The sequence below is a fragment of the Polynucleobacter sp. AP-Sving-400A-A2 genome (assembly GCF_018688155.1).
Taxonomy (GTDB): Bacteria; Pseudomonadota; Gammaproteobacteria; order Burkholderiales; family Burkholderiaceae; genus Polynucleobacter.
This window is the reverse complement of sequence record NZ_CP061312.1, coordinates 112,547-227,889: the sequence shown is the minus strand read 5'-3', so window position 1 is coordinate 227,889 and position 115,343 is coordinate 112,547. Positions and strand designations below refer to the sequence as shown.

Sequence of the window (115,343 nt, the reverse complement as noted above, 5' to 3'; positions counted from 1 at the left end):
TCTTCAGGCAAACCTGCAGCTTCGTCGTAGACCCAGCCACAAATTAAACACATATAAGTTTTAAATTCCATTGCCGTCTTCCTTTGCTATCTTTTTATTTTAAATCGGATGCAGCATCACGTTTTTGATGCATTTCGAACTTAAACAATCTACATTCCAGAGGGCCATTAAATAACGGGGTGCGCTTAGACTCCTTGATACGCAACTGCCCTGGTAATGCCATATCTGCTGTTAATACAAAGACATTCCAGCCACCAAAAGCATCCTTCAGATGCTGACCAAACTGCCCTAAGAACTCTACAAATTTTGGATCCTGCTCTTCTTGAGCTTGTAACTTTTTGAGAGATTCACGGCTAGAGCGTTTAGCGCTCTGACGGCCTGTTTCCAGATTAAAGGCGTAGCGATCTTCTGGCTCCTCAGCCTGTTCATACGAGTCTCGCTCCGCATCACCATCCGCAGCGCGATCCTGGCCTCGTCCACCCTTGATCACTAGGCGCTCACCATAAGGCGGGTTCAATAGCATGACACCATCTTGAGTATTTGCTGGAGGCTTGCTTGTTAAAGCATCAACTTGACGCGTTACTGGTAAGCCCGGCAACTGAGCCCGCTGCCAATTACCCTTAAACATAGCTACCAAGCGCTCATTAATATCACCACCACTAATACCCAAAGACTCTGAATCTGGAAACTGCTTACGCTTCTCCATCATTTCAGCATGTGCAGCGTCTTTTAGAGTGGTCCAACGCTTTTGTTCAGCAGCTTCATTAAATGGCTTGAGTCGCACAAACCCAAATCCATGAGCGGACGTCACTAGAGGACGGTAAGCCAAGCGACTCGGCTTAGCATCGTCTCCGTACATCCCTGCCCGAATGGCGCCCGGTGGAATAGCCAAAGCCATTTGAGCGGCCTCAATCAAAAAGGTCCCACTACCGCACATCGGATCAAATAAAGTTTGCGATGGTTTCCAGCCGGTAATTGACAAGATACCGGCCGCAAGATTTTCTTTTAAGGGCGCGTCACCCTTTTCATCTCTCCAGCCGCGTTTAAATAAGGCCTCACCTGAAGTATCCAAATAGATCGTGGCATGAGTTGCCGTGAGGTGGGCCTGTACCCGCACATCTGGAAATGCCGTATCAATACTTGGACGATCACCAGTGACATCACGGAGACGATCAACAATTGCATCCTTAATCTTCAAGGTTGCAAAATTTAAGCTCTTAAGTGGAGAGCGATGCGCGGTGACATCAACACGTAGAGTTTGTTTGGAAGAAAACCACTCTTCCCAAGCTAAACCACTAGCCAGCTTATATAAATCTTCTTCCTGGCGATATGGCGATTCCGCCATCTGGAGCAACACTCGACTCGCAATCCGAGAATGCAGATTCAAAGCCATGGCAGCTGATATCGGCGCTGCCAAACCCACTCCCCCCGTAGGACTCGTAGGCGTTGGATCAATCACCCAAGCACCCAAGGCCTTACAGTCAGGGCGCTGCGCAATACTTGCTAGCTCTTGTGCAAGAGGTACTTCAAGTCCGCCTGGACAAACAACAAAAAATCTCATGAGGCTAGCAATCTAAAAGGGGTGAAATAAAAAAATTAAGGCTTAATGACTACCAAGGCCGTCACAATCAACAGAAGGAGGACTGGCGCTTCGTTGAACCAACGATACCAAACTCCTGAATGGGTATTGACACCATTACGGAACTTTTTGAGCAAACCCCAACAGGCATGGTGATAACCGATCACCAGAAGTACAAAGAACATCTTGGCATGCATCCATACCTCACCAGAACCTATTTTGAAATGCAACCACAAAGCAAGACCTAGCAGTACGGCAGGTACCGCCAATATGGTCATAAATCGAAATAAGCGATTCGCCATACCAAGAAGGCGCGCATGAACCTCAGGATTTTTTTCATCAGCCAAGTTCACAAAGATACGTGGCAGATAAAACAAGCCAGCGAACCAAGAGGCAATCAAAACAATATGAAGCGTCTTAGTCCATAAATATGCATTACCCATGATCAATTATTTCCGTTCTATTATGAGACTAGGTTAAGTACGCATTTAAGTACGGATTTCGCCATGACCCATGACGATATATTTGAGAGAAGTAAGGCCATCCAAGCCAACAGGGCCGCGAGCATGCAACTTGTCATTCGAGATACCAATCTCAGCACCTAGACCATATTCAAAGCCATCAGCAAAACGGGTGCTAGCATTGACCATCACGCTGGCACTATCGACTTCACGCAAAAAGCGATTGGCTTGCGCTTGATTGTTAGTAATGATGGCATCAGTATGCTTACTTCCATATTGATCAATATGGCTCATGGCCTCATCCATATCCGCAACAGTCTTAATCGACAAAATCGGTGCCAAATATTCTGTTTGCCAATCTTCTTCAGTAGCATTGACTAAATCTTTAAAACCCGCGGCCTCAAGGGTGTTTCGGGTTTGGTCATCAACGCGCAACTCCACACCCTTATCTTGATAGATTTTGCAAAGGGCTGGTAGCACTTGTGGGGCAATGGTTTTGTTGACCAAGAGTGTTTCCATCGCATTGCAAGGCGCATAGCGCTGAGTCTTGGCGTTATCACAAACCCGGATTGCCATTGCGATGTCGGCATCTGCATCAATATAGGTATGGCAGATGCCATCTAAATGCTTAATCATGGGGACGCGCGCTTCCGCCATCAAGCGGGCAATCAGACTCTTACCGCCTCTAGGTACGATCACATCAATGTACTCCGTCATAGTGATCATTTCACCAACAGCGGTGCGATCTGTGGTGCTCACAACCTGCACCGAATCCATGGGTAAATTGGCGGCATCTAAACCTTCTTGAATCAATTGCGCTAACAAAGTATTTGAATCAATCGCCTCTGAGCCACCACGCAAAATGACGGCATTGCCTGATTTGAGACATAGCGCCGCAGCATCAATGGTCACATTGGGGCGAGATTCATAAATGATACCAATTACACCGAGTGGCACACGCATCTGACCGAGCTCAATACCGGAAGCCTGCTTTTGCAATGGCGTTATTTTGCCAATCGGATCTTCCAAAGAAACAATTTGCTCCAAACCTAATGCCATAGATTCAATGGTCTTTGGGGTCATCGTCAGGCGATCGATAAATGCCACATCCTGGCCATTGGTTTTTGCACGAACAACATCTAGCGCATTTACCCGGATAATTTCCGCAGAGCGCTCACGTACCAACTTTGCGATATGCAATAGCGCCTGATTTTTCTGTTCACTAGATGCTCGCGCCATTGCGCGTGATGCCTGACGAGCACGTCGGCCAATATCTAGCATCATGTGCTGGATAGTATTTGTTGAGTGACTCATATCTTTGCTGTGTCTAAATTAATATTGTTTTATCTAAGTTTGCTGCTTCACCCGAGATTCATCTAGCGTAATAAATTACCTACCAAGCGCAAGCCATCCCAAGGATCTGCTGGTAGTTCCGCCGCATACAATCCTTTGGCCTGACGATCCAAACCTGCAGCCACCTGCATTGCCCTGCGCAACCTCAAAGGCTGAACTCGCTTTAGGGCCACAGGATATAAACGCTCTTTATTGCCCCAGATCCGGTTAGTGCGCATTAAGTTCTGTACAGACTCCCCAGCATCGCTTGCTGCTTTCAGTTTTGATAGTATCCGAAGCTCTTCAGTTACGCTCCACAGAATCAGAACCAGGGGCTCACCCTCACCTTTAAGGCCATCTAACATACGATTGAGGCGAGGTAGATCGCCAGCTAACATAGCTTCAGTCAACTCAAAGACGTTATACCGTGCCACCTTCAAAATAGCCGACCGAATTTGTTCCTCAGTAAGAACGCCAGCGGGATGCAACAAACCCAACTTCTGAATTTCTTGATGGGCAGCGATCAGGTTGCCCTCCACCTGCTCTGCAATAAAGGCTAAGGCGCGTTGGCCGTCTGAGCCTGACTGCACTTCTTGGCCCTGTTTCTTTAGGCGCCCCGCAATCCATTGCGGCAATTGCGCACGATCTAAGGAGTCCAATTGAATGGCCATACCCGCCTCATCTAGGGCGCTAAACCAAGCAGAGGTTTTGGTCTTACCATCCAATCTAGGCAAGATGATGCAAAAAATCGTATCAGGGCCTTCAGAGCCTACCGATTGAGACTCAATTTGGGCAGAAAATTGCTTCAGCGCATCAGCACCATCACGTCCAGGTTTGCCTGTCGGTATACGTAACTCAACCCAGCGCTTATCTCCAAATAAAGACATGGTCTGACCAGCACTTAACAAAGCACTCCAATCAAACCCGCGCTCTTGTAATAAGACTTCACGATCGGTGTAACCCATTTTTTTGGCAGTGGCACGCAATTGGTCCATCGCCTCCATCATCAAAAGAGGTTCATCACCACTAAATATGTAAAGGGGCTTTAATGAAGTAGCTGAATTGAGCGACTTCAAATGTACCTGTAGGGCATCACTCTTAACCATGCGATTTGATCGTCATTCTTTAGAATCTTCGAGCCTGTGGTGCTCGAGCAGATGCAGAAACACGACGCAGAATTTGTACCGCAAGATCTCTGCGCATCAAAGATAGAAATTGCTGCATTTGGACGTCGGTCGCCAAAACGGTAGACACCGAGAAATCCATATCGCGAGTCATATAAATCTCCGCCTCAGACACAACATCGGCTCCAGCATCGTCATATGCCCTAAATCCAACACGGATATTTAGACGGTAGGCGGACACTTGACCATTTGAGTTGTAAGCCAAGATCTCACGACCATTAAGATCGCTGGTAATTTCTAAAATGAGATCCGCATCTTTAGGATTGATTGCCACCTTCGCATCCGTACCCGTCAAAATAGCCGCTTGCAAATCCGCACGTAAAGGTGGTGATGGGCTGCCAGTAATTGCGATTACTTTAAAGGGTAAATCGACCATGCCACGCAAACGATAGCCGCAGGCAATCAAACCACTAACTGGAGCCAAGGCCAGAAACCCAAGCATGGTACGTCGAAGGTGATTTACGCGCATGTGTTTAGTTTCTATTCAAAATAAAGCGTTAGCGATCTAGGCAACAATGTTAATCAAGCGGCCCGGAACCACAATCACCTTTTTAGGTGCTGCGCCATTTAATGCTTTTACAGCTGGCTCACTTTGTAATGCCAAAGCCTCAATTTGCTCTTTAGTTGCATCCGCAGGAACACGTATATCGCCACGTAACTTACCATTAATTTGCAACATGATGGTCAACTCTGTTTGAATCAGCGCAGCTTCATCTACTACAGGCCATGGCGCATCCAAAAGAGTGCCAAATGATTGATCGCACCCAATCTCATTCCAGAGAGCATGGGTCAAGTGAGGTACTACTGGGTAAAGCACCCGAATCAAAATACTCAAGCACTCACGCAATACAGCAGGTCGCACTGCAGTCTTATCACCGAGCTTTACAGGCTCCAAGACATTTAACATCTTCATCGCTGCAGAAACTACTGTGTTGTATTGGCGACGCTGATAGTCAAAGTTAGCTTGCTTCAGAATGGTATGCACTTCACGACGCAATTCTTTTTCAGCATCATTTAAATCGCTTGGCAACACTGTATCGGCAGCACGGATTGCATCCGCCTGACTACTGGAATACATCCAAACACGACGTAAGAAACGTGAGGCACCTTCTACACCAGCACTAGACCACTCAAGCTGCTGCTCAGGAGGAGCAGCAAACATCACAAAGAGGCGTGCAGTGTCTGCGCCGTATTGATCAATCAAAGCTTGAGGATCAACGCCATTATTTTTACTCTTAGACATCTTCTCAACGCCACCAATAATGACTTGCGTGCCAGCGGTATCGCCTTTCAGCTTGGCGCTTTGAGGGCGACCTTTATCATCGAGCTCGAGCTCTACATCCAAAGGATTTAACCAAGTCTTTTTACCCGAAGCTTCTTCAGAGTAATAAGTCTCATTGAGCACCATCCCTTGCGTCAACAAGTTTTGGAACGGCTCATCAAATGCAATGAGATTGAGATCACGCATAACCTTTGTCCAGAAGCGCGCATAGAGTAAATGCAAAATCGCATGCTCAATACCGCCGATGTACTGATCCATCGGCATCCAGTATTCATTACGCTCATCAACCATGGTCTTTGCATCTGGACCGGTATAGCGCATGAAGTACCAAGAAGAATCTACAAAGGTATCCATGGTGTCAGTCTCGCGACGTGCAGGCTTACCGCATTTTGGACACTTCACATTCAGGAAGTCAGCACGCTTGTTGAGCGGGTTACCGCTACCATCCGGCACACAATCTTCAGGCAATACGACAGGCAAATCCTCCTCAGGAACTGGTACAGCGCCACAACCAGGGCTCTGCTCATCACCACAATGAATAATCGGAATCGGCGTTCCCCAATAACGCTGACGAGAGATACCCCAATCGCGCAAACGGTAAGTGGTTTTGATTTCTCCAATACCCATTTGCTCTAAATCTTGAGCTACTGCATCAACTGCCTCTTCATAGGATAGTCCATCGTACTTACCGCTATTAAGGCAAACAACATCATCCTTCTGGGCATACCAATCTTGCCAGTGGTTGGTGTTAAACATATCTGATGGAGTACGCAAAGTAATCACTTGCTTAATCGGTAAGTCATATTTGAGGGCAAATGCAAAGTCGCGCTCATCGTGTGCGGGCACACCCATAACAGCGCCATCGCCATATGACATCAAGACATAATTACCAACCCAAACTGGCACCGGCTCATTAGTCAGTGGATGCGTCACATACAAGCCGGTGAACATGCCTTCTTTTTCTTGAGTGGCTAGATCAGCTTCAATCACGCTACCTGTTTTACATTTCTCAATAAATGCAGCTAACTCGGGATTATTGGCAGCTGCCAATGTTGCCAATGGATGTTCAGCTGCAACAGCGCAGAAAGTAACACCCATGATGGTGTCAGCACGTGTCGTAAATACATACAACTGACCATCTTGAACAAAGTTAGCATGCGCATCGGCAATCTCATGCTTAAACGCAAACCGCACACCACGACTCTTACCAATCCAATTCTGCTGCATGGTCTTGACGCGCTCAGGCCAACCTAAATTATCTAGACCAGAAAGTAATTGCTCTGCATAGGCGGTGATATTGAAGTAATAGCCTGGGATCTCACGCTTTTCAACTAGAGCGCCAGAGCGCCAGCCGCGCCCATCAATCACTTGCTCATTTGCCAATACAGTTTGATCGATTGGATCCCAGTTAACCACTTGAGTCTTGCGATAAGCAATGCCCTTTTCAAGCATCTTTAAAAAGAGCCATTGATTCCAGCGATAGTAATCGGGGCTGCAAGTAGCCACTTCGCGTGACCAATCAATTGCTAGACCCATCGCCGCCATTTGCTTTTTCATATAAGCGATGTTGTCGTAGGTCCATTTCGCTGGCGGTACTTTATTCTGAATCGCTGCATTTTCAGCGGGCATGCCAAACGCATCCCAGCCCATCGGCATGAGAACGTTATAGCCCTGCATGCGCAACTGTCTCGCCATGACATCATTGATGGTGTAGTTGCGAACGTGACCCATATGCAACTTACCGGATGGATAAGGCAACATAGAACAGGCGTAGTATTTTGGTCTCAGCTTACCGGAAGCATCTACTGCGTTCTCGGCTACCTTATAAGCCTGCGCACTTTCCCAATCAGCTCGTGCAGCAGCTTCAATACTGCGGTGATCGTAATCCTTACTCATTCAATACAACTCTTTTCTTCTATTCTGATTTACTGAACATTCACTTACGCAGGCCAAGAACATCTTGCATGTCATAAAGACCGGAACCCTGAGCTTGCAAGAAGCGTGCAGCGCGCAAAGAACCTTGTGCATAAGACTGACGGCTAGAAGACTTATGGCTAATCTCAATGCGCTCACCCTCGCCCGCAAATAAGACAGTGTGATCACCCACAATATCTCCACCACGGATGGTGGCAAAACCAATCGAGCCAGCTTTGCGCTCACCGGTATGACCTTCGCGTGCATATACCGCAACATCACCTAATTTCTCACCAAGCGCATCAGCAATCACCTCGCCCATTCTGAGGGCGGTACCAGATGGCGCATCCACTTTATGACGGTGATGGGCTTCAACGATTTCAATGTCGTAACCTTCATTCAACATCTTGGCGGCAATCTCTAGCAACTTAAATGTCGCATTGACACCTACACTCATATTTGGAGCAAATACGATAGCTAAGTTTGCAGAAGCTTTCTTCAGACTATCAATTTGTTCTAGGCTCAGGCCAGTAGTACCGATAATCATTTTGCTGTTCGTCTTTTGCGCCACAGCCAAATGCGCCATCGTGCCTTCTGGGCGAGTGAAGTCAATGAGAAACTCAGCACTACTCAAAGCCTTCGTAATATCCGATGTAATGGCTACGCCAGTTTTTTTACCCAAGAATGCGCCCGCATCTTCACCAAGCAAAAAGCAAGACTCATGCTCCAGCGCACCAACAAGCTCAGCATCCGTGCAATTAAGCACTGCCTCGATCAACATTTTTCCCATGCGGCCAGTTGCACCAGCGATTGCGATTTTCATCATTTGTATCTTCGTTTCTTATTCAAAGTTGCCGAAAAAATTCAGTCGACATCAACACAATAGTTATCTTTATTTAACTTCATTAGCCTGCGGGACATTGAGTGCACCAGGGCCTAACTGTTGAGGCATCGGCTGAGCATCTGACGGCTTTTTTGAAAAGCTAAAAAAGTCCCAAAATGAACTGCTAGCAGGAGCTGCAGGCACTGTAGCCCCGGCGGGCAAATTATTCGTTGGACTGGGAACCAGCAACTCTGGCTGCTGCAAAGGTGGGGTTACTGGTGGCTTGTTCGATCCAGTCATGACCTCCCAGAATGAGCGTTTGGTTTTTGCATAGCCATCAATCTCGGCAACCAACTCAACATCGGTTGGCAAGGCATCGCCCTGGAATTTGACCAACTTATCGCCCTCGAAAAATACCGTTACGCGACGCTCTTTGCTCATTTTCTGATTAGCGCGTTTAAATTCAAAAACGTAGTCCCAGCGATTGGCATGGAAATAACTTGCCAGCAAAGGTGTACCTAGAATTTGACGCACTTGCTCACGACTCTGCCCCACTTGTAACTTCGCGTATTGCTCACTCGAAATAAAGTTGCCCTGCACCACATCTGGAACATACGGTCTAAAGACTTTATTCATCCAGGCGCGCTGTGTGTCATCAACTGCGCTGGTGCAGCCGGTGGCAATCATTACTGAACTCACCGCAGCAATGACTAAGCCCGTCCGAGCGAGGTCACAAACTCTAAAAATGGAGTTCAATAGACGGGTAAAAAGTTGAAGGCAATTTTGCATGGCAGGCCGTATCATTAAGACATTGATTTTAGCTCCCAAACCCATGAATATGAACCAAAACCCCACTCCAGCGGATTTACGCGACATTGGCCTTAAGGCAACCGGTCCACGCATGAAAATCTTGGACTTTTTTCATCAAAATGGTGGCACGCACTTTAGCGCTGAAGACGTCTTTATGGCCTTGGCCAAGAATGACAAAGAAATTGGTTTAGCTACGGTATATCGGGTGCTCACCCAGTTTGAACAAGCAGGCCTCTTGCTCCGCAGTCATTTTGAGTCTAGCAAAGGGGATGGCAGGGCTATTTATGAACTAAATGAGGGTCAGCACCATGACCACTTGGTCTGCCTCGATTGCGGTCATGTCGAGGAGTTTGTGGATGAGGCTATCGAAAAAAGGCAGCGAGATATTGCTAAAAACCTCGGTTTCAAGCTCCAGGAGCACTCTTTAGCCATGTACGGCCACTGCCAAAAGAAGAATTGCCGCAATAAGCCAAAGCCCTAATTTAGCAAGATAAGCGCAGTTAATGAAAAAAGACCTCAATTGAGGTCTTTTTTACAGGAATAGCACGATTTTGAGTACTTTTAAGCTTAAAAAGCTACTTAATTTCTTACTTTACAGCCATCAATGCTTCAGCTGCATTGAGCATTTGAACTGAATAACCCCACTCGTTGTCATACCAAGCTAACACTTTGACCAACTTACCATCCGCTGAAACACGAGTCTGGGAAGCATCATAAATACTGGGGCGTGGGTCGTGGTTGAAGTCGATGGATACCAAAGGCAAGGTATTGAAACCCAAAATACCCTTCAACTCACCCTCGCTTGCTGTTTTTAGGATGGAGTTCACTTCATCCACACTAGTAGCGCGGCTGGCAGCGAAGGTTAAATCCACAACAGAAACGTTGATGACGGGAACGCGCATTGCAAAACCGTCAAAGCGCCCTGCTAAAGCTGGCAATACCAAGCCAACTGCTTTTGCAGCACCAGTCTTCGTTGGAATCATGCTGGTCACCGCAGAACGTGCGCGGCGCATATCCTTGTGATACACGTCAGTTAGAACCTGATCATTGGTAAAAGCATGAATCGTGGTCATCAAACCAGATTCGATCCCAATTTTTTCTAGCAATGGCTTCACCAATGGGGCTAAACAGTTGGTTGTGCAGCTCGCATTAGAAACAACAACATCGCTTGGCTTGAGAACTTGTTGATTCACACCATAAACAATAGTGGCATCAACATCTTTTTCACCTGGGGCAGAGATCAATACCTTCTTCGCACCCTGAGAAATATGCACCATGGCTTTTTCTTTGGAAGTGAATTTACCTGAACACTCAAGCACTAAATCCACACCCAACTCACCCCAAGGCGTTTCCAAAGGATTACGAGTAGAGAACATCTTGATGCGATCGCCATTGACCACCATGCAATCGCCATCTACTTTTACTTCAGCAGGAAAACGACCATGCGCAGAATCATATTGCGTCAGGTGTGCATTGATGTCGATATCACCCATTGCGTTAATTGCGACGATTTTGATATCGCGCCTAGGCTTGCCATTGACTTGATCTTCATACAAAGCACGTAAGACCATACGACCAATACGACCATAACCGTTAATTGCGACACGAATTGTCATTCCATTTCCCTTGCTCATTTTGAATTCTTAAATAAATACTTTGTTTCTGATCTTTTCTATTTCTTTGCAATACATTGCTTCACTGTTTTAGCAATCTGATCGACCGTTAAACCAAAGTATTCGTAGAGCACAGGTGCTGGCGCAGATTCTCCGAAGGTATCAACCCCATGCACTGCTGCACAACCATACTTCCACCAGAAATCACTTACGCCTGCCTCAACAGCAATGCGCGGAATATCCGCTGGCAAAACTGTTGCTTTGTATGCAGCGTCTTGCTGGTCAAATACTGTCGTCGATGGAATCGATACCACACGAATACCAAAACCCTCACCCTCTAGACGCTCCGCTGTTTGCAACGCCAAAGCGATTTCTGAACCAGTAGCAATGATCACTGCCTTGATCTTTAATTTCTTGGGGTCACGCAAAACATAGCCACCGCGGGCAATCTCTTTTACTTGCTGACTATTGCGTGAAACAAATGGGCAGTTCTGACGACTGAAGATCAAAGCGCTTGGGCCATGCTTCCGCTCAATCGCAGCACCCCATGCAACCGCACTCTCACTAGTGTCACAAGGACGCCAAACCATTAAATTGGGAATTAGACGCAAGCTCGCTACATGCTCAACAGACTGATGGGTTGGACCATCTTCACCCAAGCCAATAGAGTCATGTGTAAAAACAAAGATACTACGTAATTTCATCAATGCAGCCATACGTAATGCATTACGACTGTAATCAGAGAAGGTTAAGAAGGTGCCGCCGAATGGAATATATCCACCGTGTAAAGCGATGCCGTTCATGATGGCACTCATACCAAATTCGCGCACACCATAGTTAATGTGGTTACCCCACTGATCACCACGTACAGGCTTGCATGAAGACCAGTTCGTTAAGTTAGATCCTGTTAGGTCGGCAGAGCCACCCATGAACTCTGGCAATTCAGGGGCCAATGCCTCGATCGCATTTTGACTGGCCTTACGAGTAGCAATTGTTTCTGCTTTGGTTTCGCAAGTTTTTAAATAAGCATCTAAAGTCTTAGAGAAGTCTTTGGATAAATCACCTTGCATACGGCGCTGTAATTCAGAAGCTAACTCTGGGTATTTATTTTTGTAGGCTTGGAATTCTTTATTCCACTCATGCTCAGCAGCTTGGCCGCGCTTCTTAAAATCCCAAGCTTCATAAATATCATTTGGAATTTCAAATGGCGCATATGGCCAGTTCAACGCAACACGGGTTGCAGCAATTTCAGCTGCGCCCAATGGAGAGCCATGCACCTTATCGCTCCCCGCCATATTCGGAGAGCCCTGACCAATTGCAGTCTTGCAACAAATCAATGTTGGTTTGTCACTTTTCTTCGCTTGAGCGATTGCACTAGATACAGCTTCTGCATCATGACCATCCAAAGCGCGAAGGACGTTCCAACCGTAAGCCTCAAAACGTTTTGGCGTATCTTCGTTAAACCAAGAAACCACTTTGCCATCAATCGAGATGCCGTTGTCATCCCATAGTGCAATGAGTTTATTAAGTTTGAGTGTGCCAGCCAATGAACACACTTCATGACTGATGCCTTCCATCAAACATCCATCGCCTAAAAAAACATAGGTGTAGTGATCAACAATATCGTGGCCTGGGCGATTAAATTCCGCAGCTAATAATTTTTCTGCCAGCGCCATGCCAACCGCGTTTGAAATCCCCTGACCTAAAGGACCGGTAGTGGTTTCTACTCCGGGAGTAATTCCATACTCAGGATGTCCAGCAGTTTTACTATGCAACTGACGGAAGTTTTTCAGTTCGCCAATGGGCAAGTCGTAGCCAGTGAGATGCAATAAGGAATACAACAACATCGAGCCATGGCCGTTAGATAAAACAAAGCGATCACGATTCATCCAATGGGGATCGGTTGGATTGTGTTGCAAATGCTCATTCCACAGACCGACTGCTATATCAGCCATACCCATTGGCATTCCAGGATGCCCCGAATTGGCTTGTTGTACTGCATCCATGGATAAAGCGCGAATGGCATTTGCCATACGAATTTGAAGGTTTGACATCGTAAATTGGGTCTCGAGAAAATTAATTAGCTATATTGCAGTAATGCCTCAATTTTATCTTCCCGGCCCATGGGAAAACCAAAAGCCAAATACCCTCACCCCTGAACTCGCACATCACTTGCGCGTGCGCCGCATTCAAGTCGGTGAATTTTTCCCCATCTTTGATGGAAATGGCCAAGTTGCCCAAGCCAAACTGATCTCACTGAGTAACAAATCGGGGGAAGTTGAGTTGAGTGATATTTGCCAAGATACTCATCGTGAGAGCCCTTATGCCATTACCCTGGCCCAAGGTCTCGCTGGGGGAGACAAGATGGACTGGGTGGTTGAAAAGGCTATAGAGACTGGGGCTCAGCTTATTGCCCCATTACAGTGTGAGCGCTCAGTGATTAAATTAACCCGCTCTAGTGATGCTGAGCGAGCCCAAAAACGCCTTCTCCACTGGGAGGGAATTGTTCAGGCAGCCTGCGAGCAATGCGACAGAACCGTGCTAGCCACAGTTGAGCCCATACAAGATTTTGCAAGTTACATACAGAAGCCACAAAAAGCCAAACTTAAACTACTTTTAAGCCCAGATACTGATAAAAGCTTATATTCTGTTTTAGTGGATAACCCACCGCAGGATGTCATTTTGATGATTGGGCCCGAAGGTGGGCACTCCCCAGAAGAGGAAGCGCAAGCGCAAGCGGCGGGTTATCAACTAGTTTCTCTGGGTGGTCGAGTATTGCGCACTGAAACTGCTGGAATTGTGGCAATCACTGCTGTTCATAGTATTTGGGACCCAGAAATGCAAAATCGCCTCAAATAGAGGCGTTTTTTGCTGATTTACCGCTTACTGCCTTACTGCTTCATTCGTTATACGAGTGATTAAGCAAAAGAGTAGAACACGCGATACGGTGTGCGGCGCTCAGACCAAAAGTCCACAGCATCACGGAATACATCTAGCAGAGTCTCACGAGCCTCTTTGTCAAATTTCTGAGTACAAGGCAAACCTTCGAGCACCACTACAAAACCTGGCTGAGGGCCAGACTTATCAACAGTTGTCGTCAAAGAATCTAATAAAGGATCGAAATTCTTCGCTTGTTGCTTAGTAAATGTGTAAGCAATGGCAATCGCCTCCAGCACTTCACCTTTAGTCATCGCATTTGCACAGTTAGCGTAAATGAAATGCTGGCCAAGTTCAGTAGCAGCCTCCTGAAGGTCAGCAGTACGGAAAGCACGAATAGATTGCACGATATTAGGGCGCACACTGCGCAACATTGCCGGCGGTCCGGCATCGCGAACGGCCAAAGCGGCACGCCAAGAAGCTGTCACTTTTTTCCCCGAAACTTGATTTGCTGCATAGGTTTGTAGACGAGATAAACCGCCCTCAGCATAGATATTGGCAGCGGATGACTCGGTTTCGAGTCGATCGTTACTATCCCAACTTTCAGCCCGACTGTGTTCGTCAAAGCCTACTGTAGTGCCGTTTTCAGAGCGATTATTCATGATGGATGCTAGATTACCCTTAACACGCCGTCAAATCAAGCCCAATTACAGTGCATTTTATATAAACCATTGATTTATATAGAAATTATTTATGTTAGTTAATACCAACTAACATAAATAAAAGTTTATCCCTAGGTCTTAGGCCGCCCCTCTAGCGTTGCTTGCAGCTTCAACTACCGCCAAAGTGGTCAAATTGACGATACGACGCACAGTAGCTGCTGGCGTCAAAATGTGAATTGGCTTAGCAACCCCTAAAAGCAATGGTCCGATTGCGATACCGTTACCGGCAGCCGTCTTCAATAGGTTGTAAGAAATATTAGCGGCATCAATATTTGGCAAAACCAACAAATTAGCATCGCCTTTTAATGGTGAAGAGGTAACCGCGCCGGCGCGAATGGTTTCATCCAAAGCGCTATCACCGTGCATTTCACCATCCACTTCAAGACTAGGGTCTGCTTTTTGAATCAAAGCGAGTACCTCACGCATTTTGACTGCAGATGGAGCGCTACTTGAACCAAAGTTGGAATGGGACAAGAGCGCCACCTTAGGCGCTATGCCCAATTTACGCATTTCGTTTGCCGCCATCAAGGTGAGTTCAGCCAATTCTTCTGCTGTTGGATCGATATTCACATGGGTATCGACTAAGAAGACTTGGCGGCCCGGCAAAATTAATCCAGACATGGCACCATAAACATTGGCGCCCGGCTCTTGACCTACCACCTCGTCGATGTACTTCAAATGGGTTGCTAAGTTGCCAACGGTTCCACAGATCATGCCATCAGCCATCCCTTTGCTAATCATGATGGATCCGATCAAGCTATGGCGGCGACGCATTTCTAGCTTAGCAAAAGATTCGGTAACGCCTTTACGCTCAGTCAAGGCCAAATAGGTTTGCCAGAAATCACGGAAGCGTGGATCATTTTCTGGATTGACGATATCAAAGTCTTCACCCGCTTTAATACGTAATCCGAACTTGTCAATGCGGTGCTCAATTACCGCAGGACGACCGATCAGAATCGGTGTTGCTAAATGCTCATCAATAATGATTTGTACTGCACGCAATACGCGCTCATCTTCACCTTCAGCAAACACAATCCGTTTTTGAGCAGCAGGCACTCCCTTAGCAATGCTAAATAATGGCTTCATCAAAGTACCGGAGTGGTACACAAATTGTTGTAACTGATTGCGGTAAGCATCGAAGTCTTTAATTGGGCGCAGAGCGACGCCGTCCTCCATTGCCGCCTTAGCAACAGCGGGTGCGATGACGGTAATCAAACGCGGATCAAACGGCTTCGGAATTAAGTACTCCGGACCAAAAGACAAGTTCTCAATACCGTATACCGAGGTCACTATTTCGCTCTGCTCAGCACGTGCCAACTCCGCCACAGCCTTTACCGCTGCGACTTCCATGCCACGTGTAATGGTGGTAGCACCAACGTCTAAAGCACCACGGAAGATAAATGGAAAGCACAGCACGTTATTTACTTGGTTTGGGTAATCAGTACGACCCGTTGCCATCACCGCGTCAGGACGAACTTCCTTTACCTCCTCAGGCAGAATCTCAGGAGTTGGATTTGCCAAGGCATAGATCAATGGCTTATCAGCCATCTTCTTTACCATCGATTGCTTCAGAACACCGCCAGCTGAGAGTCCTAAAAAAATATCAGCTCCTTCAATCACTTGATCTAGGGTGCGTAAATCTGTCTCCTGACAGAACGGCTCCTTTTGCGGATCCATTAATTCTTGACGGCCTTTGTATGCAACACCAACTAAGTCAGTAACCCAAATATTCTTACGCGGGATACCAAGGTCAACTAATAAATCTAAACAAGCTAATGCAGCAGCGCCAGCACCAGAGGTGACTAATTTCACATTAGCAACATCCTTACCAACTACTTTTAAGCCATTCAGAATGGCAGCAGCAACCACAATCGCAGTTCCATGTTGGTCATCATGAAAAACCGGAATCTTCATACGCGCTCGCAACTTGCGCTCAACAATAAAACAATCTGGTGCTTTGATGTCTTCTAAATTGACACCACCAAAAGTGGGTTCGAGCGCCGCAATGATTTCAACTAATTTCTCTGGATCGTTTTCATTAATTTCAATATCAAAAACATCAATGCCAGCAAATTTCTTAAAGAGAACTGCTTTACCCTCCATCACTGGCTTACTAGCCAATGGTCCGATATTTCCGAGGCCCAATACTGCCGTACCGTTGGTAATCACACCAACTAAATTACCTCGAGCTGTGTATTTGAAAGCATTCGCGGGATCTTTAACAATTTCCTCGCACGGCGCAGCAACGCCAGGTGTGTAAGCTAGAGCTAAGTCACGCTGATTGGTTAACTGCTTCGTTGGGGCGATTTCAATCTTGCCTGGAGTTGGGAACTCATGATAGTGAAGAGCGGCTGCCCTTAAATCTGCTATTTGCTGTTCTTTACTGCTATTGCTTGGTTTGCTCATCAGTTCACTCATCAATCAGACGTATTCAAGCTCTAATTCTATTCCTCTCAGATGGAAGAGTCACAAGAGCCATAAAATGGGGCATGCAATCTCAAACCTCCCCACTTGGCGAATTTGATCTAATTCAGCGTTTCTTTAAAACGCAGTCGGAACTCATGCTCGCAAAGAATCCCAGCTCAGTAAAGCTGGGGATTGGTGATGATTGCGCCCTACTAAAAACCGATCCCGCCGAGGAGCTTGCCATTACCAGCGACATGCTGGTATCTGGACGACACTTTTTTCCAGACGCCAATCCAGAGTGGCTAGGCTGGAAAGCCCTAGCAGTCAACCTCTCAGACCTGGCTGCTATGGGCGCTAGGCCGATCGGTTTCACACTCGCACTGGCACTACCGGAGGCGAATTCAGTCTGGTTGGAAGCCTTTAGTAAAGGTTTATTTGCAATCGCAAATCAATTTTCTTGCCCCCTCATTGGTGGCGATACTACCGCCGGTCCACTCAATATTTGCATCACTGCTTTTGGCAGTATTCCGAAAGACAAATCTATTCGTAGGTCTGGGGCTTTAGAAGGTGATGACATTTGGGTTTCAGGAGCCGTTGGGGATGCCCGACTTGCTCTTGCTGCACTGCGTCACGAAATTGAATTAGAAAGTGGGGATTTGGAAGCGATTGCAGTACGCATGCATCAGCCCACTCCTAGAGTTCAATTGGGCATCGCTTTAAGAGGCATTGCCAATTCTGCTCTGGATATCTCCGATGGCCTGTTGGGTGATCTGAGGCATATCCTCAAGCAATCAGGCAAGGATGCAGAAATCTTTTTAGAGCGAATCCCAAAATCCACAACGCTAGGTAAACAATCATCCACTATTCAGAATCAATACGCAGCGAGTGGTGGTGATGATTACGAGCTGTGCTTTACTGCAGCTAGCGGCTCAAGAGATGCGATCACCAAAATTAGTGAGGACTTAAATCTTCCACTCACCCAAATTGGTAGTGTCAAATCCATGCAACACTCAGCACCCGAGATACGCATCATCGATAACGATGGAAAAAAATTAAATTCTCAGCAAGCAGGTTTGCTGCTGAAATCTTTTGATCACTTCGCATGAATACCCAAACCAATTCACCAGGCCCCTCCATATTGACCCCCAGCTTCAAGTGGGTGTTTGCTAAACCTAGTCGCGCCCTGGCGTTTGGACTTGGTAGTGGTTTAGCGCCATTTGCACCTGGCACTGCAGGAACACTGTGGGCTTGGGCTATTTTCTTATTGGGCGATTACTTTCTATCAACTGTAACGTGGTGGTGGATCATTGGCCTAAGCATTCTTCTGGGTTGCTGGATCTGTGGACAAGTCAGTGAAGAGTTAGGGAAAAAAGATTTTGGTGGCATTGTGCTGGATGAAGTGGTCGCCTTCTGGCTCGTATTAATATTCATCATGCCAGCAAACTTATGGATGCAGATGTTGGCATTTGCACTATTCCGATTCTTTGATGCCGTGAAACCTGGTCCGATCGGAATGATCGATCGGCACTTTAAACATTTAGAGGATAGTGATCCTTCTTCTCCATCGAGCTTTACTGTGGTGTTGTGGCGTGGTTTTGGAATCATTGCAGATGATCTTGCTGCAGCATTTTTTACGCTTCTCACAATAGCGCTTATACAAATTGGTTTGGGCTATCTCTCATGAAAAATAATAACGATCCTCAGCATGAGCTAGCGAGAGCTGTTGCCCTCACTCTAATAGGCCGAGGCTGGAGAATTGCTTTGGCCGAATCCTGCACTGGCGGCCTTGTCTGCGCGACACTGACGGACTTGGCAGGCTCAAGTAATTGGCTAGAGCGAGGCTATATCACCTATAGCAATGCCGCAAAATCTGAATGCTTGGATGTTCCAGCGGAAACCATTGAATCTTTTGGCGCAGTCAGCGAACCAGTTGCCAAAGCGATGGCCGAAGGGGCGCTATGCAATGCTAATGTCAATGCAGCGATCTCCATTACTGGCATCGCTGGTCCAACAGGTGGTTCAGTAGAAAAGCTGGTTGGCACTGTCTGCTTTGGCTGGGCAATTAAAGAAAATGTTGGGCGTGATGTTGTTAATACTATTACGCTGACCAAACACTTCAACGGTGATCGTCAGGTAGTGCGAGAACAAGCGCGTGATTTTGCTCTCTCTCACTTTCTGGAATTACTTAAACCCAAAAACGCCTAACGAGGCAGCACTACAGAATTAGCGTGAGCTCAGCCAGCCCTTGTGGCGGAAATAGCCCAACGGAATCATCGCTGAAATCACCATAGAAATAATGGCAACTGGATAACCCCAGGTCTGTTCTAGTTCGGGCATATAGCGGAAGTTCATACCCCACACGCTCGCCAATAAAGTTGGCGGCATTAAGGCAACGGATACCACCGAGAAGATTTTGATGATCTTACTTTGGTTCAAATTAATAAAACCGACTGTCGCATCCATCAAGAAGTTGATCTTATCGAATAAGAATGCGGTATGGTTTTCTAATGAATCAATATCTCGCAGAATCTGACGCGCCTCTTCTTGCTGCTCATCAGACAATAATTTGCTCCGCATTAAGAAAGACAATGCACGGCGAGTATCCATCACATTACGACGAATACGTCCGTTGGTATCTTCTTCCTTAGCAATTGTTTCTAGCACTTCTTCTGCATCGTGATCGGTGATGTCATCTTGCAGAACGCGCTTACCTGCTTGCTCGAGGTTTTCATAAACCTCTTCCAAAGCATCAGCAGAATACTCAGCATCAGTGGAGTACAGATCAAGTAAAACGTCTTTCGCATTACTGACTGAACCTGGGCGCAAACGGGCACGCAAACGCACCAAGCGGAACACCGGCAAATCTTCGTCATGAATGGAGAACAACACTTGCTTGGTCATCACGAAAGCAACTCGCACGTTGCGAGAGGTTTCTTCTTCGTCTAATAAGAAATCGGTACGAATATGAAGGTGACCATCATCCGCCTCGAAATACCGTGCAGAAGCTTCCAAGTCACCCAAATCATCCAATTCAGGCAAAAGAACGCCAAAAGCCTCTTTAATCCACAGGAGCTCTTCCTCTTCAGGGTCTACAACGTCGATCCAGATAGGGTTGGAGTATTGCAACAATTCATTGCGATCTTCCACTTGCTCTTGAGAGAGGCGGCCATTTTGCAGGACGAACAAGTTGATCATGGTGAACTCCTAAGGAATGGTCGCTAGTTTATCCTATAGCTCATGACAGTTTGACTAAAATAAGCTTAATCCTAATGAACTCTAGCTCAAATACCTTCACCCAACAACTCCAGTCTGCGTGGGCTTCCCAAGGCAGTATGTTGTGCGTGGGCTTTGATCCAGATCCCAAGCGTTTGCCTGCTGTATTTCAGAGTAAGCCTGAGGGGATTTTTGAGTTCTGCCGCGAGATCGCCGATGCTACTGCGGATACCGCCTGCTCCTTTAAGCCCCAGTTCGCCTACTTTGCCTCCCAAAGAGCCGAAGCTCAACTAGAAAAACTGACTCGCTACCTTAAAGATAAATACCCCCACATCCCCGTCATCCTCGATTCCAAACGCGGGGATATCGGCAGTACAGCTGACCACTACGCCTTAGAAGCGTTTGAGCGTTATGGTGCAGATGCCGTTACCGTAAACCCTTACATGGGCTTTGACACGATCGAGCCCTACCTAAAGCACGCAGGTAAGGGTGTGATTGTTTTATGTCGCACCTCAAATCCAGGAGGTTCCGACCTTCAGTTCTTGAATGTATCGCCAAATGGTGAACCGCTCTATCTTCACGTTGCCAAGCTAGCCGCACAGAAATGGAACCCCTCTGGACAAATCAGCCTGGTAGTTGGTGCAACCTTCCCTGAAGAAATTGCTAAGGTGCGAGCCATTGTGGGCGAGATGCCTTTACTCATTCCAGGGATTGGCGCTCAAGGTGGCGACATCGATGCCACCGTTAAAGCTGGCGGTATACCCAACCACCGAGGCACGGGCATGATGATCAACTCCTCTAGAGCAATCTTGTATGCAAGCTCAGGAAGTGATTTTGCTGAGGCGGCTAGAAAAGTAGCGATCGCAACGAGAGATGCATTAAGAGCTGCAATTAACAAATAAGGCTAGCGCGCTTTTTGTTTCTGAGTGGGCGCTAAAGCAACCCTGTCCATATTTTCTAGAATAAAGTCTTGTTGTGTGGGGAAATGAATATTAGCCTTACGGCAGTACTGCACTTTGTCAAAACACTTCGGTGCAGGTAAAGCTGATGCTAACGCTGCTGCCTGTTCGCGATCAAGCGATGCCGGCTTAATACCGTAGTAATGCTGAGAAGCTGCGCCAATACCAAAGATGCCTTCGCCCCACTCCACTGAATTTAAATAGATTTCATAAAGACGTTGCTTAGGAAGCATTACTTCCAACAAACCCGTAATGATGAGCTCCTGAGCTTTGCGAAAATAATTCTGCTCAGAAGAAAGAAAAAGGTTCTTTGCTAATTGCTGTGTGATCGTAGAGCCCCCACGCAATGCAGTTTTGGATTTGCCACTACCCTGTTGATTGAGTTGTGAATTTTTAGCCCATGCTTTTTTTATATCCTCAACCCGAACACCCATATGCTGAAAGAAGATATCGTCTTCGCTCACTAAAACAGCACGCTTGAGATTGGCCGAGATTTTATCGTATGGAACCCAAGATGACTGCACTGGGCAAGACCATGACAGACCACAAAGACGCCAACGTTCAGCCCTTTGAAATGCAGTACTGCTAGGATCAAGAACTACCCATAAGCCAATCTGCATGACAAAGTACATTTGCATGACAATAAAGCCACCCACTAAACATTTCAGAAGGTAAGAAAGCCAACGCATTCAAGCTTAGCTAGAAATTAGGAAGTGCGAAGTTCTGCCAATACAGCGCGAGAATCAATCGCATCAGTCAGCTGAGCACCACGCCAAATTAAGAAAGCATCTGCAGCTTGCTCAACCAACATACCCAAACCATCACTAACCCGCGCACCGCGATACAGCGCTTGCTGCATCAAAGCAGTGACTTTGCCGTAGACCATGTCGTAGGCAAAAGACTTGGGAGTAAAGACATTGCTTGCCGCGGCATCGCTGATAGGAGATTCATCCGATAGACCTGCAGCAGTAGCATTAATAATAAGATCAAAAGGAGATGTGGTCTTACTTACATCTTCCAGTTCGTTCAAAGTTGCTGCCGTCAATATCACTTGTAGAGAGCGAGCCAAATCGCTAAATAATTGAACCAAGTCCTGAGCCTTAGTATTGGATCGATTGACAATAATGAACTCTGCGGGCGATTGCTCTAGCAAAGGACCTAACACTCCGCGAGAAGCGCCACCCGCTCCCAGCAATAAAATTCGGGAGCCTTGAATCTGAATACCCTGAGCCAATAGGTCTCTAACTAAGCCGGCGCCATCCGTGTTGTCACCAAATATTTTCCCATCTTCAATACGCAAAGTATTGACAGCGCCAGCTAGCTGCGCACGCGGTGTTAATACATCTGCCAGAGCCTGAGCGTCCAACTTAAATGGTACGGTGACATTCATACCCTTGCCACCAGCAGCAAAGAATGCTTGCGCAGCGGTTTTGAATTCACCAAGTTCAGGCTGTAAACGCCCGTAATGCATTTTTTGATTTGACTGCTCAGCAAATCGTTGATGAATGGCGGGCGATTTACTATGTGCGATCGGATTACCGGCAACCGCATACACATCCACACCAGGAAATTGGGTGGGATCAGTATGCAATTGGGCAGAAGTGACTTGACTCATAGTAACTACAGGATAAGCGAAATTGAGTGATGTCTTCTGAATTAAGGACGCAAATCCAATCGATCAGATCCATCCCGCGTGAAATCAAAAGTAGAAACCCAATCTAGGATATCAATCTGCTGACGCATTTCTGCAGGGAAAGCGCCAAAGGGGGCAGAAGCACGAATAATCGCTAGGGCCTGGCGATCCAACTCGGGATTGCCAGAGCTTCGTCCAATACTCAAACCATCCTTACCCTGAGCATTATTGGCAATGCGCCCTTGGGCATCCACGCTAACGACAATCACTAGACTGCCATACAAGGGGCGACCGTTAGCCCGCGGAAAAAATGCGCTGCCATAAGCCTCTATCTTTTGGCGCATGGCGTCGTAATACTGCGCAAAGACAACCGCCTTAGTGCTGGCTCCAGTCAAAACCTTACGACGAGGCTCGCGACCATTGGCCTGTAAACGCTTGGCTAGCTCAGCCTCTAAGGAATTCAGCTGGGATGTCGCTGTTTTCTCATCTCCACTTTTGCGACCGCCCGAAAGTACTCGATCCGCCTCAAGCTTGGCCAGCATTTGCTTTTGCTGTTTTTCCAAAACCTCGAGGCGGGCATCGGCACCGAGTCTTGCCCGATGGAGCGCACTAGCATCTTGATTGGGGGTATTGCCGCCTCCATGCAAATCTGCTTGGGCTAATTTATTGGCCTGCTTGGGTGCTACTTGATTACTAGCATTCACCAAGACAACGCTGAGTGGTGTATTCAGACGACGATTTTCTATTTCTCCTAGGCCCCAGCGGAAGGATAAAAAGATCAGATGAAACAAAATTGAGAGGCCAAGGGCATAGCGAAATGGGTGGCGTCGCCAGATACCATTTAAGCGACCTACTAGCTGCGTCAGCTTAGATGGAACTTTCATCACTCTCAGGAACTTCTGGAGTTTCTATATGAAGAACCCGAACCCCGGCAGTAAGCTGCAATAGGTCTACATCAGCCACGCTCACTTCAGCTCGAATCATGCGTGGATGGGCCGCCAACTCGGGAACTGGAAGATGCAATGGGACTAACTCTACTCGAGACATCCCTTCTTTGAGATGCCTCACAAAGACTTGTCTAGGAACTTCATCCTGAGCAATCCAGCGCAAGCACCAATATTTCTCAAGGCGATCTTGGTATTCACCGTAGGCTGAATAGCACGCCTCAAAGTCAGCGGCGATACCCATCAAGGCTGCATCTCGCGGTGGGAATGGCGCCACCATTTTGGCGGTAATGCCATGTTTTGCTATAGCGATTAACTGCCACTGATTCACTAAATCTGAATAGCGGCGCAATGGAGATGTGCACCAAGCGTAATACTCCAAGCCCAATCCCTCATGAGGCCCAGGGGTTGTCTGCATACGAGTGCGCAAAGGACCCCAGCCCTTTTGAGTACGGAACAAACCAGGTATCCCATGATCTGCTAACAAGCGTCCTGAGGCACTATTGCAATAAATCATCCACTCAGCAACGATGGTATCGAGGATCGAGCCGCGTTGACGAGGAGTAATGTCTACCCGTTGCACACCACCAACTTCTTTAATTTGAAAATGAAAGTCTCTCGCCAAGGCATTGGGATCCAAGACCCCCAATTGCTCAGCACGCAATCCATTAGCTATACGCTGCTCCTGGCGCCCTGCATGCAATAACTTTGCCGCTGTCCACAAAACACTGAGCTCTTGACGATAAGCATACTCAGCAGATTCATCGGCCAAACTTTCTTCCGTCACCAAATGCTCTAAGTTCTCCAAGCGAAGATTTGCCCCCATTGGAACCATCTCAGCGCGTAACTGCAGAGTTTCTTTATCCAAAACTCCAGCCGCATCAATATCTACATAAATCGATAAAGCTGGGCGAGCAGCACCCGCATCTAATGAGAACTGAGTAATCACCTGATCAGGCAACATCGTAATTTTGTCGCCAGGGAAATACACCGTAGACATACGTGTGCGTGCAACCTTATCTAAAGCATCATCCTTAGTAATCACTAAACCAGGCGCCGCAATATGAATACCGATACGATGTCCGCCACCCTCGAGCGCAGTAACTGATAAAGCATCGTCAATTTCGGTAGTACCTGAGTCATCAATCGAGAATGCGCTTACTTCAGCGACAGGTAATTCTGAAATAGCAGCATCTAAAGCAGCTTGGTCAACCGCCAAACTTAGATTATGTGCAGCGCCCTGAGGGAAATGTGCTTTTAAGAACATCCCTTGGTGATATTGCAAAGGTGAGTCAATCGCACCACAGCGGATCATGAGCTGCGCAGGTGATTCTCCTGACTCAGTACATGCTGCAATTAATGCTTTATAGGCAGAGGTATTTTTATCCGGAGAAAACAGAAGTTGATTAGCCTGAGATTGAAGCGTCTCTGGAAACACGCCAGCCACCAGCTCTTGCTGCCACTCAGTCTGCTGCTCTAATTCTTTTTGTTTGCGCTCAAGCGCAGCCAAACCAGCCTGCAGTTGCTCTAGTGGTGCCCTTTGAAAACGTCCACGCCCTTTACGACGAAAAAATACTGGCGCACTTTGCAAGGCGATGGCTAATGCAGTCTGTTGCGGTACGCTGACTTGTGCGCCAAAGTACTCATGAGCAACATCTAATAAGCCAAACTCTTCATCAGGTGCGCAATCCCATAAGAACTGCAGATCAATCTCTTTGGATAAAGTATTTGCCGCATCCATTAAGGCTTGCGGTTCTGGCTTTTCAAAACGGAGCCAAACTTCTTTGGCTTTTAACTTAATCTTTTTCCCAGAAAGACTAGTCGCTTGCCATGATTCAGCATCTCCAGCGCCCGAAGCAGACTGAACCGTAGCGACCTTGATGTCGCCACCCTCTTCATATAAAAGATGCATGCTTAGAGGGAGATCCCGCCACTGGCCTCAAGTGCAACACCGTTCACATAGCTAGCTTCATCGCTTGCTAAGAATAAATAGACGTTCGCCATTTCTTCAGGAGTACCCAAGCGACCGAGCCAACTGCGCCTCTCAATATCTTTCAGAATATTTTCTGGCATCGCTTTCACCATCTCAGTGGCAATAAAGCCTGGGCAAACTGCATTTACCCGAATACCTTTTGGGCCTAATTCACGCGCCCAAGTTTTGGTAAATCCAATCACTCCAAACTTGGTTGCTGAATAGTTAGTTTGTCCAAAGTTTCCATAAATGCCCACAACACTAGAAGCATTGACGACAGCACCTTTGCCTGCCTCCAACATATGCGGCACTACCAATTGCGTGCAATTGAAGACACCCTTCAAATTGACATCAATCACCGTATCAAATTGTGCTTCGGTCATTTTGACCAAGCGTGCATCTTGTGTAATACCTGCATTGTTAATTAGGATATCAATGCGTCCGTGGCGCTGCATGATCTGATCAACAGCCGCTTCAATACTCGTACGATCAGTCACGTTCATCACATAGGCTTCTGAGCCAGGAATCAGATCTGTAGCAGCTTTAAGCGCCTCGGGATTGACATCCGCAATCATGACCTTAGCACCCTCTTGTGCAAATCGCTTAGCCGTTGCAAAACCAATGCCTTTAGCAGCACCAGTAATGATGGCTACTTTATCTTTCAGTCTCATGCTCATTACTTTGCTTTCTCTTGTATTGCAGTCAATATTTTTTGGTGCACTCCACCAAAGCCGCCATTACTCATTACCAAAATATGATCGCCAGGCTTTGCTTCATTTGCAACAGCCTTAACCAAAGTAGATAGATCATCAAAGGCTGCAGCACGATTTTCACTCATTGCATTTAATGGGGCTAATACTGCATTTAAATCCCAACCTAAAGAATCTTTACCAGCACTTGCACCGTAAGCAAAAATCTTGTCAGTAGCTTCCAGACTATGAGGTAGTTGCGCTTTCATCACCCCCAGCTTCATCGTATTAGAACGCGGCTCTAACACTGCCAAAATTCGTGACTGCCCCACTCTGCGACGCAAGCCATCTACCGTAGTAATGATTGCAGTGGGATGATGCGCAAAATCATCGTATACGGTTACCCCATTTGCCACGCCAATCGTCTCCAAACGGCGCTTCACATTTTTAAACTCAGCCAAAGCGCGTGCGGCATCGGCTGGTGCAATGCCAATATGATTTGCTGACGCAATAGCTGCCAACGCATTGAGCTGATTATGTCGACCCATGACACCAGAGTCTGGGGCCCAAGCGACCGTTGCAACTTCTTTACTATCTTGCACAACAATAAAACCATCGGCATCTTGAGAAATCAAAGACCAGGCATTGTGTTTATCTTGCCCAAATTTTTCAACGGGTGACCAAGCACCTCTTGAAATGACTTTTTGTAAGGCGGGCTCTTCGCCATTAACTACAACTAGACCATTACCCGGTACAGTGCGAACTAAATGATGAAATTGAGTTTCGATTGCAGCAAGATCCGCGAAAATATCAGCGTGATCAAACTCGAGATTATTTAATAAAGCAGTACGTGGGCGATAGTGAACAAACTTACTGCGCTTATCAAAAAACGCCGTGTCATATTCATCGGCTTCGATTACAAAATACTTGCTCTCACCTAAGCGAGCAGATACCGTGAAATTCAGTGGCACTCCGCCGATGAGGTAACCCGGCTTGTAATCATTGAACTCTAAGATCCAGGCCAGCATGGCAGACGTCGTTGTTTTACCGTGCGTTCCGGCAACAGCCAATACATGCCTATCGAACAACACTTGCTCACCCAGCCACTGAGGGCCAGAGGTGTATGGAAGCCCTTGATTCAGAATAGCCTCCATCAGTGGATTGCCACGAGAAACAACATTGCCGATGACAAATAAATCAGGCATCGTTCCGAACTGTAATAATTGGTCGGGTGAGAATCCCTCAATGAGCTCAATGCCCTGCGCTTCCAGCTGCGTGCTCATCGGTGGATATACGTTGGCGTCACAGCCAGTTACACGGTGTCCGGCCTGCCGAGCGATTGCGGCAATGCCGCCCATGAAAGTACCGCAAATGCCCAAGATATGAATATGCATTGGGCAATTTTAGCTAAGGAGTAGCAATGAACCGAAGACAGTGGATGAGCATCATTGGATTTAACCTCGTAGCCCTTGCTGCGGGAGTGGCGACTTCGCAATGGATCTTCAGAACAGAGCTAGCAGACGACCCCGCAATTAAAGCCTTTTTTGCCAACTCATGGCAAACACCCGATGGAAAATCGGTCGACACCAAAGAATGGCGCGGAAAAGTCCTCATAGTGAACTTTTGGGCATCCTGGTGCCCTCCCTGCGTTGAAGAAATGCCTACATTGGACAAATTACAAGCAGAGTTTAAGAGCCAAAATGTCTTATTTATCGGCATAGGCATCGATTCACCCTCTAATATTCGTCAATTTCTAGAAATGACCCCAGTTTCTTACCCGATTGTAATTGGCGGACTTGAGGGCAGTAATATCTCGAAGCAGATGGGGAATGCCCAAGGGGCGCTACCCTATACCGTTATTGTTAATGCTCAAGGCAAGTCTACTAGCAGTAAATTAGGAAAGATAAGCGAAGAAGAGCTCAGAAGCGCAATTAAATTGGCCTTATAAGACTTTTTAAACGATTTTTGCAATCACTATTGTGGTCAAGATGAGCAGTTTTTGAGCTGAATATTGCCATATTTATGCTTCAAAGCATAAAAAATAGCGAGTTTATTGCGTCAATTTTGGGCTTGGGACAGTACTCCGGGGGTATACTTTGAGTGCAAGATGAATAAGATTCATCATTAAATAAGCAGTTTTCAGAGAATAGCTTTATCTCAGTAATAAAACCTAACTGCCTCTAAAAATATCGATCTATGTCGAAAAACACTTCAATTCTCGTTATCCAAGGCCCCAACCTCAATCTGTTGGGAACCCGTGAGCCAGAGGTTTACGGCAAAACTACCATGGAAGATATTCATACCAAGCTAGGTGCAATTGCAAAGTCCCACTCAGTTGATTTATCCACCTTCCAAAGCAACCATGAAGGCGAGCTAATTGACCGAGTTCAAAAGGCTAAACAAGATGGGGTGGATTTCATCATCATCAATCCAGGTGCTTTTACCCATACCAGCGTTGCCTTGCGTGATGCGCTGGCTGGGGTAGCTATACCGTTTATAGAAATCCATTTATCTAACATTCACCAACGTGAGGAGTTCCGTAAACACTCCTACCTGTCCGATATTGCTACCGGCGTTATCTGCGGTTTGGGCGCCATAGGTTACGAATTAGCACTACAAGCCGCTGTAGCCCGTTTACAAAAATAAAGATTTATTCAGAATTACCCGAGAGGAAGCCTTTCCATGGACCTAAGAAAACTAAAAACCCTAATCGACCTTGTTTCTGAATCAGGAATTTCTGAGTTAGAAGTCAATGAAGGTGAAGATCGTGTTCGCATTGTAAATGCCGGCTCTCCAGCTCCTGCAGGTCAAGTGGTATACGCCAATCCAGCGCCTGCTCAAGCTATTCAAGCTGCGGTTGCGCCAGCTGCAGCATTAGCTGCTGATGAGGCGCCCGCTGAAACTGGTTTTGTTGCTCGCTCACCCATGGTTGGCACCTTCTATCGCGCCCCAAACCCTGAGTCTCCGGATTTCGTCAAAGTCGGCGACACCGTCAAAGTGGGTCAAACGCTGTGCATTATTGAAGCGATGAAACTTCTCAATGAAATTGAGTCTGAGCAAGCAGGTGTTATTAAACAAATTCTGTGTGAAAACGGTCAAGGCGTTGAATTTGATCAACCGCTGTTCATCATCGCTTAATAGATCTCCTATGAGATCTATTCCAATCCACCGTTACTTAACTCAGAGCCGACATGTTCGATAAGATTCTGATTGCCAATCGCGGAGAAATTGCTCTCCGCATCCAACGCGCATGTCGCGAGTTGGGAATTAAAACTGTGGTGGTCTACTCGACTGCAGATAAAGAAGCTAAATATGTGAAGCTTGCAGATGAAGCAGTCTGCATTGGACCTGCGCCATCGCCTCTGAGCTATCTCAATATGCCCGCCATCATTTCAGCGGCGGAAGTGACAGATGCCGAAGCGATTCACCCTGGCTACGGTTTTCTCTCTGAGAACGCTGACTTTGCTGAACGTGTTGAGAAGTCTGGCTTTTCATTCATTGGGCCTACGGCAGCTTCAATTCGCTTGATGGGCGATAAGGTATCAGCGAAGCGCGCCATGATCAAAGCAGGCGTTCCTTGCGTTCCTGGATCGGAAGGTGCCTTGCCAAGCGATCCAAAAGAAATTATTGCCACTGCAAAACGCGTTGGCTATCCAGTCATTATTAAGGCTGCCGGTGGTGGCGGTGGTCGTGGCATGCGTGTTGTGCATACCGAAGCCGCTCTTCTTAATGCAGTCAACATGACCAAAGAAGAAGCGGGTCGTGCTTTTGGTAATCCTGAAGTCTATATGGAGAAGTTTTTAGAAAAGCCTCGCCACGTAGAGATCCAGATTTTGGCCGATACCCATGGCAATGCCATTTGGTTAGGTGAACGCGATTGCTCCATGCAACGTCGCCACCAAAAAGTGATTGAAGAAGCCCCAGCACCCGGTATTGATCGCCGTGCCATCGCTAAAATTGGAGAGCGCTGCGCTGAAGCCTGTAGAAAAATTGCTTACCGTGGTGCCGGTACTTTCGAGTTCTTGTATGAAGATGGTGAATTCTTCTTCATTGAGATGAATACCCGCGTTCAAGTAGAGCATCCAGTCACTGAAATGATTACAGGCGTTGATATTGTTCAAGAACAAATTCGCATCGCTGCTGGCTTAAAACTCAGCTATCGCCAAAAAGACATTGTTTTCCGTGGCCATGCCATCGAATGCCGTCTGAATGCCGAGGACCCATTCAAATTCACACCAAGCCCAGGGAAAATTGGTTCGTTCCATATGCCAGGTGGTCCCGGCATTCGTGTCGATTCACATGCCTATAGTGGTTATGTAGTGCCGTCCAATTACGACTCCATGATTGGCAAGCTGATTGCTTACGGTAACACTCGCGAGCAAGCGATACGTCGCATGCAGATTGCACTTTCCGAAATGGTGATCGATGGCATCACAACTAATGTGCCACTGCATCGTGAACTCATGCTTGATCCGAACTTCATCGAAGGCGGCACCAGCATTCACTATTTGGAGCATCGCCTCGAAGAGCAAGCCGCTAGTCGCGGTAAGCCCTAAGTTGCAGGTCAGTTAATGTCCATTTGGAGTGAGCATGTCCTATCGTGAACTTATTTTCACAGTCCCGGCTGAGATTGCAGAACCTTTAGGTGATGCTTTACTTGAAGTAGGCGCACTCTCAGTTACTGTTGAAGATGATGCCGCAGGTGGTTACGATGAAAATCCACTCTATGGCGAGCCAGGACTCTCACCAGAAGTTCAGGCTTGGGATCGATCTTCTGTAACTGCACTTTTCAATCCAGAGATGGATGATTCTGATGCAGCAAGCTTTATCCCTGAGCTTCTCGCATCCCTTCAGGAAGCAGGATTCAATCTCCCAACCCCCCAAGAAAAGATTGTTGAAGAGCAAGATTGGGTTCGCTTAACCCAGAGTCAATTTGCTCCGATTCAGATTGGTGAGCGTATTTGGGTGGTGCCTTCTTGGCATGAAGCGCCTACCGATCCCAACGCAATTTGTTTGGCAGTAGACCCAGGCTTGGCATTTGGAACGGGCAGTCACCCCACTACGCACCTTTGCCTACTATGGCTTGAACAAAACACTCTGCTTACGAATCAAAGCTTGCTCGATTACGGATGTGGGTCTGGAATTTTGGCCATTGCTGCTGCGAAATTGGGATGCACACCAGTAGTTGGTACTGATATTGATCCGCAAGCGATGGTTGCCGCACGCAGCAATGCAGAAATCAACAAAACTTTCATTCGTTTTGTTCTACCCAATGAAGATTCACCAGAACTCGCATCAGAAACTAAATACGACATCGTGATGGCCAATATTTTGGCTAACCCACTGCAAGTTTTAGCGCCTGCCTTAATAAACAAGATGCGCCTAGGTGGAAAAATTGTTCTCTCAGGCGTTCTTGCTCGTCAAGCAGAGGAAGTCATTGCAACTTACAGTCAATGGTTAACCCTATCCATCTGGAAAGAGAGTGAAGGCTGGGTCTGTTTGCACGGCACACTTCCGGAGCAGGGCCTTAAAGCGAGTTCAGCTGACAAAAATAGAGTTACTTCAGCTCTGACTCAAAAAAAAAGTCCTAAGTTAATCCTTCTCAGCCTTTTTTTCCTTTTGCTCATCATTGTTGGTGAGCACCTTTCTAGAAATTCTTTACTACCAGCATTAGCAACGCGTGTTGATGGTAGCTCTTCTGCGATTGCAACAATGAGTTTTTCTCTTTTACAGAAGTTGGATGAACAATTGTGTCGCGCGCTGGGGTGTGTAAATCGCTCTGTAAGCGATTTTGCCGCATGGAAAATAACTTCGGTCACCCTTTCACCTGAAAGCGCGCGAGAAGGCCTTAAAAACGCTTCCAATCAATCTATGCTGCAAGTTGGAATACAAAATCGTCTTGCACTACCTGTTTTATTCCCGAATTTAGAAATTTCTCTCACCGATGCCGAGGAATCTGAAATCAAAAAGATTCAACTCACTCCGCAAGAATGGTTACCGACTGCTTGGCAAGAGTCACATTCAGATTTTTTACGTCAAGGCGCCCCTGCCGGTGAAATCTTTTCGTCTGCATTGCTGATTTCACTTCCGCAAAATGCTGCTGGATATCGTGTCAGAATTTTTTACCCTGAAAAATAGGCTGCAAACCCTATTTCATACTCACTTCAATTGATTTTTATTAGAAAGTAATTATTTATGGCTAGCTTGATCTGTGGTTCCATCGCTTACGACACTATCATGAACTTTGAAGGCAAATTTGCCGATCAAATCCTGCCAGAGCAGATTCATATTTTGAATGTTGCCTTCCTAGTTCCTACAATGCGTCGTGAATTCGGTGGATGCGCAGGCAATATTGCTTACAACCTGAGTCTTCTTGGCGGCGATCCCATCATCATGGCAACCGTAGGCGGTGATGCAACGCCCTATCTTGATCGCTTAAAAAAACTAAAGATTGATGCGACGCACATTCGTCAGATTGAACAGGCATTTACTGCTCAAGCGATGATCACCACCGATCAAGCCAATAATCAAATTACCGCTTTTCATCCGGGTGCAATGGGAGAATCTCATCTCAACCAAGTTTCCGCAGTGATTGCGGAGCGCAGCAAGAATGCCAAAGGTGCTGCCAAATTTGGAATCGTTGCTCCAGATGGTCGCCAAGGCATGTGGGAACACTGTCATCAGTTAGCTGAAGCAGGCATTCCCTTTGTATTTGATCCGGGCCAAGGTTTACCGATGTTTAATGGTCCAGAACTCCTTGAGCTAGTAGATATTGCAAGCTATCTCGCCGTAAATGACTATGAAGGTGAAATGCTCTCGCAAAGAACCGGCCTAAGCCTGGCAAAAGTAGCTGAAAGAGTAAAAGCTTTGATTGTCACCAAGGGTGCTGAAGGTGCAGATATTTACTTTGAGGGTAAATGTATTGCGATTCCGCCGGTGCCAGCAGCGAAAGTAGTTGATCCAACTGGTTGTGGTGATGCATTTCGGGGTGGCTTGCTATTTGGATTAGAAAACGGCATGGATTGGGAAATTACCGGCCGATTAGCCAGCTTGATGGGCTCGATCAAAATCACCCACCAGGGACCACAAAATCACCAAATAAGCAAAGATGATATCGCTGCTCAGTTCAAATCCGCATTTGGATTTGCCCTCTAAAGCCAATAATTACCTGAAGTAACAATAAAAAAGGGATCTCGTGAGAGATCCCTTTGAACTTCACCCGCCTACAAGCAGAGCTTATGGACGTGTGCCAGTTGGGAAGGGCCAAGCAGCGGCAGGATTCAACGTTGTTGAAGTAGCAGCTTTTTTAGCCACGGGCTTTTTTACAGCTTTGCCCGCTTTCTTCGCAGCAGGCTTACTTACTTTTTTTTTGCAGCTACGCGCTTCTTAGCAGCAGGACGCTTTTTGGCGGCAGGCTTCTTAGCAGCAGCTTTTTTAGCAGCAGGACGCTTTTTAGCGGCAGGCTTCTTCTTAGCAGCAGGCTTCTTAGCAGCAGCTTTTTTAGCAGCAGGACGCTTTTTAGCGGCAGGCTTCTTCTTAGCAGCAGGCTTCTTAGCAGCAGCTTTTTTAGCAGCAGGCTTCTTAGCAGCTACTTTTTTCTTTGCAGCTGGTTTCTTTGCAGCAACTTTCTTCTTGGCGATTGCCATAGTAATGCTCCTTCACGTGAGGATTAGTCCAAACTACCGATTAAGAAGACCCGACCATTCATTTCCGCCTGGTTTTGCAACCGCTTGGAGCCGACGAGCGAGCCATTCATCGGCGCGCGGCTTGATGCTAAGTGCTGCACGCTAATGAATCTTGGAAAAAAAGCCGTGACCCCAAAAGGTAACGGCTTCTTCAATATGCTGGAAAAAATAGAGAGAGTAGACCAGGCACCCTTGGACAAGGGTTTTCGGATTTGAGTCTGGTTTTGCTGACTTTTAAAACTATCCAACCGTCTAATCTCCTATTTAGCCGGCAATGCGCTTTTTAATTAACTACTTATTCCCAACTTAGCGCACCACCAGTTTGATACTCAATAACGCGTGTCTCAAAAAAGTTTCTCTCTTTTTTCAGATCAATCATTTCTGACATCCATGGGAATGGATTCTCTTCATTTGGGAACATCGCGTCAAGTCCTATTTGTAAACATCTACGATTACAGATGTATCTTAGGTAACCTTTGAACATCGGCGCGTTCAATCCGAGTACTCCACGAGGCATCGTATCCTCTGCATAACGGTACTCTAATTCCACTGCTTTTTCGAAGATAGATTTGATCTCGTCTTTGAACGCAGAAGTCCATAACTGCGGGTTCTCCAGCTTGATTTGGTTAATTAAATCAATACCAAAATTACAGTGCATAGACTCATCGCGAAGGATGTATTGATACTGCTCAGCAGCACCCGTCATTTTGTTTTGACGACCCATTGCAAGTATTTGCGTAAAACCAACATAAAAGAATAATCCTTCCATTACGCAGGCAAAAACGATCAATGATTTGAGCAACATTTGATCAGTTTCTAATGTCCCAGTTTTGAAATTAGGATCAGTCAGCACGTCAATAAACGGAATTAAGAACTGATCTTTGGCGCGAATTGACTCGATTTCGTTATACGCATTAAAGATTTCGCTCTGATCTAAACCCAAAGATTCCACAATATATTGATAGGCGTGAGTATGAATTGCTTCCTCAAAAGCTTGACGCAACAGATATTGACGGCATTCTGGAGCAGTAATGTGGCGATAAGTACCCAAAACAATATTGTTTGCCGCTAAAGAGTCCGCTGTTGTGAAGAAACCGAGATTACGCTTAATAATGCGGCGCTCATCTTCAGTTAAACCATTAGGATCCTTCCAAAGCGCGATATCGCGGTTCATATTGATCTCTTGTGGCATCCAATGGTTTGCGCAACCAGCCAGATATTTCTCCCAAGCCCACTTATATTTAAATGGAACCAACTGATTCACATCAGTCTTGGCATTAATCACGCGCTTATCAGCAGCATTGACACGCAAAGCTGCGCCACTGGCTGAAGAAACAGCTTGTGTGGGTGGAGTCATGGCAACCTGGTCTGGCTGCGGACGTTGTACCTCAGCTACTGCTGGCTGTGGTGTCAGAATGACTGGTGCTAATACGGGTACTACTTCTTCTTCCCAATTCAACATAACTTTCTCCTAATTCTTATTTTTCTGTATCAGTTAGCAAAAGGCTTACTGACATGCTTCACATTCTTCAAATCCAGCATCACCGGGGCGCATTGTGCAAGCAGGGCCATCTAACTCTTGCGCTGCTGCTGCATCAGTGCCATTCACACCACCGCCACTAGATACCGCATTTAACTGACCACTTGCAACCGTAGACTTCTCCACGTGCGTTGCAGCCATTGTGCGGAGGTAATAGGTGGTCTTTAAACCACGTAACCATGCCAATTTGTACGTGTCATCCAATTTCTTGCCAGATGCGCCACCCATGTAAATATTGAGTGACTGCGCCTGGTCAATCCACTTCTGACGTCGTGAGGCAGCTTCAACCAACCAGCTTGGCTCCACTTCGAATGCAGTGGCATATAAATCACGTAAATCTTGTGGAACACGATCAATTTTGGACAAGGTACCGTCGAAGTACTTCAAATCCGCAATCATCACTTCATCCCAGAGACCACGATCTTTTAAATCACGGACCAAATACTCGTTTACTACAGTGAACTCACCTGAGAGGTTGGATTTCACAAACAAGTTCTGGAATGTCGGCTCGATACAAGCTGATACGCCAATGATATTGGAAATGGTTGCGGTCGGTGCGATCGCAACGCAGTTTGAGTTGCGCATACCGTGCTGCTTAATGCGGGCACGTAAGCCATCCCAATTCATAGTGGAAGAGCTATCTACTTCAAGGTACCCACCACGCTCTGCTGCCAACAATGCTACCGAGTCTTGTGGAAGAATGCCACGATCCCATAGTGAACCTTTATAGGTGCTGTAAACGCCACGCTCTTCAGCCAACTCATTGGATGCTTGATAGGCGTAGTAGCAAACTGCTTCCATTGAAGAATCGGCAAACTTCACTGCCTCATCACTAGCATACGGAATCCGTTGCATGTGCAGACAATCCTGGAAGCCCATGATGCCCATACCGACTGGACGATGCTTCAAGTTGGAGTTACGCGCTTTAGCAACAGCGTAATAGTTGATATCAATCACGTTATCCAACATCCGCATTGCAGTACGGATCGTTTTTTGGAGTTTCTCGTGATCCAAAATCATCTTGCCAGATGCATCTGTAGTCATGTGCGCTGTCAAGTTCACAGAACCTAAGTTGCAAACTGCAATCTCGCTCTCGTTTGTGTTCAGAGTGATCTCAGTACACAAGTTAGAAGAGTGCACTACACCAATATGTTGTTGTGGGCTACGAATATTGCAAGGATCTTTAAATGTGATCCATGGGTGACCAGTCTCAAACAACATACCCAACATCTTGCGCCACAATTGCTGCGCAGGAATGCGACGGAATGGCTTCAATTCACCAGCATCTGCTTTTTTCTCGTAAGCGACATAAGTTTCTTCAAAGGCCTTACCGAATTTATCATGCAGATCAGGTGTATTTGAGGGCGAGAATAATGTCCAATCACCACCTTCCATCACGCGCTTCATGAACAAGTCAGGGATCCAGTTTGAGGTATTCATATCATGCGTACGGCGACGATCATCACCGGTGTTCTTACGCAACTCTAGGAACTCTTCAATATCTAAGTGCCATGTCTCTAAATAGGCGCAAACTGCACCCTTACGCTTGCCACCTTGGTTCACTGCAACCGCTGTGTCGTTTACCACTTTTAAAAATGGCACCACACCTTGTGACTTACCGTTAGTACCTTTGATATGACTTCCCAAAGCGCGTACGTTTGTCCAGTCATTACCTAAACCGCCAGCAAACTTCGATAGGAGAGCATTCTCTTTCAAGGCTTCGTAGATGCCCTCAAGGTCATCATCCACTGTTGTCAAGTAGCAGCTGGATAACTGAGGACGTGTAGTCGCTGAATTGAACAAGGTTGGGGTGCTGGACATGAAATCAAATGTAGAAAGGATTTCATAGAACTCGATTGCACGACGCTCACGATCTAACTCATTCAAAGATAAGCCCATGGCAACGCGCATGAAGAATGCCTGCGGCATTTCAATACGGCGGTCTTCAATGTGCAAGAAATAACGGTCATACAAAGTTTGCAAACCGAGATAGTTGAATTGCAAGTCACGACTTGCATTCAAAGCAGCAGCCAATCTTGGTAAATCAAAATCACGCATACGTGGGTCTAAGAGCTCAGCAGTAATGCCTTCATTGATGTACTTGGCAAAATAGCTGCCGTACTCTGCTTGCATATCGCCTTGCAATACTTCGCGACCGAGGATTTCCTTACGAATCACGTGCATCAAGATACGAGCAGTTACTTGACTGTATGCGGGATCTTTTTCAATCAACGTACGTGATGCCAAAATTGCGGAGTCATACACCTGAGCCATTGGTACGCCATCGTACAAATTTTTAATAGTTTCAGTAATGATTGGGCTTGCATCAATACTATTGCCAAGGCCTTCACAGGCAGCTTCAATAATGGTGCGCAAGGCTGCCATATCCAATAACTTCTCAACACCGTTATCTGACACCTTTAGACCAGGTTCAGTTGCTTGAATAGATGATTGAGTTTCTTGTGCAGTGGTCTGCTGTGCAGCACGTTCTTGATTGCGCTTTTCACGATAAAGAACATATGCACGAGCAACGTTGTGCTCACCACTACGCATCAACGCCAACTCCACTTGATCTTGAATATCCTCGATATGGAAAGTACCGCCATTTGGGCGACTACGCAATAAAGCACGAACTACTGCGTGGGTGAGCTGCTCAACCTGCTCACGTACACGTGCAGAAGCAGCGCCTTGACCGCCATTAACTGCTAAAAATGCTTTTGTAACCGCAATGGCGATTTTGGATGGCTCAAACGCCACCACTGAGCCATTTCGGCGAATGATCTTGTAATCGGACAATTGGGTAGCTTGGCCACCACCCACGCCACCAGCAACAAAACTAGCAGATGGGGCTTGATTCATCGATTCGGAGGAGCTTATTCCTGGATTATTTGTGCCGGCAGTCTGTCCCGCTGCCTGAGGGTTGGCGTATGTCATATTTTTCCTGCTTATATATAGTTATTTGGACAAAAAATCATTAAAAACAATAAGGTATTGCTGTACTTAAACACTACATCTAGTGTCTTGAAGAGCATTTATCACTAAGTATAGGGAAATATTTAGAAATTAGTAAGTTATTTCTCACGGATATTTATAAGTATTTTTCCCTATATTTTCAATAAATTAGGGTTCGTTTTGGTGCAGTTTTTGTAGCCCTTTTAGCTAAAGGGCGGGAAAGTGAGCGTGTGCTCACATACTAATTTAGAGTCCTAACGCGGGTCTAAACCAAAGGGTAATTTTTCGATAGGAATGTTGTTTTTACCCTGAAACTTTTTCCAATCAAAGCAAGTGCCTGGATCAGTTTTTCTTCCTGGGGCAATATCGCTGTGCCCGACAAATTGAAGATTGGGATAAACGGATTGTATTTGGGAGCTTAATTTGGCCAGGGCGGAGTACTGAGTATCTTCAAAGGGATGATCGCCATCTCCCTCCAACTCAATACCAATCGAAAAATCATTGCACTTTTCTCGCCCCAAAAACGATGAGGCGCCGGCATGCCAGGCTTTGCTTTGAGTGGATACAAACTGAAAGATCTCGCCACGACGAGAGATCAAAAAATGGCTAGATACCTTTTGATCAGCAATTTCTTCAAAATAGGGGTGCAAGGAAGAATCCAATTTGTTTTGAAAAAAATCTACGATAAATTGGGTGGAATTGCGATCGACGAATTCTCCGGGCGGGAGGCTGATGTGATGAATCACTGCTAAATCCGGTACAAGGCCCTCCGGTCGCATATCTTGGTTAGGTGAGATACGCCAAGCAGCCGAACCAAGCCAACCTTGGGCATCCAAGCTATCGAGATGCTCTTGAGAGCAATAGAAACGCATATCTTGCATAACTGCTTCAGATTTTGGAAGGTGCACAGAGCAATGGTGGCATTGGACAATCACTTCCGGCTCAACTACTTTGTTTCGCTCAGCCTTTAACTTGGCAGTCTCATCCGTATTGAGCTTTACTTGTTTTTTGCCTTTTATCCAAAGGTATAAAGCACCTGCACCAGCAAACAATAGAAGCCATTTAATCAAAGTGTCATGCTTTCTGAAGAACCACTTCCAACACAAAGCGACTACCAACATAAGCAAGCAATAAAACAACGTAAGCACTCAAGACCCATCGAATTGCAGCCCAGCCACGTAAACCAACCCACCAGCGGGCTATCAGCAAACCAGCAAACAAGATCCAGGAGATCATTGCAAAAATAGTTTTATGGTCAAACACAAATGGCTTGCCAAATAAAGCTTGTGAAAATAATAGGCCGGAGAAGACGGTCAGAGTTAAGAGTGCAAAACCAACATAGAGTAAATTAAATAGCAGGCCTTCCATGGTCATTAGTGGCGGCAAATCTTCTAACCAATGGGCTAGACGACCATTGGGCACAATCGCTAATTGACGATGCAAGGCGCGATCATAAACACTCATCAACATAGCCTGCATAGCTGCCAGGCTTAATAAACCCACTGAAATAGTGGCCACAATAAAATGAGCCTTGAACCAGGGATCTGAAACAGCAGTTGGAGAAATTAATACCCCTGGGAAAAAGATCGGAAGCAAGGAGCTAAATAAAGCGAATAATATTGACATCCAAAGTAAGCTAGCGATTGGCAAAAACCAGGATTGAAACCAATAGAACGCCAATCCAACCCAGGCAATCAAGGATAAGTCCTGAGCAAACCCAAAAACAAAACCTTGAGATGTAAAGACAGAATCATGCAATTCGATTCCATGCAATATCAAAATCACGAAAATGCTAGCCTGTGTCAGCCAGCCAGAAATGGCAAATTCATTGCCCGACTTCGCTCTCCAGCTCAAAATGAGCAATAAAAATAAATAGAGGGCTGGGGGAAGCCATCCCGATCCTAAGTAACCTAAAATGTCCATTTAGAAAGTCTAATCGATAAATGCTTGAGAATCTCACCGATCGCCTATCTCGTGTTGTTAAAACAATGCGGGGACAAGCCCGCCTGACCGAAGAGAATACTGCAGAAATGCTCCGGGAGATCCGCCTAGCCTTGCTGGAGGCGGACGTTGCGCTTCCCGTAGTTAAATCCTTACTAGAGCAAATTAAATTTAAAGCCCTTGGCGAGGAAGTGGTTGGGAGCCTTAGCCCAGGACAAGCGCTGGTTGGCGTTGTTCAGCGCGAACTGGCCCAGGTCATGCGAGGTGACGCTACCCAAAGCGGTGAGCTGAATCTAGCAACCCAACCACCAGCAGTCATCCTCATGGCCGGCTTACAAGGCGCAGGAAAAACCACCTCAGTTGGTAAGTTAGCCAAATTTCTGCAAGAAAAGAAGAAAAAGAAAGTACTCACCGTCTCTTGTGACGTCTATCGTCCTGCAGCTATCGAACAGCTAGAAACAGTCAGTAAACAAGTTGGCGCTGAATTTTTCCCAAGCAACATTAATCAAAAGCCGAGTGAAATTGCTGCTGCCGCCCTAGATTGGGCACGCCGCCATTATTTTGATGTGTTGTTAGTGGACACTGCTGGTCGTCTCGGTATTGATGAAGTGCTGATGCAAGAGATCAAAACCTTGCATGCCAATCTCAAGCCGATTGAAACACTGTTTGTTGTTGATGCCATGCTAGGTCAAGATGCGGTCAACACAGCCAAAGCTTTCCATGAGGCACTTCCACTTACTGGCGTGATCCTCACCAAGCTAGATGGTGATTCACGCGGTGGTGCAGCACTTTCAGTGCGTCAGGTTACTGGAGTACCACTCAAATTCATTGGTGTTGCCGAAAAAATGGATGGCCTTGAAGCATTTGATGCCGAGAGAATGGCAAGCCGTATTTTGGGCATGGGGGATATTCTTGCCCTAGTTGAGCAAGCCCAACAGAACGTGGATGTTGCCAAAGCAGAAAAGCTGGCGAGTAAGATTTCTAAAGGTGGATTTGATCTAGGTGACTTCAGAGATCAACTTGCACAGATGCAACAGATGGGTGGCATGGCTAGCTTGATGGATAAGCTACCAAGTCATATGGCACAAGCAGCTTCCAAAACGAATATGAGCGCTGCTGACAAACAGACCAGGCGTATGCGCGGCATTATCGATAGCATGACACCTCAAGAGCGCGCAAAACCTGAATTGCTAAAAGCGACTCGCAAGCGTCGTATTGCAGCTGGTGCAGGTGTCGAGGTTCAAGAGGTCAATCGCTTGCTGGCACAGTTTGAGCAAATGCAAACCATGATGAAGCAATTCAAGGGCGGCAAGATGGCGCGTACCATGGCATCCATGGCAGCCAAAGGAGCCGCCAAAGGTATTGGCGGACTCTTTAAAAAATAATAGTTAAAAACTGTTTAATCTAAGAAACGAGTTTCTTGGCTGCATCAACTGCAGCAATCACTTTTGCTTTAATGTCTGCTAGTGGGATATTTTCTGATTCAGCATCAGTGCGACCTTTAAATTCCACTTGAGCATCTGCAAGACCGCGATCACCAATCACAACGCGGAACGGAACACCAATGAGTTCCCAATCAGCAAACATCGCACCTGGTCTTTCGCCACGGTCATCGAGTACCACATCTACTCCAGCAGCAATTAATTCATCATGCAATTGATCGGCAGCAACTTTCACTGCCTCTGACTTGTCGTAACCCATTGGACAGATCACCACTTCAAATGGTGCCATCGAAATCGGCCAAACGATTCCACGCTCATCATTGCCCTGCTCAATTGCAGCGCCTAGTAAGCGAGTTACACCAATGCCATAACAACCCATCACCATTGGCTGTGCTTTACCTTGCTGATCTAAGTAAGTGCAGCCCATCGCTTCAGAGTAACGCGTACCCAATTGGAATACATGACCCACTTCAATGCCGCGGCAAATATCAACCACGCCTTTACCATCAGGGGAAGGATCTCCCGCTACAGCATTACGCAAATCCATCACCAAAGGCTCTGGTAAATCACGGCCCCAGTTCACACCGGTCAAATGATGCCCCGCATCATTAGCGCCGCAAACAAAATCAGACATATTAGCCACGGTACGATCTGTGACTACGGTTACATCAGCAGCAACTCCAACCGGACCCAAATAACCCGCTGGCGCATTACATGCTTGCTTGATCTCAGATTCACTGGCAAAGCGTGACTCCGTCATGCCAGGAATCTTGCTCGCCTTGATTTCATTAAGCTCGTGGTCACCGCGCACTAGCACCATAAATAATTTTGCTGGACCTTCTTCTTGATCGGCGGCAAAAAGTAAGGACTTCACTGTTTTCTCAATCGGCAAGTTTAAAAACTTTGCTACATCAGCACAGTCCGTTTGATCTGGTGTGGCTACCTTAGTCATCGTCTGAGTTGCAGCACCACGCGCCTCAATCAATGAGACTGATTCAGCAGCCTCAAGATTAGCGGCGTAGTCCGAATTCGGACAATACACAATGGCGTCTTCACCAGTGTCGGCAATCACATGAAACTCTTGACTGCCCGATCCACCGATAGCGCCGTTATCTGCAGTAACCGCACGGAACTTCAAACCCATACGTTTAAAAATACGAGTGTAAGCATCAAACATGATTTGATAGGACTTCTTCAGACCCTCAGCATCACGATCAAAGGAGTAAGCATCTTTCATGCTGAACTCACGTCCACGCATAATTCCAAAACGTGGACGGCGCTCATCTCGGAACTTGGTCTGAATTTGATAAAAATTCACTGGGAGCTGTTTGTAACTCTTAATTTCGTTGCGCGCTAAATCTGTTACCACCTCTTCAGAGGTTGGCTGAATTAAAAAATCGCGATCATGGCGATCTTTGATGCGGAGCAATTCTGGTCCCATCTTTTCCCAGCGACCGGTCTCTTGCCATAACTCTGCAGGTTGAATCATGGGCATGAGTAACTCAATGGCACCAGCGCGATTCATTTCTTCGCGAATAATATTTTCAACCTTGCGAATGGACTTTAAACCCAAGGGTAGATAGTTATAAATGCCTGCGCTGAGCTTACGTATTAAACCGGCGCGCACCATGAGTTTGTGCGATACCACCTCAGCGTCTGAAGGGGCTTCTTTTAGCGTGGCGAGAAATGATTGTGAAGCTTTCATGTATGGATATAATCAAATCATTGATTTTAAAGGATTTGAGGCGCGATCTCATGCTTGACCGTGAAGGGTATCGACCCAATGTCGGCATAGTCATCCTCAACAGCCATAACGAGGTTTTCTGGGGAAAACGCGTTGGGCAGCATTCGTGGCAGTTCCCGCAGGGCGGGATTCAACATGGAGAGAGCCCAGAGCAAGCCATGTACCGCGAATTGCATGAGGAAGTTGGCTTGCTGCCAGAACATGTCCAAATTATTGGACGAACCAGGGACTGGCTTCGTTATGACGTCCCGGAGGAATTCTTACGCCGCCAGCAAGCCTCAAAGAATCATCGCGCAAGCTATCGCGGCCAAAAGCAAATCTGGTTTTTACTGCGTTTAGTGGGCTTAGATAGCGATATTCACCTACGTGCTACAGAGCATCCTGAATTTGATGCTTGGCGCTGGGTGCCTTTTTGGATTCAACTCGACTCCGTCATCGATTTCAAGCGCGAAGTCTACCAATTAGCCCTTTCTGAGCTTGCGCGCTATTTATCCCGCGGCATTCGTATGCAGCAACTTGCCTGGGGATCTCCGCTCGATTTACTTCAATCCTGGTACGGAGAAGAGGAAAATGAGTTCAAAGAAGAAAAACCTACTGATAAGCCATGATGAAACCCTCTATCTACAATCTTCGACTTTCAATACTTGGCTTAGCTATCACTTTAGCTATAGCGGGATGCGCGGGAGATCCATTAGAAAGTGGTGTTGATCCATTTGCGCCAATGGTTTTTAAGGAGGGTGCAACAGCGATGCCCCTGAATCCTCCGAATAAAGCAACTATCCTGCCTTTTTATGTATCACAACAAACTATTTTTAAGTTTGCCGTGGACACTGACTCAATTTTGATTGGTAACGATGGCATCACTAGATATATCGTTATTTTGACGAGCCCCAATGGCAATAGCCAGGTTCAATATGAAGGTATTCGCTGTGACTCCTTCCAATGGCGCCTTTATGGCACATTTGAAAGTGGAGTTTGGAAAGAAAATCCACTCTCTAGCTGGCGAGGGATTCAGGATCACACGCCAAATCGCTACCAAGCCGCTTTAGCTCAAGGTGCATTCTGCAACTTTAATTCCCAAGAGAAGAATATTAAAAATATTATTCAGTCACTGAACCCCAATGGATTTACCGGCGGGACAAAGCCTACCAATTCATTTGGCGTGATTAACTAGCAGCAGTCAGGCAGGTACCGATTTTTTCGCCACGAATCAAGCGAGTGAGAACCTGAGGCTCGTGCCCAGAAGCAATGACGGTATCTGCGCCTGTTAAAGCGGCTACCTTCGCGGCCAATACTTTAGTCAGCATGCCGCCCTTACTTAACTCGCTTGCAGCGCCACCAGCCATTTTCTCTAGAGCAGGGTCACCTGCAATAGCATCACTTAAAAGAGTCGCGGTAGCATCTTCACGTGGGTCAGCGGTATATAGACCACCCTGATCAGTCAGAATGACCAATAAATCCGCATGAATTAGATTGGTAACTAAAGCAGCTAAGCTATCGTTATCACCAAACTTAATTTCATCGGTAACTACGGTATCGTTTTCATTAATGATGGGGACAACGCCCAACTTCAATAAGGTATCTAAAGTTGCCTTGGCATTGGCGTTACGCTCAGCATCTGCTAAATCAGCATTAGTTAACAAGACCTGTGCGCTACGTAAATTAAAACGTGCAAAACAGCTTTCGTATACCTGAACTAAACCCATCTGACCAACGGCAGCAGCAGCTTGCAGCTGATGAATTTCTGTTGGGCGCTTAGCCCAACCAAGACGTTGCATTCCTTCTGCAATCGCGCCAGAGCTGACCATCAATACCTCATGGCCATCAGCTAATAAGGCAGCCATTTGCTCAGCCCACATACCAATTGCAGCATGATCCAAGCCCTCACCATTGTTGGTGACTAGGCTTGAGCCTACTTTCACTACGATTCGTTTAGTTTTCTGAGTGTTCATAACAAATGCGGATCTCAAAGGACTACTGTTTAATCTGGAGTCTTATCTTCTGGCTGAGCTTGCTCTTGATATCGTGGATCAGCAGCACGCTCATCTGCATCATCCCGATCCTTGCGAACAGAATCTAAATAATCCTGCAATGAGTAGCACAGCTTATCGCAACCTAGGCCTGTCAAAGCAGAGATCTCAAATACGGGACCTTTCCACTTAAACCGTTTAATAAAGTCCGCAACTACCTTCTTGCGATCTTCCTCAGGAATCATATCGACTTTATTTAATACCAACCAACGTGGTTTTTCAACCAGGGCTTCATCATACTTACGCAATTCATTCACGATAGCAACAGCATCTGCTACCGGATCAATATTGTCATCAAATGGTGCGATGTCAACTAAATGCAAGAGCACACCAGTACGTTGTAAGTGCCTTAAAAAACGATGACCCAAGCCAGCGCCTTCAGCAGCACCTTCAATTAATCCTGGAATATCTGCAATCACGAAGCTGCGCTCAGCACCAACACGTACCACACCTAAATTCGGGTGCAGCGTTGTAAATGGATAATCTGCAATCTTTGGACGTGCATTAGATACGGCGGTAATCAAAGTTGATTTACCAGCATTTGGCATACCTAGTAAACCTACATCAGCCAATACTTTTAATTCCAACTTCAGCTTACGACGCTCGCCATCTTTGCCATTAGTCTTTTGGCGAGGGGCGCGGTTCGTACTACTCTTAAAGTGAATATTTCCCCAGCCACCAACGCCGCCCTGCGCCAAACAAAGGCGCTCACCGTGGGTAGTTAAGTCAGCAATTGGCTCACCAGTTTCATAATCAGAAATGATGGTGCCCACCGGCATACGCAACTCAATATCATCACCGGCGCGACCATAGCAATCAGCGCCACGGCCAGGCTCACCATTTTTTGCGGTGTGCGTTTTAGCGTAGCGATAATCAATCAAGGTATTGATGTTGCGATCCGCAGTAGCCCAAACACTTCCGCCTTTGCCACCGTCACCACCATCAGGACCACCGAATTCGATAAACTTTTCGCGGCGCATGGAGGCACTCCCGGCGCCACCTTGGCCGGCTATGACTTCAATACGAGCTTCGTCTATAAATTTCATGAATAAAAAAGGCCTCGCTTAGCGAGGCCTGTTCCTAAGAGTTAAATTCGGAATAAATCTGAATCAAACGTGTCTCAGTCAGGCGTCTTATGAACGCGGGAGAACTGAAACCTGGGCCTTCTTCAAAGCACCCTTAACGCCAAATTCCACTTGTCCGTCAATTAAGGCAAACAAAGTGTGATCTTTGCCAATACCAACGTTCATACCTGGATGTACTCGTGTACCACGTTGACGAATGATGATGCTGCCAGCATTGATTTGCTCGCCGCCAAAAACTTTAACGCCTAAGCGTTTCGATTCTGAGTCGCGGCCATTTCGTGTCGAACCGCCGCCTTTTTTCTGTGCCATATCTTTTCTCCTGCTATTGAGCCGTTAGCCTAAATTAAGCTTTAATCGTGTTAATCAGAATTTCTGTGTAATTCTGACGATGGCCTTGGTGCTTTTGATAATGCTTGCGACGGCGCATCTTAAAGATTGTCACTTTATCGTGACGTCCCTGGGAGACGACAGTGGCCATCACAGCTGCACCATTAACCAATGGATCACCCAATTTGAGTGAAGCGCCTTCGCCTACGGCTAAGACTTGGTCAAGAGTGATTTCGCTGCCGATTTCCGCTGGTATCTGTTCTATTTTCAATTTTTCGCCTGCAGCAACTTTATACTGTTTGCCACCGGTTTTTATGACCGCGTACATGGTGTGAAACCTCAATTAATATCTACATTTAAGCTAATCCACCCTGGATGAGCTAAGCCTATTATTATATCTTGCATGATGAGCACTGTCAAAACCAATGAATTAAGCCAAATTTTGGCCCCAATAGCCTTAGATTTCAAGGCCTTAGATGGGCTTATTCGCCTGCGATTGGCCTCAAAAGTTGCCTTAATTGACCAAATCTCGACTTACATCATCCAGGCAGGTGGAAAACGGGTTAGACCCGCTCTTTTACTCTTAGTCAGCAAAGCTTTGGCAAATGACAAAGCAAGCCCACATGCCTTAGATCTGGCAGCGGTAGTGGAATTTATCCACACAGCCACCCTTTTGCATGACGATGTTGTTGATGAATCCACCCTCAGAAGGGGTCGAGAAACCGCTAATGCCGCTTTTGGCAATGCAGCGAGCGTGCTGGTAGGCGATTTTCTGTATTCAAGAGCGTTTCAGATGATGGTGGGGCCTAATGACTTGCGGGTCATGGAAATCCTGTCCGATGCCACCAATACGATTGCTGAGGGCGAGGTTTTACAACTCCTCAATATGAACGACCCTGAAGTTGATGAAGAAAGCTATTTGCGGGTGATTCGCTATAAAACCGCGAAGTTATTTGAAGCGTCTACAGAGCTTGGGGCAATTTTAGCCGGTGCTGATGAAAAACAAAGAGCGCAATCTGCTGCTTTTGGTCGCCATATTGGCACTGCTTTCCAATTAATGGATGACCTGTTGGATTACACCGCCGATGCATCCCAAATGGGGAAAAATGCTGGTGATGACTTACGAGAAGGTAAGCCTACGCTACCGCTCATTCATCTTCTCGAAAACGGCAGTAACGAGGAACGCTTACTCGTTCGTGCAGCAATCGAACAAAATCAAGATTTGCCAAATGATGTCTTCCAGCAGATTCTGAGTGCAGTTCAAAATTCTGGCGCACTGGATTACACCCAAGCCACTGCAAAGCAAGAAGTCGATCTCGCACTTGAATGCCTTAAAGAATTTCCTCAAAATGAGGCAACAATCGCACTACATGCCTTGTGCAGATACTCTCTGTCTAGGCAGACCTAAGCACCAACGCTTTTCATTCTGATGTCACGCGCAGTGATACGCGCCTTTTCGGCCTCATCACGCAAACACGCAATTTCCTCCGTACTCAGACGCTCTAGATTGAAATAGTCTAATTTCCAAGAGGGGTCGGAATCCCAGACCAAAGATGACTGCACCGTTGTGCGTGCGCTTGGAGCGCTTTCCAGCAAACGTAGAGCCAATTCAAAATTGGAATCTTGTGATTGCTCATGATCAGGGAGCGCCGCAGCATTGCCCAGCGGGAAGTCGCTAAAGAGCAAGCGTGGTACACCGCAATACTCCACAATATCTTTCGCCGCGCCCATGATGATCGTAGGAATGCCAGCCTCCTCCAAATAACGCGCCAATAAGCTTTGACTTTGGTGACAAATCGGGCAGTTTGGAATTAATACGGCAACATCAACATGGTCTGCGCGCATCTTGCTCAAAATCAAGGGTGCATCTATTTCCAGAGTGTGGCGCTGGCTGCGATTGGTTGGCAAGCCGTAAAAATGCGGGGATAGAGATTGAATGCGCCCCTTTGCAACAGCCCGTTTCGCCGCACCAATTGGAAACCAACAGTTGCTATCCTGCATATTGGCATTGAGCCTATCAACACCGACATGGGCAATACGCAAGTCCACATTCTCATCAGTTGGATAAATATAGGGGTCATAAAACTTAGCAGCGGCGTTATAAGGCGCACCAGGTCCTTGCGGGCCCTTACTGGCATCAAAGGCTACGGCAGTAGTCACTAAACCGAGGGTCGATTGATTTAGAGGCTTTTGTAACGGAGTAAAAGGCACATTAATGTAATGCGCCCACACATACGGTGTTTCATACCCCAAACCAAGATAGTAATTACGCGTACGCTCAATATAACGAACTGGCTGATCTAATTCAGGCGCAAATAGTAATTCAGAATGCTTAGCCATCAATCCATCCCTGTAAGATATTGCTTATAAATATTAACCATCAGGAGGAATCATTATGGCTCAATGGCTCAGGTTTCAACATCGAGGCAAGACCGGCTTTGGACAGGTACAAGGCGATCAGGTTGCCGTGTATACCGGTGATCTATTTAATAAGCCGCAAGCTACTGGAGAGACATTAAAGCTCTCTGATGTCACTATCGATATCCCATGCGTTCCATCCAAAATGGTTGCTATGGTAGATAACTTTCATGCGCTAGTGACCAAGCTTGAGCATGCGGTTCCAGCAGAGCCTTTGTATTTTCTGAAAGGCAATAATTCTTTTTTGGCAGCCAATCAAGTCATCCGCACTCCTAAGTCTTACTCTGGAAAAGTAGTTTATGAGGGTGAACTTGGCATTGTTATTGGCCAAGCCTGTCATGAAGTAGATGAGGCTCAAGCAGCTCATGCTATTTTTGGTTACACCTGTATTAACGATGTCACTGCAATCGAGATTTTGAATCGCGATCCTGGCTACGCGCAGTGGACTCGCTCTAAGAGTTTCAATACCTTTGGTGTCTTCGGCCCCTACATCACTACTGATGTAGATCCAAGCAAGCTAACAATTAAAACTATTTTGAATGATCAAGAACGTCAGAACTATCCCGTCTCTGACATGATTTTTCCGGCAGCAAAACTAGTCAGCCTGATTTCTCAAGATGTTCCACTGCAGGCTGGCGACATCATTGCCTGCGGTACCTCTGTTGGAGTTGGCTCTATGAAGCCCGGCAGCAATGTCAGCATCATTATTGAGGGTGTTGGACGTCTAGATAATCACTTTGAATAAATGACCAAGGCTGTTGATTTAAAACTAAAGCCTCAAAACAAAAACCCTCACCGTGTTTAGCGGCGAGGGTTTTTTAATGCTCAATTACTCTAGATATTGAATCAACCTGCTGCAGCAGATTCTTAGTAGCCAGAAACAGATGGCAATGCCAAGCTACCTTTAGAGGCTTGAACATTCTCGTCAAGGTACTTTGTTAAAGCAAAAACTGTATTGAGGCATGGTGTTGGTATTTTAGTAATCTGGCCAAGCTCAATGACGGAACCTAATAAGGCATCAATCTCCAAGCTACGACCTGCTTCCAAATCCTGCAACATAGAGGTCTTGTGTTTGCCCACTTTTTCTGCACCAGCAATACGCCGCTCAATATCTACACGGAAAGTGACGCCCAACTTCTCAGCAATGGTTTGTGCTTCAGCCATCATATTGCGGGCTAACTCTTTAGTCAGTGGATACTGGCAAATACCTTCCAATGTTCCATGAGTCAGAGAGCTGATTGGATTGAAGGTCATATTGCCCCACAATTTCAACCAAATCTCTGAGCGAATATCTTCAAGGATAGGTGACTTAAAGCCAGCAGCTGACATCATTTCAGATACTTTCTGAATACGCTCAGTCTGCTTACCGTCCAACTCCCCCAATGGGAAACGATTACCCTCAACGTGACGAATCACGCCAGGAGCTTGAGTAAAGGTTGCTGGATACACTACACAGCCAATAATATTGTTGGGATTGATTGCATTTTTAGCAAGGCCACCCGCATCAACCGTTTCAACCGAGTGGTCCCGATAGTCGCCACCCAACTTCTGAAAGTACCACCAAGGAATTCCGTTTTGCATCGGAATTAAAATGGTTTCCGGGCCCATGATTGCGGCAAGATCTTCAATGACTGGCTCAACCTGATGGGCTTTTACCGCCAAGATCACTACATCAGGTGTTTCGGCATCCCGAATTTTTTCAACCGCCTTCACCTCAGCTACTAAAGGCTCGGGCTGGTCATCCATGATTAATGCAAGGCCACGCTCCTTGATTGCCGCTAGGGTTGCGCCACGGGCTACTACCGTTACCTCATTGCCGGCCCGCGCCAACATGACCGCAAGGTAACCGCCAATCGCACCACCTCCACCGATCACACAGATTTTCATAAGCACCCCATATAGATAAATAATTTTGAATTAATCTCATATTAGAGGAGAACATTTAGGGGTGCAATAAAATATTGAGGTCCTACTTATCTAATGCGCCTAAGCTTGTTATTGGACTCGGTCTTGCTATCAAGCCGCCCAATAGCATGCCGACAATGCTGGCTAAAAGACCAGCCAATTGAGGGGGTAGGATTGCTGTCGGAGCCATGATTTCGCAACCAATCCAAGCCGCTAAACCCCCTAAAACAGCTAACAAACCGCCTAAAGAGTTTGCTCTTGACCAATACACGCCAAATGCTAAGGGCACAAAAGCTGCTACTAGAGTGATCTTGTAGGCATTTTCAACCATCTTAAAAATAGATAGTTCTGAATTAATTGCAAAGAAAGTGACCGCTACCGTAAAACAGAGAACGGTGATTCGCATAATCTTCAGTAAGTGTTGATCAGATAAATGCTTAAAAAACCCTCGCACAATATTTTCAGCGAAAGTGACAGAGGGCGCTAACAAAGTGGCACTGGCACAACTTTTAATTGCCGATAATAAGGCGCCAAAAAACATTACCTGTGCAATCAGTGGAGCATGATTCAGGATTAGCTGAGGCAAAATCATTTGTGGATCAGTGTCTATGTACTGCTTTACCAAATCAGGACTGATGATGGTTGCTGAATAAGCCAGGTATAGCGGCACAAAAGCAAATACGAAATACAAGACTCCACCCAATAAGGCTGCCTGAACAGCAATGTTGACGTTCTTAGAAGAGGTAATCCGCTGAAAGACATCTTGCTGGGGAATAGAGCCCAACATCATGGTGCACAAAGCCGCAGTAAAACCCAGAATGGAGGCTAGGTTCATATCAGGCCAAAAATTAGAAAATTGACCTGCCGCGAGTGCATGATCGAAAACGATACCAACCCCTCCAGCTTGAGTTGTCATCTCTCCACCGATATAGAGCATGCCCACCACAATAATGATCATCTGAATAAAATCGGTTATGGCTACCGACCACATACCGCCAAACAAGGTATAAATCAGCACACTCCCAGCGCCAATCAACATGCCGGCAGTTTGCGTAATACTGCCATCGGAAACTACATTAAAAACCAATCCGAGTGCTTTAATTTGAGCTGAAACCCAACCTAAATAGGAAATCACAATACAAAGGGTCACCAGCACTTCAACGGTACGACCGTATTTCTCTCTAAAAAAATCACCGATAGTGAGCATTCGACGGTTGTAGAGGTGACGAGCAAAAAACAGGCCCACCAATATGAGGCATAAAGATGAGCCAAAGGGGTCGGATACGATTCCCCCTAAACCCTCCTTTAAGAAGGTTGCAGGAATTCCTAAAACTGCCTCCGAGCCAAACCAAGTGGCAAATACGGTGGCGGTCACAATAGGCAAAGGAAGACTATGACCTGCTGCGGCAAAGTCAGCAGTATTTTTGACTCGTAGCGCAGCCCATAGGCCAATGCCTACAGAAACCACCCAATAGATGATGACAAACCAAATCAACATCGCCTAATTTCTCCTTCTGGAATTTGCACAAATTATATGGCTTTGTCACTTATGGCATTTAAGCAATTAGGGTTAAATTTGGGCATGCTGGTCTGACATAATTCAGGGGTGAATTCCGCCATACACCCTAAAGAGAACCCCAATAGCGATTTAGCCTATCAAAAAGCGATTTTGGGTTCTGTATCGCGCACTTTTGCGCTCACCATTCCTCTATTGCCGCCAGCGGTTGAGGTGGTAGTTGGCAACACCTACTTGCTATGCCGCATTGTCGATACGATCGAGGATGCGGCTGAGCTCAATCCAGCAGAAAAGCAGAATTTATCTAAGCTATTTTTAGAGGCAACGCTAGGAGTTATTCCAGTAGCGTCATTTGTAAACCCATGCCTAGATGCCTTAAGAGGCTATTCCAACGTCGATGAGCTGGATTTAATTGCGCACACCCCTACTGTTCTGCGCATTCTGCATACTCTCCCAGATACGGATCGGACAGCTATTAGCCGCTGTGTATCGATTATGTCTGATGGTATGTCCCATTTTCATAATCGACAATCGCAAGCGGGTTTAAGAGACCTCGGAGAATTTGAAGAGTATTGCTATGTAGTAGCTGGCGTAGTGGGCGAGTTATTGACAAGCATTTTTAGTAACTACTCCCCTGAATTTGCAAAACGCATTCAAGGCCATGAGCAGTTAGCCATCGCTTTTGGTCAAGCCTTACAAATGACCAATATTCTGAAAGACTCACCAGCAGATCGTGCACGTGGAGTTTCCTGGAAGCCAGCGCAGATGAGCCAAACAGAACTTCTGAAGATTGCCTATGAAAAACTTCAAGACTCTATGAGCTACATTAGCTTGCTTCCGGAGAATGAAATAGGCATGAGACGTTTTTGCTTCCTAGCCTTTGGGCTTGCTGTAATGACACTTGAAAAAATTACCAGCAGAAAAGAATTTAGCAATCAGTCTGAGGTAAAACTTTCTAGAAATTCCGTTTGGATTTTTTATGCCTTCACAAAGATCGCAGCCGGGAATGCACTCTTGATGAAATCATTCTTCTATATGGCATCTAAGCAACTCAGAAAACTTTCAGCAAATAATACTTAAAGCACGCCCTCATGCTTTAAGAGCCAAATTTTGATCTGGCGATAAAAACCTGGGCTATCTTCTTTCATAAAACCCCCAAGACCTTGTGCAGAAACTACTCTATGGCACGGGGTAACCAAAGGGTAAGGATTGGCACCGCAAGCAGTACCGACTGCACGAGGTCCACTTTTAATCTGTTTTGCAATCTCACCGTAAGTCATTGTCTTTCCCGTCTCAATAGCTAGAGTGGCATTCCATACTTTTTGCTGATGAGCTGTTCCAGCAGGCTTTAGCGGGACATCAAATATTGTTGAAGCATCATTGAAGTATTGAGCGCACTGCTTTGAGAAAGCTTTCGCCAAGGCATTTCCCGGGGAAATCAAGGCAGTATCTGGAGGCAGATAATCGATTTTTGAGATCATCAAACTCCCGTCCACTAGCTCTGTTTGCACGCCTAGATGCCCAAAAGGGGCGGATATAACGCAATACTCGATTGATCCAAGACTAGACATGCAGAAGATTCTGACACAGATTGAGGGATAAATTCATACAGGATTCCGATAAAGCTATAGCGAGTGAAATAGCACTTTGCTATATTGGTTGTTCCTTATTCTTTGCAGGCACAACTGATGGACACTTTTTTTGATGATTGGCCTTTTATTAGCCAAGTCGCACTAGTCCTATTTTTACTCGCACTATCCGGCTTCTTTTCTATGGCCGAAACCAGCATGCTGTCGTCCAATCGTCATCGTCTACGGGCTATGGCTCATGGTGGTAATGCTGGAGCTGCACTTGCCGAGCGACTATTAAAGCGCATGGATTCACTACTTTCAGTATTACTGATATCCAATAACCTCATCAATACCATCCTACCAATTTTAGTTACTGGCATTGCTTTACATATTTTTGGCGACAGCGGCCTAGTACTATCCATTGCCACATTGGTTGTTGCTCTACTCATCATTATTTTTAGCGAGATTACTCCAAAAGTAATCGGCGCAGCCTTTCCAGAAAAAATTGCGAGTAATGTTGGTTGGCTTATTCTCCCCCTCACCTTTGTACTTAAGCCACTACTCTGGTTCATCAATAGTTTTGTATCGGGGTTGATGAAGGTCTCAGGATTACAAGCTTCAACTGATAAGGGAGTCATGAGCAAAGAAGAGTTGCGTAGCTTAGTTCTAGAATCCAATCGATTTGTTTCTGCACACCATCGCAATATCTTGCTAAATCTTTTCAATCTTGAAAATATTTTGGTTGATGATGTAATGACACCGCGCTCCAAAATCGAAGTACTTGATCTCTCGCGCCCTATTGAGGAGGTAATGGAGCAATTAGAAACCTGCTATCACAACAAACTTCCAGTATGCGATGGCGACTCTGAGCGCATTGTCGGAATTTTATCCGTGAAAAAAGCACTCTCATTACTAGGTAATGCAGAGCTTCATCATGAAGACTTTAGATCCCTGCTCAATGAACCCTACTTTATTCCTAGTGGGACGCCTGTTCTGCAGCAGATGCAATTTTTCCAGGATAACCAACAGCGACTCAGCTTAGTAGTGAATGAATATGGTGAAGTCCTTGGTCTAGTCACTTTTGAAGACATTGTTGAAGAACTTATCGGCGAGTTCACCACCTCATTCTCTAATCTTTCTAATGAACCTCATTGGCTCGCTGATGGAACTTATCTTGCTAGCGGTACTGCCTCATTACGAGATTTAAATCGCCTTCTGAAGTTGAATCTCCCGCTCGATGGGCCGCGTACCTTAAATGGTCTTATCCTCGAAAAGCTCGAAGCAATTCCTGATTACGATGTCAGTATTCGAATTGCTGGTGTGGTGATGGAAATCGTGCAGTTTGATGAGCATGGCGTAAAAACAGTGAAGCTATACCAACCCCTCACTCAACCGAATCAAGATTGAGTGACTTACTGCATGACTCTCATATTATTCGGACCTGGCATGACATCGCTGTTAATGCATTAAATCATCGGGCTACGGATATTCATATAGAGGCGAGATCTCAAGAAACAGTAGTGCGCACGAGGATCGATGGTCGCCTCACTCTACAAAATCAATACCCCATTGATTTTCATGAACGTTTAATCACGCGTATCAAAATCTTGGCACGTCTTGATATTGCAGAAAAACGTTTACCTCAAGATGGGCGCCTTGTGATTGGCCATGACTTTAGCCGCCCCAATATCGATTGTCGAGTATCTATTCTTCCTACCTTGCATGGTGAGAAAGCAGTAGTACGTATTTTGCCTAGCTGTTTGGAAGAGTTAGCACTGGATCAAATTGGCTTACTGCCTGAGCAACTAGGAATAGTTCAAGAGGCGATTAGTCAAACCAATGGATTGATTCTGGTAACGGGGCCAACCGGAAGCGGTAAGACGCGAACCTTATACAGCTGTTTGAACTCATTGAATCAAGTGCAACGTAATATTTGCTCAGTCGAAGATCCGATTGAAATCCGGCTACCCGGAATAAATCAGGTGGCTTATCACCCAAAATCAGGATTAGATTTTTCAACTATTATTCGCGCACTCTTACGCCAAGATCCCGATGTCATCATGATTGGTGAAATACGGGATTCCGCCAGTGCGCAGCTTGCTATTCAGGCAGCACAAACAGGACATTTGGTTTTAAGCACTCTTCATACACGTAATGCCATTGGCGTATTAAGCCGACTCAAAAGTCTCGGTGTAGATCAAGAGTCTATTGAATCTTGTCTTCGTTGCGTCAGCTCTCAAAGATTAATTCACAAACTCTGCAATCAATGCAATCTCAACCTGAGTAAGGCGCCTTGTAAGCTTTGTAAGGGATCTGGCTATTTTGGACGTATTGGTGTCCATGAGGTATTGGGAAGCAAGCAGTTATTTGAATCAGCTCAAGCGCTTGATATCTACTCAGCAGGAATGCAATTACTAAAAACCGGCTTAATAGATCAGATATCGCTAGATGCCGAGCTTGGCACTTGGCATTAGTCTGCATGCTTTTCAAGAAAACACTTAGCAAGTCTGAGCAACTCCATTTTGCAGAGCAGATGCTCGCACTGCTTCAGGCTGGACTTCCTTTACTTAATGCCATCCAGTTATTAATTCAGTCTGCGCCAAAACCCTGGCAAGCTTGGCTAAGGGATATTCGCGCACTACTTCAAAAGGGCAATAGCTTTTCTTTTTGTTTAAGCGCACAAGATGGAAAATTCTCCCCAGAATTTTTTAATCTCATAAGAGTCAGCGAGAGAACCGGTGATCTAGGCTTGGCGCTACGCACAATTTCACAACAACTAGAAGCCCAGATTGAGTTGCGAAGAAAAGTACAGCAGTCACTAACATATCCCATCATCACTTTAGCTACATCTTTTCTACTTGTCTTGGTGATGATGATTTGGGTTGTGCCAGTATTTAAAGAAGTCTTTGGGCATTTTCAGGCTGAGCTTCCAGCGCCAACCAGAATCCTCATCTCCATTTCTACAGGTATTCAAAATTACTTTATAGAAATATTACTAGGCACTCTCTTAATAGCCACAGGCTTTGTGTATACCTGGCTCAAATCAAGCTCACTACAAAAATATTGTGACGCTCTCTTATTACGCATGCCATTCTTTGGCAATCTCTTTAGGCTGGCAACGTTGAGTCACTGGTGTCGTACCTTAGGTCACTTGTTAGAAACGGGCTTACCACTCCCAGACGCTCTAAGAGTTACTGCACAATCCTCTAATCACTGGGTGAGTCATGACTTTAGTGCGGAGATATTTAAACACCTCACCCGTGGCTGGCCATTGGGTGAATCGCTTAAACGAGCAGACCCTAAATCACGACTTCTTGATGTAGAGACTTTGCTACTCCTTCACATTGGCGCTGAAAGTGGCGCATTGGCTGAGATGCTAAATAAGCGCGCCAACACTCTAGGCTCTCAGCTAAGCAGCCGACTCAATGCACTCAGTCAAAGTTTAGAGCCCGCATTAATTCTATTTGTTGGTGCCATCATTGGTAGCTTAGTCATAATCTTATATCTACCCATTTTTAATTTAGGACAAATCGTTTAGTGGATCCCACAGTAAGTATCTGGATAATTCAATCTCTGCTGATACTGGCTTTGCTGTACTTAGCTTATATTGATTGGTGCACTTTCCGCCTGCCGAATGCAATCACCCTCCCCTTGATTATTCTGGGGATTACTTTCAACGCATTTTCAGAATTGCGCTTTACCACCCCAATCTCTGCATTCATTGGAGCATTTGTAGGGTATGGCTTGCTGTGGTCATTAAATATTGGCTATCGCCTCCTAAAAAACCGAGATGGCATTGGCATGGGTGACGCCAAGCTCTTGGCGGCGCTGGGTGCCTGGTTAGGCTGGAGCACCCTACCTGGTATCCTCCTCATGGCTTCCGTTACAGGGATACTGGGTGGCATCATTTGGCTCAAATTACAAAGAGATCATTTGCGGGAAGCATTTCCTTTTGGCCCCTTTTTAGCTATTGCTGGCATCATTGAGTTGTTATGGCCTCAACTCATTCAAACTTTGATTCTGCCCAAGCTGATCTAAAAGCCTTAAAAGGGAAAATTCCTCTCGTTGGCTTAACTGGTGGCATTGGGTCTGGAAAAACTATAGTTAGTGAGTTGCTGGGTGGGTACGGCGCCAGCATTATTGATACAGACAAAATTTCACATCAAATCACCGCCTCTGGCGGAAAAGCGATTCCATTGATTACCAAGGCCTTTGGTGCTGACTTTATTGATCCCCAAGGCGCTCTCAATAGACCCAAAATGCGGACTTTAGTCTTCGAAGATCCCAGCGCCCGTCAGGTTTTAGAGCAAATCACCCACCCCTTGATTCAAGAGGAAACTGCAAAGCAAGCCCTTGAGCTGGCCAAGTCGGGAGTGCCTTACCTTGTTTTTGTAGTTCCCCTACTAATTGAGTCTGGATTTTGGATCAAGCTCATTGACTATCTTTTAGTGGTGGATTGCCCAGAAGAAACCCAAATTCAACGAGTGATGCACCGCAACAATATGTCACGCTTAGATGTGGAAAATATTCTCAAGGCGCAAACTAGCCGAAATGCTCGTCTAACACTAGCCAATGTTGTAATTGAAAATCAAGGTAGCTTAGCTGAGCTCAAACCAGTGGTTTTAAAACTGCACCAACAATTACTCAAAATTTTAGAAGAACCCTTAGGTTCGTCATAGAATATAGGCTTGTGATTGTCTACGAATACCCCTTCAATGAATTAGTTCGAAGCATGCTTCGACTAGAGTATTTGTTCGCCCGCTTTAATCACTTCCTTCGATCCGATGATCCCGAGTTACACCACAATGCCATTGCCATGTTGTTTGACTTGGGTGATATTGGCTCTCGAGGCGACATTAAATCTCTACTCCTCAAAGAATTTGAGCGTCAAAAATATACCTTGAATGGTTTAAAGTCCTCCCAAAAAGTGGACCAAGAAGCGCTTACACAAACTCTTTCTGAAATTGACAAAGCTGCGCAAAATATCAATCAGTCTGTGGGTAAACCCAACGCTGCGATTACTGAGAGTGAGTGGCTGAATGCTATTCGGACCCGATTAAATATTCCCGGTGGAACAAGTCCAATTGATTTACCTAGCTACCATGCCTGGAAAAACACCCCTTCAACTCAACGCAGAGAATTGTTAGACAAGTATGTTGCGCCGCTTTTGCCATGGCATGAAGCTTGCCAAATTTTCTTAAGGCTACTGCGCCAGTCTGGCGAGGCTAAAGATGTTGTGGCGCATCAAGGTGCTTACCAACAGGCACCATCAGGCAAGGTTTATCAACTAATGCGCATCGCTGTTGAGGATGACACACTCTTCTCAGAAATCAGCGCCAATAAATATCTACTCTCCATTCGCTTCCTGAAGATCGATCAAGATAAAAAGCCGCAGACCATGAATGAGGATGTACCTTTTAGACTCACCCTCTGCCAGCTCTAAATCTTTAACTCTTTAAGCTTTTCTAGCATGGGCCATGCAGCTGGCAATAAAGGCTCTACCGTCAGACGTGCATCTCCAAGCAACTGCCAAGAAAGCGCCTGACCCTCGCAACCTGTGGGTATTCCAGACCATTTTCGAATGATGCTGACATGCAAGCGTACATAAGCATGTGGATAGTCATGCTCTAAGATCACTAGCTCTTCGCTAGACTCGATATCTATTCCAAGCTCTTCTTGTAATTCACGTTTTAGTGCTGCAAATACAGATTCACCAGCTTCAATTTTTCCACCCGGCACTTCCCAGTAGCCAGCATAAGGTTTGCCCTCAGGGCGCTGGCCCATAAGAAAGCGACCTTCCGAATCCAACAGAATTCCGGCGGCAACCTCTGTCACAGGGCGATTAGAGTCACTCATGAAAATGATTAATTGGTATGTGAGCCGGCCCAGTGCTTAGCAAACTGCCAGGCTACACGACCAGAACGTGAGCCACGCTCCAGAGCCCAAACTAACGCTTCAGCTCTAGCACCCTCAATTTGTGCATCACTTAAATCAAAATGGCGTAACCAATGGGCCACAATTTCTAGATACTCATCTTGTTTTGGTGGATAAAAAGAGAGCCACAAACCAAAACGCTCTGATAAAGAAATTTTTTCCTCTACCACTTCACCTGGATGAATTTCTCCATCATCGCCATGAACATAACTCTCGTTGTCTTTCATATACTCAGGCAAGAGATGGCGTCGGTTAGAAGTAGCATAAATCAAAATATTATCTACCTGAGCTGACACAGAGCCATCTAAAGCAGACTTCATCGCCTTATAGCCAGACTCACCATCTTCAAATGAGAGGTCATCACAAAAAATAATGAATCGCTCTGATCGATCAGCCAATAAATCGGTGATATCAGCCAAGTCAGCTAGATGCTCTTTTTCAACTTCAACTAAGCGCAAGCCCTGGCTAGCAAACTCATGCAAGCTAGCTTTAATAAGCGATGATTTTCCTGTGCCACGTGCACCCGTTAATAAAATATTATTAGCGGGTTTCTTCTGAATAAAATTTTTCGTATTGTCACGAATCGCATCACGTTGACGATCGATATTTTTTAGATCTTCAAAGGAGATATCAGCGACATGCTTCACTGGCTGCAAAAAACCAATACTTCCAAAGATGCTATCGCGACGACGCCATCTAAAAGCAGTTGAAGATTTCCACTGCTCTTCGGTCAATGCTTTAGGTAGAAACGTCTCAAGATGACTTAAGAGTTGCTCTAATTTTTCATTCATTTCACGAATTCCTATGAGCGGTAATCAGCATTAATGGAAACGTAGTCATGCGATAAGTCACAGGTCCACATTGTTTCTTGCGCTGATCCGCGACCCAAGTCAATCTTGACAGTAATTTCTGGCGCCTGCATCACCCTTTGACCATCAGCCTCTTGGTAATCAGGATTGCGGCCACCATTCTTTGCAACCCACACATCTCCAAGCCACATTTGTACTTGGTTCACGTCAAGATCAGTAATGCCAGCATAGCCAATCGCAGCAAGAATACGACCTAAGTTAGGATCGCTCGCAAAGAAGGCAGTCTTTACTAAAGGTGAGTGGGCAATTGCTTCTGCTACCAAGCGACACTCTTCTTTAGTCTTGCCGCCTTGCACATCAATCGTAATAAATTTTGTTGCGCCCTCACCATCTCTCACAATCATTTGAGCAAGCTTACGTGCAAGGTCAATTAATGCAGTCCGAACTAAACCATAACTAATATCATCTGTTGATTTAATCTGCACGGCTGATTGACCAGTTGCCATCATGATGAATGAGTCATTGGTCGAGGTATCACCATCAATCGTAATGGCGTTAAATGATTGATCCGCAACCTCCTGAGTCAAGGCAGTAAGTAGACCCGGTGCAAAGCCAACATCGGTTGCAATGAATCCCAACATGGTTGCCATATTCGGATGAATCATTCCTGCGCCCTTACAGATACCCGTGATAGTCACGGAGCCAGCAGGAGTCTGCGCCATCACCGATGTTGCCTTAGGCTGCGTATCGGTTGTCATGATGGCTTCTGCCGCATCAAACCAATGGTCTTCACTTAGATTGGTGACTGCTTTCGGTAAAGCAGAAATCAATTTATCAATTGGCAGCGGCTCAAGAATCACGCCAGTTGAAAAAGGCAAAATTTGTTCTGGGTTTAGCTTGAGCTCTTTTGCTAACTCGGCACAAGTTGCTAAGGCATCTTGCATACCCCGTTCACCGGTGCCTGCATTGGCATTACCCGTGTTCACCACCAGCGCCCGAATCTCGCCCTTTGCACCATCCAAAGCCAAATGCTCTCGACAAACCTGAACTGGCGCAGCGCAGAAACGGTTTAAGGTAAAAACACCAGCAACTTGTGAACCAGGGGTCAAGGTCATCACCAATAGATCCTTACGATTGGCTTTTTTGATTCCAGCTTCAGCGATACCCATCTGAAAACCTTTAATCGGCTTTAGTTGGTCTTTTTGGGGGAGCGGTAAGTTAACTGTCATGATCTGACAATTGTAGATGAGGCATTGCTGAGCTGCCCGATCTGGCAGCCCTTTTTAATCCTAATCGATTTAACTTAACGCGCCGCAGCAGTTCTTGTACTTCTTACCACTTCCGCAGGTGCAGGGATCATTGCGACCCACCTTAGGACCAGCGCGTAATGGCGCTGGAGCTATTGCGATAGCTGCACCACGATCGCCTGTCGACCCAGCTAGCTCAAGATCGGCATCGGCGTGCTGATATTGCACATCTGAGAGTTTGGCTAAATCCTCATTGATCGACTCTGCGGCCTCATCTAACTCACTGGCACTACGAATCTGCACCGTCATGATGCTCTTCACAACATCATTCTTGATGACATTGAGTAACTCACCATAGAGCTCAAATGCTTCGCGACGGTACTCCTGCTTTGGATCCTTTTGAGCGTAACCACGTAAATGGATGCCTTGGCGTAAATGGTCTAAGGCAGCTAAGTGTTCACGCCAATGGGTATCTAAGCTGTAGAGTAAAACTGAGCGTTCAAACCCAGCGAAAGATGTGCGTCCAGAGAGCTCTACTTTTGCATCATAAGTTTCTGTTGCGGCCGCCAGTACGCAGTCAACAATTTGCTCATCGTCCATGGATGTTGCATTTTCAACCCAATTTCTCAGATCAACCGTTAAACCCCAGTCGCTGGCTAATGCCTTCTCAAGACCAACTAAGTCCCACTGCTCTTCCATAGACTCTAAAGGAATGTACAGAGCGCAAATGCCACGCAATACATCATCGCGCAAGTTAGCAATCAACTCACCAACATCGGCACTTTCGAGAACCTCATTTCTGAGGCGATAAGTTTCTTTACGCTGATCATTGGCAACGTCGTCGTATTCCAATAATTGCTTACGAATATCAAAGTTGCGACCTTCAACCTTGCGCTGAGCAGATTCAATGGAGCGAGTTACCATGCCTGCTTCGATCGGCTCACCATCTGGCATCTTGAGGCGATCCATGACTGCACGCAGCCGATCTCCAGCAAAAATACGTAAAAGCGAATCATCTAGGGAAAGGTAGAATCGGGAGGATCCTGGATCACCCTGACGACCAGCGCGACCACGAAGCTGATTATCGATACGACGGCTCTCGTGGCGCTCAGTACCAATAATGTGCAAACCACCAGCAACTAATACTTGATCATGCAAGCTTTGCCATTCATCCTGCAAAGTCTTAATCTTGGCTGCTTTTTCTACATCAGGTAGACCGGCATCCGCTTCAATCAAAGAAGATTGTTTGCCAACATTTCCACCTAAAACGATATCTGTTCCACGGCCCGCCATATTGGTAGCAATGGTGATCATCTTAGGTCTACCAGCTTGAGCAATGATCTCGGCTTCGCGAGCATGCTGTTTCGCATTCAAGACCTGATGGGGCAGTTGACGTTGACCTAACAAGCCAGCAATGAGTTCTGAGTTCTCAATCGAAGTTGTACCCACCAAGACAGGCTGACCACGCTTGTAACAATCCTCAATATCCTTGATCACGGCATCGTAACGCTCGCGCGATGTCTTATAGATCTGATCTTGGCGATCTTTTCTTTGGCTAATCCGGTTTGGAGGAATGACTACAGTTTCAAGGCTGTAGATTTCCTTGAACTCATAAGCTTCAGTATCAGCAGTACCAGTCATACCGGCCAACTTGCCATACATACGGAAGTAGTTCTGGAAAGTGATCGTAGCTAGGGTCTGATTCTCATTCTGAATCTGCACACCTTCTTTTGCCTCTACAGCTTGATGCAAACCATCAGACCAGCGACGACCCTGCATTAAGCGTCCAGTGAACTCATCAACAATGATGACTTCATTATTTTGAACGACATATTGCTGATCACGGTTGTACAGAGTATGCGCACGCAATGCTGCGTACACGTGGTGCATCAAAGTAATATTTTGCGGCGAGTACAAAGAGCCGCCATCATTCAAAGCGCCAATCTCAACCAAGACTGTCTCTGCCTTGTCATGGCCGCGCTCAGTTAAATAGACTTGATTAGACTTTTCATCAACCCAATAATCGCCTGGTTTTTCAACACCAGTGCCATCTGCTTTCTCTTCGCCGATTTGGCGCTCTAAGTAAGCAGGCAATGCATTGATCTTGATATACAAATCAGTATGATCTTCTGCCTGACCCGAGATGATCAATGGGGTACGTGCCTCATCAATTAAAATAGAATCTACTTCGTCAACAATTGCATAAGCTAGGCCACGCTGAACACGCTGACCCAAGTCTTGCACCATATTGTCACGAAGGTAATCAAAACCAAATTCGTTATTGGTTCCATAGGTAATGTCAGCTGCATAAGCTTCTTGCTTAGTGGTGTGATCCATTTGAGATAGATTCACACCCACTTTCATACCTAAGAAGTTATAAAGCGTTGACATCCACTCAGCATCGCGCTGAGCCAAGTAATCATTTACTGTAATGACATGGACACCCTTACCTGTTAGGGCATTTAAATATACAGGGAGCGTAGCGGTTAAGGTCTTACCTTCACCAGTGCCCATTTCAGCAATCTTGCCTTGATGTAATGCGAGACCGCCCATCATCTGCGCATCAAAATGGCGCATCTTCATCACGCGTGTGCTTGCTTCACGAACTACAGCGAAAGCTTCTGGAGCAATATCATCCAATGACTCACCCGCAGCTAAACGTGACTTGAACTCAGTAGTTTTTGCTTGCAGTGCGGCATCATCCAAAGCTTGCATGCTAGGCTCGAAAGCGCTAACTTTGGCAACTACTTTGCGATACTGTTTTAAGAGGCGGTCGTTACGACTGCCGACCAGGGTTTTTAGAAGACCGATTACCATGGGAAATTGAAGTAAATTAAGACCTTGAGTTTATCACCCGCACCCTCTTTTTATATGAACTTTGCTCCCAAACCTATCCGTACGAAAGCCGCCCATGAGTGGTTGGAGTATTTGCGCGAGTCCGAGGGTCTGGGCGGAATTCTGGCCAAAACTGAAGATTTAGCCAAGCTCAAAATTGCACTGAAAGCCGCTCTCTTTGAGTTGGATTTAGAAAATTTAGCGCCCAAAATTGAGGCTGGATGGCGTTCTGGAGCTCAAAATGAGCTCTTTTTACTGGTAAACGGGGCGAGTATTGCAACCCGCCTTCAGCAAGTTTTACCTAGTTTAATCAATGAGTTAGCGAAAAAAGGGGTCGTCTGCGCCAGCATTAAGGTGCGCCTTAAGCCAGCACCACCCACCTGGGAAATCAAGCCCCGCGACGGGCTCCAGGCTAATCAAAAACCAAGAGGCTTTAATGCAGTTGCAAGGGCTTCTTGGGAATCATTGTTAGATAAATTAGTACCGGATTCGGAGCTACGTAAGGCGGTTGAACGCCTACTTCAGAGCAAGCCTAAATAAACCTAGAAAAAGAGGGGTTGACTCTCTTTTGAATAGGCTGCGGGGGCCTTATTTTCTGAAAAACTGCTAATTTCATAAGCACTAGGATCTTCCAAAAGCTTACGCAAGAGTGCGTTATTTAAGGCGTGTCCTGATTTTTCAGCAACATAGGAACCCACAATCGGATGCCCGACTAAATACAGGTCGCCAATAGCGTCCAAAATTTTATGGCGAACAAACTCATCTTCGTAACGTAACTCTTCGTTATTCAGAATGCGATGCTCATCGAGTACGATCGCATTATCTAAACTTCCACCACGCGCCAATCCCATCTCTCGCAAGGCCTCAACCTCGTGAGCAAAACCAAAGGTTCTGGCACGGCCAATCTCACTACGATAAGCATGCTCAGCAAAATCTACCACAAAGCGCTGACCAGTTTTATCTACTGCAGGATGTTTAAAGTCAATTGTGAAATCCAACTTAAATCCAAAGAAGGGCTCTAGGCGAGCAAGCTTGTCACCATCCCTCACTTCTACAGATTTTTTAATCACCACAAACTGTCTAGAAGCTTCTTGCTCAGCTATACCGGCTGATTCCATTAGAAACAAAAATGAGGCTGCGCTGCCATCCATGATGGGCACTTCTTCGCCATCAAGCTCAATTAATAAATTATCAAGTCCTAGGCCTGCACAGGCTGACAGTAAATGTTCCACTGTGGAAACACGCACGCCATCTTTTTGTATCACTGAGGCTAGGCGGGTATCGCAAACTGCCAGAGCAGTGGCCGGTATAACCGATTGCTCTGGGGTATCTACACGTACAAATGCAATTCCTGAATTTGCCGGCGCAGGCTTAATAGACAAAGTCACCTTGCACCCAGAGTGCAAACCAATCCCCACGGTTTTAATCGGAGTAGCGATTGTGCGTTGCTTCATCATGGTTTATCTGAATTCAGGAATGCTTGATTAAAGCTTTTTCAAGATTGAAGCAGCATCGCTCACTTCAAATTTGCCAGGCGCTTCACGATCCAAGGTTGTCACAACACCATCTTCAACAATCATAGCATAGCGATCTGAACGAACACCCAAACCGCGAGCAATCAAATCTAGCTCTAGACCAAGTTTCTTAGTAAATTCAGCACTGCCATCGCCTAACATGCGAATCTTTTTACCAACTTTTTGATCTCGTCCCCAAGCACCCATTACAAATGGATCATTTACTGAAACACACCAAATTTCATCAACACCTTTTGCTTTGATTGCATCAAAGTGCTCAACATAGCTAGGAACGTGTTTTGCTGAACAAGTCGGAGTAAATGCGCCAGGCAAAGCAAAGATCACAATCTTTTTTCCGGCAGTGAGTTTTTCAACTTCAAATGCGTTTGGTCCAATAGCGCAACCCTCGCTAGCTTCGTCTAAAAACTCATAAAGAGTAGCATTTGGTAACTTTTGTCCGACTGCAATCATAAATTCTCCAATTAAATAGTTGTCATGAGTATGCCAACGCTAGCGCGGGATTCGTCGTCCGGAGGGGCGCCGCGCTGGCATTCTGCATGATCTATTGTATTGAGCAGTGGTTTAGTCTGCTTGCTTACGTAAAAAAGCTGGGATTTCGTAGTAATCAGCCCCTTTATCAAGCATGGTTTTAGCCTGTGGCGAGCTATCAGCACCTAATGTAGGGGCTGGTGTAGCTTCCCGTGAGCTACGGAATACACGTGGCAAATCATATTGACTGTAATCAACACCACTAGCTGCTGGTTGAGCAGCAATCGCAGGAGCACTTCCCGTACCTGTCATTGCCAAGCCTGCACTCGTGCTCAAAGCTGAGTCAAGATTAACTTTGCTCATTGCTGCTGAAGCACTTGCTGGAGCAAAGCTGTTTAAGTCAGCCATTGTTGGCATCGCATCATGCGTACCAGTAGCTTGTCTCCAAACTACTTCTGGTTGATGATGTTGACGTGCTTGTGGATTATTCAAGCCAGTAGCAACAACAGTGACCCTCAATGCATCACCTAAGCTTTCATCATAAACAGTGCCGAAAATCACAGTAGCATCGTCTGCAGCATAACCACGAATTGCTGCCATGACTTCACGAGTCTCAGACAACTTCAATGAACGGCTAGCGGTAATGTTGACCAATACGCCACGCGCACCAGACAAATCAACACCTTCGAGCAATGGTGATGCAACTGCAGCTTCAGCAGCTAAGCGTGCGCGGTCCATGCCAGAAACTGTCGCAGTTCCCATCATTGCTTTACCTTGTTCGCCCATCACCGTTTTCACATCTTCAAAGTCGACGTTAATCAAACCTTGTACGTTAATGATTTCTGCGATACCTGAAACAGCGTTATGTAATACATCATCAGCACAGGCGAATGCCTTATCGAATTCTGCATCTTCACCCATAACTTCAAAGAGTTTTTCATTGAGAACTACGATTAATGAATCAACATATGCTTCGAGTTCAATAGCGCCATTCTCCGCAACCTTGAGACGCTTAACGCCCTCAAAATCAAATGGCTTGCTAATCACACCAACAGTCAAAATACCCATCTCTTTAGCAACTTGAGCAACGATTGGCGCTGCACCAGTACCTGTGCCTCCACCCATACCAGCGGTGATAAATACCATGTGTGCACCTTGCAATGTATCTGCAATGCGTGCTCGCGCTTCTTCAGCCGAAGCTGCACCGATTTCAGGTTTTGCACCAGCACCGAGTCCGCTAGAGCCTAGTTGCAAATTCACAGATGCCTCAGAACGCTGTAAAGCGCCAGCATCGGTGTTCATGCAAATAAACTCTACGCCGTTAACACCGCGACGAATCATGTGCTGAACTGCATTACCACCTGCACCACCAACTCCAACCACTTTAATAATGGTTTTACCGGCTGTTTCTTGATCTAACATTTCAAATTCCATATACCCTCCAAGGTAATAAGTACTACATTGACGACGACGAAAAACTTAAAAATTTCCTGCGAACCATTCCTTCATGCGCGCAATCACACTTTGCAGCGCGCCTGATTGTGATGCTCGACGGCCACGTAATAACTGCGCCTGGCCTTCCATTAACAAACCGATGCTGGTAGCAAAACGGGGACTACGTAAAACTTCATGCAGGTGGCCACGGTACTCAGGAGTTCCGATACGAGCTGGGCGTAAGAACACTTGCTCAGCAAGCTCAACCATTCCTGGCATTAAAGAAGTTCCACCAGTCAGCACGATTCCTGAAGAGACCATATCTTCGTAACCAGAATCACGTACAACGCCTCTAACTAAGGTAAATAACTCTTCTACTCGTGGCTCGATTACGGCAGCTAAAGCTTGCTTTGACATCGGGCGTGGCTCACGATCACCAACACCTGGGACATCAATCATGGTGCTTGGATCGGCCATATCTTGGCGAGCAATACCATATTGAATCTTGAGATCTTCTGCATCAATAGTCGGCGTACGCAGTGCCATAGCAATGTCATTGGTAATTTGATCGCCTGCAATCGGGATCACTGCAGTATGTCGAATAGAGCCCTGGCAATAGATCGCAATATCGGTTGTACCGCCGCCAATATCGACCAAAACAACACCCAACTCTTTTTCATCTTCAGTCAATACAGCTAAGCTCGAAGCCAGGGGCTGCAAAATAAGATCATTTACCTCTAAACCACAACGGCGTACACACTTCACGATATTTTGTGCAGCACTAACAGCGCCAGTAACGATGTGGACTTTCACTTCCAAGCGTAAACCACTCATGCCAATTGGCTCACGTACATCTTCCTGTCCATCAATAATGAATTCTTGAACAAGAATATGAAGGATTTGTTGATCCGTTGGAATGTTGATTGCCTTAGCAGTTTCTAAAACACGCTCAACATCGCCAGCGCTAACCTCTTTATCGCGTATTGCCACCATACCGCTAGAGTTAAAACTCACAATGTGATTTCCAGCAATACCAGTAAAAACCTGCACGATCTGGCGGTCGGCCATAACCTCAGCCTCCTCAAGCGCTTTCTGAATAGACTGAACAGTAGCTTCAATATTGACAACCACACCCTTCTTTAAGCCCTTAGATGCAGTTTGGCCAACGCCAACCACATTAAATTGACCATCTGGCGCTAACTCAGCAACCAAAGCAACCACCTTGGAGGTTCCAATATCTAATCCGACCAATAAATCGCGGCTGTCTTTACTCATTCTCATTCCTCATTGCTTCTGCTCGCTTTTTTTGCCATCTGCTTCATTTTTTTTCAAACTTGCCGAAGCAAGATGCACTGCAAAACCATTTGCATAGCGCAGATCGATTGCGTCCACTCGGTTAGCCCACTTCTCTTGAACCTGCGGCCAATACTTAAAGAGGCGTGCCACACGATCTTCAGTTAATGTTTTGTCTGAATTCTCTTCATCCCGACCAAATTCCACCTTCATGCCATTGGATAACTTCACGTGCCAGGCATAGCGCTCAGAAAGGGTTAAGCTTTTCACTTCTGCACTCCAAGGCTTAAACCAAGCATTCGCCCTCTCGTACAAACGCATCACTTCTTTGCTGGCATCGTCTGGCCCCGAGAAATCAACCAAATAAATACCATCTCCAACATCAGAGACGCGCCCAGCAAAGAGCTCACCATGGGTATTCATTAAGGTATGACTATCAGCACCACCCCAAGTACCAAAAGGTTTTTGCTCTTCGATACTCACAATCAATCCGTTAGGCCAAACTCTGCGAACGTTGGCATGACGGACCCAAGGCATCGACTCAAAGCCACGCTTCACGTCTTCTAATCTCACGCTAAAGAAATTTCCCTGAACAGTCTCTAAAACCTGCTGCTTAACTACAGGCTTATTTATATGCTTTAGCGTTTGGCCAGCCACTGGCTCTATCACTATTTGGCGTAATGCAAATACCGGACGCTGACTCAACCACACCAAAATTCCAACGAAAACCATGACTGCAAAACAGCGCATCAAGAAACGGCTCAACTTTTGCATCCGCTCTGCATGATTCCAAAGTGGAGATGCCAGTGAAGTAAACACTTCACCGAAACCGTTTATAAAGGCGCCGATCCGACTCATACTTGTGCAGCCCCTTTGCTTTTTAAGGTTTGACTAATAACCCAAAGAACAAGTTCGGCATACTCAATACCAGCTGCCTTTGCCGCCATAGGGACCAAAGAATGCGAGGTCATACCTGGAGAAGTGTTCATCTCCAAGAGATAAGGTTTGCCAGTTTTTTGATCGAGCATCACATCAGCTCGACCCCAAGTTTTGCATCCAAGCGCACGATAAGAGGCTAAGGCTAATTCTTGAACTGCTTCATTTACTTCTGGCGTAAGCCCAGTTGGGCATAGGTATTTGGTCTCGTTAGAGAAATACTTATTATGAAAATCGTAGTTAGCTTCAGGTGGAATAATTTTGATCACAGGCAAAGCTTCCGCATTTGCTCCAAATCCAACCAAGGGACAAGTCAACTCATCGCCAACAATACAAGTTTCAGCAATCACCTTCTTATCCATTCCGGCTGCCAACTTATAGGCAGCAGGTAATTCTCCAACGGATTTCACTTTAGTTAAACCAAGTGATGAGCCTTCATGTGCGGGCTTCACAATTAATGGCAAGCCCAAATGCTTCACTACAGCATTCCAGTCGCTGTCGGCTTTGAGCTCTTCAAATTCAGGAGTTGAAAGACCGCTACTAAGCCAAACAAGCTTGGTCGCAATTTTGTCGATCGCTAGTGCAGATGCTAGTACACCGCTACCGGTATAAGGAACACCTAGGAGATCTAGAAGTCCTTGAATCGTCCCGTCCTCACCATAACGACCATGCAAAGAGATAAACACACGATCAAATTTCTCTTGAGCTAGCTCAGTTGGGCAACGTAATCCTGGATCAAATGGGTATGCATCAACTCCTTTCGAGAGCAGGGCTTCCAATACGCCATTACCCGACATCAAAGAAATCTCTCGCTCGCCAGATCGACCGCCAAGCAATACTCCTACCCGTCCAAGAGATTGAATATCTAAATTTGCGAGCTCTTGCTTCACTCGCTCACCCCAAGAAAGTAATGGTTGGTTTAGCTTAGACATGTTTTGCCTCTGCTAATACATGCGGCAATCCAGAGATCGAGCCAGCGCCCATCGTGATTAAGACATCACCATCACGCAATAAGGCGCTGAGTTTTTCAGGCATTTCAGCAACGCTCGAAGCAAAGGCTACCGCAGTACTGTCTAAAGAACCCTTCAAGACCTTATCAACAGTAAGCGCTGCTTTCATTAGGCTTTGACCATCCGCGCCTAGAATCTTTGCCTCACCAGCTGGATAAACTTCGGTTAATACGAGTGCATCAAAGTTTTTAAGAACTTGCACAAACTCACCAAAGCAATCACGCGTTCTCGTAAAGCGATGAGGTTGGAATGCTAATACCAAGCGACGGTTTGGATAAGCGCCGCGGGCTGCAGATAAAGTAGCGGCCATTTCAACGGGATGGTGTCCGTAATCATCGATCAATGTGAAGCTTCCGCCAGAGACCAAAGGAATTTCTCCATACTTTTGGAACCGGCGACCAACGCCACTAAATTCAGATAAGGCTTTCACAATAGCCTCATCACTAACACCCAATTCTGTTGCAATACCAATTGCTGCTAATGCATTTTGAACATTGTGTAGGCCGGGCAAATTTAATTGCACCTCAAGTCGACCTGGCTTATTGCCATGACGGCGCACAGTTTTACGATCAACCGTAAAGTGCATGCGAGTACCATCAGCACGCACATTACTTGCACGAATATCTGCATCATCAGATAAGCCGTAGCGTAATACTGGCTGTGACACAAACGGAACAATGTCTCGAACGTTAGTATCATCAATGCACAAAACAGCAACACCATAAAAAGGCATACGCTGAATAAACTGCACAAAAGCCTGCTTCAATCTAGCCATATCATGCTGATAGGTATCCATATGATCAGCATCGATGTTGGTAACAACCTCCATCGCAGGAAATAATTGCAAGAAAGAGGCATCAGACTCATCTGCCTCCACCACAATAAAGTCACCCTGACCTAAGCGCGCATTAGCACCTGCGGAATTTAACTTACCCCCAATAACGAAGGTTGGATCTAAACCACCCTCAGCTAAGACAGAGGCAACTAAGCTGGTGGTGGTTGTTTTGCCATGAGTACCAGCAATTGCAATACCCTGCTTTAAACGCATAAGCTCACCGAGCATGACAGCCCGCTGAATCACGGGAACCTTGGCTGCGCGAGCAGCTAGCACCTCTGGATTGTTGCCCGCAACTGCAGTAGAAATTACCACCGCCTCTGCAGTACCAATATTTTTAGGGTCATGGCCAATATGAATCACTGCACCCAAATCTTTTAGGCGCTTCGTTACAGCACCTTCAGCTAAGTCGGATCCAGATACCTGATATCCCAGATTTAGCAAGACTTCGGCAATACCGCTCATGCCTGCACCACCGATACCAACAAAATGAATTTGCTGCACGATATGTTTCATATACCCACTCCTGCACAGTCTGCACATACTTCAGCCACACGCTGAGTTGCATGAGGCTTAGCTAAAGCATGAGCACGCTTGGCCATCCCTTGTAAATCTTGGCGGCTAAAATTTTGAATCATAGATGCCAGATCCTGTCGGTTGAGATCTTGTTGTGGCAACAAAATGGCCGCATCAGCATCCGATAAAAATCGTGCATTAGCAGTCTGGTGATCATCAATCGCATATGGAAATGGAATCAAACAGGATGCAACACCACAAGCTGCAATCTCTGAAACAGTCATTGCACCAGAGCGGCAGATCACCAGATCTGCTTGAGCATATGCGGCTGGCATGTCATCAATAAAAGGACGAATGTCAGCAGCAACGCCTAAGTTGGCATAACGCTGCTGTAGATCCACAAGATGTTTATCGCCTGCCTGGTGAATTACAAGTGGACGTGCGTCCTTATCCATTAATGCTAAGGCTGCCGGAATGACTTCATTTAAGGCGGCTGCACCTAGACTCCCACCCACAACCAAAATCGACAGTGGGCCGATGCGCTCTTCGTAACGTTTTGCTGGCGCACCTACAGTTTCAAATTCTTCACGGATTGGATTTCCTACCCACTCAGCGTGAGTCATCGTATTTGGAAATCCAGTCAAGGTACGCATAGCAATTTTAGCTAAAGCGCGATTGGCACTTCCTGCAACGGAGTTAGCTTCATGCAGAACGAGTGGCGTCTTCAAAAACTTTGTCACTAGACCACCGGGGAAAGTAATGTAACCACCCATACCTAAAACTACATTTGGCTTGATGCGACGCATAATCTTCCAACTCTGTATAAAGGCTCTTGCAACATTAAACGGCAGCATCAATGTCGCTTTGATACCTTTACCACGCAAGCCCCCAAAGTTCACTGCCTCAAATGGGAAATCGCAAGCTTTCACTAAGCGATATTCCATACCACCCTGATTGCCAATCCAAGATACATTCCACCCACAAATACGCATGTACTCAGCAACAGCTAGCCCCGGGAAAATATGCCCCCCAGTACCGCCGGCCATAATCAAGATGGATGGCTTGGTCATAGCTTGCCACCCCGCATTAAGATTCGGTTTTCATAATCAATCCGAAGTAGCATTGCGATGGCAACAGCATTCATCAAGATTCCTGAGCCGCCATAACTCACTAGTGGGAGTGTTAAGCCTTTTGTAGGAAGCAAACCTAAGTTCACACCCATGTTGATAAATGCTTGCCAACCAATCCATATCGCCACGCCCTTAGCAGCAAGGCCAGCAAAACTGCGATCTAATTGCAATGCAGTACGGCCAATCAGGAATGCACGACGCACGATCCAGTAGAACAAGAAAATCATTACTACTACACCAACAAAACCAAGCTCTTCACCAATCACCGCCATGATGAAATCCGTATGCGCCTCAGGTAGGTAATGTAATTTTTCGACGCTACCGCCTAGTCCCAAACCAAACCATTCACCACGACCAAATGCCATCAGAGAGTGGGTTAGCTGGTAACCTTTATTTGCCGCATTATCAACCTGCCAAGGATCAATAAAGGCCATGATTCGCTTTTGACGGAAAGGTGAAAAGGCAATAATTGTCACTGCACTTAAAATTCCGACCGCCAATAATCCTCCAAATAATTTAGCGTTGATGCCGCCTAAAAATAAAATTCCAAAGGCAATGAGCGATATCACTACAAGCGCGCCCATATCGGGCTCAGCCATCAGTAAGCCGCCAACTAAGGCAACAGCAATACCCATTGGTAGCATGCCCTTAACAAATGAGTGAAGATATTCTTGGCGTTGAACTGTATAACTTGCAGCAAATATCACTGCAGCAAACTTCATTAATTCAGATGGCTGAAAATTCATGAGGCCTAATGGAATCCAGCGTTTGGCACCATTCACTCCTTTTCCAATACCAGGAATGAGGACAGCGATCAATAACAAGACGGTGAATCCAAAAATGATTGGCGAGTAGCGATCCCACACGTGAGTTGGGATCTTAAATACCCAAATAGCAACACCAATCGCAATTGCCAATGAAATGCAATGGCGAATTAAGAAAAAGTTACTACTGTAATTTGCGTACTTAGGGCCATCCGCCAAAGTAATAGAGGCTGAATACACCATAACTAAACCAATGAGGGCTAAAGAAAGTACCGCCCAAACTAGAAGCTGGTCATAGTCCATCATGCGTGAGCGCGTTTGCTCAACGCCAGATACTGCATCTCTCAAGCCGCTGCGGAAATTATCTATCCCACCTCTGGAGAAATTCCAGAAGCGGTCAAGACCTAAACGATTCTCAGGAAAAAGTTTTTCCTTCAAACTCATGCATCAGCTCCTTCGAATTGCATTCCCAATTCTTGAACTTCAGCAATAAACGCCTCAGCACGTGCAACGTAATCACTGAACTGATCAAAGCTGGCGCAAGCTGGTGATAACAAAACAATATCGCCTGACTGAGCTACTTTTGCGGCTTGCGCTACTGCGTTTTGTAGAGTCTCACTCATGACACAAGATACGGAGTCACCCAAAGCTTCAGCAATCATTAGGGCATCTTTACCAATGAGGAAAACGCCTTTTACAAAACGTAATGCAGGCTCACGCAAGGGGCTAAAGTCTTGACCCTTACCCTCACCGCCAGCAATCAACCAGATCCGCTTGCCAGACTCATTAGCGCTGAGACCATTCAAAGCGGCTACTGTTGCTCCTACATTAGTGCCCTTGCTATCATCCACATATTCAACATTCGACACAATCGAAACACTTTGAACACGATGAGGCTCGCCATGGTAATCACGTAAACCATGCAAAAGCATATTCATAGGTAAACCAGCTGAACGTGCCAAGGCTAATGCAGCTAAGGCATTTAAAGCATTGTGGCGACCGCGAATCCGTAAAGCATCAGCTGGAATTAAACGCTTGAGTCTTAATGGCTCATCCTCTACAACAACTGCTTTACGGCGACGCTTCGGTTGTGGCTCGAGATCTTCATCTACTTCAGCCCAAACTAACCAATCAATTCCACCAGCACGCAGATCATGTTCAATTCCAAAAGCACCCTGCTCATCAGGACGGCCGGCACCAAAAGTAACGATGGATTTATTAGATTTCTGCTCGTCAGTAAGCAGACTCATTACCAGCGTATCATCGCGATTCAAGATGCAAATACTATCTTGTCCAAAGATATTGGCTTTTGCACCAATATAAGCCTGCATATCACCATGCCAATCCAAGTGATCTTGCGTAATATTTAATACGGTCGCTGCTGTTGCATTGAAGGTACTGGTGTAAACCAACTGGAAGCTAGACAACTCGAGCACCCAAATCTCAGGCATGTCGACAACTTGATCAGACCCATCCAAACAAGACATCAACTTATCCAATGCTGCTGGGCTGATATTGCCAGCCACAGCAACTCTCTTGCCAGCTCGCTCACACAACTGCCCTGTCAAGGCTGTTGTGGTTGTCTTTCCATTTGTTCCAGTGATGGCTAATACAGCAGGCTTGTATTGAGACTCTTTAACTTGAGCCATACGATCCATTGCAGCAATAGCTCTGGCAAAGAATTCCAATTCTCCCCAGATATCAATACTCAATTCTTGTGCTTTAGCTAAGAAAGAAGCTACTGGCTCTTGAAATGGCGATAAACCAGGACTAATTCCAATGACTTCAACACTCTTTACATTAAGACCATCCAAAGGTCCGAAATAAGCTTCTTGAAGCCCCGCAAATTCAAGATCAGCTAACCAGGCTTTTTGTCGCTCATTCAACTTTTCACGATCACGTGTATCGGCCAAACTGACCTTTGCAGCATTCCGCAAACACCACTTGGCCATAGCATAGCCAGATTCACCCAATCCTAAGATCAAGAAATGTTGGGGCGCTTGATAACCCTCATCTGCGATGAGAGCTGGATTAGCGAAGGCTTGGTCTAAGTTATGCATATTCTTTGGCTTACCTTAATTTCAGGCTGGAGAGGCCAATGAGAACTAATAAAATAGTGATGATCCAGAAGCGAACCACAACCTGTGTTTCGCGCCAGCCACCCAATTCGAAATGATGATGTAGTGGAGCCATCCTAAAAATACGGCGACCCTCACCAAAACGCTTCTTCGTGAATTTGAACCAGAAAACTTGTAGCATCACTGATAGTGTTTCTGCGACGAAGATCCCGCCCATGACAAAGAGTACGATTTCTTGGCGCACAATCACGGCAATAGTTCCAAGTGCACCACCCAATGCGAGTGCGCCAACGTCGCCCATAAATACCTGGGCTGGATGCGTGTTGTACCAGAGAAAGGCTAATCCCGCACCACCCATAGCTCCACAAAAAATCATGAGCTCACCTGCACCGGGAATATAAGGAAACAATAAATACTTTGCGTAAATCGCATTACCCATTACATAAGCAAATGCGCCTAAAGCAGCGCCAACTAAGATTACCGGCATGATCACTAGACCATCTAGTCCGTCCGTTAGATTAACGGCATTACTACTTCCAACGATCACTAAATAACTCAAAATGATGAAGCCCATTACACCTAATGGGTAGCTCACTTCTTTCATAAAAGGAATGAGCAAGTTGGATTTAGCTGGTAAGTTCAAAGCGAAGCCACTTCTAAGCCAATCAAAGAACAACTGCAGAACTTTGAGGTTATTCACTTCAGACACAGAGAAAGCTAAATAAATAGCGGCAAATAAGCCAATCAAAGTTTGCCAAAAGAATTTTTCTCTTGAGGCCATGCCTTTAGGATCCTTGCGCGCCACTTTGCGGTAATCATCAACCCAACCGACCAAGCCAAATCCAAAAGTCACAATCATCACAATCCAGATAAAACGATTGCTCAGATCAGCCCACAACATGCAGGAGATAAAGATACCTAACAGAATCAATACGCCACCCATCGTAGGGGTCCCTGATTTCACTAAATGGGTTTGTGGGCCATCAGTACGAACCGCTTGACCCATCTTCAATGCGGTCAACTTTCGAATAACCCATGGACCAGCTGCCAAACCTATCAGCAAAGCAGTCAGTGTTGCCATCACCGCTCTAAATGTGATGTAGCTAAAGACTCGGAAAAATCCAAAATCATCTTGCAACCATTGCGCCAACATTAAGAGCATGTTTTAGCCTCCTCTAATAAGGCCTGCACTACACGCTCCATACGCATAAAACGAGATCCCTTAACCAAAATATCTAAATGCAGCTGCTGACTTGACTCTTGATCCGCTAGCGCCTCATTGAGCTCTTCAAGCAGCTGATTCAATGTCGCGAAATGAGTAGCACTACTGGTGAGCGCAAACTTCTCTGACTCATTGAATGCCTGCACTGCAAATTTGCACTGCTCTCCGAGTGCGAATAACTTGCTAACACCCTGCTCAGCAGCATAAGCGCCAACTTCCTCATGGAAGCTAGGGCCTTGGTCGCCCACTTCACCCATATCACCCAATACCAACCAAGAAGTATTTCCAGACTGTTTCAGTGCATCAATAGCAGCTCTTACAGAATCGGGGTTGGCGTTATAACTGTCGTCAATCAAAGTACAGCCTGGATTTAAAGGTTTTGATTGCATGCGCCCATTTACTGGGGCAAAAGATTCCAGACCCGCTTGAATTTGCTCCAAACTTAAACCACCAGCTAAAGCGACTGCGCTCGCCGCTAAGGCATTGCGCACATTGTGATTTCCTAAGGTGTTGAGCTGGACTTCAATTTTGCCAAGTTCAGTTGCAATCTCAATTTTTCCACTAGCCAATAACTTACCCGTAACAGAGGCCTTAGCTAGAGCGGAGCTAGTAGATAAAGCAAAATCAATTACCTTGCGTCCTGCAGCAGCTTGATACCAAACATCAGAAAATTCAGAGTCCGCCGGAAATACTGCGATACCATCTGCAGGGAGTGAACTTAAGGCAGTTGCATGTTCTTTTGCAACAGCCTCTACAGTCGCCATGAATTCTTGATGCTCACGTTGAGCATTATTAATGAGGGCAATATTGGCCTGAGCCATGGCCGCTAACTCAGCTGTTTCACCAGGATGATTCATCCCCAACTCAATCACTGCTAGACGATCTGTCGGTCGCATGCGCAGCAAAGTTAAAGGTAGGCCAATATCGTTATTAAGGTTGCCCTTAGTCACTAAGGTACATTCTTCACCGGCCGCTACCTTGAAGATAGAGGCAATCATCTCTTTGACAGTGGTCTTGCCATTAGATCCAGTTACTAAAGCCACTGGAATAGAAAACTGTGCACGCCATGCCTTTGCTAATTCACCCAAGCCTTGATTAACATCTTGGACACATACTGCAGCTAAGTTTGTAGGGCACTTTTCTTTTTGACTAATGAGTGCTGCACTGGCGCCTGCCTTGATGACATCATCCAAAAAATCATGCGCATCAAAACGTTCGCCCGCCAAGGCAATGAATAATTCACCAGACTCAATCTGACGACTATCGCTACCAATACGAGAAATAGTGATCGCTTGCGCAGATTCTTTATCCGCGTGAATCAACTGACTGCCCGGCAACATGGCATGAACTTGAGCAAGAGTAGTCATGGGCTTACTCATACGCTGCCCCCTGCTGCCAAGCGAATGTGTTCTTGATCAGAAAAATCAAATTTCTTGCCATTGATTTCTTGAGTAGACTCATGGCCTTTGCCTGCTACCAAGACAATGTCTTTGACATCTGCATGTCGTACCGCAGCCATAATGGCAGCCGCTCTATCAGGCATCATTTGAACATTTCCCAAATCACCTGACATGCCAGCTTGAATCATGGCAATAATAGATGCTGGATCCTCAGATCTAGGGTTATCGCTTGTAATCACAATGTGATCAGCAAACTCTTGCGCCGCATGACCCATTTGGGCACGCTTACCTGAGTCTCGGTCACCGCCACAACCAAAAACGCACCACACTTTTCCATTACGCTGATTTGCAATGGGGCGTAATGCGTTTAACGCTTTAGTGAGGGCATCAGGTGTGTGTGCGTAATCCACCACAATCAATGGACCCTCAGTTCTTTGTGTTTTATTCAAGTGAATCAGTTCCATGCGTCCTGGAACAGCACTTAGCTTGTTCATATTTTTAGAGGCATGATTTGGACTCATACCTTGAGCTAGCAGGACGGTCCAAACAGCAAGGCAATTGCTGAGATTAAATTCACCTAAAACTGCAAGCTGAGTAGCACTAGAACCTAAGGCATCACAGCTGAATTGAGACTCATAGCCCGAGGTCGTCAATACGGTGTTTTCTGCGTAAACGCGTTTCAAACGATCGTCAAACTTTTCGAATCCAGCAAACGCCTTGCTACTCAATGCATAGCCCCACACCTGAGGACCATCGCTAGCAAGAAGTTTCATCGCCAACTCTCGCCCGGATGCATCATCAAAATTGATGATGGCATTTTCAAGTTGTGGCAACTTAAATAATTTTGCTTTTGCTGCGGCGTACTGTCCCATCGTGCCGTGGTAATCCAAGTGATCTTGCGTCAAATTGGTAAATACCGCACTTCGTATATTTAAGCCAGTAACACGGCCTTGATCTAATGCATGAGAAGAAATCTCTATAGCAAGATTTTGAGCGCCTGCATCAGATAATTCTTTTAATTGGGTTTGCAATTGCGGTGCATCTGGCGTGGTGTAACCAGTTTGAACGAGTGCGCCCGGAAACCCAGCCCCCAATGTGCCTAATACTGCAGTGCGATGATTCGGTTCATCCATTGCCTGCGCCAGCCACTGAGTAATACTAGTTTTTCCATTGGTACCTGTGACGCCGATGACATTGAGATTTTTGCTTGGGTAGCCGTACCACTCCGAGCAGAGCTCTCCAGCCAAGGCTGCTAAATTCTCGACAGCAAAACATTCTGGGTGGTCTAAGTATTCATTCGCAATACCATCAGCAGGATCGAATACCACTGCCGCAGCCCCATTTGCTAATGCGGCCGCGATGTAATCGCGACCATCTCGTAGGGAATTACCATGACCAACAGCGTATGCAAAAAAGATGTCACCAGAATGAATTTGACGGCTATCTGCAGTTACTTTTGCATTACCTGCAGTGAGATCACGTAAATGTGAGATTAAGAGATGGGGTTCTATGTAGACCATTGTCATCATCTTTTTAGAACCGCTGCATTTGTTTTGACTGCAGCAATCTGAATTTCTGTAGGATTTTTATCCTGCAGCGTCATCTGCTTCAAATTGCTATCTGGCAATACGTTTAAGGTACGCAGGGTCTCACTCACGATAGTGGAGAAGACTGGTGCAGCAACATCACCACCATAATGACTGCCACCAGTTGGCTCATCAATCATGACGGCAACCACAATGCGAGGGGCGCTAATCGGCGCTAGGCCTGCAAAGTAAGCGCGGTATTTATTGCCATAGCCCTTACCTACTAATTTATGCGCTGTACCTGTTTTTCCACCAACTCGATAACCTTCAGCTTGCGCTTTTATGGCAGTACCCCCGGGCTCAGTTACTGACTCCATCATGCTGCGCATCTCAATGGCCGTCTTGGCAGAAATAATATGAGTGCCGGGCTTAAATTCTGGACTTCGCTCAATCGTGAGGGGCACTAACTCGCCATCACGCGCAAAGATTGTGTATGCGCGAGCTACCTGAAAGAGTGAGCCTGAAATGCCATAACCAAATGCAATCCGCGCTTGATCTGTTGGCATCCATTTTTTATAAGGGTGGACTGTGCCTGCTACAGCGCCAGGGAAACCAATCTTTGGCGCCTGACCCAAGCCAACAGATGTATAGAAATTCCACATCTCTTCTGCGGATAAATTATTCATTGCAATTTTGGCGGTACCAATATTGCTCGATTTTTGAATAATTTGAGAAACGGTTAAGTTACCGTAAGGATGGGTATCCGTAATCGGTTTTGGACCCACCAAGTATTTGGCACCAATCACCATATTGGTATTAGGAGTGATGGCACCCTTCTCCAAAGCAATTGCTACAGTTAACGGTTTTATTGTTGAGCCAGGCTCAAAGGTGTCAGTTAAAACACGATTACGTAACTGTTCACCCGTCAACTTCTTACGATCGTTTGGGTTGTAGCTAGGGTAATTTGCTAAAGCTAAGATCTCGCCAGTCTGGGTATCCAAGACGACTGCACCACCAGCGCTCGCACGGTGCTGCTCAACTGCACTTTTAACAGCGTTATAGGCCAGAAACTGAATCTTACTGTCAATAGAAAGTTGTAGATCTTTACCATTTTGCGGTAACTGCAAAATGGCAACATCTTCAACAACACGACCAAGGCGATCAACTACTACACGACGAGCGCCTGGGTGCCCAGCTAATTCTTTTTCTCTTGAGAGCTCCATGCCCTCTTGGCCGCGATCTTCCACGTTTGTAAAGCCAACAACGTGCGCCATTGCTTCACCCTCTGGGTAAAAGCGACGGTATTCATTATTTAAGCCAATTCCCGGAATTTCTAATTGCTTAATTTGTTGCGCTACCGCTGGATCCACTTGGCGCTTCAAAAAAATCTGCTTGCGATCTTCTTTTAACTTTTTGCGTAATTCAGATTCACTAATTTGTAAAAGCCTTGCTAGTTTTTGCACCTTATCTGCAGCCAGATCATCAGGGACAGTATCGTTATAGGCAATCACTGACTTAGCTTCCAAGCTCGTGGCAATCACTTGGCCATTACGATCCAATATCTTTCCACGGGAAGCGGGTAACTCCAATTCGCGCTGTGTACCGCGCACACCCTTAGCTTCATAAAAAGCATTTCCCGGACCCTGAATCCAAAAAGCGCGGATTAGCAATAGCATGAACACGAAGAACAACATGAACAGCATGAGGCGTGACCGCCACATTGGCAGACGCAATACTAGATTAGGTGTAGTTGAGAAACCTACAGTCCTCATCTAGCCTCCTTCAAGTACAAAGTACGCTCTGGAGATATAGGGGCCATGTGCAATTGATTACGAGCAACATCGCGAATTCGTGCGGACTTCGATAGATTGCGCTGCTCATACTCCAAGCGTAGCCAGTCTTGATTGAGTTTGCGCTCCTCGATTTGCGCGCGATCTAGCGAAATAAATAATTTACGCGCACGCTGCTGCGCCGCTACCAAAGACAGTGCGCAAACCAATAGTAAAACCAGTAAGGTAAGCGTAGCGCGATTCAAGCTAGCACTCCTGTACGTTTTTCTGCAATACGCATGATGGCAGAACGAGCGCGAGGATTCTCTCGAACCTCCTCATCACTTGGCTTAATGCGTCCAATAATCTCTAGGTCACTTTGCGGTAAATCCCGATCGCGGACAGGCAAACCTCGAGGCACTTCAACCTTAGCATGCGACTGCAAGAACTGCTTCACAATCCGATCTTCGAGAGAATGAAAGCTAATCACTGCTAAGCGCGCGCCTGGCTTTAGTAACTTGAGTGCTGCCTTTAATCCGAGCTCCAAATCTTCTAACTCACGATTAATAAAAATACGGAGTGCTTGGAAAGTCCGAGTTGCAGGATCTTGACCAAGCTCTCTGGTCCGGACGACGCTAGCCACCAGGCTTGCTAGTTGCAAAGTTGTTTTTGGAGATAAGCCTTCTTCTCGCTTTGCCACAATGGCTTTAGCGATCTGAAAAGCAAAACGTTCCTCACCATAAGTCTTAATCACGCGAGTGATGTCCTCTTGCGATGCTTGTTCCAACCATTCCGCAGCCGTCAATCCCTGGTCCGTGTTCATGCGCATATCGAGTGGACCATCTTTGCGAAAGGAGAACCCACGGTGTGCTTCGTCCACCTGTGGAGAGCTGATACCGAGATCTAACAGAATTCCATCGACTGATTCTGGGTCCGCGTACTGATCCATCTGCGCAAAACTGTCGTGCACGATACGTAAACGCGAGTCCTTGATTTTTTCCGCTACTGCGATCGCATCCAGATCCTTGTCGAAAGAAATCATTCGCGCATTCGTAGGAAGTTGCGCTAGCAGGGCTTGAGTATGACCACCGCGCCCAAAAGTTCCATCGATTAAGAGTAGATTTTTTGAAGCTACAGAAGAGGTGATGAGTGGTCCACTGACCAGCGCCGTCACCGCCTCGGCCAGTAATACTGGGCGATGAGTTATGTTCATGGCGCCCTGTCATCAAAAATTAAATTGCTTCAGGGCTTCAGGCATACCTTGTGCAATGGCAGCCTGTTCTTTTGCAGCGTAAGTAGCGGCATCCCACAACTCGAGATGACTACCCATACCGAGCAACATCACTTCTTTTTCAATACCAGCGGCAGATCGCAACTCTGGGCTCACCAAAATTCTGCCGGCGCTGTCCAAATCAATCTCCGCAGCATTGCCAAGAAAAATGCGACGCCACCAATGGGCATCCATTGGCAATTGCGCAACACGTGAACGGAAAGTTTCCCACTCAGGTCGGGGGAACATCAGTAGGCATCCGTCAGGGTGTTTTGTGAGCGTAATTCGGCCCTCACCTTGAACTAACAAGGCGTCACGATGCTTTGCCGGCACAGACATGCGGCCTTTTGCATCTAAATTGAGAGCTGACGCACCTTGAAACACTATTTACCCCACTTTTTCACACTTCCTCCCACTTTAGAGGATCGTAATAAGGGGGTCAAGTGTTTTTGGCTTATTTTTTAGGAAATTTCCTAGTGATTACAAACACTTAGCGTGATATGTTGATAAAATGGTGCTTATAAAAATGCTACTTGAAACAATGGCTTGGAAAATATACTTAAGAATAGGTCTTAGCTATTTAGCCTAATAATAGGTAAATATACTGTATTAATGAACAGTACTCTAAAGGAAAATATCCGAAATAATTAATTTAGAGCTAGATTTTGTAAGCAGTGCTTGTCATCACTTTAGACATTAGCTGCATTAGACCCTGAATAGGTTTTGGTAAGACCGCTCCACCAGCCAAAATTGCGGCCTGTCCATGCTCAATTTCATCGATGCGCATTTGGTCAACAATGGCGCGAGAACGCTCATCTTCTGCAGGCAATGTTTCGAGATGACTCTCGAGGTGATTCTCTACCTGCTTTTCTGTTTCGGCAACAAATCCCAGACTCCACTTATCGCCCGCTAAGCCAGCAGCCATGCCGATTGCAAAGGATCCTGCATACCAAATTGGATTGAGATAACTGGTATGCGAGCCCAACTCTTGGAGGCGTGTTTCGCACCAAGCCAAATGATCCATTTCTTCTTGGCCAGAGTCATCTAACATCTGCCGAATTTCAGGGTTGCGAGCTACTAATTTTTGAGCTTGGTAAAGCGCTTGGGCGCAGACCTCGCCCACGTGATTCACACGCATTAATCCAGCCGCATGTTCTCGCTCTTTGGCATCCAATAATCCGCTTGATGGGGTACTGGAGCCCGGCATTGGACGATGGGCATGAGCACCCCCAACTACTGAGCGTAGGGCTGTATCAAACTCAATAATGAAGCGATCGATGAGTGCCATAAGCTGGTAGAAACTAGACTAAAACCTCTGTTTTGCTGCTCTGCTTAGTCTTCAAGCCTAACTCAGCCAATAGCTCACGGTCTTGTTCTGCCTCAGGATTGCCGGTAGTAAGTAGTTGCTCACCATAGAAAATCGAATTGGCACCAGCCTGGAAGCACATGGCCTGAACTGCCCTACCCAGCTCCTGACGTCCAGCCGAGAGGCGCACTCGTGCACGCGGCATAGTGATGCGAGCTACAGCAATAGTTCTCACAAATTCAAGAGGATCCAAGGGCTTCTGATCTGCCAAAGGAGTTCCTGCTACAGGAACCAAATGGTTAATGGGAACTGACTCTGGATATGGACTTAAGTTAGCTAAACGTGCCAAGAAGGCCGCACGTTGTTCACGAGACTCACCCATACCTACAATACCGCCACAACACACTGACATACCCACAGCACGCACATTAGAAATTGTGTCCAAGCGGTCTTGATAGCCCCGAGTAGAGATGACTGAGCGATAGAAGTCCTCGCTGGTATCCAGGTTGTGGTTGTAGAAGTCTAAACCTGCCTCTTGGAGGGCTTGAGCCTGACTTGCTTCAAGCATACCCAGCGTGGCGCAGGTTTCTAGGCCCAAGGCCTTTACGCCCTTAATCATGGCGGCGACTTTTTCAATATCGCGATCTTTAGGCTCCCGCCAAGCAGCACCCATGCAAAAACGGTTTGATCCGGCAGCTTTGGCAGCTTTGGCAGCCTCAAGCACCTCGTCTAAATCCATCAACTTGTTCGCCTTGACGTCGGTGTCATATCGGGCAGCCTGGGGACAATACCCACAATCCTCTGGGCAGCCGCCAGTCTTAATTGACAAAAGCGTAGCTAGTTCCACGTCACCATCAGGGAAGTTGGCACGATGAGTCTCTTGTGCCCTGAACATCAAATCGCTCAATGGCAGGGCAAATAGAGCCTCAACCTCGGCTACTGACCAAGCACCCAAAGCGCCAAGCTCTTTATGCAAATCCTTTTGAGACTTGACTTGGGTGAGGGGTTTTTCAATAGTTTGGGTGGCCTGCATGGTCGAATTCCAGAAAATAGATCAATTCAAGGCATAAACATAACAGATACAGGCCTAAATTAGGAAAAACTAGTGGTCAAATACCAAACATGAAGCTTATTTCTGATCCAAATCAAACCTCTCTGGTTGATCGCAGCCTAGATGCCGTTTGGCATCCCTGCACTCAGATGAAGCATCACGAGTCCTTGCCATTAATTGCCATTACTAAAGGTAAGGGCGCTTGGCTCTTCGATGACCAGGGCAATGCTCTCCTAGATTGCATTAGCTCCTGGTGGACCAATCTGTTTGGACATTCCAACCCGCGCATCAACAAAGCCATTACAAGCCAGCTCGAAAAAATTGAGCATGTCATGCTCGCCGGATTTACCCACCCCCCTGTTGTGGAGCTATCCGAGAAACTATCTGCTTTAACTAAAGGTCATTTAGGTCATGTATTTTTTGCTTCTGATGGCGCATCTGCAGTAGAGATTGCCTTAAAGATGAGTCATCACTACTGGCGACTAAATCATCAGCCCCAAAAGAAAAAATTTGTCTGCCTAGAAAATGGTTACCACGGTGAAACTTTGGGTGCACTAGCAGTCACTGATGTTGCGATTTTTCGAGAAGCCTATGGATCGCTATTGCAAGATGTCTTTACCGTGCCCTCACCTGATGTACGCAAAGCACAGCCCGGTCAAAGTGCTGACGATGTTGCCATATGGGCAGCAGAAAAATTAGAAGCGTTACTAAAGGCCGAGCATCACAATATCGCCGCGATCATTATTGAACCACTCGTTCAATGCGCTGGGCAAATGGCAATGCACTCTCCTGAATATTTGCGCTTAGCAAGATCACTCTGTAATCGTTACAACATTCATCTGATTGCCGATGAGATCGCAGTAGGCTGTGGTCGATCAGGAAAGTTTTTTGCTTGTGAGCATGCAGAAATTTGGCCGGACTTCTTGACGCTCTCTAAGGGCATCAGTGGTGGATATCTTCCACTATCACTCTCCATGACGACGGATAAAATTTATCACGCTTTTTATGGCGATCAATTGCAACAAGGTTTCTTACACTCACACTCCTACACAGGCAACCCATTAGCCTGTGCTGCTGCCCTCGCCTGCTTGGAAATCTTCGAAACTGAATCCATTCTTGAAAAAAATATTGAACGTAGCCAAGATCTCGCTAGTGCATTTGCTTGGGCAAAAGTAGATCCTCGCATCGAACATTGGCGTCAGCAGGGCATGATCCTGGCATTTGATGTCAAACCTGAATCACTCCAGCGTAAAAATACTTTTTCACGAGAGATGTTTTCAGCAGGGATGGCAGAAGGCATTCTCATTAGACCCATTGGCAATACGATTTACGTCATGCCACCGTACATTCTATCTGCCGAAGAAGCGATGCAAATGGGTGCTTCTGTACGGCGCGCCCTAAATCAGGTGCTTCTATGAGCGCCCACTTTAAAGCTCGCGATCTGGCAGCGCATCAGATTGCCGATTTAGATACGCAGTTGCTCAGACGTACATTGCGCACCACCACGTCACCCTGCGATACCAAGGCTCGGGTTGACCAACGAGAACTCAAAGCGTTTTGTAGTAACGACTACTTAGGCCTAGCTAATCACCCTGAGTTAGTTACTGCGCTTACGGAAGGTGCAAAACGATATGGGGTTGGAAGCGGTGCATCACACTTAATTAGCGGCCATAGCGTTGCACATGACTTGCTTGAAAAAAAATTAGCGGCTTGTGAGAGTAAACATATCCCGAATGCAAGAGCATTGTTCTTTAGTACGGGCTATCTTGCAAACATCAACGCGATTACCGGCCTAAGTAGACTTGCTAACCAAGGTGAAGTAAGCATTTATTCAGCCAAACTCAATCATGCTTCTTTGATTGATGGTGTCCGCCTGGCAAGCGCACAAACTAAAGCCAAAGTGACTTTGTTTGATCACCAAAATCTCGATTCTCTCAAAGAAGTATTACAGCAAGATACGCACTCACTCAAATTGATTGTGGTCGATGGCGTCTTCAGCATGGATGGGGATATCGCGCCCGTAAAAAATTTACTGGATCTTGCCGAACAATATGATGCGCTACTGATGGTAGATGATGCGCATGGTTTTGGCGTGCTTGGTGAACAGGGTCATGGCATTCTGGAGCAATCAGACGTACATTCAGAAAGAATCATTTACATTGGCACGCTTGGCAAAGCAGCTGGCGTTAGCGGTGCATTTATTTGTGCAGCCGCACCCTTTATTGAATGGCTCATCCAAAAAGGTCGGCCCTATATTTATAGCACTGCTACACCGCCAGCAATTGCACACACCCTACTGACCAGTTTGGAACTCATCGAGGGCAAGGAAGGTATTGCGCGTCGCAAACAATTAAATCAACTGATTCAAATTTGGTGTAATGAAATGACTTTCCAAAACTGGGAAAAAACGCCTTCATCAACCCCAATTCAGCCTGTGATCTTGGGAAGTAATGCCAGCGCATTGACGGCTGCTAAGCTTTTAGATGAGGCAGGCTATTGGATTCCGGCAATTCGGCCGCCTACCGTTCCCGTTGGTAGCTCGCGCCTGCGCATCACTTTTTCTGCAAACCATAGTGTTGATGACTTACGCGAGCTGATCAAGACATTGCAGGCAATTGAGCAAGAAGTAAAAAGTAATTTATGACACTAAGTACATCTACCGGTTTTTTTGTCACGGGTACTGATACTGAAGTTGGAAAAACTTTGGTCAGCGGCGCTCTCATTCTTAAACTGAGAGAAGCTGGTATTCGCGCAATAGGTTTCAAACCCGTGGTTGCAGGGACTTATATTGATGCTAGCGACCAAAAACTCAATGAAGACTTAGAGACATTGCGTATTGCTTCTGGGCTAAAGTCCCGCGAGCAGAGTCTTTGTCCATTTGTTCTAGATGTAGCGGCGGCACCTCATCTCGTTGCCCAGAAAAATAATGTGCATTTAGATGCCACCCTGATCTTAGATGAGTTCAATGCATTGGCCTCAGTATTTGATTCGATCGTAGTGGAGGGTGCAGGTGGTTTTTTAGTACCGCTAAATGAGCAAGAGGATCTGGGGGATGTAGCGCAGGCGATGGATTTACCCGTCATTCTCGTAGTAGGTATGCGCTTAGGCTGCATTAATCATGCCCTACTTACTTGTGAAGCCATTGTGTCTCGTCAGTTAACGATTGCAGGCTGGGTAGCCAACACGCTATCGGAGGAAATGCCTCTATTGGCCGAAAATATTCAAACTTTAAAGGATCGAATTTTTGCACCTTTTTTAGGTCTTGTTCCGACTCTTCCCCGGCAGCTTCAGAAATTCGAGAATTCCCCCTATCCTATTGAGGCTTTAGGGTTTGCTGCAGAGCATATAAAACTACCTGAGTAAATTCAGATAAGATCAATTTATGCGATTACTTCCAGAAATCATAGACTCCGCATCAGCTATTCAAGAGATTCGCCGTAATATTCATGCGCATCCAGAATTGCGTTTTGAAGAAAACCGTACATCCGATCTGGTAGCTGAAGCACTTTCAAGCTGGGGAATTACGGTTTATCGCGGCCTTGGAAAAACTGGCGTCGTTGGAAGGTTGGACGGGGAATTAGGTCCATGCAAGATGGTTGGATTACGAGCCGACATGGATGCACTGCCATTACAAGAACATAACAACTTTGAACATACTTCAAAGAATCCCGGCAAGATGCATGCCTGTGGCCATGATGGTCACACTGCCATGCTCTTGGGTGCCGCTCAGTACTTATCCAATCATCGAGACTTTACCGGTTCAGTCATTTTCATTTTTCAGCCAGCAGAAGAGGGTGGTGCTGGCGCTCAAGAAATGATTAACGATGGACTCTTTAAACAATTTCCTTGCGATGCTGTCTTTGGTCTGCATAACTGGCCAGGACTTGCCGAAGGACATTTTGGCGTGACATCTGGCCCAATGATGGCTTCCAGTAACACCTTTGAGATCACCATTCGAGGTAAGGGTGGACATGCCGCCTTGCCACACAATAGCGCTGACCCCTTGCTTGCCGGTACTCAAGTTGTGCAAGCACTACAAAGTATCATTACACGCAATAAGCGCCCAGTAGATGCCGCAGTGTTATCGGTAACGCAGTTCCATGCAGGTGAGACAAGTAACGTCATTCCAGATAGTGCGTTTATTGGTGGAACCGTTCGCACATTTACTATCGAAGTCCTAGATTTGATTGAACAACGTTTGAGAGAGATCTCACACAATGTCGCTAGCGCATTTGACTGTCAAGCAGAAGTCAGCTTTGCGCGCAACTATCCCCCACTCATTAATCATGATGAGGAAGTGAATTTTGCAAGCGAGGTTATGAGTGAACTAGTTGGAGCGCAAAACGTCAATACTTCTATCGATCCAACCATGGGCGCAGAAGACTTTGCGTTCATGCTCCTAGAGAAACCTGGTTGCTATGTGTTTCTGGGTAATGGTGATGGCGATCACCGCTCGGTGGGTCATGGCATGGGTCCATGCCATCTTCATAATCCTTCTTATGACTTTAATGATGCACTGATCCCAGTAGGCGTTAGCTACTGGGTCAAGCTAGCCCAACGCTACTTACAAAAATAATTTACTCTGAGCGCTGAAGTTTTTACGAGTTCGTAAATTGAGCTGGGCGCTTTTCCATGAAAGCTGCCATACCCTCTTTTTGATCATTAGTTGCAAAGCAAGAGTGGAATAAACGACGCTCAAGGTGCATACCTTCTGATAGCGTAGTTTCATATGCGGCATTGATTGCCTCTTTCACCATCATCGCAGTCAGCAGTGGCATATCCGCAATTATCTTAGCAATCGCTTTCACTTCTTTTAGCAAATCTGCTTGTGGGAAAATACGGGCAACAAGACCAGAGCGCTCGGCTTCAGTCGCATCCATCATCCGGCCGGTCAGCGCCAAATCCATTGCCTTTGCTTTTGAGACTGCGCGTGGTAGACGTTGTGTACCACCGGCGCCAGGGATGATTCCCAACTTCACCTCTGGTTGAGCAAACTTCGCATTATCAGCTGCCATGATGGTGTCGCACATCATCGCTAACTCACACCCACCACCAAGCGCATATCCAGACACTGCCGCAATCACTGGCTTGCGTACTTTTTTAATCTCTTCCCAGTTACGAGAAATAAAGCCGCTACGATAAACATCAGCAAATCCATACTTTGCCATCGTTGCAATATCCGCACCGGCGGCAAAAGCTTTTTCACTACCGGTGACGATGATGCAACCAATATTGTCGTCAGCATCAAAACCCAACAGCGCCTTACCTAATTCATTCATCAACTCATCATTTAGGGCATTTAATACTTGAGGGCGATTGAGAGTAATGACGGCAACTTTGCCATCCACTTCAGTCAATATAGTGTTGTAGGTCATCAATCTCTTTCAAAAAATAATTTGTTCAGCGTGGTAGCAATAACCACATCTTGCCATCTTGCTTCATGCGTCCCGCTAACTCACCTGCAGAATCTCCTGATCCCCAATAGTAATCTGCTCGTACCCCGCCCACAATGGCCTTGCCTGTATCTTGTGCCATCACTAACTTTTGTAAGGTTTGGCTGCTCAAGGGTTTGGTGGTGCTCAAGAAGACTGGGGCACCTAAGGGCATCGCTTTGAGATCAATAGCAATACTTCTTTCGGCCGTTAAAGACACTCCCAAAGCGCCAATAGGACCTAGATCAGGACTGACATTACTCGGCAACTCTTTAAAGAATACAAATCGAGGGTTGGCATTGAGCATTTCCTCTACTCGGCCTGGGTTGCGCTTAGCCCATGCAGAAATACCCTGCATCGATGCTTCACCGCGCGTGATCTCCTTGCGATCGAGCAACCACTGGGCAAAAGACTTGAACGGCTGATCATTGGTGCCGGCATAACCCAGTCGCAATACACGTCCATCTTCTAAACGAATTTTTCCAGAGCCCTGAATTTGCATAAAAGCAGCAGCTACAGGATCTTGCACCCAGGCGATTTCTGAACCTCGCAGCACTCCAGAACTCATGAGTTCTGCACGTGTTGGCGCAGGGCTTGGCTTTGAGCCCTTCCAGGCATTTGGCAGGCCGTACAAGGCAATAGAGTAAGTGGCTGTGCGGGTTTGGGAGCCATTCATGACGGGCTCGTAATAACCAGTAATTAGTCCAGATTCGTTGCCTGTAGCACTGTTACGTACTTCGTATGCCTGAAAATTTCCCTCGAAGTACTGGCGAATTGCACGTTCATCACGACCTGAAATTGCTGAGACTTGGGAGCAGACCTGGCGCCAATTCATTTCACTATTGCGTTTACGCAGGGCATCACAACTCTTGAGCCAAGCTGGCCAAGCCTGGGTTAAATCATCCTCTTGCCAGCCAGGCAAGTCCTGCCACGAGACGGATCGGAAGCTAGCGATCGAGGAGCTATAGCTAGTTGGGGCAGTACCACTAGCTCGATAAGCAGATCCACGGGTAGGAGGCGTAGAGCAAGCAACCAATAAGCTAGCAATGCTGACAGCGAATACACTGCAGGCAAAGACTCGCGAAGTATTTTTGCAACTTATTAATTTGGATATAGAAATCATGATTGCCAATGTACTCGATGAATACCCGATGATCTTGTTTGCCTTGGAGGGCGGCCTAGCCTTAGCCCTGCTGCTGTTTATCGTCCTTTGGACTGGTAAGGGCAAAAAATAGTGTTTTTGAGAACCTAGTGCAAGGTTCTGGGCATCACCAAGGCAAATTCAGGAATTGGGGCTTGGAAAAACTGAGCTTCTTCCGTGACACAGAAATACTCCCCACGCATGGTTCCCGCCGGTGTCGGTAATGTAGCCCAACTGGTGTATTCAAACTGTTCCCCTGCCCGTAAAAGGGGTTGTTGGCCTACCACTCCCAGGCCACGCACCTCTTGGACATCATTTTCCCCATCGGTAATAAACCAATGACGGGCGATTAACTGGATGCTAGCCGTACCAGTATTTTTAATAGAGACCGTGTAGGCAAAGGCAAACTGACGATTATCGGGGTCAGACTGCTCAGCCAAATACTGGGTTTTGACCGTAATGCTGATTTCATGAGGATTCATGCTCGAATTCTGCTCCATCCTAAGCTCAACTGCAAGCTAGAATCTAGGGATGGATAGCCAGAAATCGCCCTCAAATAGCCAGTTTGTCATTGCACCCTCCATTTTGTCGGCTGACTTTGCCTGCCTGGGCAAGGAAGTTCAAGATGTTCTCATGGCGGGTGGAGACTGGATTCACTTTGATGTGATGGACAACCACTTCGTTCCCAACCTGACTATTGGCCCCTTGGTTTGCGAGGCAATTCGCCCACATGCAACAAAAGATGGCAAGCCAGCGATGATTGATGTGCACCTGATGGTGGAACCAGTTGATCGCCTCATCCCAGATTTTGCAAAAGCAGGTGCAAACCTGATTAGCTTTCATCCAGAGGCAAGTCCTCATGTAAATCGCACAATTAATCTGATTCGCGATCAAGGTTGCCAGGCTGGTTTGGTTTTAAACCCAGCAACACCGCTTGATCACCTCGATCACACGTTGGAATTGCTCGACCTTGTGTTACTCATGTCAGTCAACCCAGGCTTTGGTGGTCAGTCATTTATTCCGAGCACACTAGATAAGATTACTCAAGTGCGTGCGCGCCTAGATCGTTATCAACAAGAGACTGGTCGCCATATTCGTCTTGAAGTGGATGGCGGAATTAAGGTTGAAAATATTGCAGAAGTAGCTAAAGCTGGTGCAGATACTTTTGTTGCTGGCTCTGCCATCTTTGGCAAAGAAAATTATGCTGACGTCATTAAAGAGATGCGTGCAGAACTAGCGTCGTCAGGAAAAGCGTAATGCAGCATGAAGAATTTCTTGCCCTCGCAAAACAGGGTTTCAATCGCATTCCATTGGTGAAAGAAGTTTTAGCAGACTTAGAGACGCCGCTCTCGCTCTACGTCAAGCTCACTCAAGCCTTTGGACAAAAAAATACCTATCTACTTGAATCTGTCTTAGGTGGTGAGCGCTTTGGTCGCTTCTCTTTTATTGGTCTACCTGCAAAAACTGTTTTGAGAACAGTAGGGACGCCTGATGCACCAATCACTGAAGTACTCGTCAATGACAAGGTGATTGAAAGCAATCATGACAACCCATTGGATTTTGTAGACGCTTATTTCAAGCGCTTCAAAGTAGCAGTACAGCCCGGACTCCCGCGCTTCTGTGGCGGACTTGCTGGCTACTTTGGATATGACACGGTTCGTTACATTGAATCACGTTTAGCAAAACACCATCTGCCAGATGAATTGGGTGTGCCCGATATTCAATTGATGCTCACCGAAGAGTTAGCAGTGGTTGATAACGTTGCAGGTCGTATTTATTTAATTGTCTATGCAGACCCCAGCGTGACAGATAGCTTTGATAAGGGCCAAGCGCGTTTAAAAGAATTGCTTGCTTGCTTAAGCAAACCTGTGAGCATGCCAGCCTCATTGCCTAGCACTAAAACAGAATTGATCCGCAAGTTCAAGGCAGCAGACTTTGAAAATGCCGTTCTCAAAACCAAAGAATATATATTGGCTGGCGATTGCATGCAGGTGGTGATTGGCCAGCGCATTAGTAAACCATTTACAGATTCACCGCTTGCTCTCTATCGTGCATTACGCTCTTTGAATCCATCACCTTATATGTACTTCTATGACTTTGGTGATCTGCAGGTAGTGGGCTCATCACCAGAAATCTTAGTGCGCCAAGAACAACGTGAGAGTCAAAAGATTGTGACGATTCGTCCATTAGCTGGCACACGTCCTCGTGGCGCAACACCTGAGGAAGATGAGCGCCTTGCGACAGAATTGCTTGCCGATCCAAAAGAAATTGCAGAACATGTGATGTTGATTGACTTGGCGCGTAACGATGTAGGCCGTATTGCCAAGACAGGCACCGTCAAAGTGACAGATTCGATGTCGATTGAAAAGTATTCTCACGTACAGCATATTGTTAGCTCTGTTGAAGGCGAGCTAGTAGACAATATGAGCAATATGGACGTTCTGCGAGCAACCTTTCCTGCCGGCACTTTATCGGGTGCCCCAAAAATTCGGGCGATGGAAATTATTGATGAGATGGAAATTGTAAAACGCGGAGTCTATGGTGGCGCAGTTGGTTACCTCTCCTTCTCTGGCGATATGGATGTAGCGATCGCCATTCGAACTGGTGTAATTCGTGATGGCGTATTGCATTCTCAAGCAGGCGCTGGTGTAGTTGCAGACTCTGACCCCACTGCTGAGTGGAAAGAAACTGAAGTAAAAGCTCGAGCAGTTTTAATGGCGGCCGATTTAGTACAAGGAGGACTCGATGCTCCTCATGATTGATAACTACGATTCATTTACCTACAACCTCGTCCAGTATTTCGCAGAGCTTGGTGAAGAGGTAAAGGTCTTCCGTAATGATGAAATCTTGGTTGAAGAGATTGCCAAGATCAATCCTGCGCGTATTTGTATTTCACCTGGGCCATGTAGTCCAGCTGAAGCAGGGATTTCAGTGGCTACGATTCAACGCTTTGCCGGACGGATTCCAATCCTAGGTGTCTGCCTTGGACACCAAGCGATTGGTGAAGCATTTGGCGGCAAGATTATTCGCGCCCAGAAGGTCATGCATGGCAAGACCGATGATATTCACCATACTGGCGTCGGTGTTTTCAAAGATTTGCCCAACCCATTCAAAGTAACGCGTTATCACTCGCTTGCCATTGAAAAGAGTTCATTACCGACAGTTCTTGAGGTAACAGCCACTTCTTCTGATGGTGAAATTATGGGTGTACGCCATAAAGAACTCGCAGTAGAAGGCGTGCAGTTCCATCCAGAATCGATTCTTTCAGAACATGGTCATGCATTACTAAAGAACTTCTTGCAAGCCAAATAACTCAAGGTATTTAGTCGATTCTTATGTCCATTACTCCACAGCAAGCATTACAACGTTGCATTGAACATCGCGAACTCTTTCATGACGAGATGACTGCAATGATGCGTCTGATCATGAGTGGTGAGATGCCGCCAACTTTGGTTGCCGGCCTACTCGTTGCCCTGCGTACCAAAAAGGAGACTGTTGGTGAAATCGCCGCAGCCGCGCAAGTTATGCGTGAGTTCGCAACGCCAGTACACGTAGAGGATAGAAAAAATTTAGTCGACGTAGTGGGCACGGGTGGAGATGGTGCTCACACTTTCAATATTTCTACAGCTGCCATGTTTGTCGCTGCAGCCGCTAGCGCAAAAATTGCTAAGCATGGCAATCGCAGCGTGAGCAGCAAATCCGGTAGCGCGGATATTCTAGAGTCTTTAGGCGTTAAGCTATCACTCTCACCTGAGCAGGTTGCAAAATGTATTGCTGATGTAGGGGTGGGCTTTATGTTTGCACCGAACCATCACCCTGCAATGAAGAATGTGGTGCCGATTCGTAAAGACTTGGGTGTGCGCACGATTTTTAATATTCTGGGACCCCTTACAAACCCAGCAGATGCCAAGCGCATCCTGATGGGTGTGTTTCATGCAGACTTAGTCGGCATTCAGGCGCGTGTATTACAAGCGATGGGAATGGATCATGCATTAGTGGTTTATGGCCATGATGGCTTAGATGAGATTTCTCTCGAAGGCCCCACACTCGTTGGCGAATTAAAAGATGGCCAGGTTCGTGAATACGAGATTCATCCAAAAGACTTTGGTTTAAGTACAGCTTCCACCAGCAGCTTTAAAGTGGCCGATGCCGAAGAATCGAAAGCGATTGTTTTAGATGTACTCAATAAAAAATCCGGCCCAGCAAGTGATATTGTTTGCCTTAATGCTGGTGCGGTACTGTATGTAGCTGATGTAGCGCCAAGCATTGCTAGCGGCATTCAGATGGCGCAAGCAGCCATTACATCTGGTGCCGCTCGTCAAAAGCTAGACCAATTTGTAGCGGCAACCCAAAACTAATTAAGATCTTCATGAGCGATATCCTCGACAAAATAGTTGCTACCAAGAAAATAGAGATCGCTGCCGATTTGAAAAAAATCTCTTTAGCTAATCAGCGCGATCAGGCCGAAGAAAATAATCGTAATGTACTGTTAAAGCCGCGAGGCTTTATTCAATCTATTGAGCGAAAGATTTCAACAGGCAAAGCCGGTGTGATTACCGAGATTAAGAAAGCTAGCCCTAGCAAAGGAATCTTGCGAGAGAATTTTCAGCCAGCTGAGATTGCTCAATCCTATGAAAAAAACGGAGCGGCCTGTTTGTCTGTCCTTACAGACAAAGATTATTTTCAGGGGGCTAATGCTTATCTTCAGGCTGCAAGGGCTGCCTGCAATATTCCAGTCTTACGCAAAGACTTTACGATCGACCACTATCAAGTCTACGAAGCAAGAGCAATCGGTGCTGATGCTATTTTGCTGATTGTGGCTTGCTTAGAGCTCAATCAAATGAAGGAGCTAGAAGCTTGTGCTTATGAACTCGGTCTCGATGTCCTCGTTGAGGTGCATAACGCGCCTGAATTAGAACAAGCGCTTGAATTAAAAACGCCTTTGCTTGGAATCAATAATCGCAACCTGAAGACTTTTGAAGTGACCCTTCAAACAACCCTGTCCTTGCTGTCAATGGTTCCCGCTGGCAAAACCCTGGTTACCGAATCTGGAATCATGAATCGTGCCGATGTGCAATTGATGCGTGATCATCAGATCAATGCATTCTTAGTGGGTGAAGCCTTTATGAAGGCGGATGATCCAGGGGCTGCTTTGAGCCAGCTATTTAATTAATTAGCTTTAGAGGGCTTCATTAGGTCCAAGCCAAACTTAACAAGCCCGATCAGTATTACTGCCCCGAGCACGTCGCCAATCACCATGACTAGAAAATGATTGAGAGTTCCAGCCTCATCAATACCTCGAACTGCGAACCACCATTGGTGTAAGCCTGAACTTAGGGCAGCGTAAATCACAATGCAAATTGCCAGTTTCTGTAAGCTCAGGTTACTTAAATCAGATGAGATACTGATATTGCTCACAACAAAGAGTTTTGCTAAATAGGGTGCAAAGCCAGATATCAAGCCGATACCAATATAGGTAGTAAGCTCGAATGGAAATTGCCCAAAAAAACAGATTACAAATGAAGCAATGGCAATGCCCACGGCACCAGATAAACCAAAGATGAGCGTCAAAAATAAACGTAAGCCGGCTGGAAGATAAATCCAATTAACACCAAGACCATAGCTAAGGTGCGTTGTAAGCCAATCGTTGATATAAAAAAGGATTGAGTAAGCAAGCGCGCTCACGATTAACCCAAGCATCCATTCGCGACTTGTTTTATCCATTATTGCCAGTATGGTTGATTCTATGGGCACATACAAGTTGCAGACAAGATTAATAGGTCTACAATGGTATTAACCCTAAGGCTAACTACAAATACTTAACGCACCAAACAATGTCCACCACTAAATCTTCTTGCTATGTTCGTTTTCTAAATTTGATTGATGCTCTTGATCGAATGAACCCTGGTAAGAAACTCGACTCCATTGAAGAGAGTCTTCTGGACAAAATCATTCTGAGCTTTCATGCTAATCAATCTCTATTGGTTGGGGATTTAATTTCGATGTCTGAGTTTGGCTCTCAAGCCACGCTGCACGGACGCCTGAAGAATCTCAGCGCCATGGGTTACATCAAGATGGCAGCCAATGAAGATGGGCGTAAAAAAGAAGTAGTGCCCACTAAGGTCGCCATCAAGCGCTATGAAGAAATTTCTAAGTGCCTAGAAAAGGCTGTCAAAGCAGGTTGATTTAGACTCCCAAGAAAGCAAAAAAGCCCTTACATATAAGGGCTTTTTCTTCGAAGATGGTGCTTTAGACGTTAAAGAGGAAATTTAAGACATCACCATCTTTAACGACATACTCCTTACCTTCGGCACGCATCTTGCCAGCTTCTTTGGCACCAGGCTCACCCTTGAATTGAACAAAGTCTTCATATGCAATAGTTTGTGCACGAATAAAGCCACGCTCAAAGTCTGTATGAATAACGCCTGCAGCTTGAGGCGCTGTGTCACCTTGATGAATAGTCCAAGCGCGAACCTCTTTAACGCCAGCAGTAAAGTAGGTCTGTAGCCCCAATAACTTATAACCTGCACGAATCACGCGATCTAATCCAGACTCTTCCATACCTAGATCAGCAAGAAATTCCACTTTATCGGCATCATCCAAATCAGCAATCTCAGCCTCAATTGCGGCACATACCGCCACTACTGGTGCGCCCTCTTTGGCCGCATGCTGAATCACCGCCTCTAAATACGGATTGTTTTCAAAACCGTCTTCTTTGACGTTAGCGATATACATTGCCGGCTTTGCTGTGATTAAGCAGAGTGGCTTTAAGAGCAAGTTTTCTTCTTCGGTCAGCTTCATACTGCGTACTGGCTGGGCTTGATCTAAGTGAGCCTGCACTTTGGTGAGCACAGCTACTAAAGCTGCAGCCTCTTTGTCATTGCCTGACTTAGCCGCTTTGCTTGATCGCTGTAGCGTTTTTTCAACAGTCGTTAAGTCAGATAAGGCTAACTCGGTATCAATCACCACAATATCGGAGATCGGATCGATCTTGCCAGCTACGTGAATCACGTTAGCGTCCTCGAAACAGCGCACCACATGGGTAATGGCGTCAGTTTCACGAATATTGGCTAAAAATTGATTCCCTAGACCTTCACCTTTGGAGGCGCCCGCTACCAATCCCGCAATATCGACAAATTCGACAGCTGCAGGCAGGATACGCTCAGGCTTCACAATCTCAGCCAAAGCGGCAAGACGGGGGTCAGGAACCTCGACCACACCTACATTGGGCTCGATCGTGCAGAAAGGATAGTTTTCCGCCGCGATTCCAGCCTTGGTAAGCGCGTTAAAGAGGGTAGATTTGCCGACGTTAGGCAGGCCGACGATGCCACATTTCAAAGACATGGTCGTATTGTAAAGGGCTAGTTTCGATATCATCGAGATATGTCAGAAGTTCATGCAAATACCTCGGCCAAAATGCCCAAAAATACCTCTCAAATACGGACTGTAGATATTGCTGTAGTCGGCGGAGGCATAGTGGGAAAGGCTTGCGCCTTAGGTCTAGCGCAACTTGGACTACATACGGTTCAGATTGCCCCCGACTTAGGGCAAGTGATTTCTGCCCCCGAAGGCAGTCAATGGGGCCAACGTATTTATGCTTTTTCTCCCGGCACCCAAAAATTATTGGCCCATCTACAGGTTTGGGATGCGGTTGATCACAGTCGTATGCAAGCGGTTCGGGATATGCGAATTTTCGGCGATCGCGGCGAAAAGCAGGATCAGCTGCATCTATCCGCTTTTGAGGCAGGCGTTCCCCAGCTAGCCTGGATTGGCGAATCGAATGTAATCGAGCACACCCTAGATCAAGCCTCACGCTTCCAAAGCAAATTGGAGCGCATGAATGGCGCAGTCGAAAACATACAAATCCTTACTGATGGGGTTCTTCTCCATCTGAAAGATGGTTCAAGCTTGAGAGCCCAGCTCCTGATTGCGGCTGATGGTGCTAATTCACCTATCCGCTCAGAGCTAGGGATTCCTGCAAAAGAGGAAAGCTACTCACAAAATGCCGTAGTAGCCAATTGGATTTGCAGTAACGCTCATCTAGAAACTGCTTATCAATGGTTTTTGCCAGGCGGCGATATTGTGGCGATGTTACCGCTACCAAATAAACAAGTGTCAATGGTGTGGTCAACCTCACCAGAAAATGCCGAGGATCTTTTAAAACTCGATTTTTCAGGGTGGGCTGAAAAGTTTTCCTCGATTGCTAATGGCGCAATCGCCGCTCAACTTGGAGAGCTCACGCTCAATTCAGCGCCAGCGACTTTTCCTCTTAGAAAAATTCAGGCGAGTCGTTTTATCGGCCCAGCAGAAAATCCTAAGGTAGTTCTGATTGGGGATGCTGCTCATGTCATACATCCACTAGCAGGACAAGGCTTAAATTTAGGTCTCAGAGATGTTGCATCACTACTTCATGTATTGGGTAAACGAGAATCTTTTCGACCACCCAATGACGTAGTGCTTCTGCGGCGCTATGAGCGCCAACGTCAAGGCGATACCAGCGCATTACTCTGGGTGACAGACAAACTTAAAAAACTTTTCTCAGCGAGTAGTAACACTGAAAAGCAATTACGTAACTGGGGGCTGGGTATGGTCAACCGCAGTCACTTCATTAAACGGCGCCTTATTGAACGCGCTCTCGGGGATGCTGATTTTGAATAAATTATTTTCTACTATCGCTTTAGCTTGCTCTCTTACTGTCTTGGCGGGAATAGTCAACGCGCAATCCGAGCAGCAAGTTCGATCTGAGCTCCAAAAGAAGATTGGCCCAAATACCAAAATCAAAAGTGTTTCTCAATCGCCCATCTCCGGCATATACGAAGTGTTAGTTGGAAATGACGTGTTTTATACCGATGCGAATAGTAAGTATTTAATCCAGGGTGAAATCATAGAGATTGCTACCGGAAAAAATATTACCGAGCAAAAACAGGCAGACCTCAATCGCATCAAATGGTCTGAACTCAATCCATCAAATGCTTTAAAAGTAGTACGCGGTAATGGCAGTCGACAGTTGGCCATTTTTTCTGATCCGAATTGCGGCTACTGCAAGCGTTTAGATAAATCCCTGCAGCAACTAGATAACGTGACGGTCTATACCTACCTTATTCCGATTCTGTCAGCTGACTCTGCGCAAAAGTCGAAACAAATTTGGTGCTCTGCTGATCCCCAGAAAGCCTACATTGATTGGATGATCAATGGCATTGCCCCCAGCGGTAAAAGCGACTGCACCACGCCCTTAGATAAAAATATGGCCTTTGCCAAAACTTATGGCATCACAGGTACACCCACTATTTTCTTTGCTGATGGCAGTCGCTTTCCTGGCGCAGTTCAAATCACCGATATTGAAAAGAAATTTAGCAGTCTGAAGTAATAGCCCAAACTGATGAACAAACTCAATACTTCTGAACTACCTGTAATCCAGTACACCATTTGGTCTGCGGATTTGCACTCTCACCGCTTTCATGTGAAGTTACACATTGAGAATCCCTCGCCCAACGGTCAGATTTTACAAATGCCTGCCTGGATTCCAGGAAGCTATTTAATACGTGATTTCAGCAAACAAATTGAAACGATCGAAGCGTTTGCTCTTGACCAGCCGAATGAAGCGCTGGTCTTAGAGCGAATCGACAACGATCAGTGGCGCTTACCCAAGGTGGCTGGTGCAGTAGAAATTCTCACAACGGTATATGCATTTGATTCTTCAGTACGAGCCGCCTATCTAGATACTGAGCGTGCTTTTATCAACCCAAGCAGTTTATGTTTAGCAGTCAAGGGGCAGGAGTCTTCACCCTGTGCAGTAGTCTTGGTTCCTCCTAAAGATACTTGCGCGAACTCCTGGACTGTTCAAACGGGCTTACAACAAGCTAAAGTAGATGATCAAGGTTACGGCTTTTATCTCGCCAAAAATTATGATGATCTCTTAGATCATCCGATTGCGATGGGTGAATTTCAGATTGCACATTGGCAATCGAATGGCGTGTCACATGCCATGGCCATTCAGGGTTGTATTCATGAAGTTGATCTTGAACGTTTAGCAACAGATCTTCAGGCGATCTGCACCTGCACTATTAATCTCTTTGAACCAAAAACTAAGCAAGCACCTTTCCAAAATTATTTATTTTTGGTCAATGCGGTCCTTTCTGGATATGGTGGACTAGAGCATCGCAACAGTACCGCTCTTCTGTGCCGTCGCGATCAAATTCCCCAAATACATTCCCCGCTTGATGAGGCATCCTATCTTGAGTTTCTAGGCCTTTGTAGCCATGAATACTTCCATGCTTGGTTAGTTAAACGTATTCAACCAAAAGCCTTTCAACCCTATCAACTTGATCGCAGAAACCATACTCGTTTACTGTGGTTATTTGAAGGCTTTACGAGTTACTACGATGACTTGCAATTATTTCGCAGTAAACGTATTGATCTAAAAACCTACCTTCAGTTAGTTGCTAATAATTGGAATGGTATTTTGCGTGGCCCAGGAAGATTGAAGCAAAGTCTTGCAGATAGCTCTTTTGACGCTTGGACCAAGTACTACCAAGCCGATGAGAATACGCCGAATGCAGTCGTGAGTTATTACGGCAAGGGTGCTTTACTCGCCCTAGGTTTAGACCTCAAGATTCGTGCATTTACAAGCAACCGTCAATCCTTAGATGATTTAATGCGCCTCATTTGGCAAACCCATGGAGTCACGCTTGATGGAATAGCTGAAGATGGTTTAGATAATTTAATGCGAACACTTCTGGGTGCAGGATTTAATACAACTTGGAATGAATTTAAGTCTGGTTATATCTTTGGCATTGAGGATATTCCAATTCAAAAATGGATTGATTCCAAATTTATTACAGTTAAACCAAAAAAATATTCCAAACTAGAGCAAATAAAACTGCAATTTGGTATGCGCCATAGTGATAACAATGGCTGGCTAAAGGTAACGCATGTACTTGATGGCGGAGCTGCACAATTAGCAGGTCTAGCTGCTGGAGATCTTCTGGCAAGCATTAATGGTGAGCGCATTACTTCTGCCCGCTGGGATAAGGTGTTATCTAGCTTGATCACAGGAAAAATCATTCAGATTTGCTTTTACCGAGATGACTTAGAACACGAGTGCATGACCGTTCTTGCGGATGATCAAATTCCAGCCCAGTTCACACTTACTCCAGTTGAGTAATGCATTCATTTTCTGCGGCTGATATTCCAGAAGATTGGCGCGCCCTGCTCGGAGATTATTTTGAATCCCCTGAGTGGCAAACACTACAGACCAATCTGAGAGTCGAGCTCAATAAAGAGGTCGAGGAGATTTGCCCAAAGCCACAAAATTTCTTTAAAGCACTTACGCTGACTCCACTTAATCAGGTGAAGGTAGTCATCTTGGGGCAAGATCCGTATCACTCTCCTGGGCTAGCCCAGGGCTTGGCTTTTTCTATTCCGAGCAATATTCCAACAAATTCTCGTCAATTTCCGAGCTCCTTACGTAATATCAGCAAGGCGCTGGCACTGGAAGGTTTTGGCACTCTTCCCAACGGTGATCTGCACACTTGGGCGGAGCAAGGCGTCCTACTTCTCAATACCGCTCTCAGCGTCCAATTGGGTGAAGCAGGCAGTCACGCCAACCTGGGCTGGAAACCTCTCATTGATCGACTGATAAGCGCCTTAGCGCAGCAAAAGCCCAATTTGGCTTGGATGCTGTGGGGTGGCCATGCCCAATCTAAGCTCCCGCTGATTGAGGCAGCACCAGATCAATTGATTCTGCAATCCTCCCACCCTTCTGGGCTGGGGGTCTATAAAACAGATCGGCCCTTTCTAGAGCCTGGTGCAAAGGCAAGTTGTAGGCACTTCACTAAAGCCAATGAGTGGCTCGAGAAGCATCACAAGAACCCTATTTGCTGGGTCAACTCCAAGAAGTCCACACCCAGCGCCACACCCCAAGCTACGCTATTTAACTAACGATTAGCTACTGCATTGAGGTAGCCAGCAAAACCTGCTGCCACTAAGGCGCTGAGCCATTCGAGCATCTGACCCGCCTGAAATAAGCCTGCAAATTGCCCTACATAAGAGCTAGCTAGGGCAGCAATACTGCCAACCAAGACTGCCATAAGGAATTTCTGAATCTTGGGCTTAGATTGACGTTTTCCTGGGTAAAAAACCAAGGCAAAAACGCCAGTTAAGCCACCGATCACCAGAAAAGCTAAAAACCCCATTGCTACCCCCTTGTTGCTGACATCAAATCTATAATCACCATTATGAAGTTGTTGACACTCGGCATCAATCATCACACAGCGCCGGTCGCCATTCGGGAAAAAGTAGCCTTTGACCCTGAATTTCTTCAAGAAGCGTTGCACGATCTTCGCCAACATCTTGTTGGTGCGAATCAGGCCGGCCTGCCGGAGGCCACAATTCTGTCTACCTGCAATCGAACTGAGCTCTACTGCGCTGCTAACGATGCAGATGCAGCGAGCCTGTTGCATGAAGCTACTTTTGATTGGTTAGCCAAAACCCAACAACTTGCTCCAAGTAGTTTAGAGCCTCACATTTATTCACTACCGCAATCTGATGCGGTACGTCATGCTTTTAGAGTTGCCTGTGGATTAGATTCTATGGTGATCGGCGAAACCCAAATCTTGGGTCAGATGAAAGATGCTGTGCGTACTGCAAATGATGCAGGCGTCCTTGGCACTTATCTCAATCAACTCTTTCAGAAAACCTTTGCAGTCGCAAAAGAAGTTCGCGGCTCTACAGAAATTGGTGCTCACTCAATCTCGATGGCAGCCGCATCAGTTCGATTGGCTGAACGCATTTTTGAAAGTATTACTGATCAACGCGTTCTATTTATTGGCGCTGGCGACATGATCACACTATGCGCCACCCATTTCGTGGCACGTAAGCCTAAAGCAGTGGCAATTTCTAATCGCACGATTGAGCGCGGGCAAGAATTAGCAGATTCGATTTCTATTCAAGATGTTGAGGCAGAATCATTCAAGCTCTCAGATCTGCCAAGTCGATTACATGAATTTGACATCATCATTTCAAGTACAGCATCATCACTGCCGATTATCGGATTAGGAATGGTAGAGAGTGCTTTGAAGCAACGTCGTCGTAAACCCATGGTTATGATTGATCTAGCGGTTCCCCGCGACTTTGAGCCAGAGATTAGCCGCTTAAATGACATCTACTTATATACAGTTGATGATTTAGGCGTGATGATTCAGACGGGTACTTCCTTACGTCAAGCAGCAGTGAGTCAGGCTGAAGCGATCATTGAAGATCGTGTTGGTAATTTCATGCACTGGATGCAAGGTCGCAAGACTGTGCCACTCATTCAGGATATTCAGCAACAAGGTGAGCATCTCAGGCAGCTTGAACTGGATCGTGCCATGAAACGATTGATGCGTGGTGATGATCCCCAAGAGGTTCTCAATGCAATGGCGCAAGGCTTAACTAATAAGTTCTTGCATGGCTCATTGCATGCTTTACAACATTCCAATGGCGCTGAGCGTGACGCCCTGATTAAGTTGCTTCCCAAATTATTCGCCTCGCACTCCAAGCTAGAAGAGCATTAGATGAAGCCCAGCATGCGGGCTAAGCTAGAACACCTAGACACGCGCTTAGCCGAACTCAATTCTTTATTAACTACCGAAGAGTCCACCAAGGATATGGACAACTATCGGAAACTCACACGTGAGCATTCTGATATTGCGACGGTAGTGGAGCAATTTGGCTTATATAAACAAGCTGAGGCTGATGCTCAGGCTGCAGAAGAGATGCGCAAGGATCCTGATATGAAGGACTTTGCTGATGAAGAGCAGAAACAATCTCAAGCCACTATGGAAGAGCTTGAGGGTGTACTTCAAAAACTACTTCTACCCAAAGATGTCAACGACGAACGCAATGTCTTCTTAGAAATTCGGGCGGGTACAGGCGGTGATGAGAGTGCACTTTTTGCTAGCGACCTACTCCGAATGTATACGCGCTTTGCAGAACGTCAGGGCTGGAAAGTAGAAGTGGTGAATGCTGCCGAATCTGATCTTGGTGGCTATAAAGAAGTTGTTCTGCGCTTAGTAGGTCAGTCTGTCTATTCACGCCTCAAATTTGAGTCTGGTGGTCACCGCGTGCAACGTGTTCCCCAAACAGAAACTCAGGGACGTATTCATACTTCGGCTTGCACAGTGGCAGTGATGCCGGAAGCAGATGAATTAGAAGCAGTCAAAATTAATCCAGCTGAATTACGCATCGATACTTTTAGAGCTTCAGGTGCTGGTGGTCAGCACATTAATAAAACGGATTCCGCTGTACGTATTACGCACTTGCCGACCGGAACTGTGGTTGAGTGCCAGGACGATCGCAGTCAACATCGTAACCGTGAACAAGCGATGAAAGTTCTAGTCTCTCGCATCATGGATGCCCGTGAACGTGAAAAACATCAACTAGAAGCTCAGACCAGAAAGTCTTTAGTTGGCACTGGTGATCGTAGTGATCGCATTCGGACTTATAACTTTCCGCAAGGTCGTATTACTGATCACCGCATCAATCTCACGCTTTATAAGATCGATGCCATGATGGATGGCGATATAGACGATCTGTGCAATGCACTTGCGTCTGAGCATCAGGCGGAGCTTCTTGCGGCACTTGGCGATAATTAACCCCACCCCAAGATGAGTGCCTACCCGCCTTTATGCGAATGCATTAGTAACTGCGCATTGCCAGCGAATGAAACGCGGATATTACTAGCCCACATCTTAGAGAAGCACTACCAACTCCCACGCTCTGCCCTGCTATCTCGTGACGATATGAGTTTGAGTGAGCAAGCTTTTGGGGAATGGGAAAGACTGGTTTCCAGAAGAATGAATGGCGAGCCCATTGCCTATATCTTGGGTAAAAAGGGCTTTCACAATATTGAGTTAGAGGTGGGCCCTGGGGTACTTATCCCCCGCCCAGAAACTGAGCTCCTCGTAGAGATTGCCCTTACTGAAATTGCCAAGCTCAATCAGCACATAAAAGTATTAGATCTAGGCACTGGCTCTGGTGCTATTGCACTTTCAATCGCAAGCGCCATGCCACTGGCATCGCTGATTGCAACAGATCAATCAACCGAGGCTCTGGCTATTGCCAAACAAAATGCACAATCTCTGAACCTGTTAGATCAAGTCCAGTTTTTTCAAGGTAGTTGGTATGCGGCCTTGACCGAACTCAGCCAATTTGATGTGATTGTGAGTAATCCGCCCTATATCGCCCATCAAGACCCCCACCTCACTCAAGGAGATCTCCGCTTTGAGCCTGAATCTGCCCTAACCGATTACGCCAGCGGCTTAAGCTGCCTAGAAATCATTATTGCTGGGGCTGATCCACACCTGAAACCTGGTGGCTTGATTGCTGTAGAGCATGGCTTTGATCAATCTGATGCCGTGATGGGGCTTATGAAAGTAGCGGGTTTAATAGATGTGCAGGCACACCTGGATTTGGCAGGTCACTGCCGAGCAGCTTCTGGACGAAAAAGGCTCTAAAACCGACCAAGGGAATTAACCCTTTTCTTCAGATAGCCTTAAAATTACCTCATTATTAGCAGTACATCATCATCTTTAAATGGCATCAATTCAGGAAAAAATTATGGATACTCAAGCAAAAATTCAAGAAATCGTTACAAGCCATCCCGTTGTGCTGTTCATGAAGGGCAATGCCCAGTTTCCGCAATGCGGCTTTTCCGGAAACGCGATCAATATTTTGCGCGCAAGTGGTGTAGAGACTCTTCATACTGTTAATGTTCTGGAAGATGATGCAATTCGCCAGGGTATTAAGGAATTTGCTAACTGGCCAACTATTCCTCAGCTCTACATCAATGGTGAATTCATTGGTGGTTCAGACATCATGACTGAAATGTTCGAAAGCGGTGAGTTGAAAAAGCTTGTGCAAGGCTAATTACACAAAATCTGCATAGCTCCTATTTGTGACTTTTGACTTAAGCTCTCTTTTACTGTTTGGCCTGCCATTCGGTTTATGCGCAGGCCTTTTGGTCTATGCGCTCAATTTACGCTCAGCCCTTACTAGAGTTGAGCAACAAAATCAAAATGATGCTGCGCTTGCTGCCAGCTTGCGAGTAGAGCGTGATCAGGCATTACAGAATGCTATTCGACTTGAGGCAGCACTAGACTCCGAGCGTAAACAGGGCTTAGGCAGAATTGAATCCCTTAATGAAGCTAAAGAGGCGCTGACGAGCCAATTCAAAAATCTCGCTAATGAAATTTTGGAAGATAAGTCTAAGCGCTTTACCGAACAAAACGTTGCTAGTTTAGATGCTCTTCTAAAGCCGCTACAAACTAAGCTTTCGGAATTTAAAGAGCAGGTAAATACTTCCTACGGTAACGAGGCACGTGAGCGTTTTGCCCTCAAGAGCGAGATCGAGCGTCTAGCCAATCTGAATTTACGCATGTCAGATGAGACACGTTCGCTGACCCAAGCGCTGAAGGGCGACTCTAAGGTACAAGGTAATTGGGGTGAACTGGTTTTAGAGTCCATCCTAGAGTCTTCAGGTCTAAGAAAAGGTGAAGAATATCTAGTTCAGGATAGCCATACGCAAACTGATGGCTCACGTCTTCAGCCTGACGTAGTAGTTAAGCTGCCAGAGGGTAGAAGCTTAGTGGTTGATAGCAAGGTTTCTATTACGGCGTATTCACGCCATGCTGAGGCAACCGATCCTGCTATTTCAGAACAAGAGTTGGCGGCACATATTCAGTCTCTTCGACAACATATTCAAGGACTCTCGAGCAAGAACTACAGCTCCTTATACGGCATTGGCTCACTAGACTTTGTATTGATGTTTGTGCCCATTGAACCTGCATTTCTGCTGGCCCTAAAGACTGCGCCTAATTTGTATCAAGAGGCACTAGCCAAAAATATTGTGCTGGTATGTCCAAGTACCTTGATGGCTACGCTGAGAACCGTTGCCCATCTCTGGCGCCAGGATCATCAAAACCGTAATGCTCTCGAAATTGCAAAACAATGCGGCATGCTGTACGACAAGTTTGTTGGCTTTGTTGACGATCTTGAAAAACTTGGTCAACGTTTAGATCAAGCCCAAACAAGTTATCACGATGCCTTTAGTAAACTCAAGTCTGGCAAGGGCAATCTGATTCGTACTGCGGAAAAAGTCCGTGAGCTTGGTGTTAAGCCTAGTAAAAATTTATCCGCACCCTTAATTGAATCGTCAACTGACTTTGAATAAAAATTGACTGCTACACACGCATCAGAAACACAATCCCCATCACGTTCCTATAGAAAAGTAGCTATTGCAGCCTGCTTTGGAACCTTTCTAGAGTGGTATGACTTTCTTACTTTTGCCACTCTTGCGGTGGTCTTTGGCCCCCTCTTCTTTCCCTCCAGCGATCCTAGTACAGCCCTCTTAGCCAGCTTGGCAACCTTTGGTGTTGGCATGGTGGTGAGGCCCATTGGAGCAGCGATATTTGGCAGTATTGGCGATCGTATTGGGCGACGCCCCGTCTTCATAATCACCATCTCCCTCATGGGGATTGCTACAGTCTGCGTTGGCTTTTTACCGACCTATGCTCAGGTTGGAATCTGGGCACCTATTCTGTTGGTCAGCCTCAGACTGCTTCAAGGTCTCTCGGCAGGAGGAGAAATTGGCGGTAGCGCCGTCTATCTCACTGAGCATGCAGGTGACTCTAATCGAGGCTTTAAGACTAGCTTTTTGCAGCTCATGGGACCACTTGGCATCTTGGTATCTACGCTCCAAATTGCCTTGCTACAAACCTATCTTACCCAAGAAGAATTTCTATCCTGGGGCTGGCGTGTGCCGTTTTGGGTTTCGCTGATTCTGCTGTTGATTGCATTTAAGGCCCGCATGGCTCTGGAAGAGACACCGATCTATTTGCAGCTTAGTAAAACAGAGGCTCAGTCTAAAAGCCCTTTGCGTGACAATCTAAAAGATCCAGAAACCAGAAAGCGAATGTTTCTACTTTTCTTCTGCATCTCGGCTGGCGGTGCAGTATTGTTTTTCTGCGTTCAGGTTTACACCGCAATCTTTCTTAAAACCACCGTAAAGCTTGCACCCCAACTGGTTGACCAGTTAAGCGTCTTTGCAACAGTTTCACTATTGCCATTGACCGTATTCGCAGGATGGCTCTCAGACAAGATTGGCAGAAAGCCTGTCGTTGTCAGCGGCCTCATATTAGGTGCCACACTAATACTGCCGGCGTTTTATTTACTGCAAAGTAATAGTGGATCTATCTTATTGATAGCAGGTGTCTTGGTTGGCCTATCAGCAATACTAGCGCTTGTAGTAGGTCCACAAACAGCCCTACTTGCAGAGCTATTTCCAGCTAAAACTAGAAATAGCGCAGCCACCCTTCCACACAATCTAGCGGCTGGGTGGATCGGGGGCCTACTCCCCTTAACTGTTACTTGGCTTAACCAACAATGGGCAAGCAATGTTGCGGGACTCTGGTATCCAACTGTTTTCTTGGCTAGCGGTGCAATCGTGGCAATTCTGTACTTACCAGAAACTAGAAGAGCGAACTTACTCAATTAGGTAGCTTGCAGCGCACTTGAATATTGCCCCCACAATTGAAAAAACCTAAGTTCGTGAGAACTTAGGTTTTGAATTTTGGTGCCCCTTGTCCGACTCGAACAGACCACCTACTGATTACAAATCAGTTGCTCTACCAGATGAGCTAAAGGGGCAACGGAAGATATTTTAACCTATTTCACAATCGTCAAGGAAGGCCTGCTGGCTTTTGGCTTTTCAGCATTCTCGGGGGCGCCTTCTTTGACTCTGCCGGCCTGACTGGCATCAAAGGGAAAGGACATTCCCTGGCCATTTTCTCGTGCATATATTGCTAAAACATGGCTTACAGGAACCATAATTTTTCTTGGGACTCCGCCAAATCTTGCCTGGAAACTAATCCAGTCATTATCCAAATTTAACTGATGGCAGGCCTCTAGGGAAAGATTTAAAACAATTTCATCTTTCTTCACAAACTCCATAGGCACTTCAACACTAGAGTCCACAAAGACTGCCATGAAAGGCGTAAAACCAAAATCCGTGCACCACTGATGTAGGGCACGGATTAGGTAGGGTTTATTGCTTGGAATATCAGACATGCTTATTCTGCCGGCCTGAGTAATGAGCCGCTTAGCGACGCATTACCTTTTCTGATGGAGTCAATGCCTCAATGTAAGCAGGTCTGCTGAAAATACGCTCGGCGTACTTCAAGAGAGGTGCTGCATTGCGTGAGAGGTCAATGCCGTAATGCTCCAAACGCCACAATAAAGGAGCGATTGCTACATCCAGCATAGAAAACTCTTCACCCAGCATATACTTATTTTTCACAAAAATAGGTGCAAGCTGAGTTAAGCGATCACGAATCGCTAAACGCGCTTTTTCATGAGACTTCTCAGCTGCTTTACCTTTTTCATTCTCTAAGGATGCAACGTGTACGAACAACTCTTTTTCAAAATTGAAGAGGAAGAGGCGTGCGCGTGCGCGTGCAACAGGATCAGGCGGCATCAATTGTGGATGAGGAAAGCGCTCATCAATATATTCATTAATGATATTTGACTCATACAAAATCAAGTCACGCTCTACCAAGATTGGAACTTGGCCATAAGGGTTCATAACCGAGATGTCTTCTGGCTTGTTAAACAAGTCCACATCACGGATTTCAAAGTCCATGCCTTTTTCAAAAAGCACCAGACGGCAGCGTTGCGAGAATGGGCAATTTGTGCCCGAGTACAACACCATCATAAATTTATTTCCTTAAATATCTACTTCAATACAACAAACGCACAAACAACTGCGACTTTAACTCTTAAAAACCTTGGCTTAGTGAATGTCTTTCCAGTAAGCCTTATTTAAACGCGAAGCTACCAGCGTGAAAATTGCCAAGAAAATTAATACGATCACACCCAAACGCTTACGCTCGAGTTGCACCGGCTCAGCCATCCATGACATGAAGGCAACTAGGTCGGCAATGTTGTCGTCGTACTCTTGTGACTTCATTGTTCCTGGAGTTAACTGCTCAAATCCAACAAACTTTTTCTCTACACGGCTTGCATCGTGTGGATCTGGGCGCTCTTCAAACTTTGCAGCGCGCTCACCTTGCAACTGCCACAGAACATGCGGCATACCAACGTTCGGATACACCAAGTTATTCCACCCAGTTTGAGTAGTGTCGTCTTTGTAGAAAGTACGGAAGTAGGTGTAGAGCCAGTCGGTACCGCGTGCACGTGCCTCAACAGATAAATCTGGCGGAGTCTTACCAAAGTAAGCCTTTCCATCTTTAGATGACATTGAAATAGTCATCAAATCACCCACTTTAGCGTCAGTCAAAATCAAGTTATCTTTGATTTCTTGATCTGTCAGACCAATATCACGCATACGGTTGTAACGTACGCTTGTAGCGGAGTGACAGTTCAAGCAATAGTTCACAAATATCTTGGCACCGTTTTGCAAAGAAGCATTATTGCTAACGCGATTTGGTGCAGTCTCCAATGGGAAGCCGCCCTCACTTGCATGTGCAGCTAAACCAAAACCAAGGGCGGTAATCAATATAGTTGCCTGACAGAAGCCCATCACAGTGTGCAAAATTCGTTTCATACTAGTTCCTAATTTCTCGGGTGTCTGAATTAATGGGGCTTAAAAGTAACGCGAGTTGGAACTTGCTTGAACGTACCAAGCTTGCTCCAGAACGGCATCGCCAAGAAGAAGCCCAGATAATAAATAGTGCAAATCTGAGAAATCTTTTCGTACAAAGGTGAAGGTGGCTCGATACCCAAGTAACCCAAAACCACAAAGGTCACGATGAAGGTTCCATAAATGTATTTATGGAATTGGGGGCGATAACGAATCGATTTCACTGGAGAGTGATCTAACCAAGGCAAGAAGAACAGGATCACAACAGAACCACCCATGATCACAACACCCCAAAACTTTGCGTCAAGCGCATAGAAACTAGCAGCCAAAACTATTGCAATGATTGCGCAAGCGCCTTTTACTTTGATGCTCTTAGACTGTAGAGCAAACATTCCTAAAATTACTGCCAAGAAAATCCACAACGGTAGTAGGAAGTTTGTCGTAGTAGCACGCAACATCGAATAGAACGGTGTGAAGTACCAAACTGGCGCAATATGCGTTGGCGTGACAAACGGGTTTGCTGGAATGAAGTTATTCGCTTCCAAGAAATAACCACCCATCTCTGGCGCAAAGAAAACGATCGAAGCAAAGATGATTAAGAAGCCGCCCAAATACATAATGTCATGAACACTATAAAAAGGATGGAAAGGAATTCCATCTAAAGGAATCCCTTTTTCATCAACCGTATTTTTGATCTCAATTCCATCTGGGTTATTTGAGCCCACTTCATGCAATGCCAGAATGTGTGCCGCAACTAATCCAATTAATACTAATGGAATAGCAATCACGTGGAATGCGAAGAAGCGATTGAGTGTTGCATCACCAACTACATAGTCGCCACGTAGCCACAGGGATAGGTCTGGGCCAATCAATGGGATCGCAGAGAATAAGTTCACGATCACTTGCGCGCCCCAATAGGACATCTGACCCCATGGGAGTAGGTAACCAAAGAATGCCTCACCCATTAAGGCCAAGAAAATCGCGCACCCGAAGATCCAAATGAGTTCACGTGGCTTGCGATAGGAGCCGTAGATCAAACCACGGAACATATGCATATAGACCACTACGAAGAACATCGAAGCTCCGGTGGAATGCATATACCGAATGACCCAACCGAAGGGCACTTCGCGCATGATATATTCAACAGACTCAAATGCCTTGGCTGCATCTGGCTTGTAGTTCATGGTCAAGAAAATAC

General features: G+C 46.2%; 111 protein-coding genes, 1 tRNA gene and 3 pseudogenes (2 of these 115 running past the window's edge). 47 read left to right on the top strand and 68 right to left on the bottom strand.

All coding sequences use genetic code 11. The features are described from left to right. From C2758_RS01215 to C2758_RS01175, 9 genes are all read right to left on the bottom strand, one after another. Positions 1-71: the 5' portion of a rubredoxin gene (locus tag C2758_RS01215; protein WP_011902084.1), read on the bottom strand. The gene continues 100 nt to the left of window position 1, outside the view; only the first 71 of its 171 coding nucleotides appear in the window; its start codon is at positions 69-71; its stop codon lies beyond the left edge, outside the window. A gap of 23 nt (positions 72-94) precedes the next feature. Continuing rightward, a complete protein-coding gene (locus tag C2758_RS01210) occupies positions 95-1,561 on the bottom strand; it encodes a class I SAM-dependent RNA methyltransferase (protein ID WP_215328749.1) in 1,467 nt (488 codons plus the stop codon). 35 nt (positions 1,562-1,596) lie between these two features. Beyond that, positions 1,597-2,022 (bottom strand): CopD family protein, encoded by a 426-nt coding sequence (locus C2758_RS01205; RefSeq protein WP_215305778.1) that lies wholly within the window; start codon positions 2,020-2,022, stop codon positions 1,597-1,599. Between the two features lie 45 nt (positions 2,023-2,067). After that, positions 2,068-3,354: a glutamate-5-semialdehyde dehydrogenase gene (locus tag C2758_RS01200; protein WP_215328747.1), complete on the bottom strand. Its 1,287-nt coding sequence runs from the start codon at positions 3,352-3,354 to the stop codon at positions 2,068-2,070. Positions 3,355-3,416: 62 nt separating this feature from the next. After that, positions 3,417-4,478: a DNA polymerase III subunit delta gene (holA, locus tag C2758_RS01195; RefSeq protein WP_215328745.1), complete on the bottom strand. Its 1,062-nt coding sequence runs from the start codon at positions 4,476-4,478 to the stop codon at positions 3,417-3,419. Between the two features lie 19 nt (positions 4,479-4,497). Beyond that, positions 4,498-5,025 carry an LPS assembly lipoprotein LptE gene (lptE, locus tag C2758_RS01190; RefSeq protein ID WP_215328744.1) on the bottom strand — a complete coding sequence of 176 codons (528 nt, stop codon included), beginning with the start codon at positions 5,023-5,025 and terminating at the stop codon, positions 4,498-4,500. 36 nt (positions 5,026-5,061) lie between these two features. Next, entirely contained in the window at positions 5,062-7,734 is a 2,673-nt protein-coding gene (gene leuS, locus C2758_RS01185; RefSeq protein WP_215328742.1) for a leucine--tRNA ligase, read from the bottom strand. A gap of 40 nt (positions 7,735-7,774) precedes the next feature. Beyond that, the gene (gene dapB / locus C2758_RS01180) at positions 7,775-8,575 is read right to left on the bottom strand and encodes a 4-hydroxy-tetrahydrodipicolinate reductase (RefSeq protein ID WP_215330002.1); all 801 of its coding nucleotides are present in this window, start codon (positions 8,573-8,575) and stop codon (positions 7,775-7,777) included. Between the two features lie 69 nt (positions 8,576-8,644). Next, complete coding sequence (locus tag C2758_RS01175; protein ID WP_215328740.1) at positions 8,645-9,364, bottom strand: outer membrane protein assembly factor BamE; 720 nt, start codon at positions 9,362-9,364, stop codon at positions 8,645-8,647. 43 nt (positions 9,365-9,407) lie between these two features. Here C2758_RS01175 and fur point away from each other — a divergent pair, with 43 nt between their 5' ends. Then, positions 9,408-9,866: a ferric iron uptake transcriptional regulator gene (gene fur, locus C2758_RS01170; RefSeq protein WP_215330000.1), complete on the top strand. Its 459-nt coding sequence runs from the start codon at positions 9,408-9,410 to the stop codon at positions 9,864-9,866. A 106-nt stretch (positions 9,867-9,972) separates the two neighbouring features. Here the strand turns inward: fur and gap are convergent, their stop codons facing one another. Both gap and tkt read right to left on the bottom strand, forming a co-directional pair. Then, positions 9,973-11,001 (bottom strand): type I glyceraldehyde-3-phosphate dehydrogenase, encoded by a 1,029-nt coding sequence (gene gap / locus C2758_RS01165; RefSeq protein WP_215328738.1) that lies wholly within the window; start codon positions 10,999-11,001, stop codon positions 9,973-9,975. A gap of 56 nt (positions 11,002-11,057) precedes the next feature. Next, the gene (gene tkt / locus C2758_RS01160; RefSeq protein ID WP_251369219.1) at positions 11,058-13,052 is read right to left on the bottom strand and encodes a transketolase; all 1,995 of its coding nucleotides are present in this window, start codon (positions 13,050-13,052) and stop codon (positions 11,058-11,060) included. 43 nt (positions 13,053-13,095) lie between these two features. Here tkt and C2758_RS01155 point away from each other — a divergent pair, with 43 nt between their 5' ends. Continuing rightward, positions 13,096-13,857, top strand: coding sequence for a 16S rRNA (uracil(1498)-N(3))-methyltransferase (locus C2758_RS01155; protein ID WP_215328728.1), 762 nt, complete (start codon positions 13,096-13,098; stop codon positions 13,855-13,857). Positions 13,858-13,916: 59 nt separating this feature from the next. Here C2758_RS01155 and C2758_RS01150 read toward each other — a convergent pair whose 3' ends face one another. Both C2758_RS01150 and C2758_RS01145 read right to left on the bottom strand, forming a co-directional pair. Continuing rightward, a complete protein-coding gene (locus C2758_RS01150) occupies positions 13,917-14,537 on the bottom strand; it encodes a barstar family protein (RefSeq protein ID WP_215328718.1) in 621 nt (206 codons plus the stop codon). 138 nt (positions 14,538-14,675) lie between these two features. Further along, positions 14,676-17,003: an NADP-dependent malic enzyme gene (locus C2758_RS01145; RefSeq protein WP_215328717.1), complete on the bottom strand. Its 2,328-nt coding sequence runs from the start codon at positions 17,001-17,003 to the stop codon at positions 14,676-14,678. An 83-nt stretch (positions 17,004-17,086) separates the two neighbouring features. On the opposite strand from C2758_RS01145, the gene thiL reads away from it, so the two are divergent. The 3 genes from thiL to C2758_RS01130 are packed head-to-tail and all read left to right on the top strand — an operon-like array spanning position 17,087 to position 19,208. Then, positions 17,087-18,109 (top strand): thiamine-phosphate kinase, encoded by a 1,023-nt coding sequence (gene thiL, locus C2758_RS01140; protein WP_215328716.1) that lies wholly within the window; start codon positions 17,087-17,089, stop codon positions 18,107-18,109. Continuing rightward, complete coding sequence (locus tag C2758_RS01135; protein ID WP_215328702.1) at positions 18,106-18,687, top strand: phosphatidylglycerophosphatase A; 582 nt, start codon at positions 18,106-18,108, stop codon at positions 18,685-18,687. Before thiL ends, C2758_RS01135 begins: the two co-directional genes overlap by 4 nt. Next, positions 18,684-19,208, top strand: a complete 525-nt coding sequence (locus C2758_RS01130) for a CinA family protein (RefSeq protein ID WP_215328700.1) — start codon at positions 18,684-18,686, stop codon at positions 19,206-19,208. Before C2758_RS01135 ends, C2758_RS01130 begins: the two co-directional genes overlap by 4 nt. A gap of 18 nt (positions 19,209-19,226) precedes the next feature. On the opposite strand, the gene corA is transcribed toward C2758_RS01130, so the two are convergent. Next, positions 19,227-20,198 carry a magnesium/cobalt transporter CorA gene (corA, locus tag C2758_RS01125; protein WP_046329509.1) on the bottom strand — a complete coding sequence of 324 codons (972 nt, stop codon included), beginning with the start codon at positions 20,196-20,198 and terminating at the stop codon, positions 19,227-19,229. A 74-nt stretch (positions 20,199-20,272) separates the two neighbouring features. On the opposite strand from corA, the gene pyrF reads away from it, so the two are divergent. After that, positions 20,273-21,118, top strand: a complete 846-nt coding sequence (gene pyrF, locus C2758_RS01120) for an orotidine-5'-phosphate decarboxylase (RefSeq protein ID WP_215328698.1) — start codon at positions 20,273-20,275, stop codon at positions 21,116-21,118. Between the two features lie 2 nt (positions 21,119-21,120). On the opposite strand, the gene mtgA is transcribed toward pyrF, so the two are convergent. The 6 genes from mtgA to mpl are packed head-to-tail and all read right to left on the bottom strand — an operon-like array spanning position 21,121 to position 27,807. Beyond that, positions 21,121-21,864, bottom strand: a complete 744-nt coding sequence (mtgA, locus tag C2758_RS01115) for a monofunctional biosynthetic peptidoglycan transglycosylase (RefSeq protein WP_215328696.1) — start codon at positions 21,862-21,864, stop codon at positions 21,121-21,123. Between the two features lie 17 nt (positions 21,865-21,881). Next, positions 21,882-22,790 (bottom strand): shikimate dehydrogenase, encoded by a 909-nt coding sequence (gene aroE, locus C2758_RS01110; protein ID WP_215328690.1) that lies wholly within the window; start codon positions 22,788-22,790, stop codon positions 21,882-21,884. A gap of 41 nt (positions 22,791-22,831) precedes the next feature. Then, on the bottom strand, positions 22,832-23,692 hold the full coding sequence (locus tag C2758_RS01105; protein ID WP_215328688.1) for an energy transducer TonB: 861 nt from the start codon (positions 23,690-23,692) through the stop codon (positions 22,832-22,834). After that, entirely contained in the window at positions 23,676-25,664 is a 1,989-nt protein-coding gene (locus C2758_RS01100; RefSeq protein ID WP_215328686.1) for a ribonuclease catalytic domain-containing protein, read from the bottom strand. The genes C2758_RS01105 and C2758_RS01100 overlap by 17 nt, the downstream gene beginning before the upstream one ends. 2 nt (positions 25,665-25,666) lie before the next feature. After that, positions 25,667-26,395 (bottom strand): 3-oxoacyl-ACP reductase FabG, encoded by a 729-nt coding sequence (gene fabG / locus C2758_RS01095; protein ID WP_215328683.1) that lies wholly within the window; start codon positions 26,393-26,395, stop codon positions 25,667-25,669. Between the two features lie 5 nt (positions 26,396-26,400). After that, positions 26,401-27,807, bottom strand: a complete 1,407-nt coding sequence (gene mpl / locus C2758_RS01090) for a UDP-N-acetylmuramate:L-alanyl-gamma-D-glutamyl-meso-diaminopimelate ligase (RefSeq protein WP_215328681.1) — start codon at positions 27,805-27,807, stop codon at positions 26,401-26,403. A 26-nt stretch (positions 27,808-27,833) separates the two neighbouring features. Between mpl and C2758_RS01085 the strand changes: the two genes are divergently transcribed. From C2758_RS01085 to C2758_RS01060, 7 genes and pseudogenes are all read left to right on the top strand, one after another. Further along, the gene (locus C2758_RS01085) at positions 27,834-28,361 is read left to right on the top strand and encodes a TlpA disulfide reductase family protein (protein WP_215328673.1); all 528 of its coding nucleotides are present in this window, start codon (positions 27,834-27,836) and stop codon (positions 28,359-28,361) included. 248 nt (positions 28,362-28,609) lie between these two features. Beyond that, positions 28,610-29,059: a type II 3-dehydroquinate dehydratase gene (gene aroQ / locus C2758_RS01080; RefSeq protein WP_215328671.1), complete on the top strand. Its 450-nt coding sequence runs from the start codon at positions 28,610-28,612 to the stop codon at positions 29,057-29,059. A 36-nt stretch (positions 29,060-29,095) separates the two neighbouring features. Next, positions 29,096-29,551, top strand: coding sequence for an acetyl-CoA carboxylase biotin carboxyl carrier protein (accB, locus tag C2758_RS01075; protein ID WP_215328669.1), 456 nt, complete (start codon positions 29,096-29,098; stop codon positions 29,549-29,551). 53 nt (positions 29,552-29,604) lie between these two features. Then, positions 29,605-30,969, top strand: coding sequence for an acetyl-CoA carboxylase biotin carboxylase subunit (accC, locus tag C2758_RS01070; RefSeq protein ID WP_215328667.1), 1,365 nt, complete (start codon positions 29,605-29,607; stop codon positions 30,967-30,969). A 34-nt stretch (positions 30,970-31,003) separates the two neighbouring features. Next, positions 31,004-31,933, top strand: a pseudogene (prmA, locus tag C2758_RS10685) (50S ribosomal protein L11 methyltransferase); the annotation flags it as partial. A gap of 192 nt (positions 31,934-32,125) precedes the next feature. Further along, positions 32,126-32,551, top strand: a complete 426-nt coding sequence (locus C2758_RS10680) for a DUF3426 domain-containing protein (RefSeq protein ID WP_251369273.1) — start codon at positions 32,126-32,128, stop codon at positions 32,549-32,551. Between the two features lie 57 nt (positions 32,552-32,608). Continuing rightward, positions 32,609-33,568, top strand: coding sequence for a carbohydrate kinase family protein (locus tag C2758_RS01060; protein WP_215328655.1), 960 nt, complete (start codon positions 32,609-32,611; stop codon positions 33,566-33,568). An 81-nt stretch (positions 33,569-33,649) separates the two neighbouring features. Here the strand turns inward: C2758_RS01060 and C2758_RS01055 are convergent. The 5 genes and pseudogenes from C2758_RS01055 to C2758_RS01035 form a co-directional block, all read right to left on the bottom strand. Continuing rightward, positions 33,650-34,053 (bottom strand): annotated as a pseudogene (locus C2758_RS01055) (histone); the annotation flags it as partial. Between the two features lie 340 nt (positions 34,054-34,393). Then, positions 34,394-35,560: a ribonucleotide-diphosphate reductase subunit beta gene (locus C2758_RS01050; protein WP_215328646.1), complete on the bottom strand. Its 1,167-nt coding sequence runs from the start codon at positions 35,558-35,560 to the stop codon at positions 34,394-34,396. A gap of 45 nt (positions 35,561-35,605) precedes the next feature. Further along, a complete protein-coding gene (locus C2758_RS01045) occupies positions 35,606-38,572 on the bottom strand; it encodes a ribonucleoside-diphosphate reductase subunit alpha (RefSeq protein ID WP_215328639.1) in 2,967 nt (988 codons plus the stop codon). Between the two features lie 272 nt (positions 38,573-38,844). Beyond that, positions 38,845-39,711, bottom strand: a complete 867-nt coding sequence (gene ampD / locus C2758_RS01040) for a 1,6-anhydro-N-acetylmuramyl-L-alanine amidase AmpD (protein WP_256441909.1) — start codon at positions 39,709-39,711, stop codon at positions 38,845-38,847. After that, positions 39,665-40,513: an inner membrane protein YpjD gene (locus tag C2758_RS01035; RefSeq protein ID WP_215328636.1), complete on the bottom strand. Its 849-nt coding sequence runs from the start codon at positions 40,511-40,513 to the stop codon at positions 39,665-39,667. Before C2758_RS01035 ends, ampD begins: the two co-directional genes overlap by 47 nt. 20 nt (positions 40,514-40,533) lie before the next feature. Between C2758_RS01035 and ffh the strand changes: the two genes are divergently transcribed. After that, on the top strand, positions 40,534-41,916 hold the full coding sequence (gene ffh / locus C2758_RS01030) for a signal recognition particle protein (RefSeq protein WP_215328615.1): 1,383 nt from the start codon (positions 40,534-40,536) through the stop codon (positions 41,914-41,916). 19 nt (positions 41,917-41,935) lie between these two features. Here the strand turns inward: ffh and C2758_RS01025 are convergent, their stop codons facing one another. Continuing rightward, positions 41,936-43,678, bottom strand: coding sequence for a proline--tRNA ligase (locus C2758_RS01025; RefSeq protein ID WP_215328613.1), 1,743 nt, complete (start codon positions 43,676-43,678; stop codon positions 41,936-41,938). Positions 43,679-43,728: 50 nt separating this feature from the next. On the opposite strand from C2758_RS01025, the gene C2758_RS01020 reads away from it, so the two are divergent. Together C2758_RS01020 and C2758_RS01015 are read left to right on the top strand one after the other, a co-directional pair. Further along, positions 43,729-44,325 (top strand): RNA pyrophosphohydrolase, encoded by a 597-nt coding sequence (locus C2758_RS01020; RefSeq protein WP_215328611.1) that lies wholly within the window; start codon positions 43,729-43,731, stop codon positions 44,323-44,325. Further along, entirely contained in the window at positions 44,322-44,891 is a 570-nt protein-coding gene (locus C2758_RS01015) for a CNP1-like family protein (protein WP_251369218.1), read from the top strand. Before C2758_RS01020 ends, C2758_RS01015 begins: the two co-directional genes overlap by 4 nt. Position 44,892: 1 nt before the next feature. Here C2758_RS01015 and proB read toward each other — a convergent pair. The 4 genes and pseudogenes from proB to rplU form a co-directional block, all read right to left on the bottom strand. Next, a pseudogene (gene proB, locus C2758_RS01010) lies at positions 44,893-45,669 on the bottom strand (glutamate 5-kinase); the annotation flags it as partial. A 29-nt stretch (positions 45,670-45,698) separates the two neighbouring features. Continuing rightward, positions 45,699-46,793, bottom strand: a complete 1,095-nt coding sequence (gene obgE, locus C2758_RS01005) for a GTPase ObgE (RefSeq protein ID WP_215328607.1) — start codon at positions 46,791-46,793, stop codon at positions 45,699-45,701. 87 nt (positions 46,794-46,880) lie between these two features. Further along, positions 46,881-47,141, bottom strand: coding sequence for a 50S ribosomal protein L27 (gene rpmA / locus C2758_RS01000; RefSeq protein WP_215328605.1), 261 nt, complete (start codon positions 47,139-47,141; stop codon positions 46,881-46,883). A gap of 34 nt (positions 47,142-47,175) precedes the next feature. After that, positions 47,176-47,487 carry a 50S ribosomal protein L21 gene (gene rplU, locus C2758_RS00995; protein ID WP_041484800.1) on the bottom strand — a complete coding sequence of 104 codons (312 nt, stop codon included), beginning with the start codon at positions 47,485-47,487 and terminating at the stop codon, positions 47,176-47,178. Positions 47,488-47,562: 75 nt separating this feature from the next. Between rplU and C2758_RS00990 the strand changes: the two genes are divergently transcribed. After that, positions 47,563-48,567, top strand: coding sequence for a polyprenyl synthetase family protein (locus tag C2758_RS00990; RefSeq protein WP_215328603.1), 1,005 nt, complete (start codon positions 47,563-47,565; stop codon positions 48,565-48,567). Here the strand turns inward: C2758_RS00990 and C2758_RS00985 are convergent. Further along, complete coding sequence (locus tag C2758_RS00985) at positions 48,564-49,499, bottom strand: hypothetical protein (RefSeq protein WP_215328601.1); 936 nt, start codon at positions 49,497-49,499, stop codon at positions 48,564-48,566. The two genes, C2758_RS00990 and C2758_RS00985, sit on opposite strands and share 4 nt — an antisense overlap. A gap of 55 nt (positions 49,500-49,554) precedes the next feature. Here C2758_RS00985 and C2758_RS00980 point away from each other — a divergent pair, with 55 nt between their 5' ends. After that, a complete protein-coding gene (locus tag C2758_RS00980; protein ID WP_215328599.1) occupies positions 49,555-50,322 on the top strand; it encodes a fumarylacetoacetate hydrolase family protein in 768 nt (255 codons plus the stop codon). A gap of 122 nt (positions 50,323-50,444) precedes the next feature. On the opposite strand, the gene C2758_RS00975 is transcribed toward C2758_RS00980, so the two are convergent. Then, entirely contained in the window at positions 50,445-51,464 is a 1,020-nt protein-coding gene (locus C2758_RS00975; protein ID WP_215328597.1) for a 2-dehydropantoate 2-reductase, read from the bottom strand. 82 nt (positions 51,465-51,546) lie between these two features. Beyond that, positions 51,547-52,980 (bottom strand): sodium:solute symporter family protein, encoded by a 1,434-nt coding sequence (locus tag C2758_RS00970; RefSeq protein ID WP_215328595.1) that lies wholly within the window; start codon positions 52,978-52,980, stop codon positions 51,547-51,549. Positions 52,981-53,088: 108 nt separating this feature from the next. Here C2758_RS00970 and C2758_RS00965 point away from each other — a divergent pair, with 108 nt between their 5' ends. Then, on the top strand, positions 53,089-54,078 hold the full coding sequence (locus C2758_RS00965; protein WP_215328593.1) for a squalene/phytoene synthase family protein: 990 nt from the start codon (positions 53,089-53,091) through the stop codon (positions 54,076-54,078). On the opposite strand, the gene C2758_RS00960 is transcribed toward C2758_RS00965, so the two are convergent. Then, entirely contained in the window at positions 54,075-54,569 is a 495-nt protein-coding gene (locus C2758_RS00960; RefSeq protein WP_371817705.1) for a methylated-DNA--[protein]-cysteine S-methyltransferase, read from the bottom strand. The two genes, C2758_RS00965 and C2758_RS00960, sit on opposite strands and share 4 nt — an antisense overlap. Before the next feature lie 117 nt (positions 54,570-54,686). On the opposite strand from C2758_RS00960, the gene C2758_RS00955 reads away from it, so the two are divergent. The 6 genes from C2758_RS00955 to zapD are packed head-to-tail and all read left to right on the top strand — an operon-like array spanning position 54,687 to position 60,012. Further along, a complete protein-coding gene (locus C2758_RS00955; protein ID WP_215328591.1) occupies positions 54,687-55,976 on the top strand; it encodes an HlyC/CorC family transporter in 1,290 nt (429 codons plus the stop codon). Continuing rightward, a complete protein-coding gene (locus C2758_RS00950) occupies positions 55,973-57,043 on the top strand; it encodes a GspE/PulE family protein (protein WP_215328583.1) in 1,071 nt (356 codons plus the stop codon). The genes C2758_RS00955 and C2758_RS00950 overlap by 4 nt, the downstream gene beginning before the upstream one ends. A gap of 5 nt (positions 57,044-57,048) precedes the next feature. Beyond that, on the top strand, positions 57,049-58,107 hold the full coding sequence (locus tag C2758_RS00945; RefSeq protein WP_215328581.1) for a type II secretion system F family protein: 1,059 nt from the start codon (positions 57,049-57,051) through the stop codon (positions 58,105-58,107). Beyond that, entirely contained in the window at positions 58,107-58,607 is a 501-nt protein-coding gene (locus tag C2758_RS00940) for an A24 family peptidase (RefSeq protein ID WP_215328579.1), read from the top strand. The genes C2758_RS00945 and C2758_RS00940 overlap by 1 nt, the downstream gene beginning before the upstream one ends. Continuing rightward, positions 58,562-59,248: a dephospho-CoA kinase gene (gene coaE / locus C2758_RS00935; RefSeq protein WP_371817704.1), complete on the top strand. Its 687-nt coding sequence runs from the start codon at positions 58,562-58,564 to the stop codon at positions 59,246-59,248. The genes C2758_RS00940 and coaE overlap by 46 nt, the downstream gene beginning before the upstream one ends. An 11-nt stretch (positions 59,249-59,259) precedes the next feature. Further along, positions 59,260-60,012: a cell division protein ZapD gene (zapD, locus tag C2758_RS00930; RefSeq protein ID WP_215328577.1), complete on the top strand. Its 753-nt coding sequence runs from the start codon at positions 59,260-59,262 to the stop codon at positions 60,010-60,012. On the opposite strand, the gene C2758_RS00925 is transcribed toward zapD, so the two are convergent. The 4 genes from C2758_RS00925 to secA all read right to left on the bottom strand — a co-directional run bounded on the left by C2758_RS00925 (position 60,009) and on the right by secA (position 65,376). After that, positions 60,009-60,425, bottom strand: a complete 417-nt coding sequence (locus C2758_RS00925) for an NUDIX domain-containing protein (protein WP_215328575.1) — start codon at positions 60,423-60,425, stop codon at positions 60,009-60,011. The genes zapD and C2758_RS00925 overlap by 4 nt on opposite strands. Positions 60,426-60,433: 8 nt before the next feature. Continuing rightward, entirely contained in the window at positions 60,434-61,294 is an 861-nt protein-coding gene (locus C2758_RS00920; RefSeq protein ID WP_215328573.1) for an ATP-binding protein, read from the bottom strand. An 11-nt stretch (positions 61,295-61,305) separates the two neighbouring features. After that, complete coding sequence (gene argJ, locus C2758_RS00915) at positions 61,306-62,541, bottom strand: bifunctional glutamate N-acetyltransferase/amino-acid acetyltransferase ArgJ (protein ID WP_215328564.1); 1,236 nt, start codon at positions 62,539-62,541, stop codon at positions 61,306-61,308. A gap of 69 nt (positions 62,542-62,610) precedes the next feature. Next, positions 62,611-65,376 carry a preprotein translocase subunit SecA gene (gene secA, locus C2758_RS00910; RefSeq protein ID WP_215328562.1) on the bottom strand — a complete coding sequence of 922 codons (2,766 nt, stop codon included), beginning with the start codon at positions 65,374-65,376 and terminating at the stop codon, positions 62,611-62,613. Positions 65,377-65,400: 24 nt separating this feature from the next. Between secA and C2758_RS00905 the strand changes: the two genes are divergently transcribed. Continuing rightward, on the top strand, positions 65,401-65,934 hold the full coding sequence (locus tag C2758_RS00905; protein ID WP_251369216.1) for a hypothetical protein: 534 nt from the start codon (positions 65,401-65,403) through the stop codon (positions 65,932-65,934). Positions 65,935-65,936: 2 nt separating this feature from the next. Here C2758_RS00905 and lpxC read toward each other — a convergent pair whose 3' ends face one another. The 19 genes from lpxC to bioB all read right to left on the bottom strand — a co-directional run bounded on the left by lpxC (position 65,937) and on the right by bioB (position 86,919). Beyond that, complete coding sequence (lpxC, locus tag C2758_RS00900; RefSeq protein ID WP_215328553.1) at positions 65,937-66,851, bottom strand: UDP-3-O-acyl-N-acetylglucosamine deacetylase; 915 nt, start codon at positions 66,849-66,851, stop codon at positions 65,937-65,939. A gap of 27 nt (positions 66,852-66,878) precedes the next feature. Beyond that, positions 66,879-67,379, bottom strand: coding sequence for a peroxiredoxin (locus C2758_RS00895; protein ID WP_215328551.1), 501 nt, complete (start codon positions 67,377-67,379; stop codon positions 66,879-66,881). A 111-nt stretch (positions 67,380-67,490) separates the two neighbouring features. Then, positions 67,491-68,831: a cell division protein FtsZ gene (ftsZ, locus tag C2758_RS00890; RefSeq protein ID WP_215328543.1), complete on the bottom strand. Its 1,341-nt coding sequence runs from the start codon at positions 68,829-68,831 to the stop codon at positions 67,491-67,493. A 45-nt stretch (positions 68,832-68,876) separates the two neighbouring features. Further along, positions 68,877-70,106, bottom strand: coding sequence for a cell division protein FtsA (ftsA, locus tag C2758_RS00885; protein ID WP_215328540.1), 1,230 nt, complete (start codon positions 70,104-70,106; stop codon positions 68,877-68,879). Between the two features lie 9 nt (positions 70,107-70,115). Continuing rightward, positions 70,116-70,982, bottom strand: coding sequence for a cell division protein FtsQ/DivIB (locus C2758_RS00880; RefSeq protein ID WP_251369215.1), 867 nt, complete (start codon positions 70,980-70,982; stop codon positions 70,116-70,118). Continuing rightward, entirely contained in the window at positions 70,979-71,992 is a 1,014-nt protein-coding gene (locus C2758_RS00875; protein ID WP_215328538.1) for a D-alanine--D-alanine ligase, read from the bottom strand. Before C2758_RS00875 ends, C2758_RS00880 begins: the two co-directional genes overlap by 4 nt. Beyond that, positions 71,985-73,421, bottom strand: coding sequence for a UDP-N-acetylmuramate--L-alanine ligase (murC, locus tag C2758_RS00870; protein WP_215328536.1), 1,437 nt, complete (start codon positions 73,419-73,421; stop codon positions 71,985-71,987). Before murC ends, C2758_RS00875 begins: the two co-directional genes overlap by 8 nt. Continuing rightward, a complete protein-coding gene (murG, locus tag C2758_RS00865; RefSeq protein WP_215328535.1) occupies positions 73,418-74,491 on the bottom strand; it encodes an undecaprenyldiphospho-muramoylpentapeptide beta-N-acetylglucosaminyltransferase in 1,074 nt (357 codons plus the stop codon). Before murG ends, murC begins: the two co-directional genes overlap by 4 nt. Then, positions 74,488-75,759 carry a putative lipid II flippase FtsW gene (gene ftsW, locus C2758_RS00860; protein WP_215328533.1) on the bottom strand — a complete coding sequence of 424 codons (1,272 nt, stop codon included), beginning with the start codon at positions 75,757-75,759 and terminating at the stop codon, positions 74,488-74,490. The genes murG and ftsW overlap by 4 nt, the downstream gene beginning before the upstream one ends. After that, entirely contained in the window at positions 75,756-77,375 is a 1,620-nt protein-coding gene (gene murD / locus C2758_RS00855) for a UDP-N-acetylmuramoyl-L-alanine--D-glutamate ligase (RefSeq protein WP_215328526.1), read from the bottom strand. Before murD ends, ftsW begins: the two co-directional genes overlap by 4 nt. Positions 77,376-77,385: 10 nt before the next feature. Continuing rightward, complete coding sequence (gene mraY, locus C2758_RS00850) at positions 77,386-78,555, bottom strand: phospho-N-acetylmuramoyl-pentapeptide-transferase (protein WP_215328524.1); 1,170 nt, start codon at positions 78,553-78,555, stop codon at positions 77,386-77,388. Beyond that, the gene (gene murF / locus C2758_RS00845; RefSeq protein WP_251369214.1) at positions 78,546-79,994 is read right to left on the bottom strand and encodes a UDP-N-acetylmuramoyl-tripeptide--D-alanyl-D-alanine ligase; all 1,449 of its coding nucleotides are present in this window, start codon (positions 79,992-79,994) and stop codon (positions 78,546-78,548) included. The genes mraY and murF overlap by 10 nt, the downstream gene beginning before the upstream one ends. Continuing rightward, positions 79,991-81,544 (bottom strand): UDP-N-acetylmuramoyl-L-alanyl-D-glutamate--2,6-diaminopimelate ligase, encoded by a 1,554-nt coding sequence (locus C2758_RS00840; RefSeq protein ID WP_215328522.1) that lies wholly within the window; start codon positions 81,542-81,544, stop codon positions 79,991-79,993. The genes murF and C2758_RS00840 overlap by 4 nt, the downstream gene beginning before the upstream one ends. After that, on the bottom strand, positions 81,541-83,313 hold the full coding sequence (locus C2758_RS00835; RefSeq protein ID WP_215328520.1) for a penicillin-binding protein 2: 1,773 nt from the start codon (positions 83,311-83,313) through the stop codon (positions 81,541-81,543). The genes C2758_RS00840 and C2758_RS00835 overlap by 4 nt, the downstream gene beginning before the upstream one ends. Continuing rightward, positions 83,310-83,576, bottom strand: coding sequence for a cell division protein FtsL (gene ftsL, locus C2758_RS00830; protein ID WP_046329456.1), 267 nt, complete (start codon positions 83,574-83,576; stop codon positions 83,310-83,312). The genes C2758_RS00835 and ftsL overlap by 4 nt, the downstream gene beginning before the upstream one ends. Continuing rightward, a complete protein-coding gene (gene rsmH / locus C2758_RS00825; RefSeq protein ID WP_215328518.1) occupies positions 83,573-84,523 on the bottom strand; it encodes a 16S rRNA (cytosine(1402)-N(4))-methyltransferase RsmH in 951 nt (316 codons plus the stop codon). Before rsmH ends, ftsL begins: the two co-directional genes overlap by 4 nt. A 12-nt stretch (positions 84,524-84,535) precedes the next feature. Next, positions 84,536-84,964, bottom strand: a complete 429-nt coding sequence (mraZ, locus tag C2758_RS00820) for a division/cell wall cluster transcriptional repressor MraZ (protein ID WP_215328516.1) — start codon at positions 84,962-84,964, stop codon at positions 84,536-84,538. A gap of 274 nt (positions 84,965-85,238) precedes the next feature. Then, complete coding sequence (gene coq7, locus C2758_RS00815; RefSeq protein WP_215328514.1) at positions 85,239-85,868, bottom strand: 2-polyprenyl-3-methyl-6-methoxy-1,4-benzoquinone monooxygenase; 630 nt, start codon at positions 85,866-85,868, stop codon at positions 85,239-85,241. A gap of 13 nt (positions 85,869-85,881) precedes the next feature. After that, on the bottom strand, positions 85,882-86,919 hold the full coding sequence (gene bioB / locus C2758_RS00810; RefSeq protein WP_215328512.1) for a biotin synthase BioB: 1,038 nt from the start codon (positions 86,917-86,919) through the stop codon (positions 85,882-85,884). 89 nt (positions 86,920-87,008) lie between these two features. Here bioB and bioA point away from each other — a divergent pair, with 89 nt between their 5' ends. Genes bioA through C2758_RS00790 form a run of 4 tightly spaced genes read left to right on the top strand, consistent with a single transcriptional unit; the run spans position 87,009 to position 91,513 of the window. Continuing rightward, on the top strand, positions 87,009-88,355 hold the full coding sequence (gene bioA / locus C2758_RS00805) for an adenosylmethionine--8-amino-7-oxononanoate transaminase (RefSeq protein WP_215328504.1): 1,347 nt from the start codon (positions 87,009-87,011) through the stop codon (positions 88,353-88,355). After that, a complete protein-coding gene (locus C2758_RS00800) occupies positions 88,352-89,581 on the top strand; it encodes an 8-amino-7-oxononanoate synthase (RefSeq protein WP_215328502.1) in 1,230 nt (409 codons plus the stop codon). Before bioA ends, C2758_RS00800 begins: the two co-directional genes overlap by 4 nt. Continuing rightward, the gene (gene bioD, locus C2758_RS00795) at positions 89,578-90,300 is read left to right on the top strand and encodes a dethiobiotin synthase (protein ID WP_215328500.1); all 723 of its coding nucleotides are present in this window, start codon (positions 89,578-89,580) and stop codon (positions 90,298-90,300) included. The genes C2758_RS00800 and bioD overlap by 4 nt, the downstream gene beginning before the upstream one ends. Positions 90,301-90,319: 19 nt before the next feature. Further along, positions 90,320-91,513, top strand: coding sequence for a M20 aminoacylase family protein (locus C2758_RS00790; protein WP_215328499.1), 1,194 nt, complete (start codon positions 90,320-90,322; stop codon positions 91,511-91,513). A gap of 22 nt (positions 91,514-91,535) precedes the next feature. Here C2758_RS00790 and C2758_RS00785 read toward each other — a convergent pair whose 3' ends face one another. After that, positions 91,536-92,312 (bottom strand): enoyl-CoA hydratase, encoded by a 777-nt coding sequence (locus tag C2758_RS00785; protein ID WP_215328497.1) that lies wholly within the window; start codon positions 92,310-92,312, stop codon positions 91,536-91,538. A 25-nt stretch (positions 92,313-92,337) separates the two neighbouring features. After that, positions 92,338-93,405, bottom strand: a complete 1,068-nt coding sequence (locus C2758_RS00780) for a murein transglycosylase A (protein ID WP_251369212.1) — start codon at positions 93,403-93,405, stop codon at positions 92,338-92,340. Positions 93,406-93,415: 10 nt separating this feature from the next. Here C2758_RS00780 and C2758_RS00775 point away from each other — a divergent pair, with 10 nt between their 5' ends. Next, positions 93,416-93,604: a hypothetical protein gene (locus C2758_RS00775; protein WP_215330307.1), complete on the top strand. Its 189-nt coding sequence runs from the start codon at positions 93,416-93,418 to the stop codon at positions 93,602-93,604. 13 nt (positions 93,605-93,617) lie between these two features. On the opposite strand, the gene apaG is transcribed toward C2758_RS00775, so the two are convergent. Beyond that, a complete protein-coding gene (gene apaG, locus C2758_RS00770) occupies positions 93,618-93,992 on the bottom strand; it encodes a Co2+/Mg2+ efflux protein ApaG (RefSeq protein WP_215328478.1) in 375 nt (124 codons plus the stop codon). A 49-nt stretch (positions 93,993-94,041) separates the two neighbouring features. Between apaG and rpe the strand changes: the two genes are divergently transcribed. Genes rpe through trpC form a run of 5 tightly spaced genes read left to right on the top strand, consistent with a single transcriptional unit; the run spans position 94,042 to position 98,683 of the window. Further along, positions 94,042-94,767, top strand: coding sequence for a ribulose-phosphate 3-epimerase (gene rpe / locus C2758_RS00765; RefSeq protein ID WP_215328470.1), 726 nt, complete (start codon positions 94,042-94,044; stop codon positions 94,765-94,767). Next, on the top strand, positions 94,767-96,272 hold the full coding sequence (trpE, locus tag C2758_RS00760) for an anthranilate synthase component I (RefSeq protein WP_215328468.1): 1,506 nt from the start codon (positions 94,767-94,769) through the stop codon (positions 96,270-96,272). The genes rpe and trpE overlap by 1 nt, the downstream gene beginning before the upstream one ends. Beyond that, positions 96,256-96,822, top strand: coding sequence for an aminodeoxychorismate/anthranilate synthase component II (locus C2758_RS00755; RefSeq protein ID WP_215328461.1), 567 nt, complete (start codon positions 96,256-96,258; stop codon positions 96,820-96,822). Before trpE ends, C2758_RS00755 begins: the two co-directional genes overlap by 17 nt. Before the next feature lie 23 nt (positions 96,823-96,845). Beyond that, positions 96,846-97,868, top strand: a complete 1,023-nt coding sequence (gene trpD, locus C2758_RS00750; protein WP_215328460.1) for an anthranilate phosphoribosyltransferase — start codon at positions 96,846-96,848, stop codon at positions 97,866-97,868. An 11-nt stretch (positions 97,869-97,879) separates the two neighbouring features. Then, positions 97,880-98,683, top strand: coding sequence for an indole-3-glycerol phosphate synthase TrpC (gene trpC / locus C2758_RS00745; RefSeq protein ID WP_215328459.1), 804 nt, complete (start codon positions 97,880-97,882; stop codon positions 98,681-98,683). Here trpC and C2758_RS00740 read toward each other — a convergent pair. After that, positions 98,680-99,234, bottom strand: a complete 555-nt coding sequence (locus tag C2758_RS00740) for a hypothetical protein (RefSeq protein ID WP_215328458.1) — start codon at positions 99,232-99,234, stop codon at positions 98,680-98,682. The genes trpC and C2758_RS00740 overlap by 4 nt on opposite strands. 110 nt (positions 99,235-99,344) lie before the next feature. On the opposite strand from C2758_RS00740, the gene C2758_RS00735 reads away from it, so the two are divergent. After that, positions 99,345-99,695, top strand: coding sequence for a hypothetical protein (locus C2758_RS00735; protein ID WP_215328457.1), 351 nt, complete (start codon positions 99,345-99,347; stop codon positions 99,693-99,695). Between the two features lie 64 nt (positions 99,696-99,759). On the opposite strand, the gene ychF is transcribed toward C2758_RS00735, so the two are convergent. Further along, positions 99,760-100,854, bottom strand: coding sequence for a redox-regulated ATPase YchF (ychF, locus tag C2758_RS00730; RefSeq protein WP_215328456.1), 1,095 nt, complete (start codon positions 100,852-100,854; stop codon positions 99,760-99,762). A gap of 39 nt (positions 100,855-100,893) precedes the next feature. On the opposite strand from ychF, the gene C2758_RS00725 reads away from it, so the two are divergent. Genes C2758_RS00725 through C2758_RS00710 form a run of 4 tightly spaced genes read left to right on the top strand, consistent with a single transcriptional unit; the run spans position 100,894 to position 105,450 of the window. Further along, a complete protein-coding gene (locus tag C2758_RS00725; RefSeq protein WP_215328455.1) occupies positions 100,894-102,168 on the top strand; it encodes an FAD-dependent monooxygenase in 1,275 nt (424 codons plus the stop codon). Next, positions 102,161-102,877, top strand: coding sequence for a DsbC family protein (locus C2758_RS00720; RefSeq protein WP_251369211.1), 717 nt, complete (start codon positions 102,161-102,163; stop codon positions 102,875-102,877). Before C2758_RS00725 ends, C2758_RS00720 begins: the two co-directional genes overlap by 8 nt. 12 nt (positions 102,878-102,889) lie before the next feature. Beyond that, positions 102,890-104,674: a M61 family metallopeptidase gene (locus C2758_RS00715; RefSeq protein ID WP_215328452.1), complete on the top strand. Its 1,785-nt coding sequence runs from the start codon at positions 102,890-102,892 to the stop codon at positions 104,672-104,674. Beyond that, positions 104,674-105,450: a uracil-DNA glycosylase gene (locus C2758_RS00710; protein WP_215328451.1), complete on the top strand. Its 777-nt coding sequence runs from the start codon at positions 104,674-104,676 to the stop codon at positions 105,448-105,450. Before C2758_RS00715 ends, C2758_RS00710 begins: the two co-directional genes overlap by 1 nt. Here C2758_RS00710 and C2758_RS00705 read toward each other — a convergent pair. Beyond that, complete coding sequence (locus C2758_RS00705) at positions 105,447-105,704, bottom strand: hypothetical protein (protein WP_215328449.1); 258 nt, start codon at positions 105,702-105,704, stop codon at positions 105,447-105,449. The two genes, C2758_RS00710 and C2758_RS00705, sit on opposite strands and share 4 nt — an antisense overlap. A 42-nt stretch (positions 105,705-105,746) precedes the next feature. Between C2758_RS00705 and hemA the strand changes: the two genes are divergently transcribed. The 6 genes from hemA (at position 105,747) to C2758_RS00675 (ending at position 112,042) form a co-directional block, all read left to right on the top strand. Further along, entirely contained in the window at positions 105,747-107,063 is a 1,317-nt protein-coding gene (hemA, locus tag C2758_RS00700; protein ID WP_215328447.1) for a glutamyl-tRNA reductase, read from the top strand. Continuing rightward, positions 107,064-108,143, top strand: a complete 1,080-nt coding sequence (gene prfA, locus C2758_RS00695) for a peptide chain release factor 1 (protein WP_215328445.1) — start codon at positions 107,064-107,066, stop codon at positions 108,141-108,143. A gap of 12 nt (positions 108,144-108,155) precedes the next feature. Further along, the gene (gene prmC / locus C2758_RS00690; protein WP_215328443.1) at positions 108,156-109,004 is read left to right on the top strand and encodes a peptide chain release factor N(5)-glutamine methyltransferase; all 849 of its coding nucleotides are present in this window, start codon (positions 108,156-108,158) and stop codon (positions 109,002-109,004) included. Between the two features lie 103 nt (positions 109,005-109,107). After that, complete coding sequence (gene grxD, locus C2758_RS00685) at positions 109,108-109,416, top strand: Grx4 family monothiol glutaredoxin (RefSeq protein WP_215329982.1); 309 nt, start codon at positions 109,108-109,110, stop codon at positions 109,414-109,416. A gap of 28 nt (positions 109,417-109,444) precedes the next feature. Continuing rightward, the gene (gene rmuC / locus C2758_RS00680; RefSeq protein ID WP_215328442.1) at positions 109,445-110,719 is read left to right on the top strand and encodes a DNA recombination protein RmuC; all 1,275 of its coding nucleotides are present in this window, start codon (positions 109,445-109,447) and stop codon (positions 110,717-110,719) included. Between the two features lie 3 nt (positions 110,720-110,722). Beyond that, complete coding sequence (locus tag C2758_RS00675) at positions 110,723-112,042, top strand: MFS transporter (RefSeq protein WP_215328440.1); 1,320 nt, start codon at positions 110,723-110,725, stop codon at positions 112,040-112,042. Between the two features lie 76 nt (positions 112,043-112,118). On the opposite strand, the gene C2758_RS00670 is transcribed toward C2758_RS00675, so the two are convergent. The 5 genes from C2758_RS00670 to C2758_RS00650 form a co-directional block, all read right to left on the bottom strand. Then, positions 112,119-112,194 (bottom strand) — tRNA-Thr (locus tag C2758_RS00670). 18 nt (positions 112,195-112,212) lie between these two features. Next, a complete protein-coding gene (locus C2758_RS00665) occupies positions 112,213-112,614 on the bottom strand; it encodes a ClpXP protease specificity-enhancing factor (RefSeq protein ID WP_215328438.1) in 402 nt (133 codons plus the stop codon). Positions 112,615-112,645: 31 nt separating this feature from the next. Continuing rightward, positions 112,646-113,257 (bottom strand): glutathione S-transferase N-terminal domain-containing protein, encoded by a 612-nt coding sequence (locus tag C2758_RS00660; RefSeq protein WP_215328436.1) that lies wholly within the window; start codon positions 113,255-113,257, stop codon positions 112,646-112,648. A gap of 78 nt (positions 113,258-113,335) precedes the next feature. Beyond that, the gene (locus tag C2758_RS00655; RefSeq protein ID WP_215328435.1) at positions 113,336-114,109 is read right to left on the bottom strand and encodes a cytochrome c1; all 774 of its coding nucleotides are present in this window, start codon (positions 114,107-114,109) and stop codon (positions 113,336-113,338) included. A gap of 29 nt (positions 114,110-114,138) precedes the next feature. After that, positions 114,139-115,343 carry the 3' portion of a cytochrome bc complex cytochrome b subunit gene (locus tag C2758_RS00650; RefSeq protein WP_215328434.1) on the bottom strand. It continues 196 nt past the right edge of the window, so the window shows 1,205 of its 1,401 coding nt (coding positions 197-1,401); its start codon lies off the right edge, out of view — the gene reads right to left on this strand; it ends in the stop codon at positions 114,139-114,141.

What these genes read in the sequence shown, in the direction of transcription:
- C2758_RS01210 (WP_215328749.1), bottom strand. Translation starts at nt 1,561, where the DNA reads ATGAGATTTTTTGTTGTTTGTCCAGGCGGACTTGAAGTACCTCTTGCA.
- C2758_RS01205 (WP_215305778.1), bottom strand. Translation starts at nt 2,022, where the DNA reads ATGGGTAATGCATATTTATGGACTAAGACGCTTCATATTGTTTTGATT.
- C2758_RS01200 (WP_215328747.1), bottom strand. Translation starts at nt 3,354, where the DNA reads ATGAGTCACTCAACAAATACTATCCAGCACATGATGCTAGATATTGGC.
- holA (WP_215328745.1), bottom strand. Translation starts at nt 4,478, where the DNA reads ATGGTTAAGAGTGATGCCCTACAGGTACATTTGAAGTCGCTCAATTCA.
- lptE (WP_215328744.1), bottom strand. Translation starts at nt 5,025, where the DNA reads ATGCGCGTAAATCACCTTCGACGTACCATGCTTGGGTTTCTGGCCTTG.
- leuS (WP_215328742.1), bottom strand. Translation starts at nt 7,734, where the DNA reads ATGAGTAAGGATTACGATCACCGCAGTATTGAAGCTGCTGCACGAGCT.
- dapB (WP_215330002.1), bottom strand. Translation starts at nt 8,575, where the DNA reads ATGAAAATCGCAATCGCTGGTGCAACTGGCCGCATGGGAAAAATGTTG.
- C2758_RS01175 (WP_215328740.1), bottom strand. Translation starts at nt 9,364, where the DNA reads ATGCAAAATTGCCTTCAACTTTTTACCCGTCTATTGAACTCCATTTTT.
- fur (WP_215330000.1), top strand. Translation starts at nt 9,408, where the DNA reads ATGAATATGAACCAAAACCCCACTCCAGCGGATTTACGCGACATTGGC.
- gap (WP_215328738.1), bottom strand. Translation starts at nt 11,001, where the DNA reads ATGACAATTCGTGTCGCAATTAACGGTTATGGTCGTATTGGTCGTATG.
- tkt (WP_251369219.1), bottom strand. Translation starts at nt 13,052, where the DNA reads ATGTCAAACCTTCAAATTCGTATGGCAAATGCCATTCGCGCTTTATCC.
- C2758_RS01155 (WP_215328728.1), top strand. Translation starts at nt 13,096, where the DNA reads ATGCCTCAATTTTATCTTCCCGGCCCATGGGAAAACCAAAAGCCAAAT.
- C2758_RS01150 (WP_215328718.1), bottom strand. Translation starts at nt 14,537, where the DNA reads ATGAATAATCGCTCTGAAAACGGCACTACAGTAGGCTTTGACGAACAC.
- C2758_RS01145 (WP_215328717.1), bottom strand. Translation starts at nt 17,003, where the DNA reads ATGAGCAAACCAAGCAATAGCAGTAAAGAACAGCAAATAGCAGATTTA.
- thiL (WP_215328716.1), top strand. Translation starts at nt 17,087, where the DNA reads ATGCAATCTCAAACCTCCCCACTTGGCGAATTTGATCTAATTCAGCGT.
- C2758_RS01135 (WP_215328702.1), top strand. Translation starts at nt 18,106, where the DNA reads ATGAATACCCAAACCAATTCACCAGGCCCCTCCATATTGACCCCCAGC.
- C2758_RS01130 (WP_215328700.1), top strand. Translation starts at nt 18,684, where the DNA reads ATGAAAAATAATAACGATCCTCAGCATGAGCTAGCGAGAGCTGTTGCC.
- corA (WP_046329509.1), bottom strand. Translation starts at nt 20,198, where the DNA reads ATGATCAACTTGTTCGTCCTGCAAAATGGCCGCCTCTCTCAAGAGCAA.
- pyrF (WP_215328698.1), top strand. Translation starts at nt 20,273, where the DNA reads ATGAACTCTAGCTCAAATACCTTCACCCAACAACTCCAGTCTGCGTGG.
- mtgA (WP_215328696.1), bottom strand. Translation starts at nt 21,864, where the DNA reads ATGCGTTGGCTTTCTTACCTTCTGAAATGTTTAGTGGGTGGCTTTATT.
- aroE (WP_215328690.1), bottom strand. Translation starts at nt 22,790, where the DNA reads ATGAGTCAAGTCACTTCTGCCCAATTGCATACTGATCCCACCCAATTT.
- C2758_RS01105 (WP_215328688.1), bottom strand. Translation starts at nt 23,692, where the DNA reads ATGAAAGTTCCATCTAAGCTGACGCAGCTAGTAGGTCGCTTAAATGGT.
- C2758_RS01100 (WP_215328686.1), bottom strand. Translation starts at nt 25,664, where the DNA reads ATGCATCTTTTATATGAAGAGGGTGGCGACATCAAGGTCGCTACGGTT.
- fabG (WP_215328683.1), bottom strand. Translation starts at nt 26,395, where the DNA reads ATGAGACTGAAAGATAAAGTAGCCATCATTACTGGTGCTGCTAAAGGC.
- mpl (WP_215328681.1), bottom strand. Translation starts at nt 27,807, where the DNA reads ATGCATATTCATATCTTGGGCATTTGCGGTACTTTCATGGGCGGCATT.
- C2758_RS01085 (WP_215328673.1), top strand. Translation starts at nt 27,834, where the DNA reads ATGAACCGAAGACAGTGGATGAGCATCATTGGATTTAACCTCGTAGCC.
- aroQ (WP_215328671.1), top strand. Translation starts at nt 28,610, where the DNA reads ATGTCGAAAAACACTTCAATTCTCGTTATCCAAGGCCCCAACCTCAAT.
- accB (WP_215328669.1), top strand. Translation starts at nt 29,096, where the DNA reads ATGGACCTAAGAAAACTAAAAACCCTAATCGACCTTGTTTCTGAATCA.
- accC (WP_215328667.1), top strand. Translation starts at nt 29,605, where the DNA reads ATGTTCGATAAGATTCTGATTGCCAATCGCGGAGAAATTGCTCTCCGC.
- C2758_RS10680 (WP_251369273.1), top strand. Translation starts at nt 32,126, where the DNA reads ATGAGTTTTTCTCTTTTACAGAAGTTGGATGAACAATTGTGTCGCGCG.
- C2758_RS01060 (WP_215328655.1), top strand. Translation starts at nt 32,609, where the DNA reads ATGGCTAGCTTGATCTGTGGTTCCATCGCTTACGACACTATCATGAAC.
- C2758_RS01050 (WP_215328646.1), bottom strand. Translation starts at nt 35,560, where the DNA reads ATGTTGAATTGGGAAGAAGAAGTAGTACCCGTATTAGCACCAGTCATT.
- C2758_RS01045 (WP_215328639.1), bottom strand. Translation starts at nt 38,572, where the DNA reads ATGACATACGCCAACCCTCAGGCAGCGGGACAGACTGCCGGCACAAAT.
- ampD (WP_256441909.1), bottom strand. Translation starts at nt 39,711, where the DNA reads ATGTTGGTAGTCGCTTTGTGTTGGAAGTGGTTCTTCAGAAAGCATGAC.
- C2758_RS01035 (WP_215328636.1), bottom strand. Translation starts at nt 40,513, where the DNA reads ATGGACATTTTAGGTTACTTAGGATCGGGATGGCTTCCCCCAGCCCTC.
- ffh (WP_215328615.1), top strand. Translation starts at nt 40,534, where the DNA reads ATGCTTGAGAATCTCACCGATCGCCTATCTCGTGTTGTTAAAACAATG.
- C2758_RS01025 (WP_215328613.1), bottom strand. Translation starts at nt 43,678, where the DNA reads ATGAAAGCTTCACAATCATTTCTCGCCACGCTAAAAGAAGCCCCTTCA.
- C2758_RS01020 (WP_215328611.1), top strand. Translation starts at nt 43,729, where the DNA reads ATGCTTGACCGTGAAGGGTATCGACCCAATGTCGGCATAGTCATCCTC.
- C2758_RS01015 (WP_251369218.1), top strand. Translation starts at nt 44,322, where the DNA reads ATGATGAAACCCTCTATCTACAATCTTCGACTTTCAATACTTGGCTTA.
- obgE (WP_215328607.1), bottom strand. Translation starts at nt 46,793, where the DNA reads ATGAAATTTATAGACGAAGCTCGTATTGAAGTCATAGCCGGCCAAGGT.
- rpmA (WP_215328605.1), bottom strand. Translation starts at nt 47,141, where the DNA reads ATGGCACAGAAAAAAGGCGGCGGTTCGACACGAAATGGCCGCGACTCA.
- rplU (WP_041484800.1), bottom strand. Translation starts at nt 47,487, where the DNA reads ATGTACGCGGTCATAAAAACCGGTGGCAAACAGTATAAAGTTGCTGCA.
- C2758_RS00990 (WP_215328603.1), top strand. Translation starts at nt 47,563, where the DNA reads ATGATGAGCACTGTCAAAACCAATGAATTAAGCCAAATTTTGGCCCCA.
- C2758_RS00985 (WP_215328601.1), bottom strand. Translation starts at nt 49,499, where the DNA reads ATGGCTAAGCATTCTGAATTACTATTTGCGCCTGAATTAGATCAGCCA.
- C2758_RS00980 (WP_215328599.1), top strand. Translation starts at nt 49,555, where the DNA reads ATGGCTCAATGGCTCAGGTTTCAACATCGAGGCAAGACCGGCTTTGGA.
- C2758_RS00975 (WP_215328597.1), bottom strand. Translation starts at nt 51,464, where the DNA reads ATGAAAATCTGTGTGATCGGTGGAGGTGGTGCGATTGGCGGTTACCTT.
- C2758_RS00970 (WP_215328595.1), bottom strand. Translation starts at nt 52,980, where the DNA reads ATGTTGATTTGGTTTGTCATCATCTATTGGGTGGTTTCTGTAGGCATT.
- C2758_RS00960 (WP_371817705.1), bottom strand. Translation starts at nt 54,569, where the DNA reads ATGTCTAGTCTTGGATCAATCGAGTATTGCGTTATATCCGCCCCTTTT.
- C2758_RS00955 (WP_215328591.1), top strand. Translation starts at nt 54,687, where the DNA reads ATGGACACTTTTTTTGATGATTGGCCTTTTATTAGCCAAGTCGCACTA.
- C2758_RS00945 (WP_215328581.1), top strand. Translation starts at nt 57,049, where the DNA reads ATGCTTTTCAAGAAAACACTTAGCAAGTCTGAGCAACTCCATTTTGCA.
- coaE (WP_371817704.1), top strand. Translation starts at nt 58,562, where the DNA reads ATGGCCTCAACTCATTCAAACTTTGATTCTGCCCAAGCTGATCTAAAA.
- C2758_RS00925 (WP_215328575.1), bottom strand. Translation starts at nt 60,425, where the DNA reads ATGAGTGACTCTAATCGCCCTGTGACAGAGGTTGCCGCCGGAATTCTG.
- C2758_RS00920 (WP_215328573.1), bottom strand. Translation starts at nt 61,294, where the DNA reads ATGAATGAAAAATTAGAGCAACTCTTAAGTCATCTTGAGACGTTTCTA.
- argJ (WP_215328564.1), bottom strand. Translation starts at nt 62,541, where the DNA reads ATGACAGTTAACTTACCGCTCCCCCAAAAAGACCAACTAAAGCCGATT.
- secA (WP_215328562.1), bottom strand. Translation starts at nt 65,376, where the DNA reads ATGGTAATCGGTCTTCTAAAAACCCTGGTCGGCAGTCGTAACGACCGC.
- lpxC (WP_215328553.1), bottom strand. Translation starts at nt 66,851, where the DNA reads ATGATGAAGCAACGCACAATCGCTACTCCGATTAAAACCGTGGGGATT.
- C2758_RS00895 (WP_215328551.1), bottom strand. Translation starts at nt 67,379, where the DNA reads ATGATTGCAGTCGGACAAAAGTTACCAAATGCTACTCTTTATGAGTTT.
- ftsZ (WP_215328543.1), bottom strand. Translation starts at nt 68,831, where the DNA reads ATGGAATTTGAAATGTTAGATCAAGAAACAGCCGGTAAAACCATTATT.
- ftsA (WP_215328540.1), bottom strand. Translation starts at nt 70,106, where the DNA reads ATGAGTAAAGACAGCCGCGATTTATTGGTCGGATTAGATATTGGAACC.
- C2758_RS00880 (WP_251369215.1), bottom strand. Translation starts at nt 70,982, where the DNA reads ATGAGTCGGATCGGCGCCTTTATAAACGGTTTCGGTGAAGTGTTTACT.
- C2758_RS00875 (WP_215328538.1), bottom strand. Translation starts at nt 71,992, where the DNA reads ATGTCTAAGCTAAACCAACCATTACTTTCTTGGGGTGAGCGAGTGAAG.
- murC (WP_215328536.1), bottom strand. Translation starts at nt 73,421, where the DNA reads ATGAAACATATCGTGCAGCAAATTCATTTTGTTGGTATCGGTGGTGCA.
- murG (WP_215328535.1), bottom strand. Translation starts at nt 74,491, where the DNA reads ATGACCAAGCCATCCATCTTGATTATGGCCGGCGGTACTGGGGGGCAT.
- ftsW (WP_215328533.1), bottom strand. Translation starts at nt 75,759, where the DNA reads ATGAGTTTGAAGGAAAAACTTTTTCCTGAGAATCGTTTAGGTCTTGAC.
- murD (WP_215328526.1), bottom strand. Translation starts at nt 77,375, where the DNA reads ATGCATAACTTAGACCAAGCCTTCGCTAATCCAGCTCTCATCGCAGAT.
- mraY (WP_215328524.1), bottom strand. Translation starts at nt 78,555, where the DNA reads ATGCTCTTAATGTTGGCGCAATGGTTGCAAGATGATTTTGGATTTTTC.
- murF (WP_251369214.1), bottom strand. Translation starts at nt 79,994, where the DNA reads ATGAGTAAGCCCATGACTACTCTTGCTCAAGTTCATGCCATGTTGCCG.
- C2758_RS00840 (WP_215328522.1), bottom strand. Translation starts at nt 81,544, where the DNA reads ATGATGACAATGGTCTACATAGAACCCCATCTCTTAATCTCACATTTA.
- C2758_RS00835 (WP_215328520.1), bottom strand. Translation starts at nt 83,313, where the DNA reads ATGAGGACTGTAGGTTTCTCAACTACACCTAATCTAGTATTGCGTCTG.
- rsmH (WP_215328518.1), bottom strand. Translation starts at nt 84,523, where the DNA reads ATGAACATAACTCATCGCCCAGTATTACTGGCCGAGGCGGTGACGGCG.
- coq7 (WP_215328514.1), bottom strand. Translation starts at nt 85,868, where the DNA reads ATGGCACTCATCGATCGCTTCATTATTGAGTTTGATACAGCCCTACGC.
- bioB (WP_215328512.1), bottom strand. Translation starts at nt 86,919, where the DNA reads ATGCAGGCCACCCAAACTATTGAAAAACCCCTCACCCAAGTCAAGTCT.
- bioA (WP_215328504.1), top strand. Translation starts at nt 87,009, where the DNA reads ATGAAGCTTATTTCTGATCCAAATCAAACCTCTCTGGTTGATCGCAGC.
- C2758_RS00800 (WP_215328502.1), top strand. Translation starts at nt 88,352, where the DNA reads ATGAGCGCCCACTTTAAAGCTCGCGATCTGGCAGCGCATCAGATTGCC.
- bioD (WP_215328500.1), top strand. Translation starts at nt 89,578, where the DNA reads ATGACACTAAGTACATCTACCGGTTTTTTTGTCACGGGTACTGATACT.
- C2758_RS00790 (WP_215328499.1), top strand. Translation starts at nt 90,320, where the DNA reads ATGCGATTACTTCCAGAAATCATAGACTCCGCATCAGCTATTCAAGAG.
- C2758_RS00785 (WP_215328497.1), bottom strand. Translation starts at nt 92,312, where the DNA reads ATGACCTACAACACTATATTGACTGAAGTGGATGGCAAAGTTGCCGTC.
- C2758_RS00775 (WP_215330307.1), top strand. Translation starts at nt 93,416, where the DNA reads ATGCTGACAGCGAATACACTGCAGGCAAAGACTCGCGAAGTATTTTTG.
- apaG (WP_215328478.1), bottom strand. Translation starts at nt 93,992, where the DNA reads ATGAATCCTCATGAAATCAGCATTACGGTCAAAACCCAGTATTTGGCT.
- rpe (WP_215328470.1), top strand. Translation starts at nt 94,042, where the DNA reads ATGGATAGCCAGAAATCGCCCTCAAATAGCCAGTTTGTCATTGCACCC.
- trpE (WP_215328468.1), top strand. Translation starts at nt 94,767, where the DNA reads ATGCAGCATGAAGAATTTCTTGCCCTCGCAAAACAGGGTTTCAATCGC.
- C2758_RS00755 (WP_215328461.1), top strand. Translation starts at nt 96,256, where the DNA reads ATGCTCCTCATGATTGATAACTACGATTCATTTACCTACAACCTCGTC.
- trpD (WP_215328460.1), top strand. Translation starts at nt 96,846, where the DNA reads ATGTCCATTACTCCACAGCAAGCATTACAACGTTGCATTGAACATCGC.
- trpC (WP_215328459.1), top strand. Translation starts at nt 97,880, where the DNA reads ATGAGCGATATCCTCGACAAAATAGTTGCTACCAAGAAAATAGAGATC.
- C2758_RS00740 (WP_215328458.1), bottom strand. Translation starts at nt 99,234, where the DNA reads ATGGATAAAACAAGTCGCGAATGGATGCTTGGGTTAATCGTGAGCGCG.
- C2758_RS00735 (WP_215328457.1), top strand. Translation starts at nt 99,345, where the DNA reads ATGTCCACCACTAAATCTTCTTGCTATGTTCGTTTTCTAAATTTGATT.
- ychF (WP_215328456.1), bottom strand. Translation starts at nt 100,854, where the DNA reads ATGTCTTTGAAATGTGGCATCGTCGGCCTGCCTAACGTCGGCAAATCT.
- C2758_RS00725 (WP_215328455.1), top strand. Translation starts at nt 100,894, where the DNA reads ATGTCAGAAGTTCATGCAAATACCTCGGCCAAAATGCCCAAAAATACC.
- C2758_RS00715 (WP_215328452.1), top strand. Translation starts at nt 102,890, where the DNA reads ATGAACAAACTCAATACTTCTGAACTACCTGTAATCCAGTACACCATT.
- C2758_RS00710 (WP_215328451.1), top strand. Translation starts at nt 104,674, where the DNA reads ATGCATTCATTTTCTGCGGCTGATATTCCAGAAGATTGGCGCGCCCTG.
- C2758_RS00705 (WP_215328449.1), bottom strand. Translation starts at nt 105,704, where the DNA reads ATGGGGTTTTTAGCTTTTCTGGTGATCGGTGGCTTAACTGGCGTTTTT.
- hemA (WP_215328447.1), top strand. Translation starts at nt 105,747, where the DNA reads ATGAAGTTGTTGACACTCGGCATCAATCATCACACAGCGCCGGTCGCC.
- prfA (WP_215328445.1), top strand. Translation starts at nt 107,064, where the DNA reads ATGAAGCCCAGCATGCGGGCTAAGCTAGAACACCTAGACACGCGCTTA.
- prmC (WP_215328443.1), top strand. Translation starts at nt 108,156, where the DNA reads ATGAGTGCCTACCCGCCTTTATGCGAATGCATTAGTAACTGCGCATTG.
- grxD (WP_215329982.1), top strand. Translation starts at nt 109,108, where the DNA reads ATGGATACTCAAGCAAAAATTCAAGAAATCGTTACAAGCCATCCCGTT.
- C2758_RS00665 (WP_215328438.1), bottom strand. Translation starts at nt 112,614, where the DNA reads ATGTCTGATATTCCAAGCAATAAACCCTACCTAATCCGTGCCCTACAT.
- C2758_RS00660 (WP_215328436.1), bottom strand. Translation starts at nt 113,257, where the DNA reads ATGATGGTGTTGTACTCGGGCACAAATTGCCCATTCTCGCAACGCTGC.
- C2758_RS00655 (WP_215328435.1), bottom strand. Translation starts at nt 114,109, where the DNA reads ATGAAACGAATTTTGCACACTGTGATGGGCTTCTGTCAGGCAACTATA.